Source organism: Paenarthrobacter sp. 4246, from assembly GCF_040546855.1.
Taxonomy (GTDB): Bacteria; Actinomycetota; Actinomycetes; order Actinomycetales; family Micrococcaceae; genus Arthrobacter.
The window spans coordinates 57,672-168,220 of the sequence record NZ_JBEPOP010000007.1 but is presented as its reverse complement, the minus strand read 5'-3'; the positions used below and the strand labels follow the sequence as shown (position 1 = coordinate 168,220).

Here is a 110,549-nt window from a genome sequence, read left to right as displayed (position 1 = left end):
CCGGGGCAGGGGGCGGTGGCTTGCGGATCTTGAGGTTCCACACGGTCAGCCCGAAGAGCATCACGTCGATGAGGCTGTACGTCTCAGCGATCACCAACGGAACGGCGATCCACCACGCGTCCCAGTTCAGCGACGCCATCCAACGCCAAGCCACATAGTTGACGCCCAGAATGACTGTCAGGACAACTAGGAGCCTAGTCCAGAAACGTGTCATTATCCCCCTTTTTTGTACTTTAGTTCCGGATGCCGGGTTGACGGCGAACGACGACGGCGGTCACGTCGTCTTCCGCTGTTGCAGCAGGTGCCAGCTCAAGGAGCGCGGCGCAGATATCCTCTGAGGTGCCCTGGATCCGCGCCGTCTTCTCCACATTCCGGATGAAATCTTCAAGGGATGCATGGGCATCCAGCACGCCGTCGCTGACGATCACCAGTGAGTCTCCGGGCTCCAGCTGAAGCTCAGCGGCCGGCCAGTGCTGTCCGTCGAGGATGCCCACGGGCGGGCCGGCTGAAACGAGCCTCTGCGCCGCCCCCTCAGCGGGGATGTACAGCGCAAGGCCGTGGCCGGCGTCGATATAGCTGAGTCTTCCGGACGGAGCGTCCAGCCGCGCGTGGAACATGGTGACGAAGGAGCCGGACTGGTCCAGGTCCGAGGTGATGGTGGCGCTGGCCGAGCCGAAGGCGGTGTCGATGGCCGGGGTGTCTGCCACGGAACGCATCACGGCGCGTACTGTTGCAGCGATGAGTGCCGCGCCCATGCCCTTGCCCATGGCGTCCGCGAAGGTCAGGTGCATGCCGTCCCGGGTTTGGTACCAGTCGTAGAAATCCCCGCCCACGCTGCGTGACGGGCGGAAGGCGCCGGCGACGTCGTATCCCTCAAGGCGGACTGTTTCGCGGGGCAGGAGGCTCTGCTGCACCACGGCAGCGCGCTCGAGTTCGTCCGTTTGGCGGGTGTCTTCGGCTGGCGCGGCGGGGGTGCGGGCCCGGCGGAACAGGGCGCGGATGCGGGCCTGGAGTTCCTTGGGGCTGAAGGGCTTGTTGATGTAGTCATCAGCGCCAATGTCCAGGCCGTTGAGCCGGTCGATCTCATCGGCCCGTGCCGTGAGCATGAGGATGTAGGCGTCGGAGAATTCACGGAGCCGGCGGCAGACTTCCATGCCATCGATGTCCGGGAGGTTGATGTCCAGCGTCACCAGTTCCGCATTGGTGCTGCGGACGGCCTCGACGCCGGAGAGACCGTCAGGCGCTTCAGTCACCACGAAATCGAGCTGCTCGAGGACAAGGACGAGGAGGCCGCGGATGTCAGCGTCATCTTCGACAACGACGGCGTGGCGCACGGGTGAGGAAGAGACCATGGCTCCATTAACTAATGATGCTGGGTATTTGTCACGTTTAGTCACGACACATGAAACGCCCGCTCACAAAAGTGGGCGGGCGTTACATGATTTGTGCAGTTATGTGAGAGAGGGTTTCCCTCAAGCACGCGGGAGGTGAGAGAGGGTTTCACTCAAGCACGCGGGAGGTGAGAGAGGGTTTCACTCAAGCACGCGGGAGGTGAGAGAGGGTTAGACGCCCAGCTCTTCCTTGAGCGCCTGGACGTGGCCCTGTGCGGATACCTGGTACTGGGTGAGCTTCACGGTGCCTTCGCCGTCGAGCACAACCGTGGAGCGGACCAGGCCTTCGACGATTTCGCCGTCAACCAGCTTCTCGCCCCAGGCACCGTAGGCGAGGGCCACGGCGTGGTCTTCGTCGGAGAGGAGTGGGAAGGTCAGGGCGAACTCGCCCGTGAACTTGGCGAGGGCTTCGGGGCCATCCGGGGAGATCCCGATAACGTCGTAGCCCTTGCCCTGCAGGCTGGCGAGGTTGTCGCGGAAATCGCAGGCCTCGGTGGTGCAGCCGGGAGTGGCTGCCTTCGGGTAGAAGTACACAATGACGTTGCGTCCGCGGTAGTCGGACAGCGAGACCTTGGTGCCGTCGGCGTCGAGAAGCGCGAAATCAGGTGCTTGCGTTCCGACGAGGAGTTTCTGGGTCATGGCGATCCTTTACATTCAACCGGTATGCACCGGCGGTCATTTCAAACAACAGCGATCATTCAAAGAACGAAGTCAATGAAGTAGAACAGCGAAATCAGATGCTGTATTCCGCAGGTCCGCGCACTGTGGCATAAGGGCCTGGCACGAACTGGTAGCCGCCACCACGGACGGTGGCGACGGTGTGTCGGGCGGAGCCTAGCTTCCGCCGCACCCTTCCAACATAAACGTCGATCGAGCGAAATGCCGCGCCGGGAAGGTCAAATGACTCCAGAAAACGTTGCAATTCTTCACGACTGATGGCCCGTGAGCAGTTCACCACGAGGTAACGGAGCAGCTTGTATTCCATGCCAGTAAAGGCCACGGGCTCACCGTCCAGCAGCACTACTTCAGCGGCGAGGTCCACCGCAAGTTGGCTGCGGCGGCTCGCTAACGTTACGGGCTCGACGGCGGTGCTGCCGCCCCCTTCGGTGCGGTCGCCGCCGTCGGAAGCGGCTTCAGAACGGGTCACCGAACGCGCCTCTGCGAGGGCATCGGCGAGCGAGAGTGAGCCGTTGGTACCGGCGTCGGCGGCTTCCTGCGGAGTGCCGCCCCAGGAAGTGTCGCCGACGCCGGAGTGCTCTGCCCCGGTGGCGGGCCAGATGCGGACTTCCGCCTCCGGGGCAAGTTTCATGGCGCGGGCCAGCACAAGTCGTGCTGCCCGCTCCCAGACCTCAGGATCGATCTCGTCGCCCTCGGCCGGGTTGACCCAAAGTGCCAGGCCGCGCGCGTTCAAACCAGGCCGCCGGCCCGCGGAAGATCCGCGGGCAGGCGGTGGCCCGTAGGCATTGACTGCCATGGCGGTAGGCCTAAACGTTGCCGCGGCGGAGCAGCTTGCCGCCGGGGTTCTGGCCGTCGATCGGGGTGCCGCGCAGGTACGTCTTGCGGACGACGCCGGCCAGCGGACGGCCGTCGTACGGCGTGATCGGGTTCTTGTGCTTGAGCTTGGTGACGTCCACAACGAAGGCCTCGTCCGGGGCGAAGATGGAGAAGTCGGCGTCGTAGCCCAGGGCGAGCTGGCCCTTGTTGTGCAGGCGGGCCAGGGCGGCGGGCTTCTCGGCCATCCACGACACGACCTGCTCCAGCGGGATGCCGCGGTGGCGGGCTTCGGTCCAGATCAGGGACAGGCCCAGCTGCAGAGAGGAAACGCCACCCCAAGCAACGGCGAAGTCACCGTTCTCCAGGTCCTTGAGGTCCAGTGTGGAGGGGGAGTGGTCCGAGACGATGCAGTCGATGGTGCCGTCCTGCAGGCCCTTCCAGAGGAGCTCACGGTTGGAGGCCTCACGGATGGGCGGGCAGCACTTGTAGGCCGTGGCGCCGTCGGGGATTTCTTCGGCCATGAGCGTCAGGTAGTGCGGGCACGTCTCAACGGTGAGGTTGACGCCGTCGCGCTTTGCCGAAGCGATCATCGGCAGTGCGTCGGAGGAAGAAAGGTGCAGGATGTGGGCGCGGGCGCCGGTCCAGCGGGCACGTTCGATGACCTCGGCGATTGCCTTGTTCTCGGCGCCGCGCGGGCGGGAGGCCAGGAAGGTCTCGTAGTGGTCGCCACCGGGGTGCGGGGCGCGGTCAATGGCGTGGGAGTCCTCGGCGTGCACGATCATGAGGGAGTCGAAGGACTTGAGTTCCTTCATGTCCTCTTCCATCTCATCTGCATCGAGGTGCGGGAACTCGTCCACGCCGGAGTGCAGGAGGAAGCACTTGAAGCCGAAGACGCCTTCGTCGTGCAGCGGGCGGAGGTCGCTCTTGTTGCCCGGGATGGCACCGCCCCAGAATCCGACGTCCACGAACGCCTGGTCCTTGGCGACCACACGCTTCTGCTCCAGGCCGTCCACGGTGGTGGTGGGCGGGATGCTGTTCAGCGGCATGTCGATGATGGTGGTCACTCCACCGGCAGCAGCGGCACGGGTGGCTGAGGCGAAGCCTTCCCACTCGGTGCGGCCGGGCTCGTTGACGTGGACGTGGGTGTCCACCAGACCGGGGATGAGGGTTTCGTCGTCTGCGAGTTCGATGACCTCGTTGCCCGTCAGGCCGTTGCCCAGGGGTTCGATGGCGACGATGACGCCGTCGCGGATGCCAACTTCGCGTGCTGCGAGGCCTGCGGTGGTCAGGATGCGCTGGCCCCGGATAACGAGGTCATAGGCGCCGATTGCTTCAGACATTGAGGTACTCCTTGTTTTCGGTCCGTTCTGCCAGGTACACGCCTATGTGCCTACCTAATTGTTCAAGCAACGGACCTGCTTCAGCGATACATTTTTGGACATCTTTTTCCAGATCGGTCAGTGCATGGACCGTGTGGAAGCCAGCATCCGTGAGTTGTTCACGGCTCAGGGTACTCCGGCCGCACACTGCGATCACGGGAACCCCGTTCCTTTGTGCCGCCCGCGAGACGCCCATGGGGGTCTTGCCGAGCAGGCTTTGCTCGTCCAGGCTGCCTTCTCCGGTAATCACCAGGTCCGCGCCCTTGAGCCTGCGCTCGAGTTCAGTGAATTCAAGCACGACGTCGATACCCGGCCGCCGCTCTGCCTTCAGTGCCGCGATGGTAATGTAGCCAACGCCGCCTGCTGCTCCAGCGCCTTCTGCCTTGGCGGCGTACTTGGCATGTTGCCCGGTGGTTGCTGCGAGCACGTCCACGAAGTGGCTCAGTGCCGCATCGAGCGAGGTGACATCGTCCGGCGTCGCGCCCTTCTGCGGACCGAAGATGGCTGGGGCTCCGCTGGCCCCCAAAAGGGGATTGTCGACGTCGGACGCCAACACGAACTCCGTGGCCTCAACGCGGACGTCGAAGTTGGAGAAGTCGATGGTGTCCAGCTCGGCCAGGGCCGCGCCGCCGCCGGGGAGCTCGTTGCCGTTCTTGTCCAGGAACACGGCGCCGAGGCCCTGCAGGACTCCTGCGCCGGCGTCGGTGTTGGCGCTGCCGCCCACACCCAGGATGATCTTGCGGCAGCCGAGGTCCAGCGCGGCGCGGATGAGTTCGCCCGTGCCGATGCTGGTTGCGGTTTTGGCCGTGTCGGACGTGGGTCCGTCCGGCAGGAGGGCGAGACCGGAAGCTGCCGCCATTTCGATCACAGCTTCCTGGTCCCGCACTGCGAAGTCGGCCTTCACCGGCTCGCCGAGCGGGCCTGTGACGGTGGTGGTCCGGCGGGTGAAGCCGGAGCCGATGGCGGCGTCGATGGTTCCTTCGCCGCCGTCGGCCACCGGAATGCGTGTTGCTTCTATACCGTGGCCGAACCCCGCCAGCAGTCCTGTTGCCAGGTGCTCGGCGACGTCGGGCGCGGACAGCGAGCCCTTGAATTTGTCCGGGGCGATGACAACACGCATTCCGGTGCCTCCTTCCTTTACTTACTTACGCTTTGGTCAGGATCGCGGTGGGAGCGTCCGCCGCAGTTTCTGCCAACTCTTCGAACTCGTTCACGCCGCTGATCTCAACGCCCATGGAGATGTTGGTGATCTTTTCCAGGATCACTTCAACAACCACGGGAACCTTGAACTCGCCCATCAGTGCCTTGGCCTTATCGAAAGCGGCAGGCAGATCGTTGGGGTCCTCAACGCGGATGGCCTTGACGCCCAGACCTTCTGCAACCTTGATGTGGTCCACGCCGTAGCCGTTGGTCTCCGGGGAGTTGATGTTCTCGAAGGCCAGGGAAACGTTCTGTTCCATGTTGAAGCCGCGCTGGCTCTGACGGATCAGGCCCAGGTAGGAGTTGTTCACCACAACGTGGATGTACGGCAGGTTGAACTGTGCGCCAACGGCCAGTTCCTCGATCATGAACTGGAAATCGTAGTCACCGGACAGGGCAACAACAGTGGCATCCGGGGTTCCACGAACCACGCCCAGAGCAGCGGGACCGGTCCAACCCAGCGGGCCGGCCTGGCCGGCGTTGATCCACTTGCGGGCACCGAACACGTGCAGCATCTGTGCGCCGGCGATCTGCGAGAGACCGATGGTGGACACGTAGGTGGTGTCGCGGCCGAAGGCCTTGTTCATCTCCTGGTACACGCGCTGCGGCTTGATCGGCACGTTGTCGAAGTTGGTCTTGCGGTGCAGGGAGCCCTTGCGCTCCTGGCACTCGGCAACCCAGCCCGAGTAGTCCGGCAGGGTCTTGGCAGCCTGGCGTTCGCGGGCCAGCTCCAACAGACCGTCCAGCGCCGCACCGGCGTCGGACGCGATGCCCAAGTCCGGGGAGAAAACGCGACCGATCTGCGTCGGCTCAATGTCGATGTGAACGAACTTACGGCCGGCCGTGTAGGTGTCCAGGCCGCCGGTGTGGCGGTTGGCCCAACGGTTGCCGATACCGATGACGAAGTCGCTCTGCAGGAAGGTCTCGTTGCCGTAGCGGTGCGAGGTCTGCAGGCCAACCATGCCGGCCATCAGCTGGTGGTCATCCGGGATGGCGCCCCAACCCATCAGCGTGGGGATAACGGGAACGTTCAGGATCTCGGCCAGCTCAACCAGCTGGGCCGAAGCACCGGCGTTGATGATGCCGCCACCGGCAACGATCAGCGGGTGCTTGGCTGCGGTCAGCAGGTCCAGGGCCTTTTCCAGCTGCTTGCGGGAAGCCTTGGGCTTCTCCACCGGCAGGGGCTCGTAGGCGTCGATGTCGAACTCGATCTCGGCCATCTGAACATCGATGGGCAGGTCCAGCAGAACCGGGCCCGGACGACCCGAACGCATCAGCTGGAAAGCCTTCTGGAAGGCGCCCGGAACCTGGCCCGGCTCCAGGATGGTCATGGCGAACTTGGTCAACGGCTTGGCGATGGACTCGATGTCCACAGCCTGGAAGTCTTCCTTGTGCAGCTTGGCAACGGGTGCCTGGCCGGTGATGCAGAGCATGGGGATGGAATCTGCCCATGCTGCGTACAGGCCGGTGATCATGTCCGTGCCAGCGGGGCCCGACGTGCCGATGCAGATGCCGATGTTGCCATCAGCTGCGCGGCTGTAGCCGTCAGCCATGTGGCTGGCGCCTTCAACGTGGCGGGCCAGCGTGTGGCGGATGCCGCCGTGGGCACGCATTGCCGAGTAGAAGGGGTTGATCGCTGCGCCGGGCAGACCGAAAGCTTCGGTTGCGCCTTCCTTTTCCAGGATGGCTACGGCCGCATCAACGGTGCGCATCTTTGCCATGGTGTACTCCTTGAAGTCTGTTTTTGGGTGTGCTGAAGCGAGTTTGTGTACAGATAACGCCCTTTAGAAGGTGTTTTCCGGGCGTTATCTGTACACAAACTCTTTGCGGTGGGGGCTGGTTACTTCCGGCCGCTGAGCTGGAGGACCTGCTTGAAGAGGCCCGAGTGGTCGAGGCCGCCGTCGCCCTGGTTGACGGTTGCGGCGACGAGCTGGGCGACGACTGCGCCGAGCGGGACGGAGACGTTCGCTTCGCGGGCTGCGGAGGTGACGATGCCGAGGTCCTTGTGGTGAAGGGCCAGGCGGAAGCCGGGGTCGAAGTTGCGGTCCAGCATCTTCTGACCCTTCTGATCGAGGACCTTGGAGCCGGCCAAGCCGCCGCCCAGGACCTTCAGTGCTGCGTCGGTGTCTACGCCGTAAGCCTCGAGGAAGGCGATGGCCTCGCCGAGGACCTGGATGTTGACGGCCACGATCAGCTGGTTTGCAGCCTTGACGGTCTGGCCGGAGCCGGACGGGCCGACGTGGACGATGGTTTTGCCCACTGCGTTGAGGACATCCTGTGCTGCCTCGAAGTCTGCTGCTTCGCCGCCGACCATGATGGACAGGACGGCGTCGATTGCGCCCTGTTCGCCACCGGATACGGGAGCGTCGAGCGGGCGGATGCCAGCTGCTACTGCGTCATCCGAGAGGCGCTTGGCAACATCGGGGCGGATGCTGGATGCGTCGATCCAGAGGGTGCCCTTCTTAGCGTTGGCGAAGACGCCGTCCTTGCCGCTGACTACACCTTCAACATCGGGGGAGTCCGGGACCATGGTGATGACGACGTCGGCGTCCTTGACTGCGTCCGCGATGCTCGAGGCACCCTGGCCGCCCTCGGAGACGAGCTTGTCGATCTTGTCCTGGCTGCGGTTGAAACCGGTGACCGTGTGGCCGGCCTTGACAAGGTTGATGGCCATGGGGAGGCCCATGATTCCGAGGCCGATGACTGCAACGTTGCTCATTGTGGTTCTCTTTCTGAAAGTCTTTTTAGCTCAGGTGTGCTGGATGGCGAGGCAGCCGCTTAGGCGGGCGCCGCCGTCGTAATTAGTTGGCGTTGGCGCGCTGGCGGATGGCCCAGCTGAAAGCCGATTCCTGCGGTTCCTTGTACTCGAGGCCGATGTAGCCGTCGTAGCCGAGTTCGCGGCTGCGGGCGATCCATTCGCCGAGGGGGAGGGTGCCGGTTCCGGGAGCGCCGCGGCCGGGGTTGTCGGCGATCTGGATGTGGCCGAAGTCCTTGGCGTGGTTCTCGATGACGGATTCGACGTCGTCGCCGTTGACTGCCAGGTGGTAGAAGTCGGCGAGGAGCTTGATGTTCTGTGCGCCGGATTCTGCCTTGACGCGGGCGATGACCTTGAGTGCGTCTTCGGCGGTGAGGAGCGGGTACTTGGGTGCGCCGCTGACCGGTTCGAGGAGGACGGTGCCGCCGATGCGGGCTACGCCTTCTGCTGCTGCGGCGAGGTTCTTGACGGCGAGTTCGTCCTGCTCTTCAGGGGTGAACTCGTCCTGGCGGTTGCCGTAGAGAGCGTTGAAGGCCTTGCAGCCCAGGCGCTCACCGATGCCGGCTACGACGTCGATGTTGTCCTTGAACTCGGAGCAACGTCCCTTCCAGGAAACCAGGCCGCGGTCGCCGCCGGGCATGTTGCCGGCGTTGAAGTTCAGGCCCGTGAGCTGAACGCCGGCGTCCTTGATGGCTGTTTCAAACTCGCTTACTTGTGCGTCGGTGGGGACGGAGGTCTCGAAGGGCCACCAGAACTCGACGGCGTCAAAACCGGCTGCCTTCGCGGCGGCGGGGCGCTCGAGCAAGGGCAGCTCCGTCAGGAGGATGGAGCAGTTCACTGTGTACGTCATCGTAGGTCCTTCCGAGGAGGGGCTTGGATCTATATTCCTGCTGCTTGGCTGCCTTGGCGCTTGGCTTTAGTTTCCGCTTTGTGGAATTTAGATTCTGCTTTATGAAAAGTTTAGGGAAGGTGGGGGTGTGAGTCAAGGGGCTGGTTGGGGAGGTGGGGGTTTGGGATACCGAGGGGTAGCTGGAGACTGGAGATCGTCGGAGTACCGGTGGATGAAAAGCCGTTGCCTCCGACCAGCGATGCTCGGGCTTTGCAGGTCTTCTACCGAGAGCCAACCCCAGTCGTCGTCCGAGGCCGTATTTTGTCAGTGCTCGCCTGTAATCTGATCTTCTAACTTCCGCTCACACTTCGAGGAGTCGTATTGAGCTCGCCATTCGACGATTACAATGCTGCACTGCACCTGGAAGGTAGAGAATTGGACGGTGGCTGGCGGGTGGGCACCCGTATGCGCACAACTTCCGGGGCCACCGGCGGTGCTTTCAGTGCTGGATACCTGGTAACGAATGAGCGGGGTAGGTGCGGGTTCTTGAAAGTCCTGGATCTGGCTTCGGTACTAAACCAGGGAGTGGATGCCGTCTTGGATGCGACGAGTGCATTCGTTGCGGAGCGCGACCTCTTGGTTATGTGTGGACATCGAAAGCTTTCGCGTGTCGTGACGGCGATCAGCCACGGACAGTTCAAGCTTCCCGAGTTCATGCTTGGCGATGTCAACTACATCATTTTCGAATTGGCATCGCATGATGTTCGAGTGGCGCTCAGCCAGGCTGAGACCTTAACGAACGTCTTAAGGCTGGAATATTTGAGAAACCTGGCTGTGGGGCTGCGGCAGCTTCACTCCAACGAGGTTGCTCACCAAGACCTCAAGCCGTCTAACTTCCTGCTGTTCCCGGACGATTCGAATGGAAGGCACGTGGGTAAACTAGCTGACTTGGGTCGGGCGTTCCGCAAAGGGGTGCCTGCTTCTCATGACCATCTGATTGCACCCGGGGACCGGGCGTATGCGCCACCGGAACAGCTCTACAGGTATGCATTCCCGGAGGAGATGGTGCGCCGCTTTGGCGCGGACCTCTATCAACTGGGAAGCATGGCATCATTCATGTTTACGGGGATGACAATGAATTCGTTGTTGGCATCAGAACTGGCGCCTCATCATCATTGGGATACTTACGGTGACTCCTACCTGGATGTACTACCGTTTCTTGAGAACGCCTACGCGTCTGTCATTCCGATTCTGAAGCAGAGCCTGCCCGGAGATGTGGATTCCAGACTTGGAGGCATCATAGAGTTTCTTTGCCAACCCGATCCGCGGCGACGGGGGCATCCTGCATCAAGACGATGCGGAGGCGTCGATTATTCCCTGGCACGAGTTGTTACCGAGATCGATCTTATTGCGCATCGATCTATGCTCCTCTCTAGGGCGGCAGCGTGAGTGCTTCCAAACCGAATGAAGACCGACAAGTCATACCTCGCTGGCGCTCATTTAAACGCACCTTGTCAACTCGGGAACTGCATGCGACAAATCTGGCGCCAAGAATAAGCTCAATGCCCGAAGTTGACCGTTTGCGTGAGGAGTACAGGGAAGAACCAAGCTTGTACGTAGCAGCGGATTTGAGGGCTGCTTTGCTAGCCAATAAAGTTTTCGATGCTGAGTTTGAGGAACTTTCGTCATATATTTCCTCATCACCCCGCGTACCAAGCCTACTAATGCAAAGCCTTCAGCGTGATGCTAAAACCCAAGGACTGGAAGACTCGGAGTTAGATGTCGGTGTCGCGGATACCATCACTGCAGCAGCGCGGGTGGATGTTGCGCGGCTTCGCAAAAAGCTAAGGCTTCAGCCGCATGATGCAATCTCTAGAGTAGACATTGCTTTGTCACACGCTATTCTGGGTAATGTGCATCAGGCGTCGCGCGAAATATCTATTGCGTTATCCATTGCTCCGGATAATCGATTTATTCTACGGTCCGCCACGCGCTTTTATGTTCATGTGGATGATCCAGATCAGGCGCATTGGATACTGACGCAGTCACCTCGGACAATTCACGACCCATGGTTGCTTTCTGCTGAATTATCGACTGCCTACCTAGCGTCTGGCAGGTCGGGAAATGCTCGCATTGCTCGCGAATTGCTAATTAGCGGGAGATTCGGCGCACATTCACTAAGTGAGTTAGCTAGTGAAATAGCAACAGGCGAACTTCAGCGTGGAAGCGACGCAAAGGCGCGAAAATTTTTTGCGCAATCGCTGGTGGAACCAACCGAAAATGCGGTTGCACAAGCGGCCTGGGCGTCTGAAAATAAGATCACACACTTGAATTCAGAGTCTTTGACCATTGATAGGGGATATGAGGCGCGGGCCATCACCTGTGCGCAAGGCGGACGATGGGAAGAAGCAACGGAAGAGAGTCGGAAATGGCAATTCGATCAACCTTTTGATCTCCGGGCGGCAATGTACGGTTCGTACTATGCGTCTATGGGTGCTCAAGACTACGAGTCTGCGTTCATGATGGCTTCCATGGGTCTGCTAACGCATCCTGGTGAGCTGATGCTGCACAACAACGCTGCTTTCGCGCTGGCTAATCTCGGCAGAACTGACGAGGCTCGCGTTCATTTGGCCTTCCTTGCCGGCGCGGATGACGAGAGCTTGCCTGTCTTCCGAGCAACCGAGGGACTCGTTGCATTTAGGGAAGGCAACGAGATTAAGGGCCGGCGCGACTACCGCAGCGCGGTGGAAGGCCTTCTCAAGGCTTCCAGGGCGGCTGACGCGGCCGCCGCTGCCCTGTTTTGGGCGCTTGAGGAGTCTCGAATCGGTTCGCTACTTGCTGGTGAGACGCGGAAGCTTGGGGAGCGACTTCTCTCGGCTGCGCCAGTCGTCCCTGAAACTCAAGCTCTCCTGGGCCGCCTAGACGCAGTTCGACCATCTTCCGGGCATCGAAGAGCTTTCTAGAAGCCGGGTAGCCCCCCATAAGCGATGGGCAGGATGCGTCAGAGACGCATCCTGCCCATCGCTTTCGACTTACGCGGTAGCGGTTCCTCCGCGATGCTGGGGTCGGCGGTTGCTCGCAGAAAGAAGCTCCGTCAAAAAAGTCTGAAGTACGGCCTCGGCTTGTTCTTTGCTCTCAAATTCGAGGTCGCCGACAATGGATCCTCCACCGGACCTGATCTCGTAGTCGGCTCCACGAGCGGCCTTCGAGGACTTTGCAGCAGTGGCAGATGACTGCTCACTGTTAGTTTCACGATTCATGGTTACCTCCTCAGGTGTCTCAAAGCCTAGGGCTGGGGTCCGACACTATGGTCCTGGCTTGCGGGGGCAGCTCCGTACGTTATTGAGGGTCTGTCACCGTAAGCAAACCTTATCAGCCCCCAAAGCGCGCTGATAGTGAAGGCTCCGATGATTACCCAACCCAGGCACCAAACCAGGGGCGTGACGGGAATGGCAGCGAGGACAGCCGTCCCGAGAAGGGCCAAGGCGCATCGCCCAAGTACCCTACGTAAAGGCGAAAGTATCTGGACCACGAGGTTGTGCTCCTGAGTCCGACTCATCCACGAGAAGAGTAACGCGGGTCCGATCAGGAGGATCGAAGCAGATGGAGAGGGGATCTCCGCCTTTGGGCCTAAAATATAGCCGTTGAAAACTCGGACTAACTGGGCCGAGATAAACAAAAGCACGATGCAAGCTACGGCCAACTTGGTAAAAAAGAAGAGCCCTTGGGTCGTAGGGACAACATCGACAAAGGCGCGACCGGTGAAGAAACGCTGCGACGGGCTCAGGGCAACGTGCCCTAGGCGGTGTCCATTTGGATTAGCGTCTATATCGCTTTTTGAATCAGACTCACTGGGCCCTGTCTCAGTGAGTTCCAGTCGCGATACCACCAAGCCCTCAGGGACCTCAACTTCGAGGTGCTGGCTGGCAGCAAAGCCGAAGTCAGGTACTGGGTAATCGAAGCGAACCCGTTTGAACCCACGCTTGTGCACCTCGGGGGCTTCTTGATTCAGAGCATATTTGACAGTAGTTCGCGTGTCGAGCAGATCGGAATCCAGTTCCACAAGGAACAAGAAATTGTGGGCAAGCTGCTGCACCATGGAATTGGTGACCTCCAGCATCTTTGGACTCTTAGCGCCGTCCTTTCTGACAGCAATCCAATTTAGATACTCAATGAGGGCAGACTCTGCTTCTGCTTTGGGGCGTGAGAATACCACTTTTGAAATAACTGCTTTGGCTTCCTTCACATCTTCTTCTTGCAATGGAAGAAGATGTATCAGGGAGGTTGTGAGCATTTCGACGGCTAAGCTGCCATTATCTTGACGGCCAAGAACCGAGATGGATTTGCCAGCATGAGTGGCATCAAGCTTTCGTTTAGTACCCTTTTCGAGAATGGCTATAGGGATGATGAAACGATCTTCTGAGCCGGAAATCATGAAACCGCTCGGAGCCGTAATATCGATTGAAACATGCCGTCGAGTTGTACCTTCGGCATCCAAGCGAAGAGCATCTACTCTTCGATGCACCCAAGTCTGCGACTGAAGCATTAAGCCGAGCAAAGAGGTCCCTGGGTCGTGTTTGGGTCGCTTCTCCACGGAATGATTTTCTTGACCTTCATCATGATGCACTCGACAATCATAGCGCTGTAGTTGTTGACGTCGCTGTCTTGTTGCTTGCTAAAATCCACAGAAAGAAGAGAAATTCTCTTGAAAGGTTGTCAGACGCCTTCGACGGTGCCGAGGACTGCCCAATCTTCTCAATTTCGGCTTAAGGCCAGCTCAGCGTCTCATCTGGAGCGGCCTCGTCAGGGATCTGGATCATTTAGCAGGCCTGCATTGGGGTGCAGGCGTGGCTCACAGGGCCTGTACCCCGGTAGTCGTTGAATGGAGGGCTTCAGAGCCGGAAGTCTCGGAGCAGGATCAGTCGGGAGCTTGTGAGTTTCCGCCGGCCACACTTCAAAACACTCTCCGATGGTCCAGCTAAGCTAAGAACCGCCGGTGGGCACGGAAGTCTCGTGGCGGCAAGGACCATCGTCACTGCTCGCGAAAGGACAATCGAATGGCTCGGCCGACAGTGCAGGACGTTGCCAAAACGGCTGGTGTGTCCGTAGGGACGGTGTCGCGCGTCTTGAACGGGAGTTCGGCCGTAAGCGAGGCGGCCAAGGAGAAGGTCAACGCAGCAATTCGGGAGCTGAGCTACCGTCCGCTTGCTTCAGCTAGGGATCTCCGCAGAGACCGGACCATGCGCGTTCTGGCACTCGCCAAGAACCTGGACTCGCTGGTCATCAGCGAAGTCTTCCGTGGTGTCGGCGACGCTGCGGCCGACTCAGGGTACGTCAGCCTGATCGCGGCCACCGACGGAGATCTGGACCGCGAGCAGCAACTTGTGGACATGCTGCGCAACGGCTCCGTGGACGGTCTGGTGATCTTCTCGCCGACGATGCCGGACGAGGAAGTCAACGTTGTCGCCGAACAACTGAGCGTCATCCAGGTCTGTGAAATCGTCGACGCCGAGTCAGCTTTCGGGGTGTCCATCGACGATCGTCAGGCCGCCTACGACATCACCAAGCACCTGGTCGATACGGGCGCGAAGAAGCTGGCCATGATCGCCCACAGAGGTGCCCGCTCAGGCCGGCTGCGTGAGGAAGGCTTCCGCCAAGCTCTCACGGAAGTGGGCTTGGAGCAGGACCAGATCCTGCTCGGGGAGGGCAACTTCGGGTTCCATGCCGGGCGCAGCCTCACGAAGAAGCTCCTGGAGACAAAGGACCTTCCGGATGCGATCTTCTGCGGAACCGACGTTGTCGCGGCAGGCTGCGTCCGTGAACTCACGGATGCCGGACTCCGAGTTCCACAAGACATCGCCGTAGCTGGGTTCGATGACTCGGCCCAAGCGGAAATGTGCGTCCCAGAGCTGACCACGGTCCGCCAACCCGCCTACGAAATGGGCCGAGTCGCCTTCGCTGAGCTCCTGGAGCGGATGACCGTCGAAGGCTCACATCGTAGGGGAAGAACCTTCCTCCCGCACGAACTCGTCATCCGAGACTCCACGAAATAGAGAGGGTTGACAGCCCTCAGTGGTCCCTGTCACACTACTTTGGAATCGATTCCACGGCCGCGAGGCCGATTCTTTTGAACATATTTGGAATCGATTCCATGGATCACAAGAACCACCGGCAAAGAAGCCACCCTCAGAACGCGGGACAGCCAAATCGCGCACTGAACGCCACTCACCCACAGCCACCAAAGGAGCCACTTGTGGACTTGAACCGACCTGCTCTACCGCTCCAGAACAAAGCGACAAACCGAAGGGCACTAGCGGCGACCGCAATAGCCGCAGCCCTCCTTCTTACCGCGTGCGGCGGGGGAGCAGCCCCCCAAGGTGCCGAGCAAGCGGCAGCTGCCGATCCGGCGTCGGGCGCTAATGCCAGCGGTGCCGTGAACATCTGCGGCGTCAAGGACGCGAGCGGTATCTACAAGGGCACAGCGGAGGCGTTCACCAAGGCGAATGGCAAGGTCACGGCCAAGTACACCGAGATCGGCGCCACCACGGATGAAGCCCGCACTCAGATCGTGCAGCGGCTCGAGGGCAAGTCCACTGAGTGCGACCTCTTCGTTACGGACGTCATCTGGACCTCCGAGTTCGCCTCCCAGGGCTGGCTGCTGGACCAGACCAAGCTGGTGGAGGCCAACAAGGACCGGCTCATTCCCTCCACTGTGGAAACCACCAAGTACCAGGACAAATACTGGGGTTCGCCGTTCTTCACCAACGCCGGATTGATCTACTACCAGAAGGACAAGGTAGCCAAGCCCGAGTCCTGGCAGCAGCTCTACGCGGAAGCAGCCAAGGCTCCCGGCAACGGTTACGTCTACCAGGGCAAGCAGTACGAGGGCCTCACGGTGAACTTCCTCGAAATGCTCTACAGCGCAGGCGGCGAAGTCCTCAACGATCAGGGCGAGGTGAAGATCGACTCCAAGGAAACCCGCGACGTCCTGAACTTCATGAGCGACGGCCTCAAGAACGGCTCAGCCGACCGCGCCGTCCTCACCTACAACGAAGACCCGGCCCGTCTCGCTTACGAGTCCGGCGACTTCGGATACCAGCGCAACTGGCCGCACGTGTACCGGCTGTTGAACGCGACGCCGCTGGCTTCAAGCTTCGCGGTCGCGCCGCTGCCGGCATGGGAAGGTGGCAAGGCCTCCGGCGTGCTCGGCGGCTGGAACCTGGCGATCTCGGCCCACTCCACCAACCAAGCCGGAGCTGTCGCGTTCATCGACTTCGCCACCACCCCGGACTGGCAGAAGCACGTGGCCATGGACTACTCGCAGGCACCTGTGAATGAAGCGGCCTACTCTGACCCGGCGGTTCTGCAGAAGATGCCGTTCGCCACCGAACTCCTCGCGTCCGTGAAGGGTGCCAAGCCGCGCCCGATCTCCCCGGTATACCCGCAGATCTCGCAGGCGATCTATAAGAACGTCTACGCCGTCCTCTCCGGCACAGCCTCCACCGAGGAAGCAGTGCAGAAAATGGCCGAGGAAATCACGGCCGCCAAGGCGAGCTTCTAGTATGGCCATCAAAACAATCCCGCCAAGCCGAGCAAGCGGCCGCGACCGCGCCGAGCGCAAGCTCGCGTTCCGCATGACCGCCCCGTCGCTGGTGATCATGGCGCTGGTTGCGGCGGTCCCGATCGGCTACGCAATCTGGCTCTCGCTGAACCAGTACAGCGTCCGCACCGCCGGTCTGTCCCGCTTTGTCGGCCTGGAAAACTACATCAACGCCCTGGCAAGCCAAGAGTGGTGGGCGGCTTTCGGCCAGACGTTCCTCTTCGCGGGCCTCTCGGTCAGCCTGGAACTCATCCTCGGAACAGCGATGGCGTTGATGCTCAACCTCGCGTTCAAAGGCCGCGCCGTCTTGCGCACCGTGGTTCTGCTGCCGTACGCAATCATCACCGTGGTCAGCGCCATTACCTGGCAAACGATGTTCCAGCCCAACATGGGCCTGGTCACCAACGTCCTCTCCACCCTAGGGCTGCCGGGCGGCGACGTCGTCTGGCTCGGTGAGCACGGCTACGCGATGGCGGTTATCGTCATGGCCGACGTCTGGAAGACCACGCCTTTCGCGGCGCTCATCATCCTGGCCGGCCTGCAGGTCATCTCCGCCGAAACGTACGAGGCCGCGGAACTCGACGGCGCCAGCAAATGGCAGACCTTCGTCAACATCACCCTGCCGCTCCTGCGCCCGGCAATCGTCCTCGCCGCGATCTTCCGCACCATGGACGCCCTCCGCGTCTTCGACCTGCCGTTCGTCCTCACCCGCGGAGCCAACGGCACCGAATCCATGTCCATGCTCGCCTACACCCAACTGCGCGAAAACCGGCTGGTGGGCGAAGGCTCGGCGCTGTCCATCCTGACCTTCCTCACCGTCATGGTGGTCTCGGTCATCTACGTCCGCTTCGCCGGCGGCAACATCCGCGACGTCGCGAAGGAGGAACAATGAGCACGCTGACTGCAGAACGCCCGAAGGCGGAACTCGCCAAGCGCCCCAAGGCGCCAAAGCGTCGCTTGCGTGGGGAATCGAAACTGCACCCTTTGGTGTGGGTGTTCGTGGTGGCCGTCATGGCTTTTTCGCTCATCCCGTTCTACTGGCTGGTCAACACCTCCCTGAAGAAGGGCGCGAGCCTGTCCCAAGGCGAGCTCTTCCCAAGCCAGCCGACACTCGAGAACTATCTGGTGGTCTTTCAGAACCCCGAGTTCCTCCTGGCCCTGCGCAACTCGGTGATTATCGCCGTCGTGACCACAACAGTGGCGCTGGTGTTCGCGTCTTTCGCCGCCTATGCGCTGGCCCGGCTGAAGATGCGCCGCAAGGCGATGATCCTGACGCTGATCCTCTCGGTCACCACGTTTCCGGCCATCGCCATCGCGGCCCCGATGTTTTCCATCTGGCGCGAGATCGGCCTGTACGACACTTTGCTGGGCCTCATCATTCCGAAGCTGACGTTCGCGTTGCCGCTGGCGATCTACACGCTGACGTCGTTCTTCAAAGAGATCCCGCGTGAGCTGGAGGAATCCGCGTACATGGATGGTGCCACGCCGTTTGTCGCCTTCCGCAAAGTGATCCTGCCGCTGGCGGTCCCCGGCTTGGCGACGACGGCAATTCTGGTGTTCATCTCGGTCTGGAACGAATTCCTCCTGGCCGTCACGCTGACCACCTCGCCGGAAGCCCGTCCGGTCCCGGTTGCGATTGCGTTCTTCAGCGGTACCAGCGAGTTCGACCAACCCCTCGGCACCATCAGTGCCGCCTCGGTGATTATCACCGTCCCGCTCGTGATCCTCGTGCTCGTGTGCCAGAAGCGCATCGTTTCCGGCATGACGGCCGGTGCGGTCAAGGGCTAAGCCCGTCACGAAGTCCCCAAACCCCTCACAGACTCTAAGAAACCCCAGAAAGAACAGGAATAACGTGAGCATTCAGCAGCAGGCCCCGTCCACAACCCTCAAGGTGGGAGTTGTGGGCATCGGTTGGGCCGGCCAGCAGCACCTCAAGGCGTACAGCAACATTCCCGGCGTCGAAATTGTGGCCGTCGCGGGCATGGAAGCCGAGCTCCTTGCCCAACTGAAGGAGGAGTACAGCATCCCTCATGCCTTCGCGCGCTGGGAAGACATGATCGAGCTGGAAGGCCTCGACGCCGTCAGCGTCGCCGTGCCGACGTTCCTGCACGCGCCGATCGCCATTGCTTCGCTTGAGCGGGGGCTGCATGTGCTGAGCGAAAAGCCGTTGGCGCGCAACGCCGTCGAGGGTCAACAGATGGTGGACGCCGCCCGCAAGGCTGGCCGCGTGCTGGACGTCGCGTTCAACCACCGCCGCCGCGGCGACATCCAGGCGCTCAAGGAAGTGATCGACGCCGGCACGCTGGGACGCCCGTACTACGCCAAGGCATCATGGCTCCGCAGGCAGGGAATTCCGATGCTGGGCAGCTGGTTCACCAACCCGGAACTCGCCGGCGGCGGTCCGTTGGCTGATATCGGCGTGCACGTGCTGGATTACTCGCTGCACCTCCTGGGCGAACCCAAAGTGCTGTCCGTCTCGGCGTCTACCCACTCCGAACTCGGCCCTCGCGGCCTCGGCGGCAACGCCCGCTACACAGCTTCGAACTCCAGTCATAAGTTTGAAGTGGAAGACTTCGCTTCGGCGTTCATCCGGCTGGAAGGCGGCGGTACCTTGATCCTGGAAGCGGGCTGGGCCACCTATCGCGACGAGCGGGACCTGATGGACTTTACCGTTTACGGGACCGACGGCGGCGCGGACTTGCGCTCGGTCGGCGCCTCCGAGAACCCGGTGGCGGACGTTCACGTCTTCACCGAGAAGGACGGCGAAAACGCCGACTTCGAGGTGGTGGCCGAACCCGGGCGAGCCCATCAGGCCGTCGTCGACGATTTCATTGCCGCCGTGCGCGGTGGCGAGACCGTGTGGGGAAGCCACGACGGTTCGCTTGCCCTCAGCCGCGCCCTGCTGCTTGATGCTTGCTACAAATCCGCCCTCGAACAACGTGAAGTGGTGCTCTGAAATGTCTGATTCGAAATTGAAGATTGTTGTCTGGAACGAGGCCGTCCACGAGGCCCGCAACGAGCCTGCGACCATCGGCGAGATGTACCCCGAGGGTATCCACGGCGCCATTGCCGCCGGACTGCGCGGCTTCTACCCGGACTCGGAAATCTCGACGGCCACGCTGGCTGATCCTGAGCATGGACTTTCTGAAGAGGTGCTGAAGCAGACCGACGTGCTGCTCTGGTGGGGGCACATTGCGCATGGGGAGGTTGCTGATGAGGTAGTGGAGCGCGTGCAGCGGCATGTGCTCGGCGGCATGGGCTTGGTGGTGCTGCACTCCGGGCACTTCGCCAAGATCTTCACCCGGCTGCTGGGGACCACCTGCTCGCTGAAGTGGCGCAACGAGGGCGAACGTGAGCTCGTATGGACGGTCAAGCCGTCGCACCCGATCGCGGCAGGTATCGAGAGCCCGATCGTGATTCCGCAGCAGGAAATGTACGGCGAACTGTTCGACATTCCCGAGCCCGATGACCTGATCTTCATCAGCTCGTTTGAAGGTGGCGAGGTGTTCCGCTCCGGCGTGACGTTCTCCCGCGGCAAGGGCAGGATCTTCTACTTCAGCCCCGGCGACCAGGAATACCCGGTGTACCACCAGCCGCAGATCCAGAAGGTCATTGCCAACGGTGTCGGCTGGGTTGCCCAGCCTGGCGTGTTCCGGGAAGCGCCCGAGGTCTCCAACCCGGCGCGGGGTTGGTTCGAGGAAGCGTAGGACGACGACCACCCTCTCCCTTCCTCCCGCTGGCCGTCCGTTCGGCGTGGCCGCCATCGGTTACGCCTTCATGGGGAAGGGCCACTCGGACGCGTGGAGGAACGTGGACAGCTTCTTCGACGTCCCGGCCTTCGAACAGAAAGTGCTGGTTGGCCGGGACGCCTTGGCGGTGGCCGAGGCCGCTGCCAAGTATGGCTGGGCCGAGTGTGGGCCACTTTGGGCTTGGAGCCGGTGGTCTTTGGGCTTTCGCAGATCTCACTGACCGACTGCGCGCCTGGTACGACATATGGGACGCCGGGAACTTGTAGGAGAGCGGTTGGAGTTCGCCCGACAAAGAATGGACCGGCTAACGCGCGCTATCGCCCGCTCCGGGCCAAATAGCGGGCACGCATGACCGGGCTTGCTGCTGGTCCGGCCGCAAACTCATGCGCCTGATCGTCAACGCGGCGGCCGCTGGACCGGTCCACCAAAACGGGTTCGACCTCCTCTCCGGTTTGGCTATCGACCAAGATCATCGCGCGTTCGGAAGGTTCAAGGCGAGAGTTGGTCCATGCGGCCATCGCGACCAGCACCGGCCGGAGAGAGCGCCCCTTTTCGGTTAGGACATACTCGTGCCGGGGTGGATTCGACTGGTACGGCCGCTTCTCAAGCAGCCCCTGTTCCACGAGCACACGCAGCCGGCTGGTGAGCATGCTCGAGGACAATCCGATGTTCTCTTGGAACTGGTCGAAGCGGCTGTAGCCGTCGAAGCAGTCATGCAGAATGAGCATCGTCCACCACTCACCCACGTAGCCCAGCGCTGTCGAGAGCGGGCACTCCCGGTCTTCAAGCCTAATTTTTCCACCCATTGCGGCCACCCCTTTCGTTACTGCTAGAGTAGCACCTACTAACTGCTAAATTAGCAGTTAGTTAGTGCGGATTAACGGGCTCACGCCACATCACATTAGGAGTTGCCATGACCTACCCTCACGCTCTAGGGCTGGCCGGCCGTCGGGCCCTTGTGACCGGCGGCACCAAGGGCGCTGGCGAGGCGATTGCGCGGCGCCTTCAAGGCGCCGGCGCGACAGTCACCGCGGTGGCCAGAACCCGGCCCGACGGCGCCTTGGCCGCCGACGATTTCATCGCAGCGGACATCTCAACACGCGCCGGAGCACAAGCCATAGCCGAACGCGCAAGGAGCGCGGGAGGCTTTGACATTGTTGTGCACGCCGCGGGAGGCTCGAGCGCTCCTGGCGGCGGCCACGCTACCCTTGGCGACGGGGACTGGGACGACGAACTGCAGCTCAATCTGCTCGGCGCTGTCCGCATCGACCGGGCCCTCATTCCTCACATGATTGAGGCCGGGAAGGGTGCGATCGTGCACATCGCGTCGATCCAGCGTCAGATGCCGCTCTACGACGGCACCTTGGGTTACGCCGCCGCTAAGGCTGCCCTCCGTACGTACAGCAAGGGGTTGGCCAACGAAATCGCGCCGCGCGGGGTGCGGGTTAACAGCGTTTCGCCGGGCTTCATTCAGACGACGGCGGCCGATGGCCTCATCGACCGCATCGCTGCGGCGGGCGGTACGGACCGGACTGCTGCCCTGGAATCGCTCATGGACTCCCTCGGCGGCATCCCGCTGGGCCGCCCCGCGCGGCCGGACGAAATCGCCGAGCTCGTCGGCTTCCTCGCCTCCGATGCAGCCTCCTCGATCGTCGGTGCCGACCATGTCATCGACGGCGGCACCGTCCCCACCATCTAGATAACCGCCATTCAAGCAGGCAAAACGGCAAACCCAGAAAGAAGTCACCATGACACAAAACATCCAGCTCACAGACCTGCCCCAGCCCGTCATTACCTACCTGGAGCGCTCCCGAGGCAACCAGCGAAAGACTGCCATCGACACGTTCGACGCCGATGCCCTAGTCGTCGACGACGGCCACCAGTACCGCGGAACTTCCGAAATCGCGGGATGGCTCGATCGAGTCGTATCCGAGTACGAATACAAGACCACGTTCCTTCGGGCCGAACGTGACGGGCATGCCACAGTCGTCGTCAGTCGCCTTGAAGGGACATTTCCAGGAGGAATCGTCGACCTCAAGTACCGCTTCTTGCTCGACAACCGGAACGAGACCATTCGCGAGCTGACCATCGCACCCTAGGCCTCCCGTTCCTCGCAGAACCGCTCCGTGTCGTCCGAACTGGTCGGCCGCGAGTTCGGGCGGGCCTGGCTAAGCGAATCACTCCCCTCCTTTAGGTGGACGGGGTGAACATCCCGTGAGTGAAGTGCTGGTTACTCGCGTGAACAATGGCCGCGGGTAAATATTCAGCATGGCGGCACGTGTGAAGGAACGAGTCGTACAAGAGCAGCTGCACTTCAACAGGCCGCAGGGGCTGCGACCCTCGGAAGCTTCCGCCGGTGGCCGCTCTGTTCCACACTGGTTCTATCCAGCTCCGCTGGGTGCGGGATTTTCGGGCTTTGCCGAAACGAGGAAGACGATGCGGAAAGCGCGTGGAGCGGCCGTGCTGACGTGGATCTACGCTGCAGCATTCGGGATCCCGGCTATTCCAGTCGGCATCTACCTCCTAGAGAACGGGTACCTGCCGATGTTCATGGACCTGTTCCCGATGTACGCGGGTCCATGGGACGGCCTGCAAAGCTGGACCTTCGTGGCGCTGCTTATGGTGTTCCTTGGTGCAGTGCTGGTTGCGTCGTGGGCGGCTTGGCTGGCATGGAGGGGGCGCAAGTCCGGGCTGGTTCTTGGGCTAGCCCTCCTGCCTGTGGAAGCAGTGTTCTGGATAGGCTTCGACCTGCCTTTCCCTTGGTTGTTCGGCGTGGCCCGCGGCCTGTTGTACGCGCTCGCTTTAATGTCACTGCGACGACGTTCGGAGGGGCGGCTGGCTGGCGGCTAGTCGAGACCCGACCCGTCCGGCAGCACGAAGGGCTGATACGGACGCCGCGTCGTCAAACCCTGTGATCCGATAACCCAGCTGGTTGGCTAGGCGTTATGGAACAACGCTTTGTGCGCTACCAATCGAGTACACCTGATGCGAAAGGGCGACACCTTGGGATCTTCGCCCTGGCGAACCGATTGGCGAAGGAGGGCAGCCTCAGCACCGAAGATTGGGGCCGTTGGCGCAGTACCAACGAATTTTACGACGCGGCTTACGTAACGCCTGAGGCGTCGATCTACGCAGCCCCGGGCGCACAGGCTTGGTTCAAAGTGTCGGCCACTCACTTGTTGGAGAAAACGGATTTCTACATCGATCTTCTACGCCGGCATGACGTCCCCTGCCGCGTCTTCTACTCAACCGATCCCGGCACCGTCATTTATGAAGACGACGTTCAAGTCGTCGTCGTCCCGTACGAAGTGGACAGCGAATCAAAGGGTCGTGATTCCAGGGAAGAGGAGCGAAAACCGTGAAGCGGTATAGGGCGCCTACACCGCGCAGTCTTGCGGGCGGGTCTGACGGGAATTGCCAGTAGCTGGAACGGCGGGCTTGTTAGGGCGTGCAGCTAGATCTCTCATAGCGAGCGGTGGGGACCGGCTTGCGGGCGGTGCTCACGCTTGGTCCCTGGCTGCGGATAGCGTATAGGCCTCCAGCTCAGTTCTGCCCTGCACGACTGCCGGTAGGCTGCACACAATGAGTAGCACACCAGAAGTGCCCCGGGAATCTTCCAACTACAGGCCAGGCGAGCCTCTCCGATCGTGGACTAGCGGCGAACCGATCTCTCCGGTTGACGCAGAATTGATCATTCTTGCGTCAGAGTCACTTGCTTCCCTTCGCCGGCTCATCGACGGGGATCACCTTTCGGACGAAGACCTGATTGCATTCGGGAGGCTTAATTCCAATTGTGTATTGCGGTGGTACGAACCGATTGTGAGCCTCGTCCGGGAGCCCCAAATCGATCCTGAAGTGATCACACTTTTGAAGGCATCGGTGCCTGGACTCGACTCCTAGAATCCTCGTCCCAGCGCAGCCCGGGATGTCCCGTTACTCGTCGAAGCGAGCGACGCTTGAGCATTTCGCATGCTCGGCCGAGTACCCGGTAGGGATCGGTTAACGGGCGCGTTCCGAGGGGAGACATTCGGTCGGCAAAGGAGAGTCCAAAATAGTGCTCCGTGGGGTTTTTCGCGTACAACCGACGAACCTAAAGGGATCCTTCGACGAGGCGAAGAGGCAATTCCGCAAGGCTTTGGATGGTTCCCTCCCGCATCGAGCCTTCGCGGTTGAGATGTAAGGCTTGTAGCCCCGCGTTCCGGGCTCCTTCGACATCGACTCGGTAGTTGTCTCCGATATAAAGGGTCGCCGCCGGCGACACATTCATGCTCCTGCAGGGCTGTAAGAACGCCTCTTGTGCCGGTTTGGCGTGGTTTATATGTTCGGAGCTGAATACCCGGTCGAGGAGGGGTTCGAGCCCGATTCTGTTGACTTTGGACGTCTGCTGGTCGTGGTTCCCGTTGGTGATGACGCCCACCGGCATGCCGATGGCCCGGAGGTTCTTCAATGCCGGCGCCGCGTCTGGAAAGGCCATCCAGGCGTCCTCGTAGTTCTCGAGGTATTTGGTGAATAGCTCATCGATTCGGGCGCTCGTTTGGGGAACTGAGAGCCCGGCTAACGGGAGGAACTGGCGGAGTCGCTCACGGCGCTGTTCCTGGAATGTGAGTTCCTTCGCGAGGAACCGGTTGTAATTGACTTCCTCGATTTGAAACCAGCTACGTGTCAGTTCGTTGGAACCCTTCGTTCCAAGATGTTGAAGAAAAGCATCCACGCCGGCACGGGCGGATGACGGATGATCGAACAGAGTGTTGTCTAGATCGAACAGGACGGCTCGAATTTGCACCCGCCAAGCGTAGCCTGCTGTTCCTCATATTGCCGACGGACCTGTTCTGCCGCGGGATGGTCGGCACCATGGGCTCCAGTCATCACGTCCAGCCGGAGCGGCGGTGGCAGCCGGATACGGTGTTGCCGACCAGATCGCCGCGGCGTAGTCGAGCAACTCAATCGAAGTCCTGTCGGTCATTCACTGCTGCCCCACTAGTGAAGAAGAACGTAGAAAACAATCACCAACGCGGGAAAGAGCGCCTGGCCGATGGCGCTGACCAGAAGGCGCTTCTCCGTGACCCAGAGCCAGAAACCAAGGAAGACGTGGCACGCGCAGCAGAAGATGATTATCGCCGACCCGCTGGCGGGACTGCTTGAGAAGTTCACCAGCCACAGGCCCACAGCGATGCCCAGGCCAAATGTGATGTTGTAGGCGCCAACATTCATCGCCCACATCCGCACTGCGCGCACGTCTTCCGGCCTAATGAGGAAGATTCGGTAAAACCGTTGATCGCCATGGAAGAAGATCTCCAGTATGCCAACGCTGATCAGCGCCAGACCGGTGGATCCGGCGAGTATCTGGCTCAGCAAATTCATGCCGCGCTCCTATAGTCCTGCAATCGCCGCCTCTTTGCGTGCAGGTTACGCTTCAGGCGCCAAGACCTTCAAGGGGTTCTGCAGACGATCTCAATCAACCATGCCCACCCGCCTCCAGCCCCGCGCCAACAGCCGCAACAAACGCGTCCGTCTCCGCTGACCGTCGACTCTTCAGCCACAGCGCCGAGGTCCGCCATGCCAACGGATCACCAACCAAAGGACGCCACACTATCCCCGAAGGAAGAGGCGTCCACGGCTCCTCATTGAAGTGCACCCCGCGGCCGGCCAGGATCAGCCCGTGCGTGAAGTGCTGATTCCGCGCATGAACGATAGCCGCAGGAAGATACCCGGCATCCCGGCACGTGTGCAGGAACGAGTCATACAAGGTCGGTGCCATGTGCCGCGGGAAGATGATCAGTGGGCTCCCGGCTAATTCGCCTAAGCGCACGGAAGAAGCCGACGCGAGCGGATGCGAAGCATTCAGCACCACCCCCAACGCACGTGAAAACACCCGCCCCGACTCGAAACCCACGCTGCTCAACGGGTGGCGCACCACCGCGACGTCCAGTTCGCCGTCGCGCAGTCGCTCAACCTGCTCAACGGTGGTGAGCTCGTGCAGGTTCAGCAGAACGTCAGGCGCAGACGCAGCAAAAGAAGAAACCATCGTGGACAAGGCAATCGGGTTCGTATCAGGCGGCACGGCCACCTGCAGGATTCCCGAAGCGCCAGGCCGGATCCGACGCATCGATTCCTGCGCCATGGCCACGTGATCCAGTACCCCACGCGCGTGCTCCAGCAGCAACGCCCCTGCTTCGGAGAGCTCCACACCGGTCCGTCGACGGTGAAACAACTGCACTCCGAGCTCTTTCTCCAGGTCCTTGATCCGCTGGGAAAGCGGGGGCTGGGCCATGTGTAAACGCTGTGCAGCACGCCCGAAATGCAGCTCCTCGGAGAGCACCACGAAGTACTTGAGATGGTGGAGGTCCATCGCGGCACCATATCAGTTTGGTATCAAGGTGAGTAGATATTGATGTTAGACGGGTCACATTCTCCGATGGTCAGATGGGAATCAAGAAAGCCCCAACGAACCGAAGGAAACCCCCAATGTCCCAGGATGTCCTCTTCGAACAAAACGGCCCCATCGCCACCATCACCCTGAACCGCCCGGAGAAGCTCAACGCCTGGACCGAGGCCATGCGCAGCGAACTCATCGACTACCTCGAAGGCCTCAAAGGCAACGATGAAGTCCGCACCGTCATCCTCGCCGGCAGCGGCCGCGCGTTCTGCGCCGGGCAGGACCTGGCTGAGACCGCATCCATGAACCCCGAGGATCACGTATCCGCCGAGGCCTGGATCGACGGTTTCGATCGCCTCTACCGCGCCGTCCGCAACCTCGACCAGATCACCATCGCTGCGGTCAACGGCGTCGCCGCCGGCTCCGGTTTCCAGTACTCGCTCCTCGCCGACCTCCGCGTCGGTGACTCCAAAGTCCGCATGGGCCAACCCGAAGTCCTCTCCGGCATCCCCAGCATCACCGGCATCTGGGCCATGTGGAGCATCCTCGGCAAGTCCAAGACCTCCCAGTTCGTCCTCACCGGCGAACTGGTGGACGCTGCGGAGGCCCAGCGTCTCGGCCTCCTTAACTACTTGGCGGACGACGGCGGCACGCTGGCCTACGCCCTGGAACTCGCCTCGCGCTTGAGCCTCCTTCCTCCGGGCGCAGTCCGCCTGACCAAAAACCGACTGCGCAGCCTCGAAGACGACGACCTCACCGATGCCATGGCAGAAGCCAAGCGCGTGCACCGCGAGGCCTACGGCACCGGCGAGCCCCAGCGCGAAATGGCCCGCTTCCTCGCCGGCCGCCGCTGATCGGACGGGAAAACACCATGAAAACAGCAACCCAGGACCGCTACACCGAACTACGGAACAGCCACCATTGGGAGGTGCCGGAACTCTACAACATGGCCGTCGACGTCGCCGACCGGCACCCAAGGGACAAGCGCGCACTCATCCTGGAGTCCGCCGTCGAAGGTCAACGTGAGGTGAGCTGGGGCGAGATTCAGGACCGCTCGCGGCAGATTGCCGCCACGCTCCGACAGGCCGGCATCAAGAAAGGTGACCGGGTCGCCGTCTTGCTCCCGCAACGCGCAGACACCCCGGCCGCGTACCTCGGTGTGCTCCGCACCGGCGCCATCCTGGTCACGATGTCCCTGCTCTGGGCGGCTGAGCCGATCCGCTTCCGGCTGGAAGACAGTGGCGCGTCGGTGATCATCGCCGAGGACTCAGCGAAGCACCTGTTCGAGGACTACGAGGGCACGTTCATCGACATCGACAGCCCGGCCATCAAGGAGGCGCCCACAGAATTCCAGGACGTCGAAACCAAGGCTGACGACCCCGCCCTGATCTTCTACACCTCGGGCACCACCGGCCGCGCGAAAGGAATCGTTCACGCACACCGGACCCTGCTTGGCCACAATGAGTTCGAGTACTGCCACCAGATTGGCGACGGCGACGTGTTCTACGGCGCGGGAGACTGGGCATGGTCGCTGGCCAAGCTCATGGGCCCGCTCAGGCTCGGTGCCACGCACTTGGTTTTCCGGCCCAGTGGCGGCTTCGACCCCGCAGCCCTGCTGGAGAGCATGAGCCGCCACCGCGTCACCAGCGCGCTGGTCAATCCGACGTTCCTGCGCAAGATGCGCGAAGACGTGCCCGACGCCGGTGCTCGCTTCCCGCTGTCCCTGCGGACGGTTTGTTCGTCCAACGAGCCGCTGACGCCGGACCTGATCACCTGGTTCGAGTCGCAGTACGGGGTGACCCTGCTCGATTACTACGGTTCCACCGAGTCCTACCCGCTGCTGGGCAACTACCCGGACGTGCCAGTGAAGCCAGGGTCCATGGGGCGTCCACTTCCTGGATGGGACGTCCGGTTGCTGGACGAAAATGAGCAGGAAGTGGCCGCGGGCGAGACCGGCGAGGTTTGCCTCCGCGCGCGATCCAACCCCCAATTTCCCTTGGGATACTGGAACATTCCGGAGGCGTCCGCCACCGCGTTCGGAGGCGATTGGTACCACACCAAGGACCAGGCCTACGCGGACGATGACGGCTACTTCTGGTTCCTGGGGAGGACCGACGACGTCATAAAAACCTCCGGCTACCGCGTTGGACCCTATGAGCTGGAGGCCGTCATTCGCGAACTCGATCCCGTCAGAGACGTGTCCGTCACCGGCGTGCCCGACGAGCTTCGTGGCCAGTCCATCAAAGCCTGGATCGAACTCATGCCCGGTCACGCTGGGGGAGCGGACCTGAGCGAAACCATCGTGGCGCACGTGAAAGAGAACTTCTCCCGCTTCGCCTACCCACGATTCATCGAATACGTCACCGCGCTGCCGAAGTCGGCCACCGGAAAAGTCCAGCGGGCCCAGCTCCGCGAACTCCCACACGTTGTAGCCTCTCCCCGCCCCGAAGGACAACAATCATGAATACGATGACCCAGAAAGTTGCTGACACCGAGTCTTCCCCCCGGCGCAGCCTCAAGCGCGTCGCCGCGGCAGCCGCCGTCGGAAATTTCGTCGAATGGTTCGACTCCGCGGCATATGCGGTCATGTCCGTCACGATCGCGAAGCTCTTCTTCCCTGATTACTCCACGACGGCGTCACTTCTGGCCGTGTGGGCGATCTTCGCCGGCGGCTTCATCGCCAGGCCGCTCGGGGCAGCCTTCTTTGGACGCTACGGTGACCGGATCGGCCGGAACAAGATGCTCGGCCTGTGCGTGCTGATCATGAGCGCAGCAACATTCTGCATCGGTATCCTGCCGACTTTCTCGGTGATCGGCGTGTGGGCTCCGATCCTGCTGTTCCTGTTCCGCGCGGTGCAGGGCTTCACAACGGGCGGCGAATACACGGGTTCCTCGGCCTTCATTGTTGAGTACGCCCCGGAAGGAAAGCGCGCCACGTACGCCAGCATTATCCCGGCCACCGTTGGGCTGGCCTCGGTTGCCGGTGCGCTGCTGGGTGCTGCAATTACCGCGACGTTGAGCACTGCAGACCTTCAGGCCTGGGGTTGGCGGATTCCGTTCCTACTCGCGGCACCTCTTGGTTTGATTGGCCTGTATATCCGCTCCAAGGTGGACGACACTCCCGTGTTCCGCGGTTTGGAAAAGACGGGCGAAGTGGCAAAGCGACCCCTGGGCGATGCCATCCGAATGTGCTCCCGCCAGATCTTCACGCTTTTCGGATACAGCATCACCAACGCCATCGCTTACTACCTGATGAGCAGCTACATGATCGCGTACATGACCTCGAGCCTTGGCTACTCCTCGGCCGAATCCATGATCACGAGCGTGATCACGATGCTGGTGTACACGGCTGTTTGTCCTCTGGCTGCACGAGGCAGTGATCGGTATGGACGCAAGAAGATGTTGCTGGTGGCTTGTGTTGGCTTCGTGGTGATGACCATTCCAGCGTTCTCCATCATGCCGCTGGGTCTCGGCTTCGCGATCCTTGGTACGAGCGTCCTGGGTGCGTTGGTAGCCGTGATCGGTACGTCCAACGTGCCGGCACTGGTGGAGATGTTCCCCTCCTCGGTCCGGGCCTCCGGCTCAGCGATCGGGTACACCCTGGCCTACGTACTGTTCGGTGGAACGGCTCCCTTCGTTGCTACCGGCTTAGTAGCTGGCTTCGGAACCCCGCTGGCTCCGGCCTTCTACCTGATGGGCATGGCTCTGGTGTCCGCAGTAGTTGTGGTCCTGTTCTTCCGCGAGACAAAGGACCTGTCGCTGTCGCGGACCACGGTTCTGTAGAGGCGTTCAGCTTGAAACTGGGTTGGGCTGGGCGCTCGTCAGCGCCCAGCCCAACCTCTTTTATGCCCGCTGAATATTGGCGTTTAGGCCAGCCCGAGGGCAAACTCCTCAACCCGTGTGAACACTTCAGCTTGGGCTTGTTGGGAGGCCCGCCAATCGTCCGGAATCTGCAAAGAGTGGTCGGCTCCAGGCACTTCAAAGAACGTTCCTGCACTCTCTGATTTACGACCGCCGTCCCACAGTTTGTCCTGCGAACCACCGATGAAAAGGTCGTCCTTCGACGAAGCACCGATGGTGCTTCTGACCCGCTCATCTGTGAGCAGTGGTGTCAGCCAGATGCCGGGGATGCGAGCTTCCTCGGCCCACGGAATGCTCAAAGTACTGAACGACTTCGCGACAATCAATCGTTGATCGGCGGCGGGTGAGGCGGCAAAAGCTTGCTCGGCAGCCTCGGCCGCGAACTCGTGAGGGGCAGCACTGGGCGAATCGTCAGCAGTCCACCGGACGGCCTGAACATGCCAGCCCAGAGATCCCAGCATTTCGCCAGCCCAGAAGAGGACCGGACCCTCCACGGGATATCCGGAACCGGGAAGCAGAACAGCGACCTTGGTTTTCTCCGGGTGATCGGGGGAGGCTTTTGCCCAGGTGAAAGATTCCATAAGGCATGCTACTCCGCGACTGGTTCGCGACAACCTAAAATCGATGGATGAATTGACTGGTCCGAACTGTTGAAGTCCCGTAGGGTCCTTGGATGGGGAAAAAATTACGCAAAACACTGCTGTCTTGTTTGATCATGGCAGCCATCCTGGGGACCACCAGCTGTGCGATTCCGGGAGGGGTGAGCACGGCGCCGACTGATGCTCCGACACCAAGCACGCCCCCGCAAGTGTGTCGCTCTGTGGAGGGAATCCCGGTGGTGACGGAGGACTGTGTGGTGGTGGATCCTGAAGCGGCCATGGCGGCGAACGAGCTGTACCGCCAGCGAAGAGCCCTGACGCCGGACATGCGGGAACATCTCAATTCCTATCTTGAACCCGCTCGAAAGGCACTTGAATCACTCAGCGAGCCCACCACCGCACCTGCCGTAGTGGAAGCGTTCGGCTCTGTTGGACTTACGGACGCGGTGCAGACGGATGACAACGGAAATGGTGTGCGGTTTGGGGCAGCGTCGCCGCAAGGCGGATGCCTCTTCGGATACGTGGCTCTCGACGGCAAGGTCGACATTTCTACCGGCGGCAGCATTATGGACGGTGGCTGCCTGGAGATGCCCGGGCACTGAGCCCCATCTCTTGGGATCCGGCCCTGTTTCTTCCACCACCTAGGCCACCCCCCAACCACCACCTAGACGCCCCCAAATAACCCCTAATTTCGGCCGATTCACCACCTAGTTTCCGCTTTCCGCCCTGTGGCCCTTCGGCCCGCCCATAGTGTCCTTCTCATAACGAGCACCCGGAAAATCGCCGGGGCCGCTCCGGAGAAGAGTGCACAACTATTGGGGGTTGGGTCATTGAAGCTGAGTCAGCAACAGAGCATTGCCGCCGCTGTGGATCAGTGGATCACCGGCATTCCGGGGCGTATCCCGGGCCACGTCATTTTTGTCGAGAATCCTGACCACACCGGCTACGCGAAGACGCTGGCCGGCGAGGACTCCACCATCCTGGTCCTCAACGGGGACAACACGGACCCGGGCATTGTGCCCGTCACGGGAGCCTTCGATGTCGCAGGAGAAGAACTCCTGGTGGACGGCACGCTGAGCCTGGAAATCCAGGACTATGTGGCCATCCCGTTCGTGAACCTGGTGGGCGTGACCGTGGTCAGGATAACCACCAAAGAGGACTGGCAGGCCTTCTTCGACGACGCCGAGGAAGCCTGCCGAACAGGCCACTTCGTCCAGCAACTTACCGAGGTCAATGCGGTGCTGGCTGAGCGGGGACTGCTGAGCGGGGCGCCGAAGGACAATCTCCTTCTGGCCAGGCTCCACATCACGTGGGGTGGATCCGTTCTCAGCGGACCCTACGGAACCAAGATCGGCACGGTTGGGGACGCTCTCGCTGACCTGCGGATCAGGTCCATCGCCCTCCGGCCGGAATCCGCCGTTGCCGCGGCCTACTACCCCTGGGACATCTACGAGTCGCTGGCCGCCAAACCGTGGATTGCCCGCTATCTGGCCGCGTTGGACGCCTGGAAGTTCGTAGCCCGCGAGGACCGTGCCGCCACCAGGCTGGTGGGATTCGGAGCCAGCCTCTACGGCGCAGCGCTGCGGGATGGCCTGCCGTCGGCACACGCTCCCTTCATCCTGAAGCAGGGGAACGACCATACCCTCCTGGACGCCAAAACCGGGCGTCTCTTCAAGATCGGTCCAGACGCCGCAGCCATTATCGAAGCCGTTTCCAACCTTCGCGACGTCAAGGTAGCTGCCATCGCAGCAGCGCCGGCCCTCAAAGTCCCAGCCGCGCTCGCCGAGGAAGCCGCCCATGCTGTGCTTGACCGGTTTGGGCAACTCGGTATCGACATTGTTGGTGCACGCTGATGACCGTTGTGCCGATCCTTCCCACCCCCAGGACCCAACTTCCGCTCTGGGTACCACTCGTCTCCCAGCATGACTTTGCAGGGGAAAGCCACACAGCGGTCAGTGCCAACGGAGTCCATGTCACCTTCAACGACGGACGGCAACGCCTATGCGCCAAGAGCGGGCTCTGGAACACCAACCTGGGTTACGGAAACGAGAACATCGCTGAGGCCGTAGCCCAGGAACTCCGCAAGGCGTCCTACCTGCCGCTATTTCGCACGGCTCATCGCGCGGCCATTGAAGCCTCCAAGGCCTTGGTGAACCTGCCGTCCCACAGCTTCCAGCGCGTCCTCTTCTCTACCTCCGGAGGCGCTGCCAACGATGCCGTGATGAAGCTGGCACGCCAGTACTTCGTCCTGGACGGGCAGCCTGACCGGAGACTTGTCGTCGGGCTGAAGGGCAGCTATCACGGGCTGACGTACGGAAGCCAAGCACTGAGCGGCGACGAACTGGGACAAGCCGTGTACGGAGTGGACCGGCGGAACATCCGGCACATCAGTTTTGACGACGACGGCGCGGAACTGGCGCAGCTCATGCACAGGGAAGGCCACAGGGTTGCAGCGGTCGTCATGGAGCCCGTGCTGGGTTCAGGGGCGGAAGCGGTCCCGGCCGCTTTCATCGAAGCGGTCATCAAATACCGGGACCAGCACGGCTTCCTCGTGGTGGCCGACGAGGTAGCCACCGGATTCGGCAGGGTGAATGGCTGGTTCGCGTCGGACGACTGGCCCCAACAGCCGGACGTCATCGTGACGTCTAAAGGACTGACCAACGGCACCAGCGCCTGCGCCGCCCTTCTGATCGCACAGCGGGTCACGGAGACTTTCGACAAGAACGAGTCCGTCTTCGTTCACGGGGAAACGCAGGCCGGCACGCCGGCAACGTGTGCGGCGATCCTCAGCACCATCGCCGAGATGAAACGACTGGACCACAACACCCTGACCAAGCAGGTGGCCTCTGGCCTCAGCAACCTCATCGAGGACCTGCAAAACACTCGAGGCATAGGCAATTCCACGGGCCGCGGCTGCATGAGGGCCATCAAAATGCTGTCCCGCAACGGAACACCCCTTTCATCAAACGGCGTCCTTGCCGTAGTACGGCGCATCCACGAAGCCGGGGCAATCGTGCAAGCAGGGCCGGGACGAATCCAACTCCTGCCCGCGCTGACGTACACCCCGGAAAATTTTGAAGAACTCCATGCCGCCATAAGAACTGGCCTGGCCGCCGCCGAAAAAGATGGGGTCTTCATATGATCGCCGACCACATCTGGCGGACCCGCTGCGTCATCCTCGACGACGGCACGGCGTCCAAGTACATCGGCGGCCTGACACGAGGACGGACGGGATTGGTGGTGGACAGCCACTTGGGAGGACACCGGGACAAGCTGTTGGCCGGCAACCTCAACGGTGCACCGGTCCTGGAGCTGCACGCAACGCCTGTCACCGTGGAAACTGTCCGGACCGTGGGCAGCTTCATCCGCGAAAACGGACTTCAGACCGTAGCCGGACTCGGCGGAGGCTCAGTCCTGGATGCGGTCAAGCTCGCCGCGCTGTTCACCGCAGATCCGAGCCTGGCCATCTTCGCCGAACGCCATGCCAAACGCTCAGGCCTCCTGGTCCTCCCGCCGGTGACCAACCCCAAGGAACGCCCCAAGACCATACTGATGCCGTCCACCGTGGGGACCGGCGCGGAAGTCAGCGCAGTAGCGTGCCTGGACACCGCCGTCGGACGCCGTTTGATTGTCTCGCGTCACCTGACAGGTGACGCTGCACTGCTCGACGCCGGACACTTCGCCACCCTGCCCAAGCAGCTGGTTTACGAGGGGCTGCTTGAAGCATTTCTGCGGGTGGCCGGGACCATGATCGGCAGCCACCACAGCATGTTTGACGACGACGGCCATGCACTCATCAGGCGGATAGTGCAGTTGGGGCAGCAGCTGTCCCGCAAGGATGCTCCGGAGCTGAGGCTGGCCGCCGCCCGCCTGAGCATGGAAACGCACACCGGCTGGGCGCTGATGGGGCGCAACCCTTACGGCGCCAAACACTGGTACGTGGCGAACGAGCTCGCCTATGTCACGGGCGCGCGGAAGATGACGGCGACGGCCTCGCTGATTGGCCCTATCTGGAAGGAAATCGGCGAGGGTGCCGCAGGATGGGGCGATTCCACACGGCTCAACCACCTCTGGAACATGGTGACGGCAACGGAACCTTCCCTGGATCCAGATCCCGGGCGGGGCATTGACGAGTTGATGTGGCAGTGGGGCATCACGGGGCTCCCATCCATCACCGAGGAAATCCTGGTACGCACCACGGACGCGTCCATCCGCAACTGGGGTGGCGGGCTTCCGATGCTGCGAGGCATCGACGCCGCACAGATCCAGCACGTCCTCAACGCTGCTGCGGGAGGACCCCACATCTTGCCAGGCCCCACGGGCAATCTACGAGAGGCAGGAGAGAGGGGGTGAACACATGAACAGCACCAACGCACTCAAGAGCCTGGACCTCCACATCCAGGAGCTGGAGCCCATGGACGTTCCGGATGACTGGGACGAACGCATCAAGGGCATTTCAGCTGGACTGGCACTGGTAGGTATCGCCGTCGCCATCACCTGATCTCCAGCTTGGCAGCCACACCACAGCAGCAGCGAAGGGAGGTGAACGCGAATGCAAAAACAGCTCAACATCTCCATCCAGGAAATCGAGTCGCTGGACACCCCTGACTTCCAGAACTGGTTCATCGGGGTCTCGCAGGGAGTCGCAATCGGCATCATCGCCGTCAGCATCACGTAGTGCCCGTCTGCAGCATCCACACAACAACAAGGAAGGAGGAACCAATGATCGCAAACTCGACGCTCCAGCTGTCCATCGAAGAGCTGGAGAACCTCGACACCCCGGACGATACACCGTGGTACATCCGGGTTGGTGACGTCATCATCATCGCCGGCATCGTCGTCGGAATCGCCGCCACATAGCCGGTGCACGCGGGTGGTGCCTCGTTCCGTCCCACCCGCGTGCATCCCCGGACCACTCTCAACCTCCCGGAGAACACGAGCTGATGAACATCGCAAAAGATAAGACCGCCGACGCCGTTCTGCGGGTCCTGGGCCACGTGGATCCTCCAGAGGATCTTTACAGCGTTTCAGGCTCCCGTCTCTATGACCTTGTCACCGCCAACGACCTGACGGAGCTGCCAGAGATCCTCACCGCTGCGCGCAAAACAGCGGGGCCCATCCTTGAGTTGGCTGCCGGTTCCGGGCGGATTACCCGGCCCCTCCTCACCCTGGGACGTCCGCTGACCGCCGTCGACTCTTCGCGGGAGATGCTGGCCCTGCTCAAGACGAAGGTGGAAACGCAGGCCTTCAACCCGCGCGGTGTTCGGGTGGAGATGGTGGAGGCTGATATGTCCAGCTTTGAGCTCGACGGCGGATACGGTTGCGTGGTTCTGGGCGCCAGTTCCATCACTCTCCTTGACCCGGACGGCAGACGTGCGTTGTTCCGCAGGGTCCGCCGCTGCCTGGGCCCGGAGGGTCGGTTCCTCCTGACCGTCCTGAACGCGGACAGCCACCATGAGTCAGAAGACAACGACGGCGGCACAACAGTTTCGCCGTTGGGCAAGGACTCGTTCCTGATCACCACGGAAAGCCGCGACCCAGCCAACGGTGCCCGCCACGTCACCATGATCCACGTCAGTTTCGGTGAGGGCGGCACGTATCGATCTTCCGCGTACTCCAGCGACATCGCGTTCGTCAGCAACAGCCTCATCGAAGAAGAAATCACTGCTGAGGGCTTGACCATCCTGGAACGCAGGCCGGTCCGCATTGCCACACGAACCCCTGGCCTGGACGACATTGAGCTGTGGGTGTGCGGCGTATGAGCATCGATCCTGTACGGACCCTCGATCCGTCGCTGGGCCTGGTGTCCGAGTCGGCGGTGTACGTTCCCAACGAGGTTGGGCTGTGGCGGACCGCCGGTGTGCTGGCACATGGGCGGGCATCGCAATCAGGGTTCGCCTCCGCAGTCGGGGCCTTTGACGTCAGGAAACGCGACTCCATCACCCGGGGTGCGGGAGAGGCTGTGGAACGGTTTGCGTTGGCCCCGGCGCCGGCGGATTCCGAGCACCTCGTTGCTGAGGCCGGGAGTGTGGACCTGCGGATCGACTTCATCACGGCAGGACTGGGGCGACCATCTGCGCTCGCCTACGAATTTCCCTGGTACCGGGCCAGCAACCTTCTGACCGGAAGGGCCTCGCATATTCCGGCGCCGGTGGTGGACTACTGCCCCGGCCACACGGAGGCGAATCCGTGGGACCGCTTCTTCGATCCGTCTCCCAATGGTGCAGCATCGGGTCCATCGGAGGCCTTTGCGCAGATTGCGGGCATCGGGGAAGTGCTGGAACGGGATGCGTTCCTGGCCGCTTGGCACCAGCGGACACCCTTGTTCAGCTTTGATGTGGCGTCTCTGCCCGAAGCGTTCCGTTCTACTTCGGAGGGGCGGAGCCTCTTCTTGCTCCTCGGGGCGGCGAAGTCTGCCGGCGTCGAACCGTTGTTGGCTTTCATCCCGCAGCACGGCAGCCCGCTGGTAACGGCGGTGTGCGTGATTGCTGACGAGGCCCGTTTTGGTGCGGTAGGGCTCAAAGCAGCCGCCCATCCTGTGTCCGCTTTGCGTGGAGCACTTCAGGAAGGACTCCAAATCCGGGAGCTGTTCCAAACCCGCTCCCGTCCGCAGTCTCCCGCGGCGGTGACGGATGACGATTCCCGGGCCGACTTCTGGACTACGCCCGCCGCCATTCACGGGTTGCTCCGGTGGGTCCGGTCCTTCCATCCGGCGGATCTCCCCGAAATCCAACCCGCGCCGGACGTTGAAACTCTGGTGCGATACCTCGCGGGGAGGGACATCCAAACGCACTGGGTGAGCCTCACCCACAGGCTGCCCGCGGCAATCCAGGAGATGGGCTGGGTGGCCGGAAAAGCGATCTGCCCCGGCACCGTTCCCCTCACCATGGACGAAACCAAAGGACTGTTCCTGCCCGGCCATTTCTCCACCCCGCACCCGCTGATATGAGCAGGCTCAAAGTGCCCACTGACGGGGCGATCGAGTGGCCAGTGCAGCTTTCCCCGTCGGGGTCCATCGATGCGCCGCTGGCGGCTGCCGGCCCTTGGATCGTAGCCATTAACGGTGTGCCGAAAGCGCGCATCTCCGCCGACGTCGCAAATGTCCTCAAAGCAGTGGATGGCAAGAAGGATCCGGCCCAAGTGGCGCATTTTCTCGGGTCTCCGTGGACAGCCCAGGATGTGGCGGGGATCGTCCGCCAGTTGGCGCACACAGGAATATTCGACGGCGGTGCGGCGCCCGTTGCGGTACGACGGGTCCAGTTCAGGCCGCCACTGACAGTGCAGTTCACCCTGTTCAATCCCGCCCCCTTGCTGCAGTTCTTCCGGCCGATGGTGGCGGCCATGGCACGTCCCGGCATGGCCGCGCTGGCCCTGTTGCTGCTTCTCAGCGGATTAGTGGGTGCGTTCATTGCGGGTCCCAGTATGTGGAGGGTCCTTTCGACGCCGCTTCCGGTGGAGGCGTACCTGTACGTGGTGGCTGCGATGTTCGTGTCGACGCTCCTGCACGAACTGGGCCACGGCATGGCGCTCACATACTTCGGTGGGACACCGCGTCGCATTGGGATCATGCTGTTCTATCTCTCGCCTGCGTTCTTCTGCGATGTGACGGATGGGTGGCGGTTGAGCAGCAAGCAACGAGTGCTGGTTGCCTTGGCAGGGCCCTTGGTCCACGTGGCTCTGGGCAGCATGGTCCTGGCTGGCCAAGCGCTGCTTCCTGAGTCATCGGTGAAGGATGCCGCGGTCCTTTATGGCGTCATTTGCTATGCAGTGGCCGTGCTGAACCTCTTCCCTTTCATCAAGCTGGACGGCTATGTGGCTTTGATGTCTGCCGTGGACATTCCCCACCTCCGTAAGAAGTCCTTGGATGCCTTGGCCGATGTGGTCAGCTTCCGGGTCCTCGGATCCCGACGCGCGCTGGGCCGCGGCGGCCTGCTCCCATGGTTTGGACTCGCCAGTTTTGTTGCCGGAATAGCCTTCATGGTGATCGGCTACCAACGCCTGGTGCCGGTCTTCCTTCAATTGGGATTCGTGGGACATCTGGTGGTCCTCGCGGTCCTGTGCCTATTGCTCGTCATGGCACTCAGGGGAGTGATCCGGTTCTTTCAGGCTGCGGCCGCCAAGGGGAGTCCGCGCTGGAGGCGGATCCTGGTGGTGGTGCTGGGGCTTTTGACCGTCGGGGTGCTCCTGGCGATCGTCCCCGTCAGGGCGGTGACCGTAGCTGGGTACACCTACCAGGGCGGTCAGCTGAAGATCGTGATGCCGGTCCAAGGTCCGTCCCGGGCACTGTCCCCCGGAGACACAGTCACGCTGCAATCGCAAGGGATGATCCTTCACGAAAACCTGGGCCGGGCAACCATCGGTGACCAACCGCCGTCGAACTCCATGGCACCGCTGGACACGCTGGTCCCCGTAGCCCTCGCAGGCGACAGCCTTCCGGTGATTGCCTTCTCCGGCCACTTGGAATCAGGAACTAATCTTTCGGCCTCCGGGCGGGCCGAAATAGCCAGCCAACACCAGACCAACCTAGGGGAGTGGCTCTGGGCGTCCATCACCAGCTCACCCCTGTGGCCGGCCGGGCAAGCCGGGCCAACTGCAGACTCCACGAAAGGGCAGCCATGACAATTCACGCCAGTTTTGAGCAGTTCAGCAAAAAACGGGGCGCACGTTTCGCCGTCGAGGGCCTGACGTTTGATGTTCCCGCGGGGCGGGTTGTGGGACTAATCGGCCCCAACGGCGCGGGGAAAAGTACCGCGCTCGCCGGCCTCACAGGTCTGGTGGAGGCGACATCCGGTCGCGCAACTGTATTCGGCGTGGACTACCGATCCCTCCGCAGGCCCGCCGGCAGGGTGGGCGTGAACTTGGACGGGATGGACGTCGAGCCTGGGCTGACGGGGCGTCGGCACCTGCAGATCTGCCAGCTCGCCGCCGGTGTGGACAGCGAAAACGTGGAACGGGTTCTGGAGCAGGTGGATCTGGCCGGCGAAGCCAACAAGAAGGTCCGGGACTACTCGCTGGGCATGAAGCAACGCCTGGGGATTGCCTCGGCGTTGGTTGGTAATCCCCAGTTGCTTGTCCTCGACGAGCCCGCCAACGGACTGGACCCCGAGGGCATTCAATGGTTGCGACGCTTTTTGCGGGAGTTCGCTGGCACCGGTGGAAGCGCGCTGGTCTCAAGCCACCAACTGATGGAACTGGAACAAGTGGCGGACCAGGTTGTCATCCTCAAGCAAAGGGTCCTGTTCCGCGGAACCTTGGAGGAGGCCAAAGCAATTGGTGGCGGCAGCCTGGAGACCGCGTACTTCAAGATTCTGGCGGGTGCCCAATGAACGGTGGCGTATTGACCAGCGGCATCCGATCCGAGCTCCTCAGATACGTCAGCGGATACTCCATCCTGGGCATCGTGGCGTTCAGTGCGCTGGTGCCGTGGTTCGTGGCCAACTTCCTTGGCTGGCCGGACAGTTCGGGTGCTTTGTCGGTTTCGGACAACATCAGGATCTTCTGGTCACTGGCCGCGAGCATTGCGCCGGTCGCCACGTTTGCCGGAAGCTATCTGGTCACCCGCGAAGCCTATTACGGGACGCTCCGCCGCACCGTGGTGACAGCCGGAATGACGAACGTGCTGCTGAGTAAATACGTTGCCGCGGTGGTGGTGGGAATCGGCTCCGTAGCCACAGGAATCCTGGTGTGGGGTGGAACCATCGCCTTCTCGCTGCCACCGGATGTTGCCTCGCAGCTCGTGGCCCCGGAGTCGCTGGGACTGTTGCCGGGGGTGTTGGTGGCCTCGGCTCTCGCTGCCGTCTGGGGTTGCTCCCTGGGGTGGATCTTTCAGCACTACTACGCGACGACGATCCTCACGTTGGTGATTCCACTCGCCGTCGAACTGCCGCTGCTTGCGAACGCTCCGGACATGGCCCGCTGGCTTCCGTCCGGCGCTTTGGCGGGAATCGCTTCTGTTCCCTTTCAGGGCCTACTTGAACCCAGTGCGGCGTTTTTCGTGTCCGTGGGATGGCTGCTGTTCGCAGGCTTTGGCGCCGTGTGGTCCCTTCGCCGGAAGGAGCTTTGACGTGGCGTCCGCATTCCTCTCGGATCTTCGGCGCCCGTGGCTGTGGAAGGGCTCGGGTGTTGGCGCCGCGCTGGTGCTGGGCTTTATGGCCTTGATGCTTGTTGCCGCAGCGCTTGAACCCCGCCCGTCCATGGAGGGCTTCGACGAGCCCTTGGTGGAAGCAGGCCTGACGCTCACGCTGACTGCGGCCGCGGTGGTGGGCTCTTTCGCCTTTACCTCCGACTACCGCACTGGTTGTTTCATCCGCCGGGTTCTCCTGTTCCAGCGGAGTCCGGCGTTCCTGGGCCGGGCAGCCTCTACATCACTGGCTGCCCTGATCAGCGGCGCAGTAGTTGGCCTGATCTTTGTCCTGTCCGGGAAACTACTGGATGAATCGTGGCACGTGAGCTTGACCGTTGTCCCGGCCTTCGCGGGACTTGCCGCCATGGGATCGGTGTGGGGGTTCGCAGCGGGTTCCCTCATCCGCAACCACCTGGTGAGCCTGTTCGGCGTGCCCCTTTCCCTGCTGCTCCCGGAGATGCTGGTGGGACCGGATACGACCTTCTTCCCGGTCCTCGCCGCCGACTGGGCAAATCAAACAGCTGTCAACATACCGGCTTGGGGCTCTTACCTCGGAGCAGCGAGCTGGCTTTTAGTAGTCACAGCACTAGCCTTCGGCGTCTTCCTGAAGCGCGACCTCGCCTGACTGTTCAACCCCTTCCCTAAGGAATACAACAATGAACCGCAAACCCTTGATCTGGCTGCTGTTGGCCCTGGTGCTCGCTGCCTATGCTGTCTCGATCTTTGTCTCCAACCAAAGCCAATCGCCGTGGTCCATAATCACCGGAATCATCATGTCGGCCGCATCAGTGGTCATGGTGTGGAGATACAGCTGGGAGCTCAAGAACAACCGCCCATCGTGACTTTGCCGGACGAAGCCCGCCCCTGACGAAGGAGCTATCTGCCGGGTTTGACCGGTTTTACCACTAGCGCCGAACCACCACCGCGCCTGGTCGGCTCGGCAGCCGCGGTCATCTGTCCGTCCTTGCCAAATTCGATGGCCGTCGCTGCCCCGATCTCCGCCGCCGACGTGAAGGCATCACCCGCCGGAACCAGGTCGTGGCCCAACGACTCCAGTGCAGGACCGTAGGCGTCAATGAAGGCGGGCTCGGAACTGACAGTCGCTCCATTTCGAGGTGCAGCCCGTGGCGCAGCAAGGGCCTCGGAGACTGTCATCCCCAGGTCGACGCGGTTCAGGATGGTCTGCAGCACCGTGGTGATAATGGTCGATCCACCGGGGGATCCCAGTGCCAGGAATGGCTTTTGGTCCTTCAAAATGATGGTGGGAGACATTGATGAACGAGGCCTCTTGTTCGGCTCAATCCGATTGGGATCCTTCGGATCGTAAACCGTGCTGAAGTCAGTCAACTCATTGTTCAGCAGGAAACCCCGGCCCGGAACAACAATTCCCGAACCACCGGTCTGCTCGATGGTCAGCGTGTACTCCACTACGTTGCCCCACTTGTCGGCGACGGTCAGGTTCGTCGTCGAGATGTTCTCTGTATCCGTTTCATTGGCGAGGGGCGCCGCGGCAGCCGGGCACGCGCCGTCGTACGTTTCTATGTTGCCGGGGGCGACAGGTTTGGGAGCGGCCGCAGTCGGATCGATTTCGCAGGAGCGTTCCTTGGCGAACACATCGTTCAGCAAAGTACCGGTGGGGACATTCACGAAGGCGGGATCACCCACGTAGGCGCCGCGGTCCGCGAAGGCGAGCGAGCTGGCCTCGAAGTAGTGGTGCAGGGCATCTGCGGGTTTCATGCCCTTGAGGTTGTAGTTTTCCAGGATGTTCAGCGCCTCGCCCACCGTGGTGCCGCCGCTGCTGGACGGAGCCATGCCGTAGACGTCATAGCCGCGGTACTCCACTTTGGTGGCGTCCTGGTCCAGCGCTTTGTAGTTGGCTAGATCCTGGGTGGTCATGAACCCCACCGGGACGGGAAGCCTGGTTTCCGCGGTCTTCGGCGGCGCCTGCACGGTCTTGGCGATCTCCTCTGCGAGCGGACCTCCGTAGAAGGCGTCGGTGCCCTCCTTGGCGAGCAGCCGGTACGTCGCGGCGAGGTCGTGGTTCTGGAAGACACTTCCGACGGCGGGAGCGTCACCACCGGGAAGGAACAGGTCCCGGGTTGAAGTGAAAGCGTCAAAGCGGACCTTGTTGTCCAGGGTCTGCTGGCGGAAAGTCTCATCCACCACGAAGCCGCGGTTGGCTACCTTGATGGCGGGCTTCAAGGCTTCGCCTAAGTCCAAGGTTCCCCAACGTTCCAGCGCGCGTTCCCAGGTGGCAGGGGTGCCGGGGACCCCAACGGAGACGCCGCTGGTGACCAGGTCGGGCGTGAACTTGTAGGGCTGCTTGGTGGCAGGGTCAATGAAAGCGTCGTTGGGCATGCCGGCCGGAGCGGTTTCACGACCGTCGATGGTGCCCACTTGCTTGGTCTTCGCGTCGTAGAACACGAAGTAGCCGCCGCCTCCAATGCCGGCGCTGTACGGTTCGGTGACGCCGAGGGTGGCTGCCGCTGCGACCGCGGCGTCTGCCGCGTTGCCGCCCCTCTTCAGTACTTCAATGGCGGCCGCGGAAGCCTCGGGATCCACGGTGCTCACGGCACCCCCGTAGCCGGTGGCCGTTGCGTTCTTGTCGGTTGAGCGCGGATCGGCGAAGGCGGGACTGGCCATCGCCCCGCTCGTCGCCGTTAGGGCCAAGGCTGCCGTTACAGCGGCCAGCTGACGTCTCACATGTGTCATGGTTCCTCCCAGAGTTGTTCCAGACGGTGATGTGGGTGGACGGTCCGGTCACCCTACCCCGGGGCGCTGCAAGGGGACAACGGTTGTCATTCGGGTGGGTTTGGGGGTAAGGCGAGGCTCGAGTGAGCCTATTCGTCCGCTCCCTTTACACGGAGATCACCGATGATGGCTGCGGGGGTTCGGAGAACGGGGCAGGCCCAAACGCCTTGGGCGCCTACCAGTTGAGCGGCCATGGGGTGATTGTTGGGATGCCAAGGACACTGGGGCCAATTGCTGTTGGTGGGGCCGTTTTCTTCGATCACCCATTCCTGGACCTGGTCCGCTACTGATACCAACTGTTCGGCCCGTGGTAGGTCGCGCCTGACCGACACACCTTGTCCCGATGAGTCGCGGACGCTGTAAATCATTGCCGAGAGTGCCTGAGGGTCGTCGTTCCAAGCAAGATCTTCGACGCCTGGTTCCTCAAGACCGCTGGACCTCACATCCTGTAGAACGTGCCTGATGATCTCTTCAATCTTTGCTGCCATGGATGCCTCTCTGGCTGGAACCACTACGTCGACGCAACGGTACACCGGGTAGCGAGAAGGTATCGTTCCTAGGATGACGAGGCCAGACGACCAAGACATGCGAGGCACGTTGCGTGAGGCCGGGAAGCCGTGGGTCCATCTCGCGCCGGACTACGAAAAGGCCCGGGCTCGCGAGGACTCGCTGGACCGATTGGTGGAGTGGCCGGCTCAGCGCGAAATTTTGGGAGACGTTTCAGGGCGCTCCGTGCTGGATCTTGGCTGCGGCAATGGGGGGAAGCTCGTTGTACTGGTTCACGACGGAGCCGTTGCCTCGATTGGTGTCGATATCAGCGGGAACTTTGTCGCTGATAGACCCCCAGGCCTGGAACTCATCAACGGCGACTTGTCAGACTTGGCAGCGATTCCTGAACTGGCGCAACGGAAGTTCGATCGCATTCTGTTCCTCCAGTCGTTCGGATACACGCCTGACCCGGTCCGCACCCTCCGGGAGGCCAAATCGCTTTTGAAAGATGACGGCTACATTCTGTTGACCAGAACGCAGCCGATCCGATATGCCCTGGAGCGAGCTGAAGAAAACTCCACGTCGTTGGGTGAGGAGTACTTCTCGGGTACTACGTTCTCCTATCGCAGCGGATGGAATGAACGCATTGCACTGACAAAGCGTTCTTACACGGTCTCTGATTTGCTCAATATCTTTAGTGCTGCGGGCCTATGGATAGAGACCGCCGCTGAACCGCAACTATCTGAGGATGCGGGCCGCCGCCATCCCCACAAGCTGGCATGGATGAACAAGTACCTCGGAATCATCATTTTCAAGCTTCGCTCACTTGACCAAACGAAGGAGTGACGCATAGATACCGCCCCTGAATTCGTCAGATACCAGTCAACACAAGTGAATACGCGCGGTATCCACGTCGGCATATTTGGCCTGGCTAACGGACTGGCGAAGGACGGAAAGCTAAGCGAAGAGGACCATCGTTGGTGGCGGGACGCGAATGCCTGGTACGACTCCGCCTATCCCGATCCCAACCTCGTTGATCCCACAGTTTATGACCGCACCATCAATCTCCACGCCCAAGCGTGGTTCAAGACGAGTGCCGTGCATTTACTGGACAGGGTCCCCGGCTATCTGGCGTTGTTGGATCGCCACGGGGTGCAATGGGAAGAACTTCGTTCATCAACGCCAGGACGTGTCCTCTACGAAGACGACGTTCAGGTGGTGGTGGTACCGAACCGCTGAGTAGGTACCGTGGAGCCATGGCAATCAACTTTGACGTGCGTCGTGCCGAGCCTGCGGATGCGCTCGACATGGCAAAAGTGCATGTGGATACGTGGCGCGAAACCTACCGGGGCTTGATGAGCGACTCCGAGCTGAACGATCCCGGTCTCCTGGAGTGGCGGGAGAAGTTCTGGACCGCAGCGCTGACTGATCCCCGCTATGAAAAGAACAATGTCGCCGTCGCCTTGCATGAGGATAGGTTTATCGGCATTGCCATGTCAGGTCCCTCATCTGATCTTCCTGAGGAGCCGCAGGAGTTGTACGTCCTTTACGCCTATGCCTCGACCCACGGCTCGGGCGTGGGAGCGGCGCTTCTCAACGCTGTGATCAGCCCTTCCGCACCTGCTGTGTTGTGGGTGGCCGACCCGAATCCGCGAGCCCAAGCCTTCTACCGGAAGAACGGATTCATTGCCGACGGAGCGGTAAAGGTCGACGACGGCGTAAGTGACATCCGGATGGTCCGCACCTTGCAAGCGAACTAGCCCACTGCCGGGGAGTTCCGACGCGCAACAACAACTCGGGCGCCAACACCCGTCAGTCCTATGGCCAGGGCCAGCAAAATCGTCGGCAGTGCCGCTCCGTCGGGGCCGAGGGCCCGCCCGAAGACATCGCGTCCCATCGAGAGCATCTCGGGGATGTTTCCTGCCAGCACCCGTGTTCCTAGGACTGATTGGACCGCGGTGAAAAGTGCCGGAAGCAGCCACAGGAATACGAGGTTGAGCACCCAGGCAACGGTTCGGCGGGGCGGCCGGAGTCCGCACCAGGCCAGCGCGCAACCCACCAGAACGGCTGGGACCCATCGCGCAACAGTGGGTACGGCAGCGGGAACGCTGAGGAAGCCCACCGTGCTCACCACCCACACCACGGCCCACGACGTGACCGGGATGGCCATAAGCCCGAAACCGATGGTGGCTTTTGCGGTTGAAGGTGAAGCGATCAGCAATAACGCGAGCAGCGCTGCAAGCACGCAACCGATGACGCCGGCCAAAAGTCCGCCGAAGTAGAGGTCCGACAGGCTTCCGGGCAAGAGCCCCTCCCTGAGTACCACGAACGACTGGATGGTGGCGGCGAAGTGCACCACGAGGACTCCGGATAGGGCGCACCACGTGACGAGTCGACGGCGGTCGGGTGACCAGATGCGAACTGCGAGACCCGCTGCAGCGCCGCCAACGGTCAGGAGTGCCAGGATGGTGGTCGCCTCGTACTGGCTCAGGGGCAGGAGGGTTGTCGGCATCTGCGCTGGCATCACCTGCGTTGCCCACAGATTTTGAAGAGGCAGCGTGGCTCCGGTGATCCACCAAGGGGTCAGGCCAAGAACGCCGCCGAGGAGTCCGATCAACCACCCCCACAGAGCGTCCCGGGCGGCCGTGTTCGATGGCGTCCCGGACGGGACGGAGTGCTGTGCAGTTTGCTCGGGGTGGCTCACGAGGCTCCTCGTTTGAGTCTGACTGGAGTGCCCGCGCCTATAGGAGGAGGGCCAACCGCCAATACTACACCGAGTGGACTAATCCGAAGGTTCAAACAACCAACCGCAGCGGCCGCTTCCCCAACTGAACGGTGATCTCCTGCCCCCAAGACGCCGTCAGCCGGTCATCTTCCATGCCGTCGCCGAACACCACCAGCTGATCGGATGCCACGGTAATCCGCAGCACCTCGCCGGCTTCGAGTACGCCTTCGGTCAGTGAGGCGCCCGTGACGGGGGAGGGCCATGCTTCGCGGACGAACCACGCGAGCCGCGGATCGGTGGGTGCCGGCAGTGCGCGTCCGCCGCGTTCCAGGGCGATCGAGGCGCACCAGCCGGTGGCGCCGGTGCCCGTGGAAACGATAAGGCCCGACGACGATTGCCGCTCGGTTTGCCCGCCGGGCTGGGTGAAACTAGGCGCCGTCACGGTGTACTTTGCCGATTGATGTGAGGCGTGCCCGACGAAAACTTCGTTGAGCGCCGAAAGGTGCTGCCCGTCGTCGAGCGTTGCCGTCACGGTGGTGAGGTCCTGGCAGCGCAGTCGCCCTACGTCGCCAGTGGCCAGGAGTGCAGCGGCCGCGGCCGGTGTGTGGCGGACCAGGACTCCGGGGTTGGCGCCGGGCTCCGGGTCGATGCCGATGACCGGCTGCCCGTTCAGGTACTTGGCGACATTTGCCACCAGCCCGTCCTGCCCCACCACGGCGATGATGTCCTCCGCCGTGAGCAGGAAGCGGCTGAGGTCTGCGCGTTCCACTTCGGCCTGCCGCCAGTCGGACGGTACGGCAGCGCGGACGGTTGCCAAGGCTGCGGTGAGGTGGTCGTGACGCTCCTGCGCGTCCTGGATGCTGCGGCCGCGGGTGCTGAGGAAGAACTCGGCCTGGCCGCGGGTGGCGTGCCTGTCCAGGAGTTCCTGGAGTTCGGTCCGCCGGTGGACGATGACGATGCGCGGGGTGGCCATGATGGGTCCTTACTTGGTGAGCTCAGTTGTGGCGGGTTCCTTGAACAGTCCGGTAAGTGCTCCGCTGAGCAGGTCCGGTGTGATGGTCAGGTTCCCGATGTTCGGCAGGCTTCCGGCAGCGTCCTTCAGCGCCAGGGCCAGCAGGGTGGCCTGCTCCATGCCACGGTAGACCTCCATGGTGGCGGCCTCGCGGGCTGCGGCTGCTTCACCAACAAGACGAATCTGGTTTGCCTCAGCCGCTGCGCCAATACCCTGTCGTTCAGCAGAACCTTGCGCTTCAATCAAACCAGCGGCGGCCTTCTCTTCTGCGGCGCGGCGGGCGTTCGCGCCTTCTTGGGCCACCAGGTTCTCACGCCGTACGGCGAGTTCGATCTGGCTGGCCATCTCGTTCTCGGAGATAGTACGTTCACGTTCGACGGCGACTGCCCGCCTCTCGTACACAGCGCGGTCCGCTTCGGCTTGAAGTTGCTCACGGACCGGAGTCTGCAGGGCGCGCTCGACGTCGGCCTCGGGCCGGACTGCCAGTACCTGGACGCCGAGGATTTCGATGCCCGTGGACTGCAGCCTGGCATCTGCCCGCAGAGCCTCCGTGAGGACCAAACGGAGTTGGCTGACTCCGCGTTCGAGTGCCTCGGCGAGGGTGGTGGTGGCGATCTGGTCGATCGCGTGACTCTGGCATAGCTGGCCGATGATCGTGGAGACCTGCTCGCGTCCGGTGGCCGGCGCCTTGCCCGCGGTTTGCAGTCCGAAGTCGAGCCGGGTGGAGACGGCCACGGGATCGATGAAGCGGTAGGTCACGTTGGCCTGAACGCTGACGTCCTGGTGGTCGCGGGTGATGGCGTGGAAGAGGGTGGGCAGTTCCTGGTCGTCCACGGGAACCTCGCTCAACACGGAGTTCGCAGGGCGGAAGAAGAAAGCCTGGCCCACGCCCTGGTGTTTGACGGCGCCCTTTTGCAGGTGGACGACGTAACCGGTGGGGCTGCCGAGGAAGTGGCTGAGCCAGGGGTAGCGCTTGATGGTGGCCATGATGTTCTCGCTTTCACTTATTTTCGTCAACTTGACGATAACTACACACTAGGGCGCATTCACCTTTATTGTCAACATGACGATAACTTCCTATGCTTGATACATGCCTGCATCCCATTTCGCGCCCGAGCGCTTCCCGGTGTCGGTCGACGTCGTCGCCCTTACTGTGCGCAACGGTGAGCTGAACGTCCTGCTCATTACCCGACTCATCGAGCCCTTCAAAGGAAAGCTGGCCCTCCCGGGTGGCTTCGTTCTGGCGGGCGAGGACCTGCTCGAAGCGGCGGGCCGGGAACTGGCGGAGGAGACCGGCGTCGAGCATCTTCCCGGGCACCTGGAGCAACTGGGGAGCTATGGTCCCAAGGGGCGCGACCCCCGCGGCGACGTCCTGACCGTCGCGCACCTGCTGCTCGCGCCCGACTTTCCGGTGTTGTCGGCGGGCAGCGACGCTGAACAGGCGGCCTGGTATCCGGTGCGGGAGGTCCTTGACGGGAGGCTCGAGCTGGCCTTCGACCATGCGCGCATCCTCGACGACGCTTTGGAGCGGGCCAAGTCGAAGCTCGAATACTCGCCGCTGGGTGCTGCCTTCTGTGGCGACGAATTCACTATTGCCCAGCTTCGCGCCGTTTACGAGGCCGTGTGGGGAACCCGCCTGGACCCGCGGAACTTCCACCGAAAAGCTACCGGAACGCCCGGCTTTCTCGAGGACACCGGGCGAATGACAGCGGGCGACGCCGGTCGGCCGGCTGCGCTGTTCAGACTTGCCCCCGAAGCGCGCCCGACGGCGGGCCAACCCACCCGCGCGGTACTGAACCCGCCGCTGATGCGGCCGAGGGACTAAAGCGGCTGGCGCTGATCTGGGGCAGTTATCGCTCCAATGGCGGTTAGGGCTGCGGTTCCAGCCATCGTCGCAACAGCCGCGCGTCACTTCCGCAGGAGCGAAGGCTTCTCACTTATCCCTTGTCTGAGACTCCTTCGTGGTTCGCCGCAATCTGATAACGGCTAGCCCGATGACGCTGCCTGCTGCGGCCAGGAAGAACAACAGCGCCAGTAGTGGACCTGAAATCCCGGGAAAAAGCGGGTTCCGGCCGGTAAGGAAGATGGAAGCGATTAGGCCTACCATCGACACGCAAAACGCCAGCCCCAGGACTTTCTGCCTGCGACTCTGGCGAGTCATCGGCGATCTATTTGAAGTATCCATGAATATATTCTATCGTGTTGATCAAACCTAAATTGACAGGTTTGTAAACAATATGGGGAGAATTGTATGAAAGCTAGAAAGATTGCTGGAATCCTGTCCGCGGGGCTTCTCGTTGCCGGTGGTATAGCCGGGGCCTCGCTAGTGGCGCCGGAAGAGGCGAGGGTCTCTGTCTACGGTCACTGCGTCCCACAAACGTAAAGATCGTCACTGAATCGCCCAATGGCAATCGCTACGTATGCGTGCCTCCAGGTGACAGCTGGTTGGGATTCGTGAACCAGGGCGACAGGATCACTGGCGCCTACTACGTAGGTCTCTGCTAAAGGACAGATCACATGAGCAAGTTCAACGGTTTCAAGCGCATTGTCGCCGCAATAACGACTGGGGCAGCGCTGATACTCACCGGGCTGGTAGTCACCGCCGCGCCGGCATCTGCAGCCGTGTGTGGATTTCAGGGTGTTGTCACTTCGAATATCGGCGGCAACGTAGCGCCGTGGGAACAAGCGATCTATAACTACTGCGGTCCAGGTAACGTCAAGATCAGAGTTCAGTACTACTATGCCGAACGCGACCTGTGCGTGACCCCTGTAGAGACACTCCACTATGCGAACCCGAAATTGGGTGGGCTCAACTTTGCGTATTAAATTGGCGGTTGTTGACCAATAAAAACTAGCCGATTCTCTGTAGAACGATTATTTAGCGTGCACTTTGAACAGTAGATATTTTTGGCCTACTTCTAAATGAAGACTGATGGGCTTAATTGTCCCAAGGCTACTCGCCGCTCGTGGGTTTGCTATAGCGCTAGGGCATGAGTGTCCCACCTGTCCGCTATGCCGGTGGGGCACTCTCGCAGACCTCTTACTCATCGATTAGGCCTCGGCGGATCAATCACACGAAGTGCCGAGCCCTAACGTTTCATTGGCTCACGCTTTCAGGTACCCAAGCGGCTGTGTCATCCCAGTCAGGAGCGAGCTCGTTCAGCCCGTTGATGCGTTGCGGAAGCCATAGGCTCTGTGACGGACAGGAGTTTCTTGTGCCGACGAGGGGACGTGAGGTGGCAAGGCCGAGTTAGGGACTGATGGCGTATTCCGTGAAGTGGCCACAGGGTTTAAACCCGAGACGGCGGTACACGGGTTCTCCGTCCTCGGAGGCCTGCAATACTGCAGTTCTGTATCCGGCCTCGCGCGCGGTGTCGAGTGCGGCCACGGTGATTGCGCCGCCGTAGCCTCGTCGGCGGTCGGAGGAAAGCGTGGCAATGTTGTAAATCCCGGCGACGCTCGAATGCAAGAACACTTCGGCCGAACAGACGGGGCGACCGTTTATGTATCCGACCAGGTAGCGAGCGGGACAATCGGTGGCGAGGGCAGACTCTGCGGCCTCGGCAAAGAATTGCTGGACTGTGGCTGCTGGCGGGCTCCAGTTTGCAGCGAGGATCGTGGCGTAATCGGCGAGCTGTTCCGGGGTGGTCACCTGACGGATTGTCAGGTCATCTACTCGCGTCTCAGGGAGATCGCCGTGCAGCTCCTTCCACATGCCGGCCTCTGTCTCTGACGCCTCGAGGCCGGCGTTCTCGAGGTATTCGGCAAGATTGCCAGGAGTAGAGGCCGGGCCTACCCACCAGGAGAACGGGCGGCCGGTGGATGCCAGGGTTCGGACCGTCTCCGCGGTGCGGGTTTGCGCTGTGTCCTGAGCGAATTGGGCTGCGGCGACGATGTTGAAGGTGTCGTCGGCCAGGCCGCTATCGGCGATCAGGAGATCGGCTGTTTTCGCAACGGAGGCACCGAGGCGGTTACGGTGCAAGTGACTGGCATGCTCAGCTAGATTCTGTTCCATCGCGTGCTGCAAATCGGATTCAGAGCCAAGCGGAAAATTCGCGGCCTCCATGATGATCCATTCAAACATGCTTCCTCGAGGGTGTCGGGCGCTGATCCCACTCAACGTCTCCGAAGCCTGCTGGTGGGCCGGGCCTAAAAGCCAGCGAAGTGTGACACGGTAGTCTGCCGATCAGACCCTCAGCTGGCTCGTCGAACGCTCGTAAGCCGATCCCTAACCGGACGCGTGTCTGCAATTGCTCCAGGCCTAACGGAGCCCCTGCTGAAGCGTCATTCACCAATTTCGATCCCGCTTATCCGCGTGCCGGGAGCGAGATTCATCGTAGCGAGACGGAGCTCGCCCATCAGTGACCAGTAGACTTCCATGTCGCTGACCTCAAGGTTTTGGACGTAGTCTTCGCCGCCTAGAAAAAGAGGTACTTTGTAACCGACACACTGATCGAAAGCCAAGTCTGCAGGGTTCTCAGACTTCCATTCATTGAAGAAGCTCACGCAGAGGCTCGGTTCCGGATCCCGTACCAACTCGTCGTCGTGATAGGTCGAGAACTTCCTTGGGATCTCCAGCGCCTCACCCGTTCCCGGTTCCAGGAGAATGATCTCGGGATCAACGTCACCACGTCGCAGGTCAAGGACAAACTGACGGCCCAACCAATCGAATCCGAAAGGAATTAGTGGAAAGCCGAACTCCGGGTAGGCCTCGGCCACCATTGTCGACGCCTTGCGAAATGATTCCGTTGAATGCACCCGGTACAGGCCGCCATTGAAGGTGCAGCCGCCATATCGGCCGAACAAGTAGGCGACGTTGTTCCCCACGCTCTCGGGAGATCCGGGGATTCCATCCGTGACGTCGAACCTCTTACCGAAGATCTCAAGCATGGCAATATCATGCCTCACAAATTCAGTGAACGGTCCAGCGCCGGGCCCATTAGAACAACGTCCGTAAGGCGATCCCCTCACCGGACACCTGTTTCCTCATTCGGCTAAGTAATACAGTCCTTTGGTCCCAGCGGAACGGTCTTTGATCCCTCGCGCACTAGCTGAAAGCACCTGGCGTCGTCGGCGAGATCGATTCCGAACTCAAGCACTCGCTCGGAGGACGACTGGCTGAGATAGAGCGGCCTTGTCACTTTCGACCGGCTCAACCGCAGCATTCCTGAACCTAAATCCCATGTCCCTGTTGAGGTGTAGGAACCGGAAGGTCCAGATTTCCAGTCTCCGTCACCCAAGGGATCCAGATAGCTAGGAGCGTTTCGAGCGTGAAGGTTTTGTCCTGCATCAGGGTGAGGCGAGTCTCGCCATTGACCCATGTCCCACCGATCTCGGCTGCTGTAGGCACAGGGAGCGGCTGCTCAGGACTGCAGGCCGTGAGCGAAGCCACGACCACCAACCCTGCGGTCACGTGTCTGAATAAACTCATATCCATCCTTCAGCAGGTCATAACTGGATCATAAGGGCACCGAGTCAAATACTTTCCCCGAGCTGCGCAGCTCTGAGCGCTTCAACCTGATCGGCGCCCATCCACCGGACGCCCAGCGTCCCTTTCTACTACGCTCCGCTCCACCCTAGCCCTGCCCACGGGCCGGCACCCCAAACCGAAGAGCGTCTCTCACGGCGTCGGGCGTTGAATTTAGCGGTGCTCTTCGACCAGGCCCTCTACCGTGTATGTTCACAGCAAACCCATTGAGCCGATGGCTGGAAACCACCGCCGTTATCTGTCCCTCAGTTTGCTGGCATGGGCCAGTACGGCCGCGGCTGTGGTCTCGGGGTCCGGCGTGGAAATCAGCCACGTGCGCTTGGGCGTCTCCAGGACGATGGCCGGTCCGCCGACCAACAGACCCCAGGTTCGTGACCCCAAGTAGCGGACGCCGAAACCTTCGGTCATGGAACTGGGTGGTGAGGGGGAGGCCTCAACGATGTCCTCCAGCGGGATCGTCTTGGAGTAGAACGGCCGGCATCTGACCGTCAGGATCTGCTCCGTGGCTTCAACGGTCACCCTGATGCGAAGTACTGAGACTGTCAGAAGGGCAATGACCGCCACCAGCCCTCCGCTGATCAGCAGTACACCGCTGGGAATGGCCGTTGCAATGATGAAGAAGCAGAGCAGGCCCACCACACTTGCGATGACCTTCTGGGAGCCGCGACTGATCCGGGCCTCTGAAATCAGCGTTGATGTCCCGTTCACAGTTCACGCACCAGTGCCCGCGCGCGGGATAGAAAGTGCTCGCGCACTTCAGGATCCGGGGCAACGATGTCGAAGACGCCCGCGAGCATCACCGCAGCGTCAAGAGTGTAGATGGGCCAGGAAGGGCTTCCGACGTCGATGCTCCCGCCACCTTTGGAGTAGCCGTCAAGGAAGGCCGCATATCGCTGGAGCTGCGTTGGAGTGTTGCCTGCAGAGTTGCTGAGGGAGGCAGGCTTGGGAGCGAATGGCGGATCCGAAGACGCGTGTATCGTTCCTCCAGCCGGTCTACGAGCCGGGCATCCCAAGGCTTTCCTGCTTGGGCAACCAAAGGAAGGCCGGGAACTGACAGACGGTGCATAGAGGCGATAACTGATCCAAGTGCCGTGCAATCCAGATCGGAACCGTCGTCGTCTACGACTTCCAGAATTAGTACGGGGAAGCCGTCTTGCATCACAAGATCAATGGCGGCGGCGCTGGGGATGCCGTTGTCCGAAGCCCAGCTCGCCAACATCATTTCCTGCCGTTGGAGCGTCTCGGCCGAGACACCCCTGTTGTTCACCGTGTTGAACTCAAACGATCGAGGGACTCGGTAGCCCTCACGAACTAAGCCACCGGCGGCTTGATAGAAGAGGAATTCGGTTCCGGCTCCTGCCAGCGTCACCGAACCAGCACCCCGGCGAGCGGCGACCGCGATGGCGACGTCCGCCGTCGTGCGTTCAGCGGACTGACTCAAGGGCGGCCCTGGCCCGCTTCGGAGGCGTTATCGGGTGACTGAGTCACAGGGATTCCCCGCCGCGTCCGAATCCACCGGTCAAGAAAAACGGCGAGGGCGGCCACAACACCACCCAATGCCAAGGATGGCAGTGGCCCCAGCGTCGACAAAAAAACAAGGTAGGTCCCGAATCCGAACACGAAGGTCAGCAGGCTGCGTCTGGTTTTGGCACTCAAGAATTTCCCCCCAAGAACGCCCTAATTGGCATGGGGCGAGCCTACCTGTCGTGGCACAGGGAGCACGTCAAGCCTGGTTCAGGAGCAGGGGACGGCCGGTTCCTTGCTTGCGGCAGCGATCACCCGGTTCAGCTGTGCAAACACCTGCTCCGGACTCCCTCCAGCATCCACCACCACAAAGTCGTCAAACTCGGGCAGCGAACGGTAGGCGGCGCGGAAAGCCTCAAGGTCAGCCAGTGTTTCGTTGTCAGTCCCGCGTGCCGTGACCCGTTGATGGGCGAGGCGGGGGTCGACGTCGAAATGGACTGAGAGGTCCGGCGCTGGGAGCTTTCCCAGCAGCCATGGAAGCAGCCGGCCGCGGCCTAAACCATTGGCCTGGCGCAGTGCGAGCTGGCAGTGCAGGTGACGGTCCATCACCACCAGGCCGTCGTACTTGTGGGCGCGGGCATGGTTGAGAAGCACGTTGAACAACCTGACGCCGGTTTCAATGACGTCAGCCAGGCGCGGTGGCAAATGCCAGCCAAACCGCTCGGACAACAGCGACAACCGCCGCCGGGCAGCGTGGTTGCTGAGCAGCAGCGCATTCCGCCCCTCAGCACGGGCCGATTCAACCAAGGCGCGGGCCGCCGTCGTTTTTCCCGAACCGTCAATTCCAGTCAGAACAATGAGCATGAGGCCTCCCCTCGTTTCCTTTCCAACGAAGGGAGGCGCCCTCTTGTGCCGGGATGCGGCGTGAGTCAGCCCACAGGCCGCCACGTGAACCGGGGCTGCTCGCGGTTCAGGAACGCCTTGATGCCGATCTCCATGTCCGGACTGTCCGGCATGGCCGACCACGCCTCCGCCCACTCCTGGTCAATGACCGCAAGACCGGAACCAGAGGCATCCGTCAGGTCCATCAGCCGCTTCATCGAATACATGGAGAACTGCGACCGGCTCCGAAGCGTACTCACCAGCGCTGCGCACTTCTCCTCAAAAGATTCGGAAGGCACGACGTCGGCCACCAGGCCGAGCGCGCGGGCTTCAGTGGCGCTGAACGTCTCTCCGGTGAGGAGGATGTACTTTGCCTTGGCATGACCCACCTGCCGGATAAGCCGTTCGATACCGGGTCTCGGGTAGATGATGCCGATCTTGGCCGGGGTCAGCCCGATGACGGCCCGTTCGTTGGCGATGATGAAATCGCAGGCGGACGCAATCTGCCAGCCGCCGCCCATGCAGGCACCGTCTACCAGCGCCACCGTGGGCTTGGAAACTGCAGCGATGGCAGCATCGGCGGCGCTGAGATGGTCCACGGTGGAGCCGTCAGCTTGGCGATCGATCAGGACGGACGCGAGTTCGCTGATGGCGGCCCCGGCGCAGAACGTGTTCCCGGCGCCGCGCAGCACTATCACTGCAACGTCCGGATCGGCGTCCAGCTGCGGCATCAATTCCTGGATCTCCAGGCACATGGCCCGGGTCAGGGCATTCCGCTGGGCAAGGTTGCAGATTTCCACGGTTGCCACGCCGTCAGAGATGGACACCGAAATGCGGCCTGCGCGGGAGGCCTCGGGACGGGCAGTCTCTGCCGGGGATACCAGTGTCATCGCTGTGCTCCCATCGTTTCCGGAACCAGGGCGGAAGCCGGCACGCAGACGAGGCGACCCTCGCGCTCAAGCCGGGTGACGTCGTCGTGCGTCATTCCACGTTCCATAAGTATTTGGGCGGTGTGCTCGCCGAGCAGCGGCGGGGGAGCCAGGATTTCGCTGGCCTCGCCGTCCAGGCTGAGCGGGCCGCGGAGCAGGGGGAGTGCGGACCCATCACGTCGCCTGCTGTGCTGGACGAGTCCCAGGGCGGTGACCTGGTCGGAGGCCAGTGCCTGGATGTAGTTGTAGATGGGGCCGCATGGGATCCCGGCCGCGCTGATCAGCGGAACCCATTCGGCTGCCGGCTTCGCGGACAGGGCAGTTTCAATGAGCTCCGTCAACTGATCCCTGTTGGCCGAGCGGTCCGCGCCGGTGACGAAACGGGGATCCTCCACGGCGGTGGGCATCCCGAGCAGTCCACAGAACGCGCGCCATTGTTTGTCGCTGCCCACGGCGATATTGATGGATTCCGTGGCCGTGGCGAACATTCCGTAGGGGGCGATGACCGGGTGGTTGTTGCCCTGCGGCGTGGGTGCTTCACCGAGACTGAGCGCTTTCTGCCCTTGGAATGCGGACAGGTTCAAGGCCGTCTCCAGCAGGGAGGTGGACACGCGGCCGGGGCGCTCGCCATTTCGGGATCCCAGGAGCGCTGACACTATCCCGAAGGCGCAGACCATCCCGGAGGTGATGTCGACGATCGGTATGCCGACGCGGAAGGCTTCGCCGGGGCCGGAACCGGGACCCGGACCCGTGACGGACATCAGGCCGGACATTCCTTGGATCACTTGGTCCAGTCCGGCGTCGTCCTTGAGCGGGCCGGTGTTGCCGAAGCCGGTGACGGATCCAACCACGAGCCCCGGGTTCAGCTCCTCAAGCCGGTCTGCTGTGAAGCCCATTTTCTCCAGCGTGCCGGGCTTGAAGTTTTCCACCAGAACATCAGCGTCGGCAATCATGCCGGCCAGGATTTCGCGTCCCTCGGCCGAGTAAAAGTCCAGGCACACGGAGGCTTTGTTGCGGTTGACGGAGTCGAAGTAGAGGCTGTGGCCGTCCTGGAATGGCGGCCATTGGCGGGCTGTGTCACCACCATTGACGCTTTCGACTTTGATGATCCGGGCGCCCATGTCGGCAAGAAGTGCGGTGCAATAGGGCCCGGCAAGGGCCCGGCTGAGGTCGATCACGGTGATTCCGCGGAGTGGTTTGAGCATGATTGCTGTCCTAACTTTGAGACGGTTTTAGAGGCTGGATGGCAGCACCAGGGCGCCCACCAGCAAGAGCGGCCCGGCCACCACCATGGACAAGCCCCAACGGGTGAGGAACCTGGTGATACGGGGTCGCTCATCGGCATCGACGGTGGCCACGAACGTGGCGCCGACGGTGGAGAACGGGGAGACATCGACAATCGACGAGCACACGCCCAAAGCGGCGATGACCGCCCATCCGGCGACGTCCCCGGAGGCCACCAACGGGAGTGCCAGCGGAACCAGTGCGGCGAGCATCCCGGTGGTGGAGGCGAAAGCGGAAATGAGGGCGCCGATAGCGCAGATCACCAGCGCTGCCAGCAATGGAGTCCCGACGGCGCCGGCTGCTTCGCCGAGCAATGCGACGGCTCCCATGGTCTGAAGCACTCCGACGAACGTGATGATCCCGCCTACCAGCAGGACAGTGGACCAGTCGATTTTGGCTACGGCCGATTTCCCGGATTGCGGGTCACAGAGCGTGAGGACCGAGGCGAACGCGAAGCACAGCACACCGATGTCAGGGTTGGCGCCGAGGACGGACATGAGGATGACGGTGACAACCAGTCCGGCCATGCAGAGCACGGTGATGATTTGGTTGCGGTCCAGTCTCGAAGGCTGCGGCGCGGGGACCGGTTCGTCCAGGACCTGGACGGCCTGGTCGGCCGCTAGCTTACCCCGCGCAATGTTGCCTTCGCGCTCAAAAGGGTGCGACGGCGTCGGGCGGCTTGCGCTGAAGCGCGGCACGTTGGTGCCGAAACCGTCAGCTGTGCGGGTGTTAAGCAGCTTGAACCCGCCGAAGAGCACATAGGCGGCCCCCAGCAGCAGGATGTTGGTGCCCAGGGCCACGCTGAAAAGGACCAGGGGATCCAGATCGATTCCCGCTGCCCTGGCGGTGCCGTAGGTGACGATGCCGAACAGGCTGGTGGGTGCGAATCCGCCCGCGCTGAGCCCCGATCCGATGGCCAACCCCATGAGCATGCGGTCGATGCCGTACCGCTTGGCCAGGGGCATTCCGATGGGTGCCATGACCAGTCCGGCAAGGGGTGAGCCCATGGCAGAGATGCCGATGGTGAGGGCAAAGAAGGCCAAGGGAAGGAAGAAGGCGCGGTCACCCACTTTGGTGATGGCCATTTCGATGATGCGGTCGATGGTCCCGTTGGCTTGCGCGATCGCAAAGAAGTAGGTCACACCGACAAGCAAGACAAGGATCCCGATGGGGAAACCTGCCACCACCTTCTCGATGGTCATCCCTGCCATCCAGACGCCCACGCCGGCGGCCGCTGCGAACATGAGCACTCCAATGTGCACTTTGCGCAGGGTGGCCAGGACGAAGACGCCCACAAAGATGGCGAGGGCGAGTATCTGTAATTCCATAAGCCCGTTCTCCAATCAAACTACATCGGTTCACTGGATGAACCATCGGTTCATTTCGGGAAGTCGCCTGTAATGTAGGGCACTGGAGTTAGTCGGTCAAGCGGGAGGGTTGCATGAGCACGCAAAGCGTCGTCACGGCCATCAGGGTGCTGGAGGCAGTCTCGGACAACCAGCCCGCAGGCTTGTCCGAGCTCAGCCGCGAGGTGGACGTGCCCAAGGCCACCGTGCTCCGCATACTCAGGACGCTGGCCGAACTGGGCTGGGTGGCGCAGTCCGAGGTCCAGGCCAGCAAGTGGGTTTTGACCAACCATGCCTTCGCTGTGGCAAGCCGTGGCAGCAGCGGATCAGTGATCCGTGACGCCGCAATGGGCCCCTTGAACGCGCTGCAGCTGGACACGACGGAAACGGTTCACTTGGCGGTCCCGGATCGCGGATACATGCTCATCATCGAGCGGCTCGACACCCCGCACGTCCTGAGGGCCTTCCTGCCGCTGGGTTCGCGCCTGCCAATGCATGCCTCCTCCACGGGAATGGCTTACTTATCCGCTGCCGACGAGGCCTTCGTTGACGAGTACCTGGCTGGCCCACTGGAGGCGCTGACGCCGCAAACCGTGGTGGATCCAGAGCAGCTTCGCGCGATGATTGAGGACACGCGTGCCCGCGGGTACTCCATCAACGAGCAAGGCCTCAGTACCGGCATTACGTCAATCGGCGTGCCGCTGCTGGGGCCCGGTGGTGTTGCGGCCGGATCCATCTCCATTTCGGGGCCCTCCAGCAGGATAATTCCCGCCAAATACCAAGAATACGGTGAGGCAGCCACCGGCACCGCTCGTGAGATCAGCCGGGCTCTGGGAGCGTTCTCCGCCAAGGGCTACTAAGTTTCCTGTCAAAATACTTCGCTGCAACACAAAGCGCGCCTATCATGATGCTGTGGACGTGCTTCCTTGGAGTATTGGTTCTGTTTGAACCCGATTCCGAGGGGTACTAAAGCGATATGGAGAACTATTTCTTCGATCGGTGCCCGTTGGCATGGGTGGCGCCCCCTTACCGGGGTACCAGCGGACGCCTTCCTGAATAGACAAAATTTATTGAAGGGATGCGTAGCTCAATGAACACACTTTTAATAATCGCCGGCGTAATCGCGATCATCCTGCTCCTTGTGGGCGGATTTAACCAAGCCCTCAGCTTCCTGCTGTGGGTTGGAATTATCCTCTTGGTACTGGCCCTCCTGGGCTGGGTTCTTGGCCGTGGTCGGTCGCGCGTATGACAACTGATCCAAACGAAGTTGCCGGTTTTGCCCAGGTTCGCGATGGAACCACCACCCCAGGGAATCCCATTCCCAGGGATCCGGGGACGCCTGAAACCACCGGGCAGGTACCTGTAGGTGATGCCTCGTTGGAAAGTCCGGACGACGCCGTCGACGCTGGCCCCAGCGAGTCAGCCAACCCGCCTGGACCGGCAGAAGAGAAGAACGAAGGAACCGCGGACAATCGTGGTCTGACCACCGAAACCAATCCTACGGATTGATCGGAGCAGCGCGGCCGAGGGCGGGAGGTTTCCTGTCCGCGGCCGCGTTCTTGGTGAACGCACATTGGGTGTTTGCCACTAATTCCCGAAAGTCGTCAATTTAGCGATTGGCAGAAGAAATGCGCATCGGTTCAATCATCGGGCTGATCGTTGTAGTTTGGCTCGTCATCGGCGCAATTGCGGCCGGCCAGCGGGGTTATTTCAGCGCCCCGCCTGCGCAGTGCTCGCAGTTTGCAACCATAGCCCTGAATATCGTCGCGGGCCCCCTGAATTACACGGGCCTGGACCCGCAGGGTGGATGTGAGGTTCCTCAGCCGTCCTGACATGACGCAAGGCCGCACGATACAACGTTTGGCAAGTAATTGCTAAGATTACTGACTATTTTGGCCTCGGCATGGACATACCACTAAGTACCCTTATAGGTTCGAAGCGTTCCATCAACACGTTCCACCGCTCAGGGAAAGGACAGGTCACATGGACAAGCAGAATGCCACACCGGAAGAGGAAGTGGGAGGCTACGGCACTCCTACGGCAGAACAGGAAGCCGGCGGAGGCCAGGCACAGCCCCGCGTGGAAGAGGACATCGAAGAGGCCGGCCTCGGAGAAGGTACCGGCGCGCCGAACCTCAGCCATCTGGATCCGGAGGATTCGGACAGTGCAGGGGAGCCCGGCGCCGGCCGATTCGGAGGAACCGAAGAGCAGGCCCACGCCGAGCAGTCCACCTTGCCGGACAGCGATAGTGACGACCTTCCGGATGGAAGCGGCAACGACCTCCCGGAGGAAGAGTCGCCCAACGACGACGACGAAGAAAGTTTCGACGCCGGCTGAGACCCTTGGCTGGCGCGCTTTGACTGGCGCGCCACTGGTTAAGCAGCCAGCTGGCTGGCGCGCCGCCCCGCATTAACGCAGGAGCGCCCGAGACATGATCGAAGGAGCAACCCTATGGCTACAGTCAATAAATCAATCGATGTAGATGTCCCTGTATCTGTCGCCTATAACCAATGGACGCAGTTCGAGACCTTCCCCGAGTTCATGAATGGTGTGGAGTCGGTGCAACAGATCGATGACACTGCACTCCATTTCGCTACGAACGTGGGCGGCGTTAAACGTGAGTACAACGCCCAGATCATTGAGCAGGTCCCGGACGCGCTTGTTAGTTGGGCAAGCGTCGATGGACCCCGGAATGCGGGCACGGTCAGCTTCGAACCACTCGCAGACGCCCGCACCCGTGTGACCGTGGCGATCGATTGGGAGCCTGAAAGCCTCGCCGAAAAGGCGGGATCGGCGCTGCACGTCGATGAACTCCGCGTGGGTGCCGACTTGGACAAGTTCAAGAAGTTCATTGAGGCGCAGGGGCATGAAACCGGAGCCTGGCGCGGCACGGTATCCGGCGGCGATGTTGATGACACGGGGCAGACGCCCGGAGCCCTTCCCTAGCGCCAAGCCTGGGACTGGCTCACACTGGATACAGCACCAATAGACAGCCCCAACGAGGGCCGGCCACCGTTACGGGCCGGCCCTCCGGCGTACGCAAGATCAACTGCAGAGGGAGTCCTGACAGCTATGGCAACGTCCAGCACCGTGGAGGCCGAGCGGAAGTTCGATGCCGACGCGTCCACTCCGCTGCCCGAGCTGCACACTATCGATGGGGTGGGGGCAGTGGGTAAACCGGCAAGTTACAGCCTGGAAGCCATCTACTTCGATACCCGCCACCTTGCCCTGGCTGCCCGCGGAATAACCTTGCGGCGCCGCACCGGTGGACCCGACGCCGGCTGGCACCTCAAACTGCCCCTTAGCCCCGGGAAACGGACAGAGATTCACGCGCCGCTGGGCACCGCAGAAACAGTCCCGGTGGAACTCATGGACCGCGTGCTCGCTTACACGCGGGGCCATGCCGTGGCCGCCGTGGCCACACTCACCACAGAACGCACCAGCTACGCGCTGTACGGACATGGCGGCGAACGCTTGGCCGACTTCGTTGACGACTACGTGCGGGCCCAGGTATCCCTTGGCGAGCCCCGCGAGTCGGAGTGGCGCGAGTGGGAAGTCGAGTTGGCCGCGCAGGACGGCACCGACGATGCCCTCCTGGAAAGCCTGGCTGCACAGCTCTCAGGCGCAGGAGCGAAGCCCAGCGACCGAACATCCAAGCTGGCTACTGCCCTGGGTGATTCATGGCCGGATCTCAAAGCAAACGGCCACAACAAGTCCTACGACAAGGGCGCAGCAATTGTCCCGGTACTCACCTATCTCCAGGACCAAGGGGCCGATCTCCTGCTGCAGGATGCCCATGTTCGGTTGGGTCGGGACGACTCAGTCCATCAAATGCGGTCAGTGATCCGCCGTGTCCGATCGGTATTGCACTCATATCGCAAGCTCTTTGAGCCTGCCCCGGTGAAGGAACTTGAGAGCGAGCTGAAATCGTTGGCCAAGACCTTGGGCCGGTACCGTGACACGGAGGTCCTGCACGCACGCTTGAGGAAGCACCTTGATGAGCTGCCGTCGAACCTCGTCCTCGGCCCGCTGCACGACGAGCTGGACCAGCGCATGGCTGTCAGGGCGGACACCGCAATGGGAGCTGTCAAGAACCGGCTGAACAGCCCCCGGTACTTCCGGCTGTTGGACGCACTTGAGGCCTTCATCGACGCCCCACCGGTAACGCCGCAAGGGGAGGAGACAGCCCGGAACACCACGGCGAAGCTCGTCAACAAAGCCGCCAAGCACCTCCGCAAACGCCATGACGCAGCGGTGGCTGCCGCCGTCGGGCCCCCACGTGACGTAGCGTTTCACGAAGTCAGGAAGGCCGCCAAGAAGCTGCGGTTTGCCGCCGCGGCCGTTGAAAGTGTCCACGGCAAACGGGCCGTGAAGTTGGGGGATGCAGCCCACAAAATCCAATCAATCCTCGGTGACCACCAGGACAGCGTGGTGGCCCGCGAGGAGCTGCTCAAACTGGGCTCAGCACCGGGCGTCAGCAACGCTGCGTTTACCTACGGCGTCCTGCACGCCATGGAACGCAGTGCCGCCGACGCCACGGAAGAGGAATACCTCCGCCAGAGCAAGAAGGCGCTGAAGCTCCGGCTCCAGAAGTAGGAGTTTGTGTACAGCTAACGCCCTTAAGAGTGCTCCTTTAGGTCATCTGCTGTACACAAACTCCCCAGGGTTACTTCTTGAGGAATGTCAGCAACGCGTCGTTGATTTCGGCGCCGTGCGTCCAGAGCAGGCCGTGCGGGGCGCCCTCGATTTCCAGGTAGTCAGCGCTGGGCAGAGCGTCCTTGAAACGCCGCCCGGTGACGTCGATGGGCAGGATGTTGTCAGCCGTGCCGTGGACGATCAAGGCCGGGACATCGATCTTAGGGATGTCGGCCCGGAAATCCGTGAGCCATGTGGGCTGCGCGGCCACCGAGGCGAAGGCTCCGGACTTGCTGGCCAGATTCCAGCTGGCGTCCACGGCTTCCTGGCTCAGGCGTTCCGTGCCCAGGAAGGTATCGCTGTTGTAGAAGTTCTTGAAGAAGTCGGTGAAGAACGCGTAGCGGTCTGCTGTGACCGCGGCGGCAAGGCCGTCGAACACGTCCTGCGGCACGCCGTCGGGGTTGTCATCGGTCTTCAAGAGGAAGGGTTCCAGCGAGCCGAGGAAGACTGCCTTGGCAACACGGGCCGAGCCATAGGTGCTGATGTAGCGCGCCACCTCGCCGGTGCCCATGGAGAAGCCCACCAGGACGGCGTCGTTCAGATCCAAGGTGTCCAGGACGGTCTTGAGGTCTGCGGCAAAGGTGTCGTAGTCATAGCCCACAGTGGGCTGGCTGGATTTCCCGAAACCGCGGCGATCGTAGGTAATGACGCGATAACCGGCGTCGAGCAAGGCAGCGGTCTGCTTCTCCCAGGATGAACCATCCAACGGGTAGCCGTGGATCAGGACCACTGCCTGACCGGTCCCATGGTCCTCGTAGTAGAGCTCGATCTCAGTGCTGTTTTCGTTTCCGACGGTGATGTAAGCCAAAACTCAAGTCCCTTCGATGCGGTTCAACACGAACCTTTCCAGCCTACTGTTCTGTTGGGACGCCGGCGCGGGCCCTGTCGTGGTGTTGACGGGACGTCGCTACGGCGTCCATGTTGTCCTCCGCCCACTCCTTCATGTCGAAGATGATCGGTAGGAGCGACCGGCCGCGTGCAGTGAGCTCATAGTCGGTTCGGACCGGAACCGACGCTGTGACCTCCCGGTCAATCAGACCGTCACGCTCCAGCGAACGGAGCGTGGACGTGAGCATTTTCTGGCTTGCCCCCGGGATCAGTCGGCGCAGCTCACTGTGGCGCTGCGGCCCTTCTTCCAAGGCGAGCAGGACAAGTGTCACCCATTTGCTGCTGATCGCCTCCAGCAATTGGCGTGCCGGGCAGAGTTCCAAGGAAGCGTTGTAGTGGTGTTGCGCTTTCCGACGGTTCTGTTCGGCCGTGAGTGTCATGACCTCATCATTGCAGGTACGTGGAGGTGCCCTGGGCACAATAAAGTGCGTTCTTACGCTGTGTGAAGTGCCCGGGCGAGGATCGATGAGGGGTCAAAGAGTCCCCTGCCTGAAAGGAACACAATGCCCTCCATCCTCCACATCAACGCCTCACCCCGCTACGCCACCAGCGATTCGCTGCGGTTGGCCCGCCATTTTATTGACTCGGTTCAGGCTGCGGCGTCTGAGACGTTCGAACTGGAAACCCTGAACCTGTTCGACGACGGCGCGCTGCCGGCTTTCGGCCGGACAGCTGCGGCCGCCAAGATGGCTGTCTTCACCGGCCAGGACCAGACTCCGGATCAGGTTGCAGCTTGGGAGTCCGCCCGCGCCGTATTTGAGCAGTTCGCCTCGGCCGATGCGTACGTGTTCAATATTCCGTTGTGGAACTCCGGAGTGCCCTACGCCTTGAAGCAATGGATCGACATCGTCACCCAACCCGGGTGGAGCTTCGGGTTCGACGCCGAAACGGGCTACAGCGGGCTCATGGAAGGCAAGCACGCGCTGGCCATCCACACCAGCGGGGTTTATTCTCCCGGGGTTTCGCCGGCTTTCGGCTCCGATTTTGGCAGCACCTACTTTGCCGATTGGTTGAGCTTTGTGGGCATCGAGGATGCCACGCACGTTCGCTTCGCACCCACCGTGCTCAACGCAGACGTAGAGGGAACACGCCGTGTTGCTGAATCGGAGCTGAGCGACGCCGCGCTTCTGTTCGCGGGGAAACTCGGTGCTGAGGCAAAGCTGCAGTTCGCCAGCGACTAGGAAACAACAACGACCGCGTCGGGCAGGTTACTTGCCGGAGTTCGCGGCAGCTGAAGCGGCGGCCGCTGCCGCAGCGGCCGCTTCAGCCGCAGCTGCCGCTTCGGAGGCCGCAGTGTTGGCGGAGTCCACAGCACCATCAGCTGCAGCAATGGCGTCGTTCATGATCTGCTGATCCACTTCGGTCGTATCGACAACCAGTTTGACAGTCTTGGCGTCCGTCTCGGAGCCTGCCGAGGGCTCCGTCGATACGGCTGCTACTTGCTGGCCCGGCTCGAGTGTGGTCCAAGGAGTTCCATCAGGTCCCACGATCGAGACGCTCAGCCCGGCCCCTGCCAAGGCAGCTTTGGCATCGGCGAATGGTTTCCCTGCGATGTCCGGAACCGCGGTGAGCTTGGTTGCAGGGCTGGACGTTGCGGTTTCAGAAGGTTTGGCTTGCGGAGCCTCCGACGATCCGCCGGAGCATCCTGCCAGTGCTGCGCCGATCACCAGTGCCAGCGCCAGTGCTGCGGTCTTCTTCATACGCCATACCCCCAAAATAGTCCGTTGGCCGGCTCGTAGTTTGCCGACCTCACCGTGGTGTAATTCCAGCGGCAACTTTACCGGCAATCCTCTAGTTGCCCGCAGCAACCAGACGTAAACTGGCCTTCGGTTCACATCGCCTGGCTCGGAGATCCCATGCTGTGGAAGATACTTGTCCGCTTCCTGCGGCCGCATCAGCGGTTGCTGATCGCAGTCGTCGTCTTCCAACTGGCTCAGTCCATCGCATCCCTGTACCTTCCGACGTTGAACGCCGACATCATCGACAACGGGGTCGCCACCGGGGACACCGACTATATCCTGCGCCTGGGCGGGCTGATGCTGTTGATCACCCTGCTGCAGATCGCGTGTGCCGTGGTTGCGGTCTACTTCGGCGCGAAGGCTGCCATGGGGATGGGCCATGACCTCCGCGACGCCGTTTTCAGCAGGGTGGGGGAGTTCTCTGAGCAGGAGGTCACCAGGTTCGGGGCGCCGTCGCTGATCACGCGGTCCACCAACGACGTCCAACAGGTGCAGCAACTGGTGCTCATGTCCTGCACGCTCATGGTCGCCGCTCCCATGCTCAGCATCGGCGGTGTGATCATGGCTGTGCGGCAGGACGCCCAGCTGTCCTGGTTGATCGCGGTGTGCGTGCCGGTGCTGTTGCTGGCTGTTGGGTTGATTGTGACCCGCATGGTGCCGTTGTTCCGCAAGATGCAGGTCCGGATCGACGCCGTGAACCGTGTCCTCCGCGAGCAGCTCACCGGTATTCGTGTGGTGCGGGCGTTCGTCCGCGAGGACCTGGAGGGTGCCAGATTCGGTAAAGCGAACGACGACGTCACTGACGTTGCGCTCCGGGCTGGACGTTTGATGGCACTGATGTTCCCTGTGGTCATGTTGGTCATGAATGTTTCGTCCGTGGCGGTGATCTGGTTCGGCTCGTTCCGGATCGAGGACGGCTCCATGCAGGTGGGCACCTTGATCGCGTTCCTGAGCTACCTGATGCAGATCCTCATGTCGGTCATGATGGCCACGTTCATGGCTGTGATGATCCCGCGTGCGTCCGTTTCCGCCGACCGGATCGGCGAGGTGCTGGAAACAGACTCAAGCGTCCAGCCGCCGTCGAATCCTGTTTCACTCACCGGGAGGCGCGGCGGGGAACTGGAAATGCGCGACGTCGGCTTCGCCTACCCGGGGGCCGAGCAGCCGGTACTGAGCGGGGTGACCTTCACTGCGCGTGCGGGGGAGACCACCGCGATCATCGGCAGTACCGGTGCTGGGAAGACCACATTGGTGAACCTGATGCCGCGACTGTTCGACGCCACGTCCGGGTCCGTGCGGATGGACGGTGTGGACGTCCGCGAACTGCACCCGGACCTGCTGTGGGGGCACATCGGATTGGTGCCGCAGAGGCCTTATCTGTTCTCCGGGACGGTCCGCAGCAACCTCCAGTACGGCAAGCCCGACGCCACCGACGACGAACTGTGGCAGGCGCTCTCCGTGGCCCAGGCCCGGGACTTCGTGGAGGACATGGAAGGCGGCCTGGATGCTGCCATCTCGCAGGGAGGCACCAACGTCTCCGGCGGGCAGCGGCAACGGCTCGCGATCGCCCGTGCGCTGGTGAAACAGCCGGAGCTCTACATCTTTGACGATTCCTTCTCCTCCCTGGACACTGCCACCGACGCCAGGCTCCGGCAGGCCCTCAAGCACCACACCAACGGCGCAACGCTGGTGATCGTCGCCCAGCGGGTCTCCAGCATCGCCGACGCGGACCAGATCCTGGTGCTCGACGACGGCAGGATCGTTGGGCGCGGAACGCACGAAGAATTGTTGGAAACGTCCGAAACATACAGGGAAATCGTGTCCTCCCAGCTCGCGGCGGAGGAGGCGGCATGAGCGCTGTATCAGCCGGGCCGCGCGGTCCCCAACGGCCAGCGATGGGTCCCGGCCGTGGGGGCCCGTTTGCCGGGATGAACATTCCTGCCGAGAAGGCGTCCAACTTCTCTGGCTCGGCCCGGCGTTTGCTGGGGACGCTGCGGCCTGAACGTTTTTGGCTGATTCTGGTGCTGGTGTTTGCCGTGGTCAGCGTTGCGCTGTCTGTGATCGGGCCGAGGCTGCTGGGCGAAGGCACCAACCTGATCTTCGCCGGCGTCGTCTCCCAACAGCTCCCCGCTGGCGTATCCAAAGCCGATGTCATCGCAGATTTGCGCGCCTCAGGTGATGACAGCAAGGCCGACATGTTGGGCGCCATGACCTTCACTCCCGGCGTCGGAATCGACTTCGGTGCCTTGGCCTCAGTGCTGCTGTGGGCGCTGGCGCTGTATGTCCTGGCCTCAGCGTTCGGGTGGATGCAAGCCTATGTGCTCAACGGGGTTGTGCAGCGGACCGTGTACCGCCTCCGCGAGCGGATCGAAGCGAAAATCCACCGGCTGCCCCTGCGCTATTTCGACTCCATCCAGCGCGGTGAGCTGCTGAGCCGGGTGACCAATGATGTGGACAACATTTCCCAAAGCCTCCAGCAATCCATCAGCCAGGTGGTGTCCTCCCTGCTGACGGTCCTGGGTGTGTTGGTGATGATGTTCCTGCTCTCGCCGCTGCTTGCACTGATTGCCTTGGTGACCATTCCGCTAACTCTCGGCACAACGCTGCTGATTGCCAAGCGGTCCCAAAAACTGTTCGTGGCGCAGTGGAAGAACACCGGCGAGCTCAATGGCCAGATTGAGGAAAGCTACACGGGACATGCTCTGGTGAAGGTCTTCGGTCGGCAGAACGAGGTGCAGGAGAAGTTCCGGGCCAAGAACAGCGAGCTGTACCAAGCGAGTTTCGGGGCGCAATTTGTGAGCGGGCTGATCATGCCGGCCATGACGTTCATCGGAAACCTGGTCTATGTGGGGATTGCTGTGGTGGGCGGCCTGCAGGTGGCCTCCGGTTCCATGCAATTGGGCGACGTCCAGGCCTTCATTCAGTACTCGCGGCAGTTCACCATGCCGTTGGCGCAGCTCGGATCCATGGCGAACATGCTGCAATCCGGTGTTGCCTCCGCGGAGCGCGTTTTCGACCTGCTGGATGAAGAGGAAGAATCAGCCGAACCTGATCCTGTTCCGCGGTCCGGTCCGTCGCGCGGACGCCTGGTGTTCGAGAAAGTGTCCTTCCGCTACACGCCCGACAAGCCGCTGATCGCGGACCTCAGTTTGGTGGCTGAGCCGGGGCAGAGCATCGCGATTGTAGGGCCTACGGGCGCGGGCAAGACCACCTTGGTGAACTTGATGATGCGCTTCTACGAGTTGGACTCAGGACGGATAACGCTCGACGGCGTGGATGTCGCCTCGATCCCGCGGCACGAGTTGCGCTCGCGGATGGGCATGGTCCTCCAGGACACGTGGCTTTTTGGCGGGACCATTCGCGACAACATTGCCTACGGACGGCCTGCTGCTTCTGAAGCGGAGATACAGGAGGCGGCCCAAGCCACCTACGTGGACCGTTTTGTGCGGTCCCTGCCCGAGGGCTACGACACCTTGCTGGACGACGAAGGCAGCAACGTTTCGGCTGGTGAGAAACAACTGCTGACCATTGCCCGGGCCTTCCTGTCGCGGCCGTCTGTACTGATCTTGGACGAGGCGACGAGCTCCGTGGATACCCGGACCGAGGTGTTGGTGCAGAAGGCCATGAATGCGCTGCGCTCGGACCGGACCAGCTTTGTGATCGCCCACCGGCTTTCCACCATTCGCGACGCCGACCTCATCCTGGTGATGGAGGCCGGGCAAATCGTGGAGCAAGGAATCCACTCGGAGCTGCTGGCCGCGGGAGGGGCGTACTCGCGGCTGTACGAGGCGCAATTCGCGGCTCCGGCTGCTGAGGAGCCCTAGATGCGGCGGCTTGGTTGTTCGCCAACAGGGCCATTGGAGGAAACAACGCTCCTACCCGCGCCGGCGCGCCACAACGTAGGAAGGTTCGCGGAGCCGCCTCGTCCAGCCGTATGTTCCTGCTGTTGGAAGCGGATTGAGGACCGGATCAAATCGTTCAGCGGTATCTTCGCCCAAGCTGTCGGCAAGTGTGAGCGTCAATGTTCCGAACCTGGTCCACGGGCCGAGCGGGCTGGCGTGATGGAGTTCCAGCGTCCAGGTTTCGTTACCAAGGAGCGAACGGAAAGCGTCAGGTTCCATGGGTAGCTTGGCTGGCCCGTCGATGGTTCGTGCTGCTATTAGAACGGGGCCTGTCTCTGATCTGTAAGGCATCATGCTTGAGAAAACCGCAGCTGCGGCGTCCCGTCGAAGCCGGAGGATGAACCGGCCGATTCCTGTGGGGCCGGTGGTCGCGAGGAGCATGTCCGCCAGTGTGTCCTGCTCTGTGAAGCGCACTGCCAGCCCGATGATGTCAGGGAATCCGTCGGGTAGACCAATTGATCGTGAGAGTCGGGCCTCCACCTCGCTGGTCCCGGCAGTGTCCAACCATGGAATGCCGGAAAGCTGGCGCGCACCGGGGTCCCTCTCCAAGGTTCCGACCAAGCGGATGCCCTGTGGATGGATCGGCCGGTGCGGTCGCGCTGCCTTGATAGCCCGGAACACCGCAGCAAACGCGAACCCTGCAATGGCTTGGACCTTGCTGCTCAATGTATCCACTTGATCACCCTATGCGGGTGCTTCGTCGAATGACAGGCTCCTGACTTTCATGGGCACGCCAAGCTACGGCAGTCGCGAGGGCCGCAGAGCCCTTGCCTCGCCTGCCTTGCTGGGGTCCAACGGCACCGGGCTGACCAAGACAGCCGGCCCTCGACGCAGCAAGCCACCGGCAATGACCTGGCATCGGACACCGCCGCGTCCTCGCATCGCCTTATGGGCCCCTGGGGCAAGCATTTCGTCCATCCAGGCGCAGGGGTGGGCCGGGCGGCCTGCCTTCAACCGCACCACATCTCCACCGGACTCAAGCGTGAACTCGTGTCCAAGCAGGGGAGCCAGTTCGACTCCGCGGAGAACCACGTTTCGCCGGGTCAGCAGGGGATTGAAAGGCCCGGCTCCCAACTCAGCGGCAATGGATTCGAGGGCTTCCACTGCGAACAGCGTCACCGCAGCGTCCATGTGCGCGGCCTTGCCAAAGAACCTGTCGCCAACAATGCCTTTGCCAGTCACCAGTTCCGCTTGGTCGGCATCTGTGGTGGGGACATCGGCGGCGCCCTCCCGGGCACGGCCAAAGTAGGCGTGGGCCGGCGACACCAAAAGGTGCAGCAGTTCGACGTCGTACCTGTACTCGGTGGTCATCCCTCAACGCTAGACCCCGGACGCAAGCATTGCCCCTGGCTCGCGGCCGGGATTGGTGCCCTCAGTGCTGCCTACCCCGCGATGTCGCTCGGCACCAAGGTCTTCGTTTCACGCCACACCGTCACCCGTGATCAGCATGGCGAGCAGAGTGTGGAGCTCCAGTGGATGCGCCAGGCTGATGCCGGGGCGTTCCTCGACGTGCTGGTCGCCACCATCGTTGTTGCCCTGGTCCTGGCGGTTGGCCGGTTTCAGATCGAAGCATTCCCGGTCCTGGTCGGGCTTGTGGCGCTCAGCGCCTTGGATGCCGGTCATTTCCATCGAGCGGGAAAAGTTTGACCCCTCGCTGCCCTTGGCGTTCCTCATTGCCCGGACATTCGACTGTGCCATCGAGGACATTTTTACCGCGGATTGACGCGCTGTGGCCCACGCCGCAGCGCTCTGGGCGCCGCGCGGATACTGTGGCACGGTGAACATTGCTGAGGCTGCCGACGGCACGGAACTCGCCTGGGCGTCGGAAGGCGAGGGCGAGCCAATGCTGCTGATCGCCGGACAGGCAACATCCATGGATGGCTGGGGCCCGACGGCGGAGCTTCTGTCCCGCTATTACCGCGTCATCCGCTTTGATCACCGGGGGATTGGGCGGAGTGGGAAGGGCGAAGCGGACCGCTACACCACGCGGCTCTTTGCGGAAGATGCTGCTGCGGTCCTCAAAGCCGCCGGAGCGGATTTAGCACATGTGTACGGCCACTCGATGGGTGGGCGCGTTGGCCAGTGGCTGGCCATCGATTACCCGCAGAAGGTCCGTACGCTGATCCTCGCGGCCACGAGCGGAGGCAGGTGGCCGGATGCCGGAACGCAGCCGGACAAGGCAGCCTTGGAAGCCTTGGTCAGCGGTGACATGTCGCGGCTGGAAGAGCTCTTCTTTGACGCTGACTGGGTCAGTGCAAACCCCGAAGCGACACACACGTTCTTCAACTCCAGCGCGTCGGCTTGGGCCAAAGCCCGGCACTTCAAAGCCAGCCGTGACCATGATGCCTGGAGTGAACTGGGCTCCATTCAAGCGCCCACGCTGATCCTCCAAGGTACCGAGGATGCGCTGACGCCCTTGCCCAACGCATTCCTCCTCCGCGAGCACATTCGCGCCTCGGTGCTGGTGCGCGTACCCGGAGCCGGCCACGGCCTTCATTTGGATCACCCGGAGACCCTTGACTGGATCCGGGAATTCATCACCAAGAAGTCTCGCTGACTGCTATAAGGTTTTCCCGCCAAGGTGCCGGACCAGTGCGTCCACAATAGGCAGTTGCCCTTTGACGAGTTTGGTCCGGGCCTCGGATTCTTCGAACCAGCGGGCGTCGTCGATCTCCGGGAAATCCCTCATGACGCCTGAACCTCTGGGCCATTCCATGGGAAAGGTGTTGCTGATGATTTGCTCCGGCTGGAAGTCACTGGCCTCTGCCGTGAAGGCGGTGATGAGCTTTCCTGAGGGCTGCCGGAAAACGCCCAACAGCTCATAGGTGGCGGCCGGCGGGGGTGAGCCTATTTCCTCAGTGAATTCGCGTTTCGCAGCTGCTAAAGCGTCTTCATCTTCAGGGAACTCGCCTTTGGGAATGGACCAGGCGTGATGATCCTTTCGCGCCCAAAAAGGGCCTCCCATGTGGGCGATCCAGAGCTGCAGTTCGCCACTGCTCACGGTTCGATGGAGAAGAATTCCGGCACTGCGGATGGGCATGTGTCTTCCTGAAGGACGTGCTGCGTAACGGGCTGTCTTATGAGGTACGGATCTGTCCAGACTACTGCGGGGCTTCACCACCGTTATCCAATTGATGTTGAAACAGTCATATTCCATGCCTGTTTCGCTTCCTGCAGCGTCCTTGCTAATTGATAATCGAGGAGTTGCACGTTCCTCGGGGTGGAACGTGACCGCGGCCTCCGGCAATTGCCGGAGGCGTTTCTGGGCGCATCAGCAGGAGGACACAGCTATGGCATCGTCAATGAGGCTCCTTCCAACCGGGGGAAAAAAAGTAATGGGTTTGGCCGTCGTCATGGCGGTTGGTTTATCACTGTTCACGGGCATCAGCCCCTCACACGCCGCGGACACCACGCCCATGGCTGAGGATCCTGGACCGGTGGGCAGCTTTGCTTGGAAAGGGTTCAACTGGCAGAAGCGTTTTTGGGGTGGGGCGCCCATGTACAACGCAAGCTGGGATGCCAACAATGTCAGCAATCCTGATGCCGACGGGTATGTGAAACTCTCCATCACCAACCCCACCGGAACCGCTCCGAAGGGCGCAGAATTTCAGTCCACACGCGAAGGCTTCGGCTACGGCACGTATAGCACCACAGTGGAGAAGGACGTCAGTGCGCTGCAGAAAGAAGTGGTGTGGGGCTGCCTCTTCACCTACGATCCCGCAGCCGAACCGGGATACACGGAGATCGACCTCTGCGAGGCGTCGGCCTGGGGTGGCGGGGCCGCCTACGGGGAAGACTGGCCGGTCACCCAAGGCCACGGGTACTGGTTCGATGCAACGAAGCCTCCAGGCCAGGGCAACAACACCGTCACCTTCGATGTCACGAACGCTCCCATCCTCACCCACCGGATGGTCTGGGAACCAGGCAAGCTGACCTTTGAGACCTTCGCGGGGGAGGGCTACAGCGGAACGCTGCTGAAAAAGACCATCCTGCAAGGATCCACCGTTCCACTTCCGGCAAAAGAACAAATCCACTTCAACCTGTGGGTCACCGGTGGCGGCGGCGGGGATGCGGCTCATGTGGGTCCTGAAACGGTCACTATCCGTGATTTCTCCTTCGTACCGGGGATTCCGCTGACGGCTCCCACTCCTACGGTGACCGGCACGGCAGCTGTGGGTTCAACGCTGACAGCCAACCCCGGAACCTGGACCACCGGAACGGCCCTGACGTATCAGTGGTACCGGAACGGTGCGGCGATCTCCGGTGCCACCGCTGCTACGAGGGTGCTTGCTGCAGCGGACCAGGGAACCAAACTGACGGTAAGGGTGACGGGAACCAAGACCGGTCATGCGACGACCACCAAGGAATCAGCGCCCACAGCCACAGTGGTTGCTGGGACTCTGGTAGCACCCACTCCAACCATCACCGGGACGCTGAGCGTGGGCTTCACACTGACAGCAAACCCAGGTACCTGGACGTCCGGAACCACGCTGACATACCAGTGGTACCGCTCGGGTATTGCGATCACCGGTGCCACCGCCAAGACCTACACCCTGGTAAGCGCTGACCAGGCGGACACCATGAGGGTCAGGGTCACCGGGACCAAAGCCGGTTACACCACGGTGGCCAAGTTCTCTGCGGTTTCGGCTCCGGTCACCTGATCGCCGGGCCACACAGGTAGCTGCGATTAAATGACAAACCCGCAGTTGTGTCGCGCTGGGGGGTAAGCGACACAACTGCGGGACTGCCAGGCCTGGTCAGTTCTTCTGCGCCCTGACGGGGACGATCCTCTTGACGGCGAGGCCGAGCGCCAGCATTGCGAAAGCAGCCAGTGCGAACCAGAAGAGATCTCCTGCTCCGGTCATTGCGAGTGCTCCTGAGCCCATTCCGGCTGCGGTGGCTCCTGCGAGGGGGGCTGCTGGGTTGTTGTACATGAGTCGACTACCAAACTTTCTTTCTGTTGAGTGCTGCATCCAGGTACGCCTTGGCGTGAACGGCCTGGAGGAACATGTCTATGACGGTTTCGTACATGGTTGCGGCCAGCAACATGTACCTCCAGCCCCGGAAGCGCAGGGTTACGATGCGCTCCAGGACGAAGATTGCGGTAACGGCTATCCAGACGGGGTGGAGGTTCAAGCCCGCTCCGGTGGTGAAAGCGAAGATGATGGAGCCGAGGTAGGCCAGCGTCACCATGACGCCGATCATGGACAGGAACTGGCGTCCCCAGTACGGCCTGGTGATTTTGGTCCACCCGTACTGCACACAGTTCTCAACTGCGCCGCGCTTCCAGCGAAGCCTCTGTGCCCAGAGTTCACGCCATGTGGGCATGACCTCGGTGACCAGGGTGCAGTTGGAAGGAGATGCGATGCGGTAGCCGAGGGTCAACAGTGCAAAGGAGAGTTCGTTGTCCTCGGTCAGGACCGAGGTGTCGTAGACGCCGCCCTTGCCGTTGCCCGGAGGAAGTGTGCCCTCCAAGCGGGCTGAAACCACGTCACGCAGGGTCTTGACCCGAAACAGGGCTGCCGTTCCGGTAACTACCAGGCACTTGCCGTGGAGACGCTTCACGTCGCGGGCATAGCGGGCGTACTCGTTGCGCTGCAGGTGTCCGACGAAACCCCCACCGGGGCCGCCGCTGAACACTCCGCCCACTGCGCCGAGCAGTTCGTCGGCCAACAGGTTTTTGGTGGCATTTTCGATGAAATCGAGGGCGAGCTGTGAGTCTGCATCCTGAACCAGGATCAAATCCTCGGGGTCGGCATCGGGAAGAAGCTCGCTGAGGGCGAAGTTCAGGGCTCCGGCCTTCTTGTCCTTGTTGCCGACAGTGCGGAGGACCTCGACGCCCTGGGCAAGCGCAAGAGTCTCGGTGTCGTCGGTGCAGTTGTCCGCCACCACAATGATGCGGTCCGGGCGGCGGGTCTGGTTGTTCAACGAGGTGAGGGTCTCGGTGATGCCGGCGGATTCATTGTGTGCCGGCACCAGGACGGTGACCACGCCACCGGCTGCACGGTGGGATCCCCGGGGGGAGGCGGCCGTGGCCAGTGAGCCTGTTTCGGCCGCGTATTCCGTGATTTCCGCGAGCATTGTGATCCCTCCGTTCGAGCGCTGAAGCGTTGACTCACTTAGAGTTCCAACGCCAACGCAAGAAATGCGCAGGGAAAGCGTCAAGGAAATATCAAGGTTTGCTCAGGACTTGGGGAATGCCGTCACGAAGAGGTTTCGAGCACCACTCGTACGTTTTGAACGCTTCCGGGAGGGAGTTTTAAACGCAAGAGGACGACGCCGGCAAATACCGGCGTCGTCCTCTTGCGTTGGTGTGAGCTGCTTAGCGGCTCAGGCTCACGGTGAAGGTTTTGGGTCCGCTCAGGGTGACTGCGATTCCGCAGTTTTCTGCAGCTGCCCGGTGTGAGAGGGACTGGACGGCGGCATCGATGGTGTGGTCGATGGCCGACTTGTCCCAGATTTTCAGCGTGATGGAGTCAGTATGTGTCGTCATTGTCAGTACTTTCACTCAGGCCGTTAACAGCCCCAAGCCTCTTCGCCCGGGGCCGCATCCTCGTCGGTGAGGATTGCTGATTCAGCTTGTATGGGAACGAATTCCCTCATTCATGGTTCATGGTGCCCGCCATGGTTGACAAGCTAATCCGGACAAGTGTGACCGATTACACGTTGCTCATTACTCTGTGTAACCGGTGCTGACAGTGAGCTCCCACCATCGGTCCAACCCGCTGCCGCCCTTGGTCAGCCGTTGACGTAGCCCATGTGCTGGGCGTTGTACCGATCACCGTGGACGCCGATGCTCCGGACGATCGCGTCGAGGTCGGCGCGCTCATCGGCGGAAAGCGCGACCTGCGTTGCGGCCACGTTTTCCTGGATGCGCTCGGTGCGGCGGGTGCCCGGGATCGGCACGATCCACGGCTGCTGCATCAGCAGCCAGGCCAGGGCAATCTGCCCGGGCGTCGCCCCCTTCGCCGCTGCGAGCGTCTTCACGTGGTCAACGAGTGCCTGGTTGGCCGCGAGATTCCCTGCCTCGAAACGCGGGACCCGGGAGCGGATGTCCCCCTCGGTGAAGCTGGTGGAGGTGTCCACGGTGCCGGTGAGGAACCCTTTGCCCAGCGGGCTGAACGGTACGAACCCGATGCCGAGCTCGGCAAGGACAGGCAGCACCTCGGCCTCGGGGTCGCGCGTCCAGAGCGAATATTCGCTCTGGACAGCAGTGACTGGGTGCACTGCGTGAGCACGACGGACGGTGTCCGCGGAGGCCTCCGAGAGGCCGAAGTGCTTGACCTTGCCCTCGGCGATGAGTTCGCTGATCGTGCCGGCGACGTCCTCGATCGGCACGGCGGGGTCAACCCGGTGCTGGTAGAACAGGTCGATCACATCGGTACGCAGCCGCTTTAGAGATTCCTCTGCGACGCGGCGAATCTGGTCTGGCCGGCTGTCGAGGCCGACGCTCTTGCCGTCGCGAATGTCCCAACCGAACTTGGTGGCGATGACGATTTGGTCGCGGATCGGCTCCAGAGCCTCACCAACCAGTTCCTCGTTGACGTAGGGCCCGTAGGCCTCTGCGGTGTCGAAGAAGGTGACCCCTTCATCGACGGCCGAGCGCAGCACGGCGACCATCTCGTCCCTGCTGCCGGGGTTGGGACCATAGCTCTGGGACATGCCCATGGCCCCTAGTCCCAGTGCGGAGACCTTCAGGCCCTGGCCGAGTGTTCTGGTGTGCATGATCAGTCCTTCGTGGTGAGCGTGTCCTTGAGTGGCGGAAGCCCGCCAAGCGACGGTGCCCTGGGACCGCCAGTCCGGGCCTGCAGGAACTGGCCTGCATCGTCCCTGGTATTCATACAGACAACGCTATTCCGGCCACCGCCGCAGAGGGAGTCCCCACTGGTACCCCCTTCACTGGAGACTCCACTGATCCCTTAGGCCGGCGGCAAATCCAGGGTGTAGACCACCAACTGCACCTTCGGCGCAGGCCGCTCCTTCTCACGTTCCGGTCGGCGGACGTAGCCCAGGCGCCGGTAGAGGCGCTGAGACGTCTCATTGTCGACGGCGGTGTCCAGCACCACGCGCCCGGCACCACGGGATGCGGCGAGGCGGGCGGATTCGTCGAGGAGTTTTTGGCCAAGACCCGTACGGCGGGCCTCAGGGAGCACAGCCAGCAACCTGAGTTCCACCTCGCCTTCTTCTGCCTGCCGGCTGAGGTATGAGCCAAAGGGCAGGAGGCTGGCAGTACCCACCAGGCGCCCGGCTTCTTCGTCTGCCGCAACCAGCAGCACACCTTCGCGGGCCCTGGCCGCAGCATCCAGCAAAAGGCCGAGGCGCTCTTCGTCGGGCTGATGCGCGCCTGGGAGATGATGACCGAACCCTTCGTACGTCAGCCGCCCCACGGCGTCGTACTCTTCCGGAAGCGCCTCGCGGATCACATACGTGTCGGCGGCGACGGTCTGCGTGGTGGTCATGATTGTCCTTTCGGCTGTGGATCGAGTCCGAGGTGCGATTTCAGCGTGGCCCCCGTGTATTCAGTGCGGGCCAGTCCGCGCTCCTGCAGCAACGGGATGACGCCGGAGGTGAAGCGCTCCAAGTCCTGGGGGAGGAGGGAGAACATCAGGTTGAACCCGTCGGCGGCGCCTTCGGCGTGCCAGCGCTCCAAGGAATCGGCCACGTGCTGCGGGGTGCCGATGAAGTCGTGGTTTCGTTTGTCGCCTGTGAGTATTGAGTAGAGGTCCTTGAGCGTGACCTCTTCCTCACGTCCATGGATCTGTTCCCCGGCGGAGCGAAAATCGGTCCGCGGCCGCGCGATGGTGGGAATGCCGGACTGGGCTACCGTGGCGTCCGCTCCCAGCCCGGTGAAGTCGAGTTGACCCGCGAAGTATTCCTGCAGGAAGTCCAGGACCTGCTGATCGGTGATGAGGCTGTCCAGCTCGCGGATGTGTTCTACGGCTTCCTCGCGGGTCTCCGCAACAACGGGCGAGATGGCTTGGTAGACGTAGAGTTCGTCTGGATTCCGTCCGAATGCCTCTGCCTGGGCACGGACCGAGTCCCTGTATTTTCTCGCCTGGGGAATGTCCGCGTGGCTGGCAAACAAGGCGTTGGCGAATCGTGCCCCCAGCTGCTGCCCCGGAACCGAGGTGCCCGCCTGCGCCAACAAGGGAGAGTGCTGTGGGGAGGGCCCGATGTTGAGCGGACCGGCAACTTTGAAGAACTCGCCCTTGTAGTCCAGCCGGCTGAGTTTGTGGCGGTCGAAGAACCTGCCGGCCTCCTTGTCGTAAAGGAAAGCGTCCTGGTCCCATGAATTCCACAGGCCCTGGGTGACCTCGACGAACTCTTCGGCGCGGCGGTACCGCAGGCTGTGGTCGAAGTGCTCATCGGCGTTGAAATTACCTGCCGTGCTGTTGGTCAGGTCCCGGGTGGTGACGATGTTCCAACCGACGCGGCCACCACTGATGTGGTCCGCGGTAAGAGCTGCTCGGGCAAAGTTGTAGGGCTCGTCATAAGAGGTGGAGGACGTGGCGATGAGGCCGATCCTGTTGGTGACCGCGCCAAGGGCCGTGACCAGGCCGATGGGGTCGAACCTGTTGAGGATACCCGGGTTGGACGTCTCGTCGATCGCCAGGGAGTCGCCCAGGAAGATCGCATCGAACTTGGCGTCCTCAGCGATCCTTGCCAGCCGCACCTGGTGTTCAAAGTCAATGCTGGCCTTCGGGAACGCTGTTTCGTGGCGCCATGAAGCCAAGTGGATGCCGGTGCCCACCAGGTAGGCGAAGAAGTGGATCTGCTGGCGTTCACGGGTGAGTATCTGGTTCATGGGCCTGTTCAGTGCTGTTCGGAGTCAGGAAATGGTTGAGGGACGGCGGCGCTCTGTGGCGCAGGGCCGCCGCCCCTCGCGTGCTACTTGGTCTTCTTGATGGCCTCTTCTTCAGCGGTCAGGACTTCCTGCAGCTTGGCCGCTGTCCAGTCAGCCTTGAACTGAAGGTTGCCGTCGTTGAGCTTGGTCACCGAAGCCTCAACTTCGGGCGTGTGATAGGCGTCGACGATCTTCTTCCACGTGGGATCGTCCTTGCGGTCAGCCTTCACCACGAAGCCGTTGATGTAAGGCGCCAGGGATTCCGAATTCAGGTCTTCCTTGAAGATGATCTTCTCGTCGCCCAGTCCGCCTTTCTGGGCCTGCGTGTTGTTGACGACTGCGGCATCCGTGGTTCCCTTGAGCGCGTTCACCGTCTGGTTGCTGTCCACCGGGACAACCTTGATCCTGCTCGAGGTGATCTCTGCGGGTGTGGACAGCGAGTTGCCGCCATCCTTGAGCTGGAGAAGTCCTGCGGTCTGCAGGTTCAGCAGGGCGCGCGCCTGGTTGGTGGGGTTGTTGGGGATGGCAACCTCGGCATCGGCCGGCAGTTCCTCCACGGATTTGAACTTCTCCGAGTACAACGCCAGCGGGTACACGGCCGTCGCGCCAACAGGAACCAGGGTGCCGTTGCTGTTGACGTTGAACTGGGACAGGTACTTCAGGTGCTGGAACAGGTTGATGTCCACCTGGCCCTGCTGGGTGGCGGTGTTGATCTGGGCACCATCGGTGAAGTTCTTGACCTCAAGGTCGATGCCCTGATCCTTCAGCTTGTTCTTCAGGAGGGTCCAGTGCTCCTCGGCACCGTCGTCCACACCGATGACCACCTTGGTGTTGGCGCTGGTTGACGAACCACTTGACGCGCCCCCGCAAGCCGAGAGCGATAGGGCGGCAACCAGGCCGACGGCGGCAACTAACAAGCGGTTCTTCATGATGCTTCTCCGTACAAAGGGTCTTGATGCGAATGGAAGGTACGGGGTGTTCCCCCTGCCTCACGCTAGGCAGTTGGCCCCGTGGGAATCGAACGCCTTCGCAACACTCCGACGCGCATCGTCAAGGAAAGAAACCGCAGGTCACAGGGGGTCATTGGGTTCGATGCGAGCGCTGTGGCGCTGTTGGAATGGGCATCCAATCAACCCCAAAAGGAGGCTCCGGTGAGCGCGATCGTTTCGCTGCGCGGCGTCAGCAAACTGTTCCTGGTCCAAGGAAGCAACCGCGGCCAGCGCACGGAACCAGTGCGCGCCGTCGACAACGTCAGCCTGGACATCGAAGAGGGGACGGTCGTTGGCATTGTCGGCTACTCCGGTGCCGGAAAATCCACGCTGGTGCGCCTGCTCAACGGCCTGGAACGACCCACCCAGGGCCAGGTGTTCGTCAAGGGCCAGGACATTTCCTCGCTCCCCGAAGGCCAGCTGCGCAAGGTCCGCGCCGGCATCGGCATGATCTTCCAGCAGTTCAACCTCCTGAAGTCCCGCACTGTCTGCGGAAACGTGGCCTATCCGCTCAAAGTGGCTGGTTGGCCCAAAGAGAAGATCAAGCCGCGCGTGGACGAACTCTTGGAGTTCGTGGGCATCGCAGACAAAGCCGGTTACTACCCGCGGCGGCTCTCCGGCGGGCAGCAGCAACGCGTGGGCATCGCCCGTGCGCTGGCGAACGCCCCGGACATTTTGCTCGCCGATGAAGCCACCAGCGCCCTGGACCCGGAGACCACCCGCGACGTCCTGCGCCTGCTCCGGCGCATCAACAAAGAACTCGGAACCACCGTTGTAGTGATCACTCACGAAATGCACGTCGTGCGCGAAATCTGCGACACCGTGGTGATGATGGAATCCGGCCGCGTGGTGGAAGCTGGGCCGACGTACTCCGTGTTCGCCGATCCCCAGAGCGACTCCACCCAGCGCTTCGTCTCCACGGCTGTGCACGGCACACCGGAACCGGATACGGTCACCCGGCTTGCTGCCGCGCATCCGGGCCGGCTCGTCTCCATCGGCATCTCCGAGGCTGCGCCCACTCCCTTGGTTGCTGCCACCTTTGAACGCCACGGTGTCGGCTCCAGTGTCGTGTTCGGCGGTGTCACCGAGATCCAGAACAAGATCCTCGGGACACTGACCTACGAACTCACCGGCAGCGACGACGCCATTGACGCCGCGCTCGCCGACTTAGGCGAGATCACCGCCGTCGAACGCCAAACGGCCGCCGTCGAGCAAAAGACGGCCTCCGCAGACAGTGCCGTACCGGGCATTCCAGCCCCTGTCCCCGCGAACGCCGGAGAATAGCCATGACCGACTGGACAACCCTCCTGCCCGTCCTGGGCGAATCATTCCAACAGACCATCTACATGGTGGTCATCACCGTGCTGCTGAGCGGCGCCGCCGGGCTCGCTCTGGGTGTCACGCTCTACGCCACCAGGCCGGGAAACCTGTTCGCCAACAAGGCGGTGTTCTCGGTCCTGAACTTCCTGGTCAACATCATCCGGCCCATCCCGTTCATCATCTTCATCACGGCCATCGCCCCGCTGACACTGATCGTGATGGGGACAACCATCGGTACTACTGCGGCGATCCTGCCCATGGCGCTCATGGCCGGCGTCGTGATTGGGCGTGTGGTGGAGCAGAACCTGGTGGCCTCCGATCCCGGTGTTGTGGAAGCCGCCCGGGCCATGGGTGACAGCCGCTTGCACATCCTGTGGTCCGTGGTGATTCCCGAGTCGCTGGCACCGCTGATCCTGGGCTACACGTTCATGATCATCGCCATCGTGGATATGTCCGCCATGGCCGGGTACATCGGCGGCGGTGGCTTGGGCAACTTCGCCATCATGTACGGCTACCAGCAGTTCAACTGGGAGGTCACGCTCGTGACCGTCCTGATCATCATCGTCATGGTCCAGGCCGCGCAGTTACTGGGCAACTTCCTCGCCCAGCGCATCCTCCGTCGCTGACTCTTCCCCCAGGAGAACAACAATGCCTATCGAATTCCTCGGCATGGGTGCCGGCAACGACTCCACTGAGACGTCTCCAGCCACGACGTCCTTCTTCGACCCCCAATACGCGGCCCGTATCGCCAGGATCCACGAGGACAACAATTGGGACCACGTCCTGTTCGCCTACAACTCCACCACACAGGATCCCTCAGTCCACGCGGCATGGGTTGCAGCAAATACTGAACGGATCCAGTTGAGGTTGGCGCACCGCCCCAACGTTTCCCACCCGACGTTCGCAGCGCGATCCTTCCTGACGTTGGACCACATTGCGCAAGGCCGGTTGACCGTGCACTTCATCACCGGCGGCAGCCAGGCGGATCAGGCCCGCGAAGGCGACTTCCTTGCCAAGGATGCGCGCTATGGCCGAACGCAGGAGTACATGCAGATCGTGCGGCGGGTATGGTCCGGTGGGTCATTCGATTGGTCCGGCGAGCATTACCGATTTGAAAACTTTGCCTCTGGCTTGGGGCCCTTTGCCGGCAAGCGTCCAGGCATTTCCTTCGGTGGGTCCTCCGAGGCGGCGTGGGAGGTGGGCGCTGCAGAGGCTGACATCTACGCACTGTTCGGCGAACCCCTTGCCGATGCCGCATCGCAACAGGAGCAGATCCTTGCGCGGGCCGCTGCCTTGGGACGGGTTGAATCATTGCGCTGGCAAATTGCCTTCCGACCCATCGTGGCGGCAACGGACGAGTTGGCGTGGGAGAAGGCGCACGCCATCCTGAGTACCTTCGAGGCGCGGCGGTCGGCCGGCGAGGTGATTGATCCTGTCCGGCATTACAACCAGAAGCCCGAGGCCGCCGGCACCCAGCGACTCCTCGCCGCGGCCGAGCGCGGGGACCTCCACGACCGCGCGCTGTGGACGGCCCTCGCCAAAGCGGCAGGTGGCGGGGGAGGAAGCGCGACGGCGTTGGTTGGCTCCTACGACACTGTCACCCAGGCGATCCTGGACTACCACGACCTCGGATTCGAGATCTTCGGTCTCCGTGGCTACGACTTCGTTCCTGATGCCCTTGAGTTCGGGCAGCACGTCATTCCACAGCTGAAGCAGGAAGTGGCGCATCGGGAGCAGGGCCGCACCGCCGAGGAAATCCGGGCAGGCCATGCCGCCGCCCGGGCACGCGTCGTGGGCGTACCTTCCTGACCCACTGTCAGCGCCACAACCAGCAATATCAAAGCTTTTTGGTTGTTTCTCAGCATCCAAGCGGCAAAGCAGGTCAGGAAGGAACGCTATGAGAAGCCACGGAAACCACGCTAAACGTTCCGCCCTGTGGCTTTGCCTGGGCGCAGGATTCATCACGCTGTTGGACCAGTCAATGTTCGTGCTGGCGGTACCGGCTATGTCTGCGTCCCTGCACGCTGATTCCGGGTCCGTGCAGTGGATCCTGGCTAGCTACTCCCTGGCGTTCGGCGTCGCGCTGGTTCCGGCGGGCAGACTGGGCGACATCGTGGGACGGCGCACGCTCTTCATGCGGGTATCGCTGTTTTCGGGGCCTCCAGCTTGGTGGGTGGCCTGGCCACGGACCCATCGCTTGTCATCGTCGCCAGGCTCCTCCAAGGACTCGGCGCGGGGACCTTGAATCCGCAGGTGCTTGGACTCCTGCAGGACATCTATTCCGGGCATGACCGCGCCAAAGCCCTCGGCGCCTACGCTGCCGCCGGGGGTTCGGCTGCGGTCTGCGGACCGCTGCTCGGCGGAGTGGTTCTTTCCTTGGGCGACCCATCTATCGGCTGGCGGATCCTGTTCCTCGCCAACGTTCCCTTGGTGCTGATCCTGGTTACCCTTGCCTTCCGGCTCCTCCCGAGGCCTGCCATCAAACACCCCGACGACGGAACCGCGAAACCCTCCATCGACGTCCTGGGTGCCTTGCTGCTCGGCGGAGTGGTGATCGCCTCGCTCATTCCCACGATCTACGGTGCGGGCATCATTGCAGTGACATCGCTGGCGGTCGGTGCGGGGATGTTTCTGGCCTTCGCCTTCTGGGAGCTCCTTTATCACCGGCGCGGCCGAACCCCGTTGCTCAGTGCCTCCCTGGTGAAATCAAGGGGCTACGCCTTGGGTACGGTGGTGGCGCTCTGCCAGTTCGGCGTCGGTGCCGGAATGGCCGCCCTGACTGCCTTCTACTTCCTCTCCGGGACAGGGATGGCGCCGTTGGCGGCCGCAGCGATCCTCGCGCCGCAAGCAGCAGGAATGCTGTTGGCGTCCAGCTTCAGTTGGCGCTTCGTGGCCCGCTACGGTCGCGCCGGGATCCTCTACGCACTGGTGGGCAGCCTGGCCTGTCTGATTGCCAAGGACCTCTTCGTGCAAGGGCTCGACGGCGGTACGGCGGCTCTGGCGGTGGCCGCCGTCGGACTTATCCAAGGTGTGGCAACAGGCCTTGTGGTGGCGCCAAACCAGACACTCACGCTTGCCCATGCGCCCGCAGGTGCCGCAGGGGTGGCTGCAGGCTTCTACCAGCTCAGCCAACGTTTCGCGGCGGCCCTGTGCTCAGCTGCGGCCGCAGGCATGTTCCTTCAGGCGCACGGAGCGGCCACCGGCCAAGCCTCCAAGGACGCCTTCCACCAGGGCATCGTGATGTGCTGCGTTTTGCTGGGGCTCGCGCTGCTCGCCGGCGGACTCGACTGGCAGCGCGAGGCAAGGAACCGCAGAATCGCACGTGCCGTCGTCGTGACCTCAGGAAAGGAAGCCGCGACGACGGCGGGAGTGCAACCGCCGGAACGTCCGACGGCGGGAGGTACTCAGCGTTCGGAGGCCACCGAATCGGTGGATGCCTGAGCCGATCCGACAGGCGGCGCCGATTCGACGGGCGGGGCGGTCGGCCCGGTGGTGGGGATGCCGGCGTCGCGCAGGGCCGGGAAGCCGCCGTCCACGTGGACGGCGTTGGCGTAGCCGAGGACCTGGAGCTTCTGCGCGACGGGACGTGAACCGTTGACGGAGCCGCAGAACACCACGATCTTCTGGTCCGTACCGCTGAGCTGGGCCAGGCGGTGGGCGGACTCCGGGCTGAAGTCCTCCTCCACATGCTCGCGGTTGACCACCACGGCACCGGGGACGGCTCCGGTGCTGGCGCGGCCCCCTTCGCTGCGGACATCGATCAGCAGCGCGCCTTCTTCGAAGAGTTTGGCCGCTTCCTGGGCGGTGATCAGCTGGGTATCCTGCACGTCGTTTTCCGGTACGGCGGTTTCGATGGACATGGTGCTCCCTTTGTTGGTGGTGGGTGGAAAATCGGAAAGCTAGAGACCCCACGCCTCGGCGAGCAACTGGTACGAGCTCTGCCGATCGGCGGGGTCATGGGCAATGGTGGTGATGAGCAGTTCCTGGGCGCCTGTGGCCCGCTGCAGAGTGCGCAGCTTGTCCCTGACCTGGTGCGGGTCGCCCACCAGCCGGGTGTCCACACGGTCTTTGACAAGGTCTTTGGCGTCAGCATCCAAGGGCAAATCCAAGGCATCCTCCGGGGAGGGGTAGGGGATGGCGCCCTGTCCGCTGCGAATACCGTGTACCCACTGGCCATAGCCGCGGGCGAGGCGCTGTGCTTGGTGTTCGTCCGGGGCCACCAGCACGTCCGCCGAGACGATCACCTGTGGTTCCTGCAGGGAAGCAGACGGTTCAAAGTGGGCCCGGTATTCGGCAATGGAGTCCAGGACGCCGGCCGGGGCTACGTGATAATTCGCGCCGAAGGGAAGGCCCAACTTGCCGGCGAGGCGGGCGCTGGGACCCGCTGTTGAACCGTGGATCCAGAACTGTGGCGACTGCCCGAGGGCCGGCGTCGCGGTGACTTCCTCGCCATGCCTGGTGCGGTACCCGCCGGTGAAGAACCCGATGATGTCCTGGACGTCGTTCTCGAAGTTGTCGGTATCTCCCGGGAAGCGGCCCAGCAGTTCACCTTGCAAACGGAACTTCCTGGGGAGGACGGCACCGAAGATGGGCCGCGGCGCTGGGATCAGCAGACCGTCAACCACGCGATCGTCTGGTGTGTCAGTCGGGGGCACTACTCCGGGAACCGGATCGCTGGGCGACTTCGGCGGCCCGGAACGCCCAAAGCCAAGGTCCACACGGTCCGGGAACACCGCAGCAAGAGTGCCGATGCTCTCCGCAATCTGGAGCGGCCTGTAATTTCCCAACAAGGTGGCTGCCGTGCCGACACGGATGGTTTTGGTGGCCGACGCAACCAACCCGGCGAGGATGTGCGGGGCAGAACCAGCAACGCCGGTGTTGAGGTGGTGCTCGGCCAGCCAGTACCGCGAGTACCCTGCAGCCTCAGCGACGCCGGCGAGGGCGAGTGTGCTGCGCAGGGCGTCGCCGGGGGTCTGCCCGGCGGAAACCGGAGTCAGGTCAAGAACGGACAGGGGAGTGACGGAATGCTTCGGCATGGGACGACACTACGGACGCACCCGCACAGGCCAAAGCCCAACAGTCACCCCGCTCAATGGGGCTAAATCCTACGAAATCCTGCGAAACGGACCGTCACAAGTGAGCCGCGAAAGACGTACCAGGAGGGCGCCGCGGACAGGCTAGGGTAGGGACATTTCCGAACAAATAGCACCGAACACTCACAGTCATTTCCTGTCAAACCCTTGACCGAACGGTTGAAGCGCTGGTAAACCTTGTTGGCGGAAAGCGTTTTCTCGCAGACTTCAGCCTCTTGTCCACCAAGCAAGGCGGTGTTGTCTCCGTGGGTGAAACGTTCCAATCCAGCGCGCGCAGACCCACTGCCGCCCAGCATCAAAGGAGATGTTCTTTGGTTTACCCTTCGAAATGTTCCTTCCGCCCCTCCCCTGGCCGTGCGTGGAAGGCAGTCTCGCTCGCCGCCTCCGCTTCACTCGCTGCCGCCGCCATCGCACTGACGGGCGTTCCGCTCGCGCAAGCAGCCCCTGTCCAGGTCCGGCAGGCAGCGCAAGCCAACCTTCCCGGCGTCGTGCCTGCCGCGAAAGACCCAGCCGCGCTGAAGCGGCAGGTGGAAAACCTGGACCGCGCGCCGGTGGCTGTCCTGACCGGCCAAGGCGTCACGGTGAGCTGGCGCATGCTGGGGCTGGACAAGGACAGCATCGGCTTCCAGGTCCTGCGCGACGGCGTCAACATCACCCCGGAGCCCCTCCGCAGTGCCACCATGTTCGTGGACCCCGCAGGCACGGCGGAGTCCAGCTACGTCATCAAGACCGTTGGCAACGGACAGGGCCAAGACAAGCTGACCGAAGCCGTGAAGCCGCTGGCGCAGAACTACTTGGCCATTAAGCTCGACAAACCGGCTGACGGAGTGACCCCGGACGGCAAGGCATACACGTATTCCGCCAACGACGCCACCGTGGCGGACCTCGACGGTGACGGCAAGTATGAGGTCATCCAGACGTGGTCGCCGTCCAACGCCAAGGACAACTCACAGTCCGGCTACACGGGCAACGTCTACGTGGACGCCTACAGGCTGGACGGCACCAAGCTGTGGCGGATTGACCTTGGCCGCAACATCAGGGCCGGCGCGCACTACACGCAGGTCCTGGCCTACGACTTCGACGGCGACGGCAAGGCTGAGGTCTCCCTTAAGACCGCCGATGGAACCCGCGACGCCGCAGGCACGGTGATCGGCAACGCCGACGCCGACTTCCGCAATGCCGCCGGGTACGTCCTGTCCGGTCCGGAATTCCTGACCGTCTTCAAGGGTGACACCGGCACCATCATGGACACCGTGACTTACGAACCCGAGCGCGGAGCGGTCGCCGGGTGGGGCGACAACTACGGCAACCGGGTGGACCGCTTCCTGGCCGGTGTGGCCTACTTGGACGGCGAACACCCCTCCATGATGTTCAGCCGCGGTTACTACACGCGGACCGTCCTGGTGACTTACGACCTCGTGAACGGCAAGCTCGTGAAGCGGTGGACCTTCGATTCAAACATCGCCGGCGATGAGTACAAGGGGCAGGGCAACCACAACCTCTCGGTTGCCGACGTAGACCAGGACGGCAAGGACGAGTTCGTCTTCGGCTCCATGACCATCGATGACAACGGCCAGCCCCTCTACAACACCAAGCTGGGCCACGGTGATGCCATCCACACTGGTGACCTGGACCCGTCCCGGCCCGGACTGGAAACCTTCGCCGTCCACGAAAGCATGAGCCAGAGCGGCAATCGCGGTGCCACGTTCCGTGATGCCGCCACTGGCGAGGTCCTGTGGAGCATTCCGGCCATCAAGGACACCGGCCGTGGCGCAGCAGGCGACATCGATCCCCGTTATGCCGGCGCCGAAGGGTGGGCCATCGGCGGTTCTGCGGCGTGGGATTCACCCGTTGGACAGCTCATGTCAGCCAATGGCGAGTTGATTGCGGAAAAGATCCCGGCCGCCAACTTCCTGGCTTGGTGGGACGGTGACCTGCTCCGCGAAATCGTGGATCACGACTACGATGCCACGGTGTCCCGCGGCGTACCCACCATCTCCAAGTGGAACTGGGAAACGGAAACCAGTGACCGGCTCCTGACCGCTGAGGGTGCCCGCAGCACCAACACCACCAAGGGCAACCCGTCCATCCAGGCTGACGTCGTTGGTGACTGGCGCGAAGAGATCGCCTGGCCGTCCACGGACAGCAGTGAGCTGCGGATTTACACCACGACGGCTCCCACCGAGGTCCGCCTGCGGACCCTGATGCACGACACTGTGTATCGGACAGCTGTTGCCCGGGAAAATGTGGCCTACAACCAGCCGCCGCACCCGAGCTTCTTTATCGGTGAGGGTATGAAGGCTCCGGCGATTCCCGCCGTCGTCTACACCGGCGTCCAGAAGTAGCGGCATCTCAATATCGGAGAAGTGCCGCCCGGGTCGCGTCGACCCGGGCGCCACTTTTCTTCTGACTTTTTAGGGCAGCGCGCTCGGTGGAGGGGGAATGTAACCCGGAGGGTTATCGTCCCGCCTCTTCCGTTCAGCTGCACTGAGGGTGTCGCTGTCAGCGGTTCCATCGGAGTCCCCATCAATGTTTGCAAGCCCATTGGTTTGGTCGAACGGGTGGGTGACAGGATCGATGACCGGCGTTGACTCGGTGGCCGCTGTTCCTGACGCGGCGGCTGTTCCCGTCTCCGGGGTCTGCTTTTCGATGTACTCCTTGAACTTCTTCAAGTCTGACTCAGCCTGCCTTTCAACGATGTGCAGCTTGTCTCCCAGGAATTCCAGGACGCCATGCGGCTCGTATTCCAGGGATAGGTGGATGGACGTCTGGCTGGGGCCGGCTTCCTTGAAATCAACCCATCCGGCATTCTTGGCACCCTCCACAGCAGCCCATGCCACTGCACGGTCCATGTCCTGCTGAACAATTTTGGCTTCCCAGCGTCGGTGGACGCCCGCGATCTCGGCCACCCACTCCAGGCGGTCCTCACTGAGCCGCGTCACGCGTTCTACTCCGCCCATGAAATGCGGAAATTCCTCGAACTGTGTCCACTGCCGGTAAGCCGTACTGATCGGAACGTTGACCATGATTGTCTTGTTTACTTTCGTGGTCATGATGTACGTCGCCTCCTCGGGTCGATATTGATCAGCATACTTACATTATTGGGCCTTTTAGAGCGCTAGAACAGACCTTGAATGAACGGATTCAGTCGATGACCCGGCCGTTCTGGACGAGGTACTCCAGGTGCTCGGAGATGTCGGCCAGCACAGCGATGTCCGCCACCGGATCGGCGTCGAGCACCAGCAGGTCGGCGTCAGCGCCCGGTGCGATCACGCCGATTTCCCCTACGCGCTCAAGCAGCTCTGCCGCCGTCGTGGTTGCCGAGCGGATGGCGTCAATAGCGGGCTGAACCTTACCCAACAGCCTGAACTGTTCGTTCTGGTGGCGGTGCATGCCACCCAAGAGGTCCGAGCCGAAGGCCATTTTTACACCGGCCTCGTGGGCTCGGGCAATCGCTTCGAGCCCGCTGGTGAGGACGGAATCCACTTTGGCCCACATTTCCTCCGTGAGCCCGAATTCCTTGCCCTCTTCCTTCAGTGCCCAGTACGTGACCAGTGTGGGGACCAGGAACGCGTCCATTTCCAGGAACAGGTTGAGGCTTCGGTCGTCAAGGAGGTTGCCGTGTTCGATCGACCGGACGCCGGCTTCCAACGCGCGGTTGATGGCTTTTGCCGTGTACGCATGGGCCGCGACATAGCGGTTGGCGGCCTGGGCTTCTTCCACCGCGGCACGCATTTCCTCCATGGAGTACTGGGTGGAGTCGATGCGGTCGGTGGGGGAGGAGACGCCGCCCGATGCCATGATCTTGATGTGGTGGGCGCCCTTGCGAATTTCGTCGCGGGCGGCAGCGCGGACTGCGTCGACGCCGTCGGCCACCCGGCCGATGCCGCAGCATCCACGACCATTGGGGTCGTGGTCCTCGCCGGGCAGGCGCATATCCCCGTGGCCGCCAGTTTGGCTCAGGGCGTGGCCGCAGAAGTGAAGCTTCGGTCCCTCCAGCAGTCCTTCCTCCTGGGCCATGGCCAACCCGAAGTCGGCGCCGGACAGGTCGCGGACCGTGGTGAAGCCGCGGCGCAGCATGGCGCCCATGATGCGTGCGGTCTGCGCATAGACATACGACGACGGCGTGTACGTCAGTGAGCGGAAGTCCGCACTGGATGCGACCACGTGGACATGGGCATCTATCAGGCCGGGAATCACAAACTTGCCGGTGCCATCGATGACCCGGGCGCCGGACGGTGCCTGGGCATTTGGTTCAACGGTGCTGAACTTCCCGTCAACGCTGACGACGTCGGTGGTTGAGTAGGTGCCTGCCGCGACGTCCAGGACGTTGGCGTTGCGGATGACCAAGGGGGTGCTTTCTGGGGTGGTGCTCATTTTAAACGGTGTCCTTCGCAGGTGCTTCGGGGACTTCTGGGACTTCGGTGGGGTGGGCTTCAAAGGCCCGGACAAGGTGGGGCAGGTTGTAGTTGATGACGTCGACGGCGGTTTCCACACTCTGCTGCGTGTACTTGCCCTCGGCGTCCAGGAGTGCGAGGACGCCCACCACGTTGTTCTGCTGGTCGAGGACCGGCACGTTGATCACGGCGCCGCAGCCGAGTTGCTGAATGAGTCCGGAATCGGTGAAGACGCCGCGGAGTGCGGTCAGGTCTGCAGCCAGGAACGGCTTCTTGTCCTCGATGACAGTCCCCAGCCAGCCGGGAGAGATTTCCACTGACTTCTCGCCGCCCACCGGGTACTCGGCCGGGTGGCTGGTGTAGAGCCGCTTGAGGCTGGAGCGTTGCGGAATCCACTGCAGTGCGGTGAACAGGACGACTCCCGGTTCCTGCTGCAATGCCTCCAGCGTCTGCTGGAAAACTTCGTCCGTGTTCAGAGTGTTCAGAGTGTTCACAGTGTTCACTTGCTTCCTGCCGCTGCCGGGTCATATTCAGCGCGGGCATTAATGTTCTCCAAGGACTTGCCCGCAGTGGAAGCGCCGAAGATCACCACGCCCAAGACGCCGATGGCCAGCACCACGGTAGTCATGGTGAACACGCCACCGAAGCCGAGGGAAGCGGCGAAGATGCCGATGATGGATGGTGCCAGGATGCTGCCGATGCGACCCACTGCGCTGGCCAGGCCAACACCTGTGGCACGCATCCACGTGGGGAAGAGTTCCGGAGTGTAGGCGTAGACGCCGGCATAGGTGCCGTTGAGGAAGAAGGACAGCGTGGCGGCGGCCAGCAGGATCATGCCGGAATCGTTGGACTGGCTAAGCCAGAAAGCGCTGATGGCCGACCCCGCCAAGTAAAGGGCGATGGTGTTCTTGCGGTCAATCCGGTCGCACAACCACGCGGCGGAGAAGTAGCCGGGGATCTGTGCAAGGTAGATGAGGATGGAGAACTCAAAGCTCTTGGTAATGGTGATTCCGCGTCCAACCAGCAGGGTGGGAATCCAGGAGAAGAAGCCGTAATAGGAGAATGTAATCACGAACCAAATCAGCCAGATCACGGCAGTCCGGCGACGCATGGCCTTGGACCACATGAACTTCAGGGCGTTCCAGATGCTGATCTTTTGTTCGTGCTTGGTGATCTCTTCCTCTGCGGGTGGCAGGGCCGGGAGTGGTTTGCCCGTGGCTTTGACTACACTCTGCTCAAATCGGTCCACCACTTCCGTTGCCTCTGCGATGCGGCCCCGGCTGATGAGATAGCGCGGCGACTCCGGCAGGCTGCGACGCCACCAGAGTAGGAGCAGGATGGGAACAGCGGTGATGACCTGCGCCCAGCGCCAGCCGTCCTCACCCAGCGGAACAACGAAGCGGCCGATCAGTGCTGCAGCCACGAAGCCAAAGGAGAAGAATCCCGCCAGGGTTCCAATGAACCAGCCTCGGCGCTTCGGAGGGATGAACTCGGACAGGAACGGGGCGATGATCACGCTTTCAGCGCCAGCGCCCAATCCTGCAAAGATCCGTGCAATCAGGAAGATCTCGAAATTGGGGGCCATGGCTGCAACCACTGACATGATGCAGTAGAAGGCCAGCGCCCAGAGCATGACCTTCTTACGGCCGAAACGGTCGCCCATCCAGCCGGCCAGGATGGCGCCGAAGAAGAAGCCGAACGGGGCTGCCGACCCCACCAGTCCGAGGCTGGCGGTGCTGAGGCCCCATAGTTCCTGGATGCGTGGGAGGAGGAAGGCCACCACGGCACCGTCCATGCCGTCGAAGGAGTAGCCGAGGCCTCCGATGAGGAGAAGCTTGTAGTGTGGTCGACTGAGAGCCAGGCGATCCAGGCGTGCTGTGAGTGACATGGTGATTCCTGCCAAAGTGGGCCAAGTTGTACATTTTTAGGAATATGCACAAGTCTGTGCAGAAGTGATGTATCGAAGTTACGGCCAAAGTGTGAGGTAGGTCAATAGGTGGAAGAAGATTTCGACTCGTCAACGTTGACCGAGTGGCTGGATAGTCGTGTCCAGGGGCGGAAGCTCGCTGCACGCCAAATGCAAGTCATCGGGATCCTCCGGTCCCAGCCCCGGCTCGCGTCCTACGGCTCCGTCAGTGACATCGCCGCAGTAGCCGCTTCCAACGCCTCCACCGTCACCAGAACCGCGCAAACACTAGGATTCAAGGGGTGGGCGGACTTCCAATTCGAGCTGCGTTCACGGTTCCTTGCATCACTCAGCGCGGTGGAAGTTGCTGCCGAACACAACGGCCACATCAGTAGTCCTGCTCAGGCTGCGGTCTCCACGGACCGTGCCAATCTGGCCCACTTTGAGCGCACCCTGGACGCAGACACGATTCAGGAAATCGCCAAGGCCATTGCCCGTGCACGGCAGACCTTCATCGTCGCCGCGGGCAGTTACGCCATCCCTGGTAAGGCATTGGAGCATAATGCCATCATCGCCGGCTATAACGTCCGGCTCCTCGATGCCGACGTCGCTGCCCTCACCAATGCCATTGCACGGCTCGGTGCAGAGGACCTGGTCATAGCCATCAGTCTGTGGCGGGTCTACGACAGCACCATGCGGGCAGTGGACATTGCGCACAACCTGGGTGCGCCCATCGTCTCCATCACCGACAGTGCGGGATCGCCTGTAGCGGTGCATGCCGATCACCGGATTGTGGTGCCCACTGAAGGCGCAGGCTTCTTCCCATCTCTGACAGGTGCCGTGTCCGCGGTCCAGGCGATCGCCGTCGAGCTTGCCTCCCTGGACCGCGAGCGTTCCAACCAAAACATCGCCGCCTCGGAGCGGACTTGGGACCAGATGCGGATCATGCATCCCCGCACCAGTTCCTAGAGCTGTGGCTTCCTGACCCTCTTTGGGCTCAACTGGGCGCAAAAACTACCCCATCGGGTTGCTTTCCAGCCCAGACGGCGCCAAAGAAGGTCAGTAAGCAACGGAAATTACGACGCCGGGACCTCCTGGGCAGCGTCGGCCGCTGCCGGCAGATGCTGGCCCACCAGCGCCAGGTTTTGGATGACGGCCAAGCCGAACTGGGCGGTGTCATTGGTGGAGACTGTTGGAGCTTCGTCCACCGGCTGAAGCACAAACGGGGGCAGGATCTTCTTCAACGTGAAGGCCTCCGCATGGTTGAGGTTCTCTCCGCCCTCGGCAAAGCTCTCCCACGCCAACTCCGCGAGTTTCGGGGATCCCAGCCGGGCCGCAGCATATGCCGTGAGCCGGCTGTGTGCCTGGGTGAGATAGATGCCGGCCAGGGGTTGCCCTACCTCCGCGATCTGTTCTTCCGGGGTGGCCAGGAACAGCCGGCAATACTGCATCCAGGCTGCCTCGAAGTCCTTGTCCGGCACCAAGCTGATCAGTTCGCTGCAGATTTCCACCAAACCGAACACGGCACTCAGGTGCGAGACGCTGATGACTTCCCTGCCGGCGTCGAACCTTCCTGCGTCCAGGTCGTACAGCGCTTCGCCAGTGAGGAAGCCGTACTTCAGGGCGCCGATATCTGCCATGGTTCCCAAAAGTCGATCCCGTGAGCGCGGGTTGCCGGTACGCTCCCAATCGGTGAGCCAGGTGGCGGCGAGGGAGCCCCAGTCCGTACCCAGCCCCACGCCCAAGGCGCCGCGGTCCGGACGGTACGTATCGGCGTCGGGCCTGACTTTACGGACGGGGTCCAAGCCGAGGAAGTTCTGGTCGCTGTCCACCAGTTCGGTGAGGAGATCGCCGGTGCGTTCGTCGGCGGTCAGGTAGTAGTAGAAGCGTCGGTAGGCCGGAGTACTGATGCGCAGCTGCTTGGCGCTGCAGCCCCAGTGCTGGACGTTGTGCCGCGAACCCAATCCGCGCCACGGACCGAGGTGGTAGACATCCACCTCGCCGGTGTGACGGGTCATGGCCTCGGCGTAGCGGAAGACGTCCGCGCGGCCCGTCCGGAGGTACATGTACCAAAGCCAGAGATCGGGCGAAAGCTCGGAGTTGTCCCACGCATAGCCGCCCACGTCGTAGCGCCACACGTGCCGGTCGGTGTCGTAGGTGTGCATGACGTCGCCGTAGTTCCAGAATCCGTACCAGCGGCGCTGTTCGGTCTGGCCTTGGTAGAAGTCGAACAGGAAGTCCAGCTTGCCTTCCAGCTCGGCCCGGGCCGTGGTGCTGCGATCCACCGGAGCCCAGTCACCAAAGACGCCTGCCGAGTGCAGGTACTCGGGCGAGGGCTGCAACAGTGGCGGAGTGGCCGCAGCCTTGGCGTCGGCGGCGAGGCATTCCGTACTGGCGGTCGAGTCGTAGGTGAACAGCGTCAGCTCATGCGTGCGGGCAATTCCCGTGGGATTGCCGAAGCCCGGCTCGTAGTCCTCATAAGTGATTTCGAGCCCCTCAAGCTGGTCCTCGAACGTGTCCTGGCCCAGGCCGTCATGGTAGAAACGGAGGTCCATCGGCTGGGCTTCGGGGGAGTAGAGCCAGGCGGTGACCTTCGCTTGCCCGGTGGCTGCCCCGCGGATGTCCAGCTGTCCCGGGTGCGACTGCCAGAAGTCCCGGATGCCAACACCAAGGCCGCCACGGGCATCGCTCAATGAGCAGAACCCGGCTGCCCGGGTGCCGCCCGAGATTCCCACCCAGCCGTGGCCGGGAGCGGTCCGTTTCCGCAGGTCAAAGCCGTCGGCCGTCAGTTGCGTCAGGGTGTAGTCGTTCCAGCTCGGGATGAGATGGAGCCGTTCGGAGACCAGTGGGCTCCACTCACTCAGAGGGGGCGTCGGGCGGCCGGTGATCTGCGCAGTGCGTACCTCTTCGCCCGGATCCCGCCGCAGTCCGGTCAACCCGCGGACGGCCTCCACGAGGAATCCGCCGTCGGCGCCGGCGATCCGGACATGGCGATCATGCAGTTCACTTTCCAGGGGCACGGCGAACTCGACGCCCAGGCCGGCGAGGAAATCCTGCTCGGCGTCGCCGTCCCAGATGAACGAGTGCATCATTCTGACGCTGCGGGCGCCCGCGTAGAAGTAGAAGCGGACGGTGAACGGGAGCCATTCCTTGGCGCCGTCATCGGCGCGGTGCAGGCCTTCCACCTTGACTACCGCGCGGACAGTCCCAGCCTGCTCCACGGAGACACTGGTGGTGCGGCCGGTGAAACCAGTCCGGGTGGTGGTGCCCATTCCCTCTGCCGGTCCTGACTGCAGCAGGCTCACCAGGCGGCCGTCTTTGGCCACCACTTCATTGTTGCGGCGAAGCTCGCTGAACAGGGTGTCGCCACCCCTGTGCAGGACCATGTCCAGCGTGCCCGTGGATACGGTGATGGTCTCTTCGTCTTCGGTGACCGCCACTCCGGTTGAGTGTTCGACGGCGGCTTCCGGGCCGGCGTCGTTCGCTTCAGTCGTGTGGGTGACCCAGTAGGAGCCGGCGGGCTGATCTGTTGCGCCGAGGGCAATGCCCGCCCACTTCAGCGAGCCATCGGGCCATGTGGCCAGGGGCCAGGTTTGGGCGTTGACGATGCTGCCGCTGGAGTCGAGAACCCCCAGGACGGCTGCGTCCTGCACGGTGCCACGTTGGAACGGCATTCCCCACGTCGTTCCGCCGCTGAGACCGGCGGGCGGTTCGCCATCGATCCACGTGATCGGGGCGTGTTGAGTCATGGTCAATTCCACCTAAAAGTCCGGGAAAACGCTTTCTTTGAGACGTTTCAACAATTTACCCGCGCGACGCGGGGGCCGCAAGGGGTGGCCGCGTTCTGGTCAGAAAAGCCGTTGACACCGTGTGCATCGGGGCGTATCGTACAACCAAATGGTTGTAGATCAGCTCAGTATAAAACCCTCCGGCGACGCGGAACTCGACCGTCTCTTCCAGGCCCTCGCCGATGCTACCCGCCGGGACATCGTGGCCCGGGTGACGGCGGGGGAGTACTCGGTCTCCGGATTGGCTGCGCTGTACGCCATGAGTTTCGCGGCCGTGCAAAAACATGTTGCGGTCTTGGAACGGGCCTCCCTGGTGACCAAGGAGAAGCGTGGGAGGGAGCAGATTGTGCGGGGAAACCATGAAGGACTGCAAAAAGCCCGGCACTTGTTGGACCACTTCGAAATGATCTGGCGGCAACGTGCCAGCCGGATTGCGGACATACTCGCTGAAGATGACGAAAGGGAACTGCCATGACTGTTGTCAGCGTAAACAAAGATGTTGAGGCCCTGAGCTTCACCATCGTGGCCGAATTCGATGCCGACGTGAAGCGCGTGTGGAGGATCTGGGAAGACCCCCGGCAGCTCGAACGCTGGTGGGGTCCGCCCACGTGGCCGGCCACTTTTGAGACCCACGAGTTCACCGCCGGGGGCAAGGCAGCCTATTACATGACCGGCCCGGACGGCACCAAAGCCCGTGGTTGGTGGAAGTTCACCGCCATCAACGCCCCGGACCATCTGGAATTCGACGACGGTTTCGCCGACGAGCACGGTGAGCCCGTAGAAGACCTGGGCATCACTCACGCCACAGTGAAGCTTGAACCCGTGGACAACCGTACGCGAATGACCATCACTTCCAGCTTCGAATCCGAAGAACAAATGCAGAAGATGGCCGAGATGGGCATGGAAGAAGGAATGCGCGAGGCGGTCGAACAGATCGATGGCGTGCTTGCCAACGCCTGAGAACTGAACCGGACGCTAAAAGAAGCCGACGACGGCGGGTGCCTCCCGCCGTCGTCGGCGTATTGTTTAAGTCCCGGCCGCCTTTCGAAACGGACCAGTGACATGGCGCGATTGATCATCATGGGCCCTCCCGGTTCCGGCAAGGGCACGCAGGCGGAGCACCTTGCGCGGCATTTCGGGATCCCCGCAATTTCCACCGGTGATCTTTTCCGCGCCCATGTCCGGGACAAGACCGCCCTCGGCCTTGAAGCCGGCGAGTTCATGGACCGGGGTGAGTTTGTGCCGGACCACGTCACCACGGACATGCTGAAGCAACGCATGGAAGAAGCCGATGCTGCCGATGGGTTTCTGTTGGACGGCTACCCGCGTACGGTGATCCAGATCGGAGCTTTGGACGAGATGCTCGCGGTTCGGGAACAGCCCTTGGAAGTTGTCCTGGCCCTCACGGCCTCGGACAGCGAGTTGCTGGCCCGGATGCTCCGCCGTGCTCAAGAGCAAGGTCGCAGCGATGACACTGAAGCTGTAATCCAGCGTCGGCTGGAGCTGTACCGGGACGAGACCCAGCCGGTTCTAACGGCATATTCGAAGCGCGGGATTCTGTTGACCATTGATGGATCCGGCGATCGGGAAGCCATCACGCAGGCCGCAATTGCCGCCGTCGAAGGGGCGCTGGCGGCTTAGCCGGTCGCAGCGTTGTGTTCCGCGGCCAACGTGCGGGGCTGGTCGGCTAGAGCAGACCGCCAACGCCTCCTCATCGATCGCAAGGACGGTGCCGCTAAAACCCTTCCGGTGAGAGGTTCTTGAAAGGCGCTTGCTGCATCGCATTCTTGGCGTGGCGCTCAGCCTTCATACTTGGAATGCTCGCCCAGACGGTGCCATGAACGGTTGTGGTAGACCAGAGCGTCGCCGGGTTCGCCCGCTTGGACGTCACGCATCACGCGGGACTCCAGGGCGTGAACGGCGATGATTGTGGAGGTCCCTACCTCCATGCGATTGATGACGGCGCAGCGCACCCAGGCGCGGACATCGTCATACACCGCTTCGCCGGTTGCAAGGGTCGACCAGCGGTGGGTCTGGTCAAAGCGGTCGGCGCCGGGGGTCGCTCCAAACTTCGCCAAGTCGACGTCGTGCGCGTCCAGCAGGTGCACGACGACGGTTTCGGCGCGTGAAAGCACCTCGGACGCAGAGGACAGTGCCGAGACCGAGAAAATCAGCAACGGAGGTTCCGCACTCACCGACACGACCGACGATACCGTCAGTGCCACCGGTCCTTCGCCGGCATCCGCCGTGATGACGGCGACACCTCCCGGGTGGCCACGGAACAGTGCTTTGAATTCATCGGCGGAGAGGGAGGACGGGAAGCTTTGCCTCGGAACCTCGAGCCAAGTGTCTGGGGGATAGGCGTGAAACATCATTATGACACCCTGGGGGCGGAGCGGGCGAGTTCATCGCGAATGATGTTCGTCCCTGCGCTGAGAGCACTCAGCTTGGCCAGTGCGACGTCCCGGGGGAACGGTGCCATGCCGCAGTTGGAGCTGGCGATGAGCTTGTCCGCATCGACGAACTGCAGGGCCTTGCGCAGGGTGTTGGCGACGTCCTCCGGGGTTTCGATGGTCTCGCTTGCTACATCAATTGCCCCGAGCATGACTTTCTTGCCGCGGAGGAGCTCGATGAGGTCCATGGGCACGTGGGAGTTCTGGGATTCCAGCGAGATGATGTCGATGCTGGAGCTCTGCAGCAGCGGGAACGTTTCCTCGTACTGCCGCCACTGTGAGCCGAGCGTCGCCTTCCAGTCATTATTCGCCTTGATCCCGTAGCCGTAGCAGATATGCACGGCGGTCTCCGCACGCAGCCCTTCTGCCGCTCTCTCAAGCGCAGCCACGCCCCAGTCCTTGACCTCGTCGAGGAAGACGTTGAACGCGGGCTCGTCGAACTGGATGATGTCCACGCCGGCCGCCTCCAGTTCTTTCGCCTCTTGGTTCAGGATCGTGGCGAACTCCCAGGCCAGCTTCTCGCGGCTCTTGTAGTGGTCATCGTAGAGCGTGTCCACCATGGTCATGGGGCCGGGAAGAGTCCATTTGATCGGCCGGTCGGTGGTTGCGCGGAGGAACTTCGCGTCTTCGACGAATACCGGCTGCTCGCGGCGCACCGCTCCGACGACCGTGGGCACGCTCGCGTCGTAGCGATCGCGGATGCGCACGGTCTTGCGCTGTTCAAAGTCGACCCCGCTGAGATGCTCGATGAAGGTGGTGACGAAGTGCTGGCGGGTTTGCTCGCCGTCGCTGACGATGTCGATGCCGCGTCGGCTCTGCTCGTGGATGGCAATGCGAAGGGCATCCTGCTTGCCCTCGAGCAGCGCATCTCCCTCCAGCTTCCACGGGGACCAAAGAGTCTCCGGCTGTGCGAGCCACGATGGTTTGGGCAGGCTTCCGACAACAGTGGTGGGCAAAAGTGTGTTCATGATTGACGATTCTCCGTGGGTCAGTTGACGAGAGCGGGGTATTTGGCGGTCCACTGGTCCAACAGGTCCTTGTGGGGCGTGATGAAGTGTTCCTCCGTGTACTTCGCCTGCGTGATCGCGAGCTGACTGCGCTCGACGCGGTCGTAAGCGATCTGGGTCCGCGAGAAATCCTGCTCTCCCAGGCTCGGCTGGTAGATGGCGGCGGCGGCGGAGTTCGCGTTGTAAATCTCCGGGCGGTAGATCTTCTGGAACGTCTCCATGGTGCTGATCGTGCCGATGAGCTGCAGGTTGGAGTAGTCGTTGAGCAGGTCGCCGCGGAAGTAGAAGGCGAGCGGCGCGACGCTGCCGCGTGGCATGAAGTAGCGAACCTGCAGCCCCATCTTTGCGAAGTACGCGTCCGTCAGCGAGAATTCGTCCTGCTGGTACTCGACGCCCAGGACCGGGTGACAATTCTCCGTACGCCTGTAAGTCTTGCTCGTGGAGACGCTGATGCACACCACTGGTGGCTGCGGGAAGCGTTCCTGGCATGCCGGGGAATCGAGGAATTGCTGGAACAGTTTGCCGTGAAGATCGCCGAAGTCCTCGGGAACGGTGGGCTTGCCTGAGTCCCCTGCTGCCGCTGGCAGTACCACGCTGAAGTCGAAGTCACGGACGTAGGAGGAGAAGTTGTTCCCCACGATCCCTTGGTGGCGGACCCCGTTCAGCTGGTCGACGATCTGGATGTCGAGAACCTCGAAAAGCGGGAACTGCTGATCCGTACCTTCCGCAGTGAACTCTATCTGCACTGAGACGATCTCAAGCTCGAGCGTGTAACGGTCCCGGTCCGGGTTGTCCCAGCTTGCGAGATCGTTGAAGCGGCGCCGAATCATGGTCAAGGCGTTGCGGAGGTTCTCCTGGCGGTGCTCGCCGCGTGCCAGGTTGGCGAAATTCGTGGTGATTCGCGAGCCTTCCGACGGGGAGTAGTCCTCGTCGAAGGGGGTGGTGGTGATGCTGAAGGTGAAGTCGTCTGCCATGTGATGCCAATCCGTTGATGGGCCGGAGACGGCCTTTCAGAAGGTGATGTATCCATGGTGCAGCCTTCCGGAGGCTATCAGGTAACTAGTGGTTGCTATGCATGCATATAGAATCTTCCTATGGCCCAGATTTCGAGTGGACTGACCCTGCAGCAGCTCCGCTACTTCATAGAAGTTGCAGCTGAGGGGTCGATCTCCGCGGCCGCCGATCTTCTCTACGTAGCGCAGCCGACAATGTCCGCCGCGATGAAAGACCTTGAGGCCCGGGTTGGCCGTGCGCTCCTGGTTCGCTCCGCCCGCGGGGTCACCCTCACCGCCGACGGGGTAGAGTTCCTCGGCTACGCGAGGCAGGTCGTCGAGCAGTTCGCCCTCCTCGAGCAGCGCTACCTTGGCAGGCCACCACGGCGACGCCTGCTCGGGGTGTCAACGCAGCACTACTCGTTCGCGGTGGACGCCTTCGTCCGGATGGTCAAGGCCACTGAGGTGGCAGAATACGAGTTCTCGCTGCGTGAGTCCCGTACCTGGGACATCATCGAGGATGTCCGGACGCTCCGCAGCGAGATAGGCATCCTCTACCGGAACGATTTCAACCGGAAGGTCATCGACAAGCTGCTCCGGGAATCCGGGCTCGCGTTCACTTCGCTTTTCATCGCCGATCCGCACATTTTCGTTTCACGGAAAAACCCGCTCGCATCAAAAGAGCGTGCGACTCTCGAAGATCTTGCCGGCTTGCCGCGGCTAACCTTCGATCAAGGTGCGAACAACTCTTTCTACTTCGCCGAGGAGATTCTCTCCACCTTGTCCAGTAAGCAGGAGATCCGGGTATCTGACCGTGCGACGATCTTCAACCTCATGATCGGGCTCCACGGCTACACGATCTCCACGGGCATCATCAGCGGGCAGCTCGACCCGGAGATCGTCGCCATCCCGCTCGACGTTGACGAACGCATCGAGATCGGCTGGATCGGCCACGCCGCGATTCCGCTCACCGACCAGGCGCAGCGCTATCTCGGGGAATTGCGGGCCGTAGTCGCTGAGTTCGGCGTAGCGCTACTCGACTGACTGCAGTTGGGTGGGCGGGTCACGGCCATCGTGTACCTGCAGCGGGAACCGTGACGCAGGCCGCGATTGCCGCCGTCGAAAATAGACTGGGCGGCTTAGCCCGTTGCAGCCGGAAGTTCCGCGCCCAAGGTGCGAAGGTAGGCCGCGAAACCTTCCGGCGCGCGGGCGTGGGTCCGCCCGGAGGTCACCACACGGGTAGTGTCCGTCGCGGTGACTACGAATCTGTGGCGGCGGAGCTGTTCCACGAGACCCCGGTCTTCGTGGGCCCGCAGTTTCGGGAACCCACCCGCCGCGAGATACGCCGATGCCCTGATGCCCAGGTTGGCTCCATAGATGTGGGGGTGGTCCTCACGGAGCGGGTGTAGCTCCAGCCAGCGTCTCAGTACTGCCGGATCCACGTCGTCGGGGTCTGGTTCAACCGAGCCGAGGATGGCGTCGGCTCCCGCGTTGGCCAGCACCACTTGTCGCACCAGCCAGTGTTCCGGCACCGCGGAGTCGGCATCGGTTGTCGCCAACCAGGTGCTCCCGGTTCCGTCTCCGGGCATGCAATCCAAAGCGGCGCGGATGCCGGCGTCGCGGCTGGCGCCGGTACTCCGCAGTTTCACGTCCATGGCGTAGAAACGGGGGTCGGCGGAAACGTAAGCGGCCGTGATGTCAGCGGAGCGGTCCGTGCAGCAGTCCAGGACTACGACGATGGAAACGCTGGTTCCAGGTCGCTCCCGTTGCAAGGCGTCCGCTGCTGTCTTGAGCGCTGCGAGGGCCTTGCCGATATGCCGGTCCTCGTTGTGGGCAGGCATCACCACAATGACGCTGGTGATGGTTTGAGGGTCCGTCATGGCGACGTGTCCGGTGCTGTGAAGACTTCCAGCATGAAGTCCTTCTCCTGGTAGAGCCCGTGCGTGGGCCAGCCGAGGTGGGTGCGTGCCATGGTGTGCACAGACTCCGCATCCAGCTCCCAGCCCGAAATTGGATGCCGCCAATGGCACAGAAGCAGTGTTCCGCCCGGCGTAGTTGAGGCCTGGATTCTTGTTAGCAGTTCGGTGAGTTCTTCCCGCGAAAGGTAATAGCCCGTCTCGGACAGCACCACCAGATCGAACCTGCCGTCAGGCCATTCGTGAGGCATGGTGAGGTGCTTGGCCTCCGCTGACGGGTAGTTCGCGAGGCGCTCCGCCGCCTGGGCCAAGGCTGCGCTGCTGGCGTCCACTCCCAGGAATTTCCGGCAACGCTGGGCCAGCTCCTCGCTTAGGGTGCCGATGGAACAGCCCAGTTCCAATCCGGACTCGTAGCTTTCCTCGGGCAGGGCCGCAAGGGTCAGCGCCCTCTTGCGGCGTTCGTACCAGCTGGTGGTGTAGCTCCAGGGGTCCTCGTCACGGGAGTGGACCTCGTCAAAGATCCGTTCTGCGTCTGCTGCGCTGTTGCTCCCAGCTGTGGAGGGATGCCAGGCGAACGTTTCCCACGGCCGCTCGAAGTGCTCCAGGAACGTCTCTGAAAGCAGGGTCTCGTCGCCCGGTTGTCCAGACAGCGGTTCCGTTTGCGAGGCGTGGGCATGCATTGCTTTGGCCTTGGCCTGTTGTTCTTCCTGGCTCAGGGGCACGCGGACCCAACCATTCCAGGTGGCGTCCCCAGTTCCTGCCCACAACCAGTACCAAATGGGGTATTCCAGGAGCCCGTACCCGCCTTTGCTCGCGACGTCCGCAGCAACGGTGCCAAGGGTGTCGTGATCCGTATGGCCATCGGAACGGTATGGAGCCACGATCACTATCTCCTCCGCCGTTCGCCCAGCGATGCTCTCGCTGATTGCCGCAGCAATACGGTCAGCGTTGGCAGCCAACCGTCCGTCCGGCAGCTCCAGGAACCGCCACGTCGCGCTGGGCGCCAGCCCTGACAACGCAGTGTCGAACTCCGTGAGCCTGACAGCGGCAAGCTGTTCCGGCGTCGTGGTTGGCGAGTCCGGATGCGATGCCTCGCCTGCGGTGCACAGGATCATGTCGACTGCTGCGCCGGCTGCGTGCAGTCTGGCCAGGAAGCCGCCGGCGCCGAGTGATTCGTCGTCCGGATGCGCGGCCAGGACAACGAACTTCCTGGCCGCAAGTTCTGCTGTATCCAGAGGCAGTTCGGGGAGGGCGGCCACTCCCGACGCTGCCCATTCCTGCTCCGACGTGCCGGTGTCAGTGTGGGAAAAGGTCACCACTGGCGTTCTCCCTTCAGCGTCAGCGCGCCAAGTTGGGCGTCGTCCCGCATGGCGTGGTGCTGCCGGATATACAGCGAGAGGTCCGCCATGCGCTTTCCATACGCTTCATTGAACGCCAGCGGCGCGGGACCGAGGTTCTGCGCCACCACTGTTTGGACGCGCTCGACGGCGGCGGCAACAGTTCCGCGGATACGCAGGGCTTCGCTCCAGGCGCTGGGGCCGTTTGTGTCTGTGGGGTCTTCGCCGCGCTCGTCCAGTTCGCCGGCGTCGATTTGCTCTGCCGCTTGGGCTAGGTACCCGGTGACGGACGTGATGATCCTGTCCACCTCACCCAAGGAGGCGAGGGCGATCTGGTCCGGCTCCCTGCCATTTTCCGCGCCCCTGGCCAGAGCTGTTGCATAGTCCCGCGCCACAGCGACTGCCCCGCCAAGCCAGCACGCAGCAACGCCCATGCCACCCCACGCGAAGCCGGCACGTGAGAAGTACCAGCCTTCGCCGCCGACCGGGGTTGCAGGGACTTGGTCGAAGTGGACGGTGCCGCTCGGGATTTCCTGGAGTCCCCGGCTGGTCCACTGCGGTGTTTCGCAGGTAACCCCGGGATGCTTCAGATTCACGGCGAATGCGGCCCGGCTGTTGTCCTCGCTGTGGGCCGTGATCACTGCGCCATCCAGTTGGGCCGCGAGCGAGCACCAGGGTTTGGACCCGTTGAGGACGTAGTGGCCGGCGTCGTCGCGCTTGGCCTCCAGCTTCAGGCCGGGGCCCTCCGCGGCGAACACACCCCAGGCGCCGTGTTGCGGTTCGTCAAGCCCGGCTTGGGTGAGGATAGCCACGGCATCGAGATGTGGCTCAAGCACCCGCCCGGCCGCCACATCCACGGCTGTGACGGATGCCAGGAGTTCCCAGAGCTTGGCGGTATTTCCTTCGCCGGGCTTAGGGGCCGTGTGGCCGATCTCCGTAGCGATGGCAAGCAGAGCAGGGACATCGCCCACGGCTTCCCGCACCTTTTCCAGCATGGGCTCGAGGGCTTGGAGCTGGACAGGCTCGGAACTGATGCGTACGGGCTGGGCTTCGGAGTCGCTCATGATCCCAAGCCTAAACTAAGGGACCTTAGGTTATGTGTGCGGAGAGCAAAAGAACGACGGCGGGTGGTGCCCGCCGTCGCTCTTTAGTCTTGTTGTGGTTGCTTTGCCGCTAGATGATCGTATTCATGACGTTCCAGCCGGAACCGACCTGGACCCGGGGGAGCCAGCCGAGTTTGCCGTTACCGGGGTAGAGCCAGAGGGTGCCGGCGGAGTCGCGGGACAGAAGGTCCACGTTGCCGTCGCCGTTGAAGTCGCCGGGGCCAACGATTGCGGTCATGGCGTTCCAGCCCCAACCAATGGTCGCGGAATTCCAGAACTGGAACATTGAATCCTCATAGCCAGGATCCAGGATCAGGTTTCCGGCAGCGTCCTTGAATATGACGTCTTGGAAACCGTCCTTGTTGAAGTCCCCCGGGGCGGTGAAGGAGAGCCCGGCAGGCCAGTATGAACCTTCAGAGTCGATGGGGAACCAACCACCTTTCCCGTTGCCCGGATAAATGAGCATCCCTGACCACTCCGAGGTGCCTAAGAGATCAGGATTACCGTCCAGGGTGAAGTCACCGATGGCGATGATGTCCCTGATACTGTTCCAATCTTGGCCAACTTTGACCCGGGAAAGCCACCCGCCGTTGCCGTTGCCTGGGTACATCCACAGGATTCCATCGGAGCCACGTGCAAGAAGGTCGGCCCTTCCGTCCCCATTGAAGTCACCCGGCGCCACGATGCTCGTCATCACATTCCAGCCTTGGCCGACTTGCTTGCGGGAAAGCCAGCCGCCAGAGCCGTTTCCGGGATAGAGCCATAATCCTCCACCGGCATCCCGGGCCAGCACGTCAGGCTTGCCGTCGCCTGTAAAGTCGTGCCGAATGTCCTGGGGCTTGATGGTAAGTCCGAAGGTTGCGGTGACGGCGTCCGGCTGGGTTCCGTTTGAGGCAGCCACTTTGAAGTAGAACGTTCCTGCCGCTGAGGGAACCCCGCTGAGCAGTCCCGCCTCATTGATGGTCAGCCCTGCTGGAAGAGAGCCTGCGGAGATCTTGAACTTGGGAGTAAGGGAACCTTTCGCGGCAAACTGGTGTCCATAGTAGGAGCCCACCTGCCCCTTCGCCGGTGGCGGACCCGATGTAAAGGAGGGTGCCACGTCCCTGCCATCGACGACATCCACTCGTTCGATATTCGCGACGTAGACCCTGTTCGTCGCGGCATTCACGGCAATGGCTCTGGCGTAACCCCATGAGTCGTTTCGTACGATTCCAGTTGACTTCGTGTCTGTGCTGAAGACACCGACCGCTCCGTTGCTGTCCGCGAAATAGATCTTGTTCGTTGATGTGTTGATAGCAGTGTGCAACGGGTCGACGCCCAGAGCATAGGACTTTGTCGCGTTCGTGGCCCCATCAATTTCTGTCATGGCCGTTCCAGGAGCTTGATGCGCGACGTAAATCCGGTTGGTTTTGTCGTTGATTTCGAGATGTCGTGGGTCGGACGTAACTCGGATCGTCGTGGCTGTGTCTGCTATGCCGTCGATGATTGACACGCTTCCAGGTGTCGCGTGGTTTTCCGGGGCGTGGACGACGTAGACCTTATTGGTTGCGCGGTTTACCCCGATGTCGCGGATCCAAGCGGTCTCCGTGGTAGCTAGCTGCAGATCGAGTGCCCGCAAGCGCATGGTGGTCAGGTCCAAGACTGCAAATTGATCGAGCCACGAACTGATGTAGAGCTTGTTGTTCGAAGGATTGATGGCCAGAACCGCGGCCTGGATGTCAACGGGAATGGTGCTCATGGCGTTGTTTGTGCCATTGATGACGACTATCTCGCGGCCATTGGCCACGTAGACGAGGTTGGTTGACTCGTTGACCACAAGTGCGGCGCTGAAGCCTCCGGTTTCGACAGTCGTAAGGCTGTTGGTTGCACCGTCAATAATCGTCACGTAACCGTCGCGGTGACCAATGTAAATCTTGTTCGTCTTCGTGTTCACTACGGCCGCTTCGGGGCTGGGGCGGGTAACGAGGACAGTTGCCTTGTTCGTGGCCCCGTCGATTACCGAAACTGTCTGGCTTTTTGAGTTCGGCACGTAGATCTTGTTTGTCAGGGGGTTCACCGCGAGTTTGGCCGGACTCAAGCCCACGGCAACTGATCCAACCACTGTGTCTGCATTCGCGGGCGCAGTGCCGATACCTGCCACAACGACTGCTGCGGAGATGATCGCCAGTATCAGACGAAGGAGACGCCGTGCCGCTGCCCGGGTGAACGGCGATGTGGATTTGCGAGCAAGCAATGCTCAACCCCCCATTAATACGGGACGCGACTATCGCGTCAACCAGCGAATCCTACAGCCCCTACGGCCCGCATTGTGATGCGCGTCGCATTATTTCGACTCGCGGCCCGGGTTGCCCCAACGCACCGCACCCCCACGAAAGTTCCCCTTTGTCCCAACATGAAGCGCATCTTCACAGCTTTTGTCACGCTTGTCACATCTTGTTGTCATTAACAGTGACAGGTTCCGTAGCTTGGAAGGGTCAGCATTCCCAAGCTCAAGGATCACCATGCCGCAGCCCAACGATTCCGCTACCGTCCCCACTGACTCCCACAGCCCGCCGGGAAAGAACCGGGGCATAGGTGCCGCCAAGCCAAGCTTCCTCAGCAACCTCGGCGCGGATCTTCCCGCGTCCCTCGTAGTCTTCCTCGTCGCACTCCCACTTTCGCTGGGTATTGCCGCCGCCTCCGGAGCCCCTGTCATGGCAGGCCTCATCGCCGCAGCAGTAGGTGGAATCGTCGCTGGCAGCCTGGGCGGGTCCCCACTGCAGGTGAGCGGCCCCGCAGCCGGCCTGACCGTCGTCGTCGCCGGTCTTGTGGACGAATTCGGCTGGGCGGTGACGTGTGCCATCACGGTCGGCGCCGGCGTCGTGCAGTTACTGATGGGTGTCAGCCGCATTGGCCGGGCCGCGCTGGCAGTGTCGCCCGTGGTGGTCAAGGCGATGCTCGCCGGCATCGGCATCACCATCATCCTGCAGCAACTCCACGTGCTGCTCGGCGGCCAAGCGGCTGGGTCCGCCGTCGAAAACCTGACAGCCCTGCCAGCGGCCATCACCAACGTGGAGCTGCACTCGGCGCTGCTGGGGCTTGCCGTTGTTGCCATCCTGATGGCCTGGAAGTACTTGCCAGCGGCGGTGCGAAAAGTGCCTGGGCCGTTGGCCGCCGTCGTTGCCGTCACTGCCCTGTCCGTGGCGGTAGCCCCAAACGTTGAACGCATCAGTTTCAGCGGATCCATTTTCGACGCCGTCGCCCTCCCAAGCCTGCCCGACGGCAACTGGCGCGCAGCGGGCATGGCCGTCATCACGGTCGCCCTGATCGCGAGCATCGAATCGCTCCTGTCAGCGGTCGCCGTCGACAAAATGCACGGCGGTTCCCGCACCAACCTCAACCGTGAATTGGTGGGCCAAGGTTCCGCCAACGTCGTCTCCGGCATGCTCGGCGGACTCCCGGTGACCGGTGTGAT

The 110,549-nt window shown here is 62.1% G+C and carries 111 protein-coding genes and 3 pseudogenes (2 of these 114 cut by a window edge); 58 read left to right on the top strand and 56 right to left on the bottom strand.

Translation table 11 applies throughout. The annotated features are described in order from the left end of the window. From ABIE35_RS14890 to ABIE35_RS14850, 9 genes and pseudogenes are all read right to left on the bottom strand, one after another. Positions 1-214: the 5' portion of a glycosyltransferase family 2 protein gene (locus ABIE35_RS14890; RefSeq protein WP_354516063.1), read on the bottom strand. 1,763 nt of this gene lie to the left of the window's left edge; the window shows 214 of its 1,977 coding nt (coding positions 1-214); the start codon lies at positions 212-214; its stop codon lies off the left edge, out of view. A 19-nt stretch (positions 215-233) separates the two neighbouring features. Beyond that, on the bottom strand, positions 234-1,352 hold the full coding sequence (locus tag ABIE35_RS14885) for a PP2C family protein-serine/threonine phosphatase (protein WP_354516061.1): 1,119 nt from the start codon (positions 1,350-1,352) through the stop codon (positions 234-236). Between the two features lie 210 nt (positions 1,353-1,562). After that, positions 1,563-2,030, bottom strand: coding sequence for a thioredoxin-dependent thiol peroxidase (gene bcp / locus ABIE35_RS14880; protein WP_310210596.1), 468 nt, complete (start codon positions 2,028-2,030; stop codon positions 1,563-1,565). A 94-nt stretch (positions 2,031-2,124) separates the two neighbouring features. After that, entirely contained in the window at positions 2,125-2,865 is a 741-nt protein-coding gene (locus ABIE35_RS14875) for a winged helix-turn-helix domain-containing protein (RefSeq protein ID WP_354516060.1), read from the bottom strand. A gap of 10 nt (positions 2,866-2,875) precedes the next feature. Next, entirely contained in the window at positions 2,876-4,225 is a 1,350-nt protein-coding gene (gene allB / locus ABIE35_RS14870; protein WP_091324862.1) for an allantoinase AllB, read from the bottom strand. Next, entirely contained in the window at positions 4,218-5,384 is a 1,167-nt protein-coding gene (locus ABIE35_RS14865; RefSeq protein ID WP_354516059.1) for a glycerate kinase, read from the bottom strand. The genes allB and ABIE35_RS14865 overlap by 8 nt, the downstream gene beginning before the upstream one ends. Positions 5,385-5,409: 25 nt before the next feature. Further along, positions 5,410-7,185, bottom strand: coding sequence for a glyoxylate carboligase (gcl, locus tag ABIE35_RS14860; protein ID WP_354516057.1), 1,776 nt, complete (start codon positions 7,183-7,185; stop codon positions 5,410-5,412). Between the two features lie 119 nt (positions 7,186-7,304). Continuing rightward, positions 7,305-8,201: pseudogene (locus tag ABIE35_RS14855) on the bottom strand (2-hydroxy-3-oxopropionate reductase); the annotation flags it as partial. Positions 8,202-8,265: 64 nt separating this feature from the next. Continuing rightward, on the bottom strand, positions 8,266-9,069 hold the full coding sequence (locus ABIE35_RS14850; RefSeq protein WP_354516055.1) for a hydroxypyruvate isomerase family protein: 804 nt from the start codon (positions 9,067-9,069) through the stop codon (positions 8,266-8,268). A gap of 360 nt (positions 9,070-9,429) precedes the next feature. On the opposite strand from ABIE35_RS14850, the gene ABIE35_RS14845 reads away from it, so the two are divergent. Both ABIE35_RS14845 and ABIE35_RS14840 read left to right on the top strand, forming a co-directional pair. Further along, the gene (locus tag ABIE35_RS14845; protein ID WP_354516054.1) at positions 9,430-10,497 is read left to right on the top strand and encodes a protein kinase domain-containing protein; all 1,068 of its coding nucleotides are present in this window, start codon (positions 9,430-9,432) and stop codon (positions 10,495-10,497) included. Continuing rightward, a complete protein-coding gene (locus tag ABIE35_RS14840; RefSeq protein ID WP_354516052.1) occupies positions 10,494-12,011 on the top strand; it encodes a hypothetical protein in 1,518 nt (505 codons plus the stop codon). The genes ABIE35_RS14845 and ABIE35_RS14840 overlap by 4 nt, the downstream gene beginning before the upstream one ends. 69 nt (positions 12,012-12,080) lie before the next feature. Here the strand turns inward: ABIE35_RS14840 and ABIE35_RS14835 are convergent, their stop codons facing one another. Together ABIE35_RS14835 and ABIE35_RS14830 are read right to left on the bottom strand one after the other, a co-directional pair. After that, complete coding sequence (locus ABIE35_RS14835; protein WP_354516050.1) at positions 12,081-12,308, bottom strand: hypothetical protein; 228 nt, start codon at positions 12,306-12,308, stop codon at positions 12,081-12,083. 26 nt (positions 12,309-12,334) lie between these two features. Continuing rightward, the gene (locus ABIE35_RS14830) at positions 12,335-13,675 is read right to left on the bottom strand and encodes a hypothetical protein (RefSeq protein ID WP_354516049.1); all 1,341 of its coding nucleotides are present in this window, start codon (positions 13,673-13,675) and stop codon (positions 12,335-12,337) included. 430 nt (positions 13,676-14,105) lie between these two features. On the opposite strand from ABIE35_RS14830, the gene ABIE35_RS14825 reads away from it, so the two are divergent. From ABIE35_RS14825 to ABIE35_RS14795, 7 genes and pseudogenes are all read left to right on the top strand, one after another. Further along, a complete protein-coding gene (locus ABIE35_RS14825) occupies positions 14,106-15,101 on the top strand; it encodes a LacI family DNA-binding transcriptional regulator (RefSeq protein ID WP_354516047.1) in 996 nt (331 codons plus the stop codon). Positions 15,102-15,301: 200 nt separating this feature from the next. After that, positions 15,302-16,609, top strand: coding sequence for an ABC transporter substrate-binding protein (locus ABIE35_RS14820; protein ID WP_354516045.1), 1,308 nt, complete (start codon positions 15,302-15,304; stop codon positions 16,607-16,609). A 1-nt stretch (position 16,610) separates the two neighbouring features. Then, entirely contained in the window at positions 16,611-17,540 is a 930-nt protein-coding gene (locus tag ABIE35_RS14815) for a carbohydrate ABC transporter permease (RefSeq protein ID WP_354516043.1), read from the top strand. Further along, positions 17,537-18,436: a carbohydrate ABC transporter permease gene (locus ABIE35_RS14810; protein WP_354516042.1), complete on the top strand. Its 900-nt coding sequence runs from the start codon at positions 17,537-17,539 to the stop codon at positions 18,434-18,436. Before ABIE35_RS14815 ends, ABIE35_RS14810 begins: the two co-directional genes overlap by 4 nt. Before the next feature lie 64 nt (positions 18,437-18,500). Next, positions 18,501-19,604, top strand: a complete 1,104-nt coding sequence (locus ABIE35_RS14805; protein WP_354516040.1) for a Gfo/Idh/MocA family protein — start codon at positions 18,501-18,503, stop codon at positions 19,602-19,604. A 1-nt stretch (position 19,605) separates the two neighbouring features. Then, on the top strand, positions 19,606-20,355 hold the full coding sequence (locus tag ABIE35_RS14800; protein ID WP_354516038.1) for a ThuA domain-containing protein: 750 nt from the start codon (positions 19,606-19,608) through the stop codon (positions 20,353-20,355). A 70-nt stretch (positions 20,356-20,425) separates the two neighbouring features. Further along, positions 20,426-20,575 (top strand): annotated as a pseudogene (locus ABIE35_RS14795) (gfo/Idh/MocA family oxidoreductase); the annotation flags it as partial. 136 nt (positions 20,576-20,711) lie between these two features. Here ABIE35_RS14795 and ABIE35_RS14790 read toward each other — a convergent pair. After that, positions 20,712-21,203, bottom strand: coding sequence for a winged helix-turn-helix transcriptional regulator (locus ABIE35_RS14790; protein WP_354516037.1), 492 nt, complete (start codon positions 21,201-21,203; stop codon positions 20,712-20,714). Positions 21,204-21,310: 107 nt separating this feature from the next. Here ABIE35_RS14790 and ABIE35_RS14785 point away from each other — a divergent pair, with 107 nt between their 5' ends. From ABIE35_RS14785 to ABIE35_RS14770, 4 genes are all read left to right on the top strand, one after another. Next, entirely contained in the window at positions 21,311-22,096 is a 786-nt protein-coding gene (locus ABIE35_RS14785; protein WP_354516035.1) for an SDR family oxidoreductase, read from the top strand. Positions 22,097-22,145: 49 nt separating this feature from the next. After that, positions 22,146-22,496 carry a hypothetical protein gene (locus tag ABIE35_RS14780; RefSeq protein ID WP_354516033.1) on the top strand — a complete coding sequence of 117 codons (351 nt, stop codon included), beginning with the start codon at positions 22,146-22,148 and terminating at the stop codon, positions 22,494-22,496. Between the two features lie 169 nt (positions 22,497-22,665). Then, a complete protein-coding gene (locus tag ABIE35_RS14775) occupies positions 22,666-23,247 on the top strand; it encodes a hypothetical protein (protein WP_354516032.1) in 582 nt (193 codons plus the stop codon). A 95-nt stretch (positions 23,248-23,342) separates the two neighbouring features. Further along, positions 23,343-23,759, top strand: a complete 417-nt coding sequence (locus ABIE35_RS14770) for a hypothetical protein (RefSeq protein ID WP_354516030.1) — start codon at positions 23,343-23,345, stop codon at positions 23,757-23,759. Between the two features lie 728 nt (positions 23,760-24,487). Here ABIE35_RS14770 and ABIE35_RS14765 read toward each other — a convergent pair. The 3 genes from ABIE35_RS14765 to ABIE35_RS14755 all read right to left on the bottom strand — a co-directional run bounded on the left by ABIE35_RS14765 (position 24,488) and on the right by ABIE35_RS14755 (position 26,746). Next, complete coding sequence (locus ABIE35_RS14765; protein WP_354516028.1) at positions 24,488-25,180, bottom strand: HAD family hydrolase; 693 nt, start codon at positions 25,178-25,180, stop codon at positions 24,488-24,490. 194 nt (positions 25,181-25,374) lie between these two features. Next, on the bottom strand, positions 25,375-25,758 hold the full coding sequence (locus ABIE35_RS14760) for a DUF1304 family protein (protein ID WP_354516026.1): 384 nt from the start codon (positions 25,756-25,758) through the stop codon (positions 25,375-25,377). A gap of 94 nt (positions 25,759-25,852) precedes the next feature. Continuing rightward, complete coding sequence (locus ABIE35_RS14755; RefSeq protein ID WP_354516024.1) at positions 25,853-26,746, bottom strand: LysR family transcriptional regulator; 894 nt, start codon at positions 26,744-26,746, stop codon at positions 25,853-25,855. Between the two features lie 116 nt (positions 26,747-26,862). Here ABIE35_RS14755 and ABIE35_RS14750 point away from each other — a divergent pair, with 116 nt between their 5' ends. From ABIE35_RS14750 to ABIE35_RS14740, 3 genes are read left to right on the top strand one after another with little or no spacing between them, the layout of a single operon-like run. Further along, positions 26,863-27,627, top strand: coding sequence for an enoyl-CoA hydratase/isomerase family protein (locus ABIE35_RS14750; RefSeq protein WP_354516023.1), 765 nt, complete (start codon positions 26,863-26,865; stop codon positions 27,625-27,627). Between the two features lie 17 nt (positions 27,628-27,644). Next, positions 27,645-29,237, top strand: a complete 1,593-nt coding sequence (locus ABIE35_RS14745; protein ID WP_354516021.1) for an acetate--CoA ligase — start codon at positions 27,645-27,647, stop codon at positions 29,235-29,237. Beyond that, complete coding sequence (locus ABIE35_RS14740; RefSeq protein ID WP_354516019.1) at positions 29,234-30,556, top strand: MFS transporter; 1,323 nt, start codon at positions 29,234-29,236, stop codon at positions 30,554-30,556. The genes ABIE35_RS14745 and ABIE35_RS14740 overlap by 4 nt, the downstream gene beginning before the upstream one ends. An 83-nt stretch (positions 30,557-30,639) precedes the next feature. Here ABIE35_RS14740 and ABIE35_RS14735 read toward each other — a convergent pair whose 3' ends face one another. Continuing rightward, entirely contained in the window at positions 30,640-31,215 is a 576-nt protein-coding gene (locus tag ABIE35_RS14735) for a hypothetical protein (protein ID WP_354516018.1), read from the bottom strand. Between the two features lie 239 nt (positions 31,216-31,454). Between ABIE35_RS14735 and ABIE35_RS14730 the strand changes: the two genes are divergently transcribed. The 14 genes from ABIE35_RS14730 to ABIE35_RS14665 all read left to right on the top strand — a co-directional run bounded on the left by ABIE35_RS14730 (position 31,455) and on the right by ABIE35_RS14665 (position 42,198). Beyond that, the gene (locus tag ABIE35_RS14730) at positions 31,455-31,835 is read left to right on the top strand and encodes a hypothetical protein (RefSeq protein ID WP_354516016.1); all 381 of its coding nucleotides are present in this window, start codon (positions 31,455-31,457) and stop codon (positions 31,833-31,835) included. Between the two features lie 228 nt (positions 31,836-32,063). Then, complete coding sequence (gene mpaB / locus ABIE35_RS14725; protein ID WP_354516015.1) at positions 32,064-33,086, top strand: daptide biosynthesis RiPP recognition protein; 1,023 nt, start codon at positions 32,064-32,066, stop codon at positions 33,084-33,086. Further along, complete coding sequence (mpaD, locus tag ABIE35_RS14720; RefSeq protein ID WP_354516013.1) at positions 33,086-34,375, top strand: daptide-type RiPP biosynthesis aminotransferase; 1,290 nt, start codon at positions 33,086-33,088, stop codon at positions 34,373-34,375. Before mpaB ends, mpaD begins: the two co-directional genes overlap by 1 nt. Next, positions 34,372-35,586: a daptide-type RiPP biosynthesis dehydogenase gene (gene mpaC / locus ABIE35_RS14715; RefSeq protein WP_354516012.1), complete on the top strand. Its 1,215-nt coding sequence runs from the start codon at positions 34,372-34,374 to the stop codon at positions 35,584-35,586. The genes mpaD and mpaC overlap by 4 nt, the downstream gene beginning before the upstream one ends. A 4-nt stretch (positions 35,587-35,590) precedes the next feature. Beyond that, positions 35,591-35,734, top strand: coding sequence for a daptide-type RiPP (locus ABIE35_RS14710; protein ID WP_157731905.1), 144 nt, complete (start codon positions 35,591-35,593; stop codon positions 35,732-35,734). 51 nt (positions 35,735-35,785) lie between these two features. Continuing rightward, complete coding sequence (locus ABIE35_RS14705; RefSeq protein ID WP_256378406.1) at positions 35,786-35,911, top strand: daptide-type RiPP; 126 nt, start codon at positions 35,786-35,788, stop codon at positions 35,909-35,911. Positions 35,912-35,955: 44 nt separating this feature from the next. Continuing rightward, complete coding sequence (locus ABIE35_RS14700) at positions 35,956-36,093, top strand: daptide-type RiPP (protein ID WP_157731903.1); 138 nt, start codon at positions 35,956-35,958, stop codon at positions 36,091-36,093. Positions 36,094-36,176: 83 nt separating this feature from the next. Further along, positions 36,177-36,995, top strand: a complete 819-nt coding sequence (mpaM, locus tag ABIE35_RS14695; RefSeq protein WP_354516009.1) for a daptide-type RiPP biosynthesis methyltransferase — start codon at positions 36,177-36,179, stop codon at positions 36,993-36,995. Next, positions 36,992-38,182 carry a YcaO-like family protein gene (locus tag ABIE35_RS14690; protein ID WP_354516007.1) on the top strand — a complete coding sequence of 397 codons (1,191 nt, stop codon included), beginning with the start codon at positions 36,992-36,994 and terminating at the stop codon, positions 38,180-38,182. Before mpaM ends, ABIE35_RS14690 begins: the two co-directional genes overlap by 4 nt. Further along, positions 38,179-39,852 (top strand): daptide biosynthesis intramembrane metalloprotease, encoded by a 1,674-nt coding sequence (gene mpaP, locus ABIE35_RS14685; protein ID WP_354516005.1) that lies wholly within the window; start codon positions 38,179-38,181, stop codon positions 39,850-39,852. The genes ABIE35_RS14690 and mpaP overlap by 4 nt, the downstream gene beginning before the upstream one ends. Further along, entirely contained in the window at positions 39,849-40,559 is a 711-nt protein-coding gene (locus tag ABIE35_RS14680; RefSeq protein ID WP_354516003.1) for an ABC transporter ATP-binding protein, read from the top strand. The genes mpaP and ABIE35_RS14680 overlap by 4 nt, the downstream gene beginning before the upstream one ends. Positions 40,560-40,570: 11 nt before the next feature. Beyond that, positions 40,571-41,296 carry a hypothetical protein gene (locus ABIE35_RS14675; RefSeq protein ID WP_354516001.1) on the top strand — a complete coding sequence of 242 codons (726 nt, stop codon included), beginning with the start codon at positions 40,571-40,573 and terminating at the stop codon, positions 41,294-41,296. Between the two features lies 1 nt (position 41,297). After that, entirely contained in the window at positions 41,298-41,981 is a 684-nt protein-coding gene (locus ABIE35_RS14670; RefSeq protein WP_354515999.1) for a hypothetical protein, read from the top strand. A gap of 31 nt (positions 41,982-42,012) precedes the next feature. Then, positions 42,013-42,198 (top strand): hypothetical protein, encoded by a 186-nt coding sequence (locus tag ABIE35_RS14665; RefSeq protein ID WP_354515997.1) that lies wholly within the window; start codon positions 42,013-42,015, stop codon positions 42,196-42,198. A 34-nt stretch (positions 42,199-42,232) separates the two neighbouring features. Here the strand turns inward: ABIE35_RS14665 and ggt are convergent, their stop codons facing one another. Both ggt and ABIE35_RS14655 read right to left on the bottom strand, forming a co-directional pair. Then, on the bottom strand, positions 42,233-44,068 hold the full coding sequence (gene ggt, locus ABIE35_RS14660; RefSeq protein ID WP_354515995.1) for a gamma-glutamyltransferase: 1,836 nt from the start codon (positions 44,066-44,068) through the stop codon (positions 42,233-42,235). 128 nt (positions 44,069-44,196) lie between these two features. Further along, positions 44,197-44,595 (bottom strand): hypothetical protein, encoded by a 399-nt coding sequence (locus ABIE35_RS14655; RefSeq protein ID WP_354515993.1) that lies wholly within the window; start codon positions 44,593-44,595, stop codon positions 44,197-44,199. 73 nt (positions 44,596-44,668) lie between these two features. Here ABIE35_RS14655 and ABIE35_RS14650 point away from each other — a divergent pair, with 73 nt between their 5' ends. The 3 genes from ABIE35_RS14650 to ABIE35_RS14640 are packed head-to-tail and all read left to right on the top strand — an operon-like array spanning position 44,669 to position 46,356. Further along, positions 44,669-45,442, top strand: coding sequence for a class I SAM-dependent methyltransferase (locus ABIE35_RS14650; protein WP_354515991.1), 774 nt, complete (start codon positions 44,669-44,671; stop codon positions 45,440-45,442). A gap of 45 nt (positions 45,443-45,487) precedes the next feature. Then, on the top strand, positions 45,488-45,835 hold the full coding sequence (locus ABIE35_RS14645; protein ID WP_354515989.1) for a hypothetical protein: 348 nt from the start codon (positions 45,488-45,490) through the stop codon (positions 45,833-45,835). A 17-nt stretch (positions 45,836-45,852) separates the two neighbouring features. Next, positions 45,853-46,356, top strand: coding sequence for a GNAT family N-acetyltransferase (locus ABIE35_RS14640; RefSeq protein ID WP_354515987.1), 504 nt, complete (start codon positions 45,853-45,855; stop codon positions 46,354-46,356). Here ABIE35_RS14640 and ABIE35_RS14635 read toward each other — a convergent pair. The 3 genes from ABIE35_RS14635 to ABIE35_RS14625 form a co-directional block, all read right to left on the bottom strand. Then, positions 46,353-47,300, bottom strand: coding sequence for a hypothetical protein (locus ABIE35_RS14635; RefSeq protein WP_354515985.1), 948 nt, complete (start codon positions 47,298-47,300; stop codon positions 46,353-46,355). The genes ABIE35_RS14640 and ABIE35_RS14635 overlap by 4 nt on opposite strands. Before the next feature lie 91 nt (positions 47,301-47,391). Then, positions 47,392-48,294 (bottom strand): diacylglycerol kinase catalytic domain-containing protein, encoded by a 903-nt coding sequence (locus ABIE35_RS14630; RefSeq protein WP_354515983.1) that lies wholly within the window; start codon positions 48,292-48,294, stop codon positions 47,392-47,394. 9 nt (positions 48,295-48,303) lie between these two features. Next, a complete protein-coding gene (locus ABIE35_RS14625) occupies positions 48,304-49,320 on the bottom strand; it encodes an SPFH domain-containing protein (protein WP_354515981.1) in 1,017 nt (338 codons plus the stop codon). 103 nt (positions 49,321-49,423) lie between these two features. Here ABIE35_RS14625 and ABIE35_RS14620 point away from each other — a divergent pair, with 103 nt between their 5' ends. Both ABIE35_RS14620 and ABIE35_RS14615 read left to right on the top strand, forming a co-directional pair. Continuing rightward, positions 49,424-50,158, top strand: a complete 735-nt coding sequence (locus tag ABIE35_RS14620; protein WP_354515979.1) for an NUDIX hydrolase — start codon at positions 49,424-49,426, stop codon at positions 50,156-50,158. A 692-nt stretch (positions 50,159-50,850) separates the two neighbouring features. Next, entirely contained in the window at positions 50,851-51,159 is a 309-nt protein-coding gene (locus tag ABIE35_RS14615) for a DUF6355 family natural product biosynthesis protein (RefSeq protein ID WP_354515977.1), read from the top strand. A gap of 424 nt (positions 51,160-51,583) precedes the next feature. On the opposite strand, the gene ABIE35_RS14610 is transcribed toward ABIE35_RS14615, so the two are convergent. The 8 genes from ABIE35_RS14610 to ABIE35_RS14575 form a co-directional block, all read right to left on the bottom strand. Further along, positions 51,584-52,417, bottom strand: coding sequence for a GNAT family N-acetyltransferase (locus ABIE35_RS14610; RefSeq protein ID WP_354515975.1), 834 nt, complete (start codon positions 52,415-52,417; stop codon positions 51,584-51,586). A 200-nt stretch (positions 52,418-52,617) separates the two neighbouring features. Further along, positions 52,618-53,223 carry a T6SS immunity protein Tdi1 domain-containing protein gene (locus tag ABIE35_RS14605; protein WP_354515973.1) on the bottom strand — a complete coding sequence of 202 codons (606 nt, stop codon included), beginning with the start codon at positions 53,221-53,223 and terminating at the stop codon, positions 52,618-52,620. An 832-nt stretch (positions 53,224-54,055) separates the two neighbouring features. After that, positions 54,056-54,529, bottom strand: a complete 474-nt coding sequence (locus tag ABIE35_RS14600) for a PH domain-containing protein (protein ID WP_354515971.1) — start codon at positions 54,527-54,529, stop codon at positions 54,056-54,058. Between the two features lie 88 nt (positions 54,530-54,617). After that, the gene (locus ABIE35_RS14595; RefSeq protein ID WP_354515969.1) at positions 54,618-55,262 is read right to left on the bottom strand and encodes a protein kinase family protein; all 645 of its coding nucleotides are present in this window, start codon (positions 55,260-55,262) and stop codon (positions 54,618-54,620) included. A gap of 293 nt (positions 55,263-55,555) precedes the next feature. Continuing rightward, positions 55,556-56,149, bottom strand: a complete 594-nt coding sequence (locus ABIE35_RS14590; RefSeq protein ID WP_354515967.1) for a dTMP kinase — start codon at positions 56,147-56,149, stop codon at positions 55,556-55,558. A 65-nt stretch (positions 56,150-56,214) separates the two neighbouring features. After that, positions 56,215-57,057: an enoyl-CoA hydratase/isomerase family protein gene (locus tag ABIE35_RS14585; RefSeq protein WP_354515965.1), complete on the bottom strand. Its 843-nt coding sequence runs from the start codon at positions 57,055-57,057 to the stop codon at positions 56,215-56,217. Further along, a complete protein-coding gene (locus ABIE35_RS14580; RefSeq protein ID WP_354515963.1) occupies positions 57,054-58,301 on the bottom strand; it encodes a CaiB/BaiF CoA transferase family protein in 1,248 nt (415 codons plus the stop codon). The genes ABIE35_RS14585 and ABIE35_RS14580 overlap by 4 nt, the downstream gene beginning before the upstream one ends. A 27-nt stretch (positions 58,302-58,328) precedes the next feature. Then, positions 58,329-59,708 carry an SLC13 family permease gene (locus tag ABIE35_RS14575; protein WP_354515962.1) on the bottom strand — a complete coding sequence of 460 codons (1,380 nt, stop codon included), beginning with the start codon at positions 59,706-59,708 and terminating at the stop codon, positions 58,329-58,331. Positions 59,709-59,821: 113 nt separating this feature from the next. On the opposite strand from ABIE35_RS14575, the gene ABIE35_RS14570 reads away from it, so the two are divergent. From ABIE35_RS14570 to ABIE35_RS14545, 6 genes are all read left to right on the top strand, one after another. Next, the gene (locus tag ABIE35_RS14570) at positions 59,822-60,586 is read left to right on the top strand and encodes an IclR family transcriptional regulator (RefSeq protein ID WP_354515960.1); all 765 of its coding nucleotides are present in this window, start codon (positions 59,822-59,824) and stop codon (positions 60,584-60,586) included. A gap of 230 nt (positions 60,587-60,816) precedes the next feature. Further along, positions 60,817-60,975, top strand: a complete 159-nt coding sequence (locus tag ABIE35_RS14565) for a hypothetical protein (protein ID WP_198318272.1) — start codon at positions 60,817-60,819, stop codon at positions 60,973-60,975. Further along, positions 60,972-61,235, top strand: a complete 264-nt coding sequence (locus ABIE35_RS14560) for a hypothetical protein (RefSeq protein WP_354515958.1) — start codon at positions 60,972-60,974, stop codon at positions 61,233-61,235. The genes ABIE35_RS14565 and ABIE35_RS14560 overlap by 4 nt, the downstream gene beginning before the upstream one ends. A gap of 474 nt (positions 61,236-61,709) precedes the next feature. Further along, the gene (locus ABIE35_RS14555) at positions 61,710-62,063 is read left to right on the top strand and encodes a hypothetical protein (RefSeq protein WP_354515957.1); all 354 of its coding nucleotides are present in this window, start codon (positions 61,710-61,712) and stop codon (positions 62,061-62,063) included. Positions 62,064-62,177: 114 nt separating this feature from the next. Next, on the top strand, positions 62,178-62,672 hold the full coding sequence (locus ABIE35_RS14550) for an SRPBCC family protein (RefSeq protein WP_354515955.1): 495 nt from the start codon (positions 62,178-62,180) through the stop codon (positions 62,670-62,672). A 126-nt stretch (positions 62,673-62,798) separates the two neighbouring features. Beyond that, entirely contained in the window at positions 62,799-64,322 is a 1,524-nt protein-coding gene (locus ABIE35_RS14545; protein WP_354515953.1) for a CYTH and CHAD domain-containing protein, read from the top strand. A 70-nt stretch (positions 64,323-64,392) separates the two neighbouring features. Here the strand turns inward: ABIE35_RS14545 and ABIE35_RS14540 are convergent, their stop codons facing one another. Both ABIE35_RS14540 and ABIE35_RS14535 read right to left on the bottom strand, forming a co-directional pair. Further along, entirely contained in the window at positions 64,393-65,229 is an 837-nt protein-coding gene (locus ABIE35_RS14540) for an alpha/beta fold hydrolase (protein WP_354515952.1), read from the bottom strand. Positions 65,230-65,272: 43 nt separating this feature from the next. Beyond that, complete coding sequence (locus ABIE35_RS14535; protein ID WP_354515950.1) at positions 65,273-65,689, bottom strand: winged helix-turn-helix transcriptional regulator; 417 nt, start codon at positions 65,687-65,689, stop codon at positions 65,273-65,275. A 123-nt stretch (positions 65,690-65,812) separates the two neighbouring features. On the opposite strand from ABIE35_RS14535, the gene ABIE35_RS14530 reads away from it, so the two are divergent. Then, entirely contained in the window at positions 65,813-66,490 is a 678-nt protein-coding gene (locus ABIE35_RS14530) for an FMN-dependent NADH-azoreductase (RefSeq protein WP_354515948.1), read from the top strand. Between the two features lie 27 nt (positions 66,491-66,517). On the opposite strand, the gene ABIE35_RS14525 is transcribed toward ABIE35_RS14530, so the two are convergent. After that, positions 66,518-67,009: a PASTA domain-containing protein gene (locus ABIE35_RS14525; protein WP_354515947.1), complete on the bottom strand. Its 492-nt coding sequence runs from the start codon at positions 67,007-67,009 to the stop codon at positions 66,518-66,520. A 156-nt stretch (positions 67,010-67,165) separates the two neighbouring features. On the opposite strand from ABIE35_RS14525, the gene ABIE35_RS14520 reads away from it, so the two are divergent. Next, positions 67,166-68,902, top strand: coding sequence for an ABC transporter ATP-binding protein (locus tag ABIE35_RS14520; protein WP_354515945.1), 1,737 nt, complete (start codon positions 67,166-67,168; stop codon positions 68,900-68,902). Next, a complete protein-coding gene (locus ABIE35_RS14515; RefSeq protein WP_354515943.1) occupies positions 68,899-70,872 on the top strand; it encodes an ABC transporter ATP-binding protein in 1,974 nt (657 codons plus the stop codon). Before ABIE35_RS14520 ends, ABIE35_RS14515 begins: the two co-directional genes overlap by 4 nt. 51 nt (positions 70,873-70,923) lie before the next feature. On the opposite strand, the gene ABIE35_RS14510 is transcribed toward ABIE35_RS14515, so the two are convergent. From ABIE35_RS14510 to ABIE35_RS14500, 3 genes are all read right to left on the bottom strand, one after another. Beyond that, positions 70,924-71,625, bottom strand: coding sequence for a hypothetical protein (locus tag ABIE35_RS14510; RefSeq protein WP_354515942.1), 702 nt, complete (start codon positions 71,623-71,625; stop codon positions 70,924-70,926). 63 nt (positions 71,626-71,688) lie between these two features. After that, positions 71,689-72,261 carry an MOSC domain-containing protein gene (locus ABIE35_RS14505; RefSeq protein WP_354515940.1) on the bottom strand — a complete coding sequence of 191 codons (573 nt, stop codon included), beginning with the start codon at positions 72,259-72,261 and terminating at the stop codon, positions 71,689-71,691. 108 nt (positions 72,262-72,369) lie between these two features. Further along, positions 72,370-72,573 (bottom strand): hypothetical protein, encoded by a 204-nt coding sequence (locus ABIE35_RS14500; protein WP_354515938.1) that lies wholly within the window; start codon positions 72,571-72,573, stop codon positions 72,370-72,372. Between ABIE35_RS14500 and ABIE35_RS14495 the strand changes: the two genes are divergently transcribed. Both ABIE35_RS14495 and ABIE35_RS14490 read left to right on the top strand, forming a co-directional pair. Further along, positions 72,542-72,673 carry a helix-turn-helix transcriptional regulator gene (locus ABIE35_RS14495; RefSeq protein WP_502921387.1) on the top strand — a complete coding sequence of 44 codons (132 nt, stop codon included), beginning with the start codon at positions 72,542-72,544 and terminating at the stop codon, positions 72,671-72,673. The genes ABIE35_RS14500 and ABIE35_RS14495 overlap by 32 nt on opposite strands. 54 nt (positions 72,674-72,727) lie before the next feature. Continuing rightward, on the top strand, positions 72,728-73,507 hold the full coding sequence (locus ABIE35_RS14490; protein ID WP_354515936.1) for an alpha/beta fold hydrolase: 780 nt from the start codon (positions 72,728-72,730) through the stop codon (positions 73,505-73,507). Between the two features lie 3 nt (positions 73,508-73,510). On the opposite strand, the gene ABIE35_RS14485 is transcribed toward ABIE35_RS14490, so the two are convergent. Beyond that, positions 73,511-73,990: an NUDIX hydrolase gene (locus ABIE35_RS14485; RefSeq protein WP_354515934.1), complete on the bottom strand. Its 480-nt coding sequence runs from the start codon at positions 73,988-73,990 to the stop codon at positions 73,511-73,513. Positions 73,991-74,285: 295 nt separating this feature from the next. On the opposite strand from ABIE35_RS14485, the gene ABIE35_RS14480 reads away from it, so the two are divergent. Continuing rightward, a complete protein-coding gene (locus ABIE35_RS14480) occupies positions 74,286-75,611 on the top strand; it encodes a hypothetical protein (protein WP_354515933.1) in 1,326 nt (441 codons plus the stop codon). A gap of 280 nt (positions 75,612-75,891) precedes the next feature. On the opposite strand, the gene ABIE35_RS14475 is transcribed toward ABIE35_RS14480, so the two are convergent. The 6 genes from ABIE35_RS14475 to ABIE35_RS14450 all read right to left on the bottom strand — a co-directional run bounded on the left by ABIE35_RS14475 (position 75,892) and on the right by ABIE35_RS14450 (position 81,723). Beyond that, the gene (locus ABIE35_RS14475; protein WP_354515931.1) at positions 75,892-77,031 is read right to left on the bottom strand and encodes a glycosyltransferase family 2 protein; all 1,140 of its coding nucleotides are present in this window, start codon (positions 77,029-77,031) and stop codon (positions 75,892-75,894) included. Positions 77,032-77,272: 241 nt separating this feature from the next. Next, positions 77,273-77,443, bottom strand: a complete 171-nt coding sequence (locus ABIE35_RS14470; protein WP_198318270.1) for a hypothetical protein — start codon at positions 77,441-77,443, stop codon at positions 77,273-77,275. Positions 77,444-77,688: 245 nt separating this feature from the next. Next, a complete protein-coding gene (locus ABIE35_RS14465; RefSeq protein ID WP_354515929.1) occupies positions 77,689-78,675 on the bottom strand; it encodes an aldo/keto reductase in 987 nt (328 codons plus the stop codon). A gap of 194 nt (positions 78,676-78,869) precedes the next feature. Further along, entirely contained in the window at positions 78,870-79,409 is a 540-nt protein-coding gene (locus tag ABIE35_RS14460) for a GNAT family N-acetyltransferase (protein ID WP_354515927.1), read from the bottom strand. Then, positions 79,406-80,755, bottom strand: coding sequence for an LLM class flavin-dependent oxidoreductase (locus tag ABIE35_RS14455; protein ID WP_354515925.1), 1,350 nt, complete (start codon positions 80,753-80,755; stop codon positions 79,406-79,408). Before ABIE35_RS14455 ends, ABIE35_RS14460 begins: the two co-directional genes overlap by 4 nt. Positions 80,756-80,838: 83 nt before the next feature. Beyond that, positions 80,839-81,723: a MetQ/NlpA family ABC transporter substrate-binding protein gene (locus ABIE35_RS14450; RefSeq protein WP_354515923.1), complete on the bottom strand. Its 885-nt coding sequence runs from the start codon at positions 81,721-81,723 to the stop codon at positions 80,839-80,841. 222 nt (positions 81,724-81,945) lie between these two features. Between ABIE35_RS14450 and ABIE35_RS14445 the strand changes: the two genes are divergently transcribed. The 4 genes and pseudogenes from ABIE35_RS14445 (at position 81,946) to ABIE35_RS14430 (ending at position 86,544) form a co-directional block, all read left to right on the top strand. Further along, positions 81,946-83,067 (top strand): methionine ABC transporter ATP-binding protein, encoded by a 1,122-nt coding sequence (locus ABIE35_RS14445; RefSeq protein WP_354515921.1) that lies wholly within the window; start codon positions 81,946-81,948, stop codon positions 83,065-83,067. 2 nt (positions 83,068-83,069) lie between these two features. Beyond that, complete coding sequence (locus ABIE35_RS14440; protein WP_311213624.1) at positions 83,070-83,729, top strand: methionine ABC transporter permease; 660 nt, start codon at positions 83,070-83,072, stop codon at positions 83,727-83,729. A gap of 22 nt (positions 83,730-83,751) precedes the next feature. Beyond that, complete coding sequence (locus tag ABIE35_RS14435; RefSeq protein ID WP_354515919.1) at positions 83,752-84,912, top strand: LLM class flavin-dependent oxidoreductase; 1,161 nt, start codon at positions 83,752-83,754, stop codon at positions 84,910-84,912. After that, positions 84,872-86,544, top strand: a pseudogene (locus ABIE35_RS14430) (MFS transporter). Before ABIE35_RS14435 ends, ABIE35_RS14430 begins: the two are co-directional and overlap by 41 nt. Here the strand turns inward: ABIE35_RS14430 and ABIE35_RS14425 are convergent. Both ABIE35_RS14425 and ABIE35_RS14420 read right to left on the bottom strand, forming a co-directional pair. Continuing rightward, positions 86,508-86,963, bottom strand: a complete 456-nt coding sequence (locus ABIE35_RS14425) for a rhodanese-like domain-containing protein (RefSeq protein ID WP_354515917.1) — start codon at positions 86,961-86,963, stop codon at positions 86,508-86,510. The pseudogene ABIE35_RS14430 and the gene ABIE35_RS14425 overlap by 37 nt on opposite strands. A 39-nt stretch (positions 86,964-87,002) precedes the next feature. Further along, entirely contained in the window at positions 87,003-88,139 is a 1,137-nt protein-coding gene (locus ABIE35_RS14420) for an LLM class flavin-dependent oxidoreductase (protein WP_354515915.1), read from the bottom strand. Between the two features lie 368 nt (positions 88,140-88,507). Here ABIE35_RS14420 and ABIE35_RS14415 point away from each other — a divergent pair, with 368 nt between their 5' ends. Further along, entirely contained in the window at positions 88,508-90,541 is a 2,034-nt protein-coding gene (locus ABIE35_RS14415) for a rhamnogalacturonan lyase (RefSeq protein WP_354515914.1), read from the top strand. Between the two features lie 69 nt (positions 90,542-90,610). Here the strand turns inward: ABIE35_RS14415 and ABIE35_RS14410 are convergent, their stop codons facing one another. From ABIE35_RS14410 to ABIE35_RS14395, 4 genes are all read right to left on the bottom strand, one after another. Then, on the bottom strand, positions 90,611-91,249 hold the full coding sequence (locus ABIE35_RS14410) for an SRPBCC family protein (protein ID WP_354515913.1): 639 nt from the start codon (positions 91,247-91,249) through the stop codon (positions 90,611-90,613). A gap of 91 nt (positions 91,250-91,340) precedes the next feature. Further along, positions 91,341-92,573, bottom strand: coding sequence for a metal-dependent hydrolase family protein (locus ABIE35_RS14405; protein ID WP_354515911.1), 1,233 nt, complete (start codon positions 92,571-92,573; stop codon positions 91,341-91,343). A 1-nt stretch (position 92,574) separates the two neighbouring features. Continuing rightward, positions 92,575-93,096, bottom strand: a complete 522-nt coding sequence (locus tag ABIE35_RS14400; RefSeq protein WP_354515909.1) for a GAF domain-containing protein — start codon at positions 93,094-93,096, stop codon at positions 92,575-92,577. Beyond that, positions 93,093-94,481: an MFS transporter gene (locus ABIE35_RS14395; protein ID WP_354515907.1), complete on the bottom strand. Its 1,389-nt coding sequence runs from the start codon at positions 94,479-94,481 to the stop codon at positions 93,093-93,095. Before ABIE35_RS14395 ends, ABIE35_RS14400 begins: the two co-directional genes overlap by 4 nt. A gap of 108 nt (positions 94,482-94,589) precedes the next feature. Between ABIE35_RS14395 and ABIE35_RS14390 the strand changes: the two genes are divergently transcribed. Further along, complete coding sequence (locus ABIE35_RS14390; protein WP_354515906.1) at positions 94,590-95,468, top strand: MurR/RpiR family transcriptional regulator; 879 nt, start codon at positions 94,590-94,592, stop codon at positions 95,466-95,468. 107 nt (positions 95,469-95,575) lie between these two features. Here ABIE35_RS14390 and ABIE35_RS14385 read toward each other — a convergent pair whose 3' ends face one another. Beyond that, positions 95,576-98,248 carry an exo-rhamnogalacturonan lyase family protein gene (locus ABIE35_RS14385; protein ID WP_354515904.1) on the bottom strand — a complete coding sequence of 891 codons (2,673 nt, stop codon included), beginning with the start codon at positions 98,246-98,248 and terminating at the stop codon, positions 95,576-95,578. Positions 98,249-98,396: 148 nt separating this feature from the next. On the opposite strand from ABIE35_RS14385, the gene ABIE35_RS14380 reads away from it, so the two are divergent. From ABIE35_RS14380 to ABIE35_RS14370, 3 genes are all read left to right on the top strand, one after another. After that, positions 98,397-98,762 (top strand): ArsR/SmtB family transcription factor, encoded by a 366-nt coding sequence (locus ABIE35_RS14380; RefSeq protein ID WP_354515902.1) that lies wholly within the window; start codon positions 98,397-98,399, stop codon positions 98,760-98,762. Then, the gene (locus ABIE35_RS14375) at positions 98,759-99,247 is read left to right on the top strand and encodes an SRPBCC family protein (protein WP_354515901.1); all 489 of its coding nucleotides are present in this window, start codon (positions 98,759-98,761) and stop codon (positions 99,245-99,247) included. The genes ABIE35_RS14380 and ABIE35_RS14375 overlap by 4 nt, the downstream gene beginning before the upstream one ends. 102 nt (positions 99,248-99,349) lie before the next feature. Continuing rightward, a complete protein-coding gene (locus tag ABIE35_RS14370) occupies positions 99,350-99,928 on the top strand; it encodes an adenylate kinase (protein ID WP_354515899.1) in 579 nt (192 codons plus the stop codon). Positions 99,929-100,086: 158 nt separating this feature from the next. Here the strand turns inward: ABIE35_RS14370 and ABIE35_RS14365 are convergent, their stop codons facing one another. Genes ABIE35_RS14365 through ABIE35_RS14355 form a run of 3 tightly spaced genes read right to left on the bottom strand, consistent with a single transcriptional unit; the run spans position 100,087 to position 102,721 of the window. Next, a complete protein-coding gene (locus ABIE35_RS14365) occupies positions 100,087-100,659 on the bottom strand; it encodes a flavin reductase family protein (protein WP_354516223.1) in 573 nt (190 codons plus the stop codon). A 2-nt stretch (positions 100,660-100,661) separates the two neighbouring features. Further along, positions 100,662-101,708, bottom strand: coding sequence for a methionine synthase (locus ABIE35_RS14360; protein ID WP_354515897.1), 1,047 nt, complete (start codon positions 101,706-101,708; stop codon positions 100,662-100,664). 20 nt (positions 101,709-101,728) lie between these two features. After that, entirely contained in the window at positions 101,729-102,721 is a 993-nt protein-coding gene (locus ABIE35_RS14355; RefSeq protein WP_354515895.1) for a DUF1852 domain-containing protein, read from the bottom strand. A 120-nt stretch (positions 102,722-102,841) separates the two neighbouring features. On the opposite strand from ABIE35_RS14355, the gene ABIE35_RS14350 reads away from it, so the two are divergent. Continuing rightward, a complete protein-coding gene (locus ABIE35_RS14350) occupies positions 102,842-103,783 on the top strand; it encodes a LysR family transcriptional regulator (protein WP_354515893.1) in 942 nt (313 codons plus the stop codon). 95 nt (positions 103,784-103,878) lie between these two features. Here the strand turns inward: ABIE35_RS14350 and ABIE35_RS14345 are convergent, their stop codons facing one another. From ABIE35_RS14345 to ABIE35_RS14330, 4 genes are all read right to left on the bottom strand, one after another. After that, positions 103,879-104,619 carry a glycosyltransferase family 2 protein gene (locus ABIE35_RS14345; protein ID WP_354515891.1) on the bottom strand — a complete coding sequence of 247 codons (741 nt, stop codon included), beginning with the start codon at positions 104,617-104,619 and terminating at the stop codon, positions 103,879-103,881. Next, the gene (locus ABIE35_RS14340) at positions 104,616-105,974 is read right to left on the bottom strand and encodes a PIG-L family deacetylase (protein WP_354515890.1); all 1,359 of its coding nucleotides are present in this window, start codon (positions 105,972-105,974) and stop codon (positions 104,616-104,618) included. The genes ABIE35_RS14345 and ABIE35_RS14340 overlap by 4 nt, the downstream gene beginning before the upstream one ends. After that, positions 105,968-107,056 carry an acyl-CoA dehydrogenase family protein gene (locus ABIE35_RS14335; protein ID WP_354515888.1) on the bottom strand — a complete coding sequence of 363 codons (1,089 nt, stop codon included), beginning with the start codon at positions 107,054-107,056 and terminating at the stop codon, positions 105,968-105,970. Before ABIE35_RS14335 ends, ABIE35_RS14340 begins: the two co-directional genes overlap by 7 nt. A 109-nt stretch (positions 107,057-107,165) precedes the next feature. After that, complete coding sequence (locus tag ABIE35_RS14330) at positions 107,166-109,328, bottom strand: FG-GAP-like repeat-containing protein (RefSeq protein WP_354515886.1); 2,163 nt, start codon at positions 109,326-109,328, stop codon at positions 107,166-107,168. Between the two features lie 268 nt (positions 109,329-109,596). Here ABIE35_RS14330 and ABIE35_RS14325 point away from each other — a divergent pair, with 268 nt between their 5' ends. Continuing rightward, a protein-coding gene (locus ABIE35_RS14325; RefSeq protein ID WP_354515884.1) for a SulP family inorganic anion transporter crosses the window boundary here: on the top strand, positions 109,597-110,549 show its start. The gene runs 1,345 nt beyond the window's last position; the window shows 953 of its 2,298 coding nt (coding positions 1-953); the start codon lies at positions 109,597-109,599; its stop codon lies beyond the right edge, outside the window.

What these genes read in the sequence shown, in the direction of transcription:
- ABIE35_RS14395 (WP_354515907.1), bottom strand. Translation starts at nt 94,481, where the DNA reads ATGTCACTCACAGCACGCCTGGATCGCCTGGCTCTCAGTCGACCACAC.
- ABIE35_RS14825 (WP_354516047.1), top strand. Translation starts at nt 14,106, where the DNA reads ATGGCTCGGCCGACAGTGCAGGACGTTGCCAAAACGGCTGGTGTGTCC.
- ABIE35_RS14610 (WP_354515975.1), bottom strand. Translation starts at nt 52,417, where the DNA reads ATGTTTGAATGGATCATCATGGAGGCCGCGAATTTTCCGCTTGGCTCT.
- ABIE35_RS14760 (WP_354516026.1), bottom strand. Translation starts at nt 25,758, where the DNA reads ATGAATTTGCTGAGCCAGATACTCGCCGGATCCACCGGTCTGGCGCTG.
- ABIE35_RS14755 (WP_354516024.1), bottom strand. Translation starts at nt 26,746, where the DNA reads ATGGACCTCCACCATCTCAAGTACTTCGTGGTGCTCTCCGAGGAGCTG.
- ABIE35_RS14630 (WP_354515983.1), bottom strand. Translation starts at nt 48,294, where the DNA reads ATGGCCACCCCGCGCATCGTCATCGTCCACCGGCGGACCGAACTCCAG.
- ABIE35_RS14790 (WP_354516037.1), bottom strand. Translation starts at nt 21,203, where the DNA reads ATGGGTGGAAAAATTAGGCTTGAAGACCGGGAGTGCCCGCTCTCGACA.
- ABIE35_RS14565 (WP_198318272.1), top strand. Translation starts at nt 60,817, where the DNA reads ATGAACACACTTTTAATAATCGCCGGCGTAATCGCGATCATCCTGCTC.
- ggt (WP_354515995.1), bottom strand. Translation starts at nt 44,068, where the DNA reads ATGACACATGTGAGACGTCAGCTGGCCGCTGTAACGGCAGCCTTGGCC.
- ABIE35_RS14385 (WP_354515904.1), bottom strand. Translation starts at nt 98,248, where the DNA reads ATGACTCAACACGCCCCGATCACGTGGATCGATGGCGAACCGCCCGCC.
- ABIE35_RS14625 (WP_354515981.1), bottom strand. Translation starts at nt 49,320, where the DNA reads ATGGCCACCATCAAGCGCTACCCCTGGCTCAGCCACTTCCTCGGCAGC.
- allB (WP_091324862.1), bottom strand. Translation starts at nt 4,225, where the DNA reads ATGTCTGAAGCAATCGGCGCCTATGACCTCGTTATCCGGGGCCAGCGC.
- mpaC (WP_354516012.1), top strand. Translation starts at nt 34,372, where the DNA reads ATGATCGCCGACCACATCTGGCGGACCCGCTGCGTCATCCTCGACGAC.
- ABIE35_RS14465 (WP_354515929.1), bottom strand. Translation starts at nt 78,675, where the DNA reads ATGCACACCAGAACACTCGGCCAGGGCCTGAAGGTCTCCGCACTGGGA.
- ABIE35_RS14450 (WP_354515923.1), bottom strand. Translation starts at nt 81,723, where the DNA reads ATGAAGAACCGCTTGTTAGTTGCCGCCGTCGGCCTGGTTGCCGCCCTA.
- ABIE35_RS14475 (WP_354515931.1), bottom strand. Translation starts at nt 77,031, where the DNA reads ATGCTCGCGGAAATCACGGAATACGCGGCCGAAACAGGCTCACTGGCC.
- ABIE35_RS14620 (WP_354515979.1), top strand. Translation starts at nt 49,424, where the DNA reads ATGCCTGCATCCCATTTCGCGCCCGAGCGCTTCCCGGTGTCGGTCGAC.
- ABIE35_RS14665 (WP_354515997.1), top strand. Translation starts at nt 42,013, where the DNA reads ATGAACCGCAAACCCTTGATCTGGCTGCTGTTGGCCCTGGTGCTCGCT.
- ABIE35_RS14360 (WP_354515897.1), bottom strand. Translation starts at nt 101,708, where the DNA reads ATGAACACACTTTTGCCCACCACTGTTGTCGGAAGCCTGCCCAAACCA.
- ABIE35_RS14560 (WP_354515958.1), top strand. Translation starts at nt 60,972, where the DNA reads ATGACAACTGATCCAAACGAAGTTGCCGGTTTTGCCCAGGTTCGCGAT.
- ABIE35_RS14850 (WP_354516055.1), bottom strand. Translation starts at nt 9,069, where the DNA reads ATGACGTACACAGTGAACTGCTCCATCCTCCTGACGGAGCTGCCCTTG.
- ABIE35_RS14745 (WP_354516021.1), top strand. Translation starts at nt 27,645, where the DNA reads ATGAAAACAGCAACCCAGGACCGCTACACCGAACTACGGAACAGCCAC.
- ABIE35_RS14515 (WP_354515943.1), top strand. Translation starts at nt 68,899, where the DNA reads ATGAGCGCTGTATCAGCCGGGCCGCGCGGTCCCCAACGGCCAGCGATG.
- ABIE35_RS14375 (WP_354515901.1), top strand. Translation starts at nt 98,759, where the DNA reads ATGACTGTTGTCAGCGTAAACAAAGATGTTGAGGCCCTGAGCTTCACC.
- ABIE35_RS14575 (WP_354515962.1), bottom strand. Translation starts at nt 59,708, where the DNA reads ATGGAATTACAGATACTCGCCCTCGCCATCTTTGTGGGCGTCTTCGTC.
- ABIE35_RS14775 (WP_354516032.1), top strand. Translation starts at nt 22,666, where the DNA reads ATGGCGGCACGTGTGAAGGAACGAGTCGTACAAGAGCAGCTGCACTTC.
- ABIE35_RS14655 (WP_354515993.1), bottom strand. Translation starts at nt 44,595, where the DNA reads ATGGCAGCAAAGATTGAAGAGATCATCAGGCACGTTCTACAGGATGTG.
- ABIE35_RS14605 (WP_354515973.1), bottom strand. Translation starts at nt 53,223, where the DNA reads ATGCTTGAGATCTTCGGTAAGAGGTTCGACGTCACGGATGGAATCCCC.
- ABIE35_RS14370 (WP_354515899.1), top strand. Translation starts at nt 99,350, where the DNA reads ATGGCGCGATTGATCATCATGGGCCCTCCCGGTTCCGGCAAGGGCACG.
- ABIE35_RS14705 (WP_256378406.1), top strand. Translation starts at nt 35,786, where the DNA reads ATGCAAAAACAGCTCAACATCTCCATCCAGGAAATCGAGTCGCTGGAC.
- ABIE35_RS14435 (WP_354515919.1), top strand. Translation starts at nt 83,752, where the DNA reads ATGCCTATCGAATTCCTCGGCATGGGTGCCGGCAACGACTCCACTGAG.
- ABIE35_RS14355 (WP_354515895.1), bottom strand. Translation starts at nt 102,721, where the DNA reads ATGGCAGACGACTTCACCTTCAGCATCACCACCACCCCCTTCGACGAG.
- ABIE35_RS14530 (WP_354515948.1), top strand. Translation starts at nt 65,813, where the DNA reads ATGCCCTCCATCCTCCACATCAACGCCTCACCCCGCTACGCCACCAGC.
- ABIE35_RS14425 (WP_354515917.1), bottom strand. Translation starts at nt 86,963, where the DNA reads ATGTCCATCGAAACCGCCGTACCGGAAAACGACGTGCAGGATACCCAG.
- ABIE35_RS14740 (WP_354516019.1), top strand. Translation starts at nt 29,234, where the DNA reads ATGAATACGATGACCCAGAAAGTTGCTGACACCGAGTCTTCCCCCCGG.
- ABIE35_RS14885 (WP_354516061.1), bottom strand. Translation starts at nt 1,352, where the DNA reads ATGGTCTCTTCCTCACCCGTGCGCCACGCCGTCGTTGTCGAAGATGAC.
- ABIE35_RS14810 (WP_354516042.1), top strand. Translation starts at nt 17,537, where the DNA reads ATGAGCACGCTGACTGCAGAACGCCCGAAGGCGGAACTCGCCAAGCGC.
- ABIE35_RS14455 (WP_354515925.1), bottom strand. Translation starts at nt 80,755, where the DNA reads ATGAACCAGATACTCACCCGTGAACGCCAGCAGATCCACTTCTTCGCC.
- ABIE35_RS14410 (WP_354515913.1), bottom strand. Translation starts at nt 91,249, where the DNA reads ATGACCACGAAAGTAAACAAGACAATCATGGTCAACGTTCCGATCAGT.
- ABIE35_RS14585 (WP_354515965.1), bottom strand. Translation starts at nt 57,057, where the DNA reads ATGACACTGGTATCCCCGGCAGAGACTGCCCGTCCCGAGGCCTCCCGC.
- ABIE35_RS14780 (WP_354516033.1), top strand. Translation starts at nt 22,146, where the DNA reads ATGACACAAAACATCCAGCTCACAGACCTGCCCCAGCCCGTCATTACC.
- ABIE35_RS14875 (WP_354516060.1), bottom strand. Translation starts at nt 2,865, where the DNA reads ATGGCAGTCAATGCCTACGGGCCACCGCCTGCCCGCGGATCTTCCGCG.
- ABIE35_RS14835 (WP_354516050.1), bottom strand. Translation starts at nt 12,308, where the DNA reads ATGAATCGTGAAACTAACAGTGAGCAGTCATCTGCCACTGCTGCAAAG.
- ABIE35_RS14420 (WP_354515915.1), bottom strand. Translation starts at nt 88,139, where the DNA reads ATGCCGAAGCATTCCGTCACTCCCCTGTCCGTTCTTGACCTGACTCCG.
- ABIE35_RS14690 (WP_354516007.1), top strand. Translation starts at nt 36,992, where the DNA reads ATGAGCATCGATCCTGTACGGACCCTCGATCCGTCGCTGGGCCTGGTG.
- ABIE35_RS14500 (WP_354515938.1), bottom strand. Translation starts at nt 72,573, where the DNA reads ATGACCGGCATCCAAGGCGCTGAGCGCCACAAGCCCGACCAGGACCGG.
- ABIE35_RS14405 (WP_354515911.1), bottom strand. Translation starts at nt 92,573, where the DNA reads ATGAGCACCACCCCAGAAAGCACCCCCTTGGTCATCCGCAACGCCAAC.
- ABIE35_RS14865 (WP_354516059.1), bottom strand. Translation starts at nt 5,384, where the DNA reads ATGCGTGTTGTCATCGCCCCGGACAAATTCAAGGGCTCGCTGTCCGCG.
- gcl (WP_354516057.1), bottom strand. Translation starts at nt 7,185, where the DNA reads ATGGCAAAGATGCGCACCGTTGATGCGGCCGTAGCCATCCTGGAAAAG.
- ABIE35_RS14640 (WP_354515987.1), top strand. Translation starts at nt 45,853, where the DNA reads ATGGCAATCAACTTTGACGTGCGTCGTGCCGAGCCTGCGGATGCGCTC.
- bcp (WP_310210596.1), bottom strand. Translation starts at nt 2,030, where the DNA reads ATGACCCAGAAACTCCTCGTCGGAACGCAAGCACCTGATTTCGCGCTT.
- ABIE35_RS14440 (WP_311213624.1), top strand. Translation starts at nt 83,070, where the DNA reads ATGACCGACTGGACAACCCTCCTGCCCGTCCTGGGCGAATCATTCCAA.
- ABIE35_RS14680 (WP_354516003.1), top strand. Translation starts at nt 39,849, where the DNA reads ATGACAATTCACGCCAGTTTTGAGCAGTTCAGCAAAAAACGGGGCGCA.
- ABIE35_RS14345 (WP_354515891.1), bottom strand. Translation starts at nt 104,619, where the DNA reads ATGACGGACCCTCAAACCATCACCAGCGTCATTGTGGTGATGCCTGCC.
- ABIE35_RS14470 (WP_198318270.1), bottom strand. Translation starts at nt 77,443, where the DNA reads ATGACGACACATACTGACTCCATCACGCTGAAAATCTGGGACAAGTCG.
- ABIE35_RS14550 (WP_354515955.1), top strand. Translation starts at nt 62,178, where the DNA reads ATGGCTACAGTCAATAAATCAATCGATGTAGATGTCCCTGTATCTGTC.
- ABIE35_RS14555 (WP_354515957.1), top strand. Translation starts at nt 61,710, where the DNA reads ATGGACAAGCAGAATGCCACACCGGAAGAGGAAGTGGGAGGCTACGGC.
- ABIE35_RS14380 (WP_354515902.1), top strand. Translation starts at nt 98,397, where the DNA reads ATGGTTGTAGATCAGCTCAGTATAAAACCCTCCGGCGACGCGGAACTC.
- ABIE35_RS14800 (WP_354516038.1), top strand. Translation starts at nt 19,606, where the DNA reads ATGTCTGATTCGAAATTGAAGATTGTTGTCTGGAACGAGGCCGTCCAC.
- ABIE35_RS14480 (WP_354515933.1), top strand. Translation starts at nt 74,286, where the DNA reads ATGGGTTTGGCCGTCGTCATGGCGGTTGGTTTATCACTGTTCACGGGC.
- ABIE35_RS14785 (WP_354516035.1), top strand. Translation starts at nt 21,311, where the DNA reads ATGACCTACCCTCACGCTCTAGGGCTGGCCGGCCGTCGGGCCCTTGTG.
- ABIE35_RS14700 (WP_157731903.1), top strand. Translation starts at nt 35,956, where the DNA reads ATGATCGCAAACTCGACGCTCCAGCTGTCCATCGAAGAGCTGGAGAAC.
- ABIE35_RS14350 (WP_354515893.1), top strand. Translation starts at nt 102,842, where the DNA reads ATGGCCCAGATTTCGAGTGGACTGACCCTGCAGCAGCTCCGCTACTTC.
- ABIE35_RS14735 (WP_354516018.1), bottom strand. Translation starts at nt 31,215, where the DNA reads ATGGAATCTTTCACCTGGGCAAAAGCCTCCCCCGATCACCCGGAGAAA.
- ABIE35_RS14615 (WP_354515977.1), top strand. Translation starts at nt 50,851, where the DNA reads ATGAGCAAGTTCAACGGTTTCAAGCGCATTGTCGCCGCAATAACGACT.
- ABIE35_RS14485 (WP_354515934.1), bottom strand. Translation starts at nt 73,990, where the DNA reads ATGCCCATCCGCAGTGCCGGAATTCTTCTCCATCGAACCGTGAGCAGT.
- mpaD (WP_354516013.1), top strand. Translation starts at nt 33,086, where the DNA reads ATGACCGTTGTGCCGATCCTTCCCACCCCCAGGACCCAACTTCCGCTC.
- ABIE35_RS14815 (WP_354516043.1), top strand. Translation starts at nt 16,611, where the DNA reads ATGGCCATCAAAACAATCCCGCCAAGCCGAGCAAGCGGCCGCGACCGC.
- ABIE35_RS14590 (WP_354515967.1), bottom strand. Translation starts at nt 56,149, where the DNA reads ATGCTCATTGTTCTGACTGGAATTGACGGTTCGGGAAAAACGACGGCG.
- ABIE35_RS14750 (WP_354516023.1), top strand. Translation starts at nt 26,863, where the DNA reads ATGTCCCAGGATGTCCTCTTCGAACAAAACGGCCCCATCGCCACCATC.
- ABIE35_RS14525 (WP_354515947.1), bottom strand. Translation starts at nt 67,009, where the DNA reads ATGAAGAAGACCGCAGCACTGGCGCTGGCACTGGTGATCGGCGCAGCA.
- ABIE35_RS14570 (WP_354515960.1), top strand. Translation starts at nt 59,822, where the DNA reads ATGAGCACGCAAAGCGTCGTCACGGCCATCAGGGTGCTGGAGGCAGTC.
- ABIE35_RS14770 (WP_354516030.1), top strand. Translation starts at nt 23,343, where the DNA reads ATGGAACAACGCTTTGTGCGCTACCAATCGAGTACACCTGATGCGAAA.
- mpaM (WP_354516009.1), top strand. Translation starts at nt 36,177, where the DNA reads ATGAACATCGCAAAAGATAAGACCGCCGACGCCGTTCTGCGGGTCCTG.
- ABIE35_RS14580 (WP_354515963.1), bottom strand. Translation starts at nt 58,301, where the DNA reads ATGCTCAAACCACTCCGCGGAATCACCGTGATCGACCTCAGCCGGGCC.
- ABIE35_RS14710 (WP_157731905.1), top strand. Translation starts at nt 35,591, where the DNA reads ATGAACAGCACCAACGCACTCAAGAGCCTGGACCTCCACATCCAGGAG.
- ABIE35_RS14460 (WP_354515927.1), bottom strand. Translation starts at nt 79,409, where the DNA reads ATGACCACCACGCAGACCGTCGCCGCCGACACGTATGTGATCCGCGAG.
- mpaP (WP_354516005.1), top strand. Translation starts at nt 38,179, where the DNA reads ATGAGCAGGCTCAAAGTGCCCACTGACGGGGCGATCGAGTGGCCAGTG.
- ABIE35_RS14520 (WP_354515945.1), top strand. Translation starts at nt 67,166, where the DNA reads ATGCTGTGGAAGATACTTGTCCGCTTCCTGCGGCCGCATCAGCGGTTG.
- ABIE35_RS14650 (WP_354515991.1), top strand. Translation starts at nt 44,669, where the DNA reads ATGACGAGGCCAGACGACCAAGACATGCGAGGCACGTTGCGTGAGGCC.
- ABIE35_RS14545 (WP_354515953.1), top strand. Translation starts at nt 62,799, where the DNA reads ATGGCAACGTCCAGCACCGTGGAGGCCGAGCGGAAGTTCGATGCCGAC.
- ABIE35_RS14505 (WP_354515940.1), bottom strand. Translation starts at nt 72,261, where the DNA reads ATGACCACCGAGTACAGGTACGACGTCGAACTGCTGCACCTTTTGGTG.
- ABIE35_RS14335 (WP_354515888.1), bottom strand. Translation starts at nt 107,056, where the DNA reads ATGAGCGACTCCGAAGCCCAGCCCGTACGCATCAGTTCCGAGCCTGTC.
- ABIE35_RS14365 (WP_354516223.1), bottom strand. Translation starts at nt 100,659, where the DNA reads ATGTTTCACGCCTATCCCCCAGACACTTGGCTCGAGGTTCCGAGGCAA.
- ABIE35_RS14535 (WP_354515950.1), bottom strand. Translation starts at nt 65,689, where the DNA reads ATGACACTCACGGCCGAACAGAACCGTCGGAAAGCGCAACACCACTAC.